Genomic DNA, 108085 nt, shown 5'->3' with positions numbered 1-108085 from the left:
GTGATGGAGGAAGCATGATTGCCCAGGAATTGGAAGTCAGCCTGCACATGGCGTTTATGGAAGCGCGCCAGGCAAGACACGAATTCATTACGGTCGAGCACCTGTTGCTCGCTCTCTTGGATAACCCGACCGCTGCCGAAGTGTTGCGCGCCTGCGCGGCAAATCTCGACGATTTGCGGCAGAACCTGCGCAACTTCATCGCCGACAATACGCCGACGGTGCCGGGTAGCGACGAGGTCGACACACAGCCCACGCTCGGTTTCCAGCGTGTGATTCAGCGCGCCATCATGCACGTTCAGTCCACTTCCAACGGCAAGAAGGAAGTCACGGGCGCGAACGTGCTGGTCGCCATCTTCGGTGAAAAGGACTCCCACGCCGTCTACTACCTGCAGCAGCAGGGCGTGACGCGCCTGGACGTCGTCAATTTCATCTCTCACGGCATTACCAAGACCGGTGCGTCCGGCGAGTCGGCCAAGGCCGGCGAGGGTAGCGCCGAGGGTGAAGAGGGGGCGAACGCCAAGGAAAGCCCGCTCGCCCAGTACACCCAGAACCTCAACCAGATGGCCCGCGACGGCAAGATCGATCCGCTCATCGGGCGCGAGTCGGAAGTCGAGCGCGTGGTGCAGGTGTTGTGCCGTCGCCGCAAGAACAATCCGCTCCTCGTGGGCGAAGCCGGCGTGGGCAAGACGGCCATCGCCGAGGGCCTCGCCTGGCGCGTCACGCGCGGCGAAGTGCCGGAGATTCTGCAGGACGCCACCGTCTACTCGCTGGACATGGGCGCGCTGCTTGCCGGAACGAAGTATCGCGGTGACTTCGAGCAACGCCTCAAGGCAGTGCTCAAGGAACTCAAGGAGCGCAACAACGCGATCCTGTTCATCGACGAAATTCACACGCTGATCGGCGCGGGCGCCGCGTCGGGCGGCACGCTCGATGCGTCGAACCTGCTCAAGCCGGCGTTGTCGTCCGGGCAGCTCAAGTGCATCGGCGCCACGACGTTTACCGAATACCGCGGCATCTTCGAGAAGGATGCGGCCCTGTCGCGTCGTTTCCAGAAGATCGACGTGAACGAGCCGACCGTCGAGCAGACGGTCCAGATCCTGCGCGGCCTGAAGTCCCGTTTCGAAGAGCACCACGGCGTGAAGTACTCGTCGAGCGCCCTGTCGGCGGCGGCGGAACTGTCGGCGAAGTTCATCACCGACCGTCACCTGCCGGACAAGGCCATCGACGTGATCGACGAAGCCGGTGCCGCGCAGCGGATTCTGCCGAAGTCGAAGCAGAAGAAGACGATCGGCAAGGGCGAGATCGAGGAAATCGTCTCGAAGATTGCCCGTATTCCGGCGCAGAGTGTATCGGCGGACGACCGCGGCAAGCTCCAGACGCTCGATCGCGATCTCAAGAGCGTGGTGTTCGGGCAGGACCCGGCCATCGACGCGCTTTCCGCGGCAATCAAGATGTCGCGAGCCGGGCTGGGCAAGACGGACAAGCCGATCGGCGCGTTCCTGTTCTCGGGCCCGACGGGCGTCGGCAAGACCGAAGTCGCCAAGCAACTCGCGTTCACGTTGGGCATCGAGCTTATTCGCTTCGACATGTCGGAGTACATGGAGCGTCATGCGGTGAGCCGTCTGATCGGCGCGCCCCCGGGGTACGTGGGCTTCGACCAGGGTGGTCTGCTGACCGAAGCGGTGACGAAGAAGCCGCACTGCGTGCTGCTTCTCGACGAAATCGAAAAGGCGCATCCGGACATCTTCAACGTGCTGCTCCAGGTGATGGACCACGGTACGCTGACGGACAACAATGGCCGCAAGGCGGATTTCCGCAACGTCATCATCATCATGACGACGAACGCGGGCGCCGAGACCATCAACCGCGCGAGCATCGGCTTCACGAACGAGCGTCAGGCCGGCGATGAAATGGCCGACATCAAGCGCATGTTCACGCCGGAGTTCCGCAACCGTCTCGACGCGATCATCAGCTTCAAGCCGCTCGACGAGCAGATCATCCTGCGCGTCGTCGACAAGTTCCTCATCCAGCTCGAAGATCAGCTGCACGAGAAGAAGGTCGAGGTTGTCTTCACCGACAAGCTGCGCGCGTTCCTGGCGAAGAAGGGCTTCGACCCGCTCATGGGCGCGCGTCCGATGCAGCGTCTGATCCAGGACACGATCCGCCGTGCGTTGGCCGACGAACTGCTGTTCGGGCGTCTGACGAGCGGTGGTCGCGTGACCGTCAATCTGGACGAGAACGATCAGGTACAGTTGTCCTTCCCGGAGGATGGCAACACCCGTCCGGAGCCGGAAGCTGCCGAAGTCGAGTAATCGTCAGCGCATCGCCCAATGAAAAAGCGCCGCTTCATGCGGCGCTTTTTTTATGCTGATGCTTGTGAGGCGTCAGTGTTTGCCGGTGCTGCCGAAGCCACCCGCGCCCCGATCGCTCTCCGGGAATTCGTCGACGATGTTGAATTCGGCCTGAACGACCGGCACGATCACCAGCTGCGCCAGACGCTCGAACGGGTTCAACACGAACGGTTCACTGCCGCGATTCCACGTCGACACCATCAGTTGACCCTGATAGTCCGAATCGATCAGCCCGACCAGGTTGCCGAGCACGATGCCATGCTTGTGGCCCAGACCCGAGCGCGGCAGGATCAGTGCGGCGTAGCCCGGATCGTCGAGGTGAATCGCCAGTCCCGTCGGCACGAGCACGGTCTGGCCCGGTGCGATGGTCAGCGGCGTGTCGAGACAGGCGCGCAGATCCAGCCCGGCGCTGCCCGGCGTGGCGTAGGCGGGCAACTGCGAGCGCAGGCGTTCGTCGAGAATTTTGACGTCGAGTTTCATGGCGTATGGCGTTGAGGGTATGGGGTCAGGCTGGGCAAGCGCGCATCGGGGGCGCGAACCGGCGTTGTCATTTTGTCATTCGCCCGCGCGCAGCGCGAACGCCTGTGCGAGCAATTCATGCGAGCGCAGACGCGCACGATAGCTGCCGGCCACCGTCAGCACGACAATCTCGTCGGCCTCGAACTGCGCCTGCAATTCCATCACGCGTTCGGTCACGCGCTCCGGGGTGCCGATGATACTACGGGGCTTCTCGCGCGCAATCACGGACAGCTCTCGATCGCGGTACTGCGGCTTGGCCTGCGCGCCCTGTTCGAGGCTGGGAATCGGCTCGTTCATGCCGTAGGCCATCTGCACACGACGCAGATCCACGCCCGCCTCCAGCGCTTGCGCTTCGGCGTCGGTATCGGCGCAGATGACGAAGAGTGCGACCGAGCAATACGGCTTGTCGAGCTGTCCCGGCGTGAAGCGTTCGCGATACGCCTGCGTCACACGATGACCGTAATGCGCATTGATGAAGTGGGCGAAGCAGTAGCGCAAGCCGAGTTGCGCGGCGAGCAGCCCGCCGAACTCGCTGGAACCGAGCACCCACAGTTCGGGGCGCGTCTCGATGGCCGGTTGCAGCAGCACACCCCGGTAGGGATGATCGTCGGCGAGCGTGCCGCCGAACAGGCCGGCCAGTTCGGCGACCTGTTGCGGGAAATGTTCGCCCGCGTCGTAAGGCCCTTTTGCCACGGCGCGTGCCGTGCGCATGTCGCCGCCAGGGGCGCGTCCGACGCCGAGGTCGATGCGGTTCGGGAACAGCGCTTCGAGCATCAGGAACTGTTCCGCCAGCTTGAACGGGCTGTAGTAGGGCAGCATCACCCCGCCCGAGCCGACCCGCAGACGTTTCGTCACGCTGGCCAACCGCGCGATCATGACTTCCGGGGCCGGATTGGCCACGCCACGCAACCCGTGATGCTCGGCGCACCAGTAGCGCGTGTAGCCGAGATCGTCGGCCGCTTGTGCGAGTTCGACGGTGGCGGCAATGGCGTCTGCCACGCTATGGCCGTGGATGACGGGCGTCTGATCGAGGATCGACAGCTTGATACGGGCAGCAGTAGGTTGCGACATGCGTTCGGTGCTCCTGGCCGACGGTGGATGGCCGTCGACGTGTCGTTAAGCCAATCGGTCGTGTCAATCAGTGGCCGCTGCCGGCGGACGAATCCACCGGCGCCGTGCCGGGGACTGCATGCGGCAGACGCGCAATCATCACGATCGCGACAATGCCCCCGAGTGCGCCGCACAGGAAGATCGAGGCGTAACCAAAAAAGTTGGCGACGAGGCCGGCCATCGGTCCGATCAGGCCGAGCGCCAGATCGAAGAATGCCGAGTAAGCCGCCAGCGCCGCCCCGCGGTTCTGCGGCGGCACCTGGCGCAGCGCCTCGACCCCGAGGGCCGGAAAGACGAGTGAGAAGCCGACACCCGTCAGCCCTGCGCCCGCGAGCGCCATATTCGGGCTCACGGCGCCCCACAGCAGGAACTGGCCGATGGCGCTGAAGACCAGCGAGCACATCGCGACGCGGCGTCCACCGAAGCGATCGACGGCATGCGCCAACAGGATCCGCATGCCAATGAAGCAGGCGCTATAGAGCGTGAGCGCGTAGGCTGCCCCTGACCAGCCGTGGCTGGCGTAGTAGAGCGTGATGAAGGCGGCGATCACGGCGTAGCCGATACTGCCCAGCGTCATGGCGAGGCCCGGACGCCATACCAGCCCGACCACGCGGAAGAACGGCAGACGATTGCCGCCCACCGGTGCGGCAGCCGGCAGGCGAAGGGCGATGGCAAAGGCAATCGCGGGCAGGACAATGTTCACGAGCGAGACCACCGTGAAGCCTGCCGATTGGAGCAGGTAGGCACCGAACGGCGCGCCGGTGGCGAGTGCCGTGTACATCGACACGCCCTGCCACGAGATGGCCTTGCTGGCGTGGGCGGCGCCGAGCAGGCCGATGCCCCACGACATGCCGCCGGTGAGGAGCAGGCTTTCGCCGAAGCCGAGGACGACGCGTCCGGCGATGAGAATGCCCAGCGCGAGCGCGGGATTGGGCACCATCGACGCGACCAGGTACAGCACGCCCGCCGCCGCACAGCCACAAAGGCCGGTGAGCACTGCCCGGCGCGGGCCGCGCGTGTCGACGACGCGACCGGCATAGGAGCGCAGCAGCAGCGTGACGACGGACTGGATGCCGATGGTCACACCGACCACGAACGAGCCGTAGCCGAGCGTCTCGTGCACGTAGACCGGCAGCACGGGCAGCGGCATGCCGATCGTCATGAAGCCGAAGAACATGATCGCGGCGAGCATGCTCAGTGTCCCGTAGACACTGACGGCGGGCCGCATGGAGGAAGGAGGTTGCGTCATTTTATTCTGGGTATTGCGATGGCCCGAAGGCCGGGCGATGAAAGCGGCAGGCGGCGAAGCGTGCCGGTGTCCTGCCAGTCTGCCAGCGCCGCCGGACAACGACGATGACAGACGATGAAGCGAATGAACGATGGGGCGATGCGCGCCGTCAAGGCGTCGGCCCGCGCGTGAGCGGATGCGTCAGCCCGGCGCGCCTGAGGCCGGCTTGGTGCGTTTGGGCAACCGGGCGGCGATCTCGACGATCAGGCTGCGCGCCAGCGATTGCTTGTCGGCACGCGGCAGACGCTTCTGACCAGCCTCGTCGAACAGGATGACTTCGTTGTCGTCCTGCCCGAACGTGGCGGGACCGAGATTGCCCACGAGCAGCGGCACTTGTTTGCGGCGGCGCTTTTCCGCGCTGTGCTTTTCCAGGTCGCCCGACTCGGCGGCAAAGCCCACGCAATAGGGCGCTGCCGGAAGTTGAGCCACGGCCGCGAGAATGTCGGGGTTCTGGACGAATTCGAGTGTGGGCACGTCGGCGTCGCCCGTCTTCTTGATCTTGTCGTGCGCCACGTCGCGCACGCGCCAGTCGGCCACCGCCGCCACGGCGATGAAGATGTCGTTGTGCGCGGCGTCGGCCATCACGGCGTCGAACATCTGCCGGGCCGTCTGCACGTTGCTGCGTGTCACGCCATAGGGCGTGGCGAGGGACGTCGGTCCGGCAACCAGATGCACGTCGGCCCCGGCCTGCGCCGCAGCGCGCGCGAGCGCAAAACCCATCTTGCCGCTCGACAGGTTCGTCAGCCCGCGCACCGGATCGATCGGCTCGAAGGTCGGGCCGGCGGTAATCAGTACACGGCGTCCGGCGAGGCGTTTGGGCTGGAAGAATCCGGCAAGGGCTTCGTACAGGTCTTCGGGTTCGAGCATCCGGCCGTCGCCGATTTCGCCGCAAGCCTGGTCGCCGCTGCCCGGGCCGAGGATGGCAATGCCATCGCCGCGCAGCGTTGCCGCATTGCGCTGGGTCGCCGGGTTGGCCCACATCTGGCGGTTCATGGCCGGGGCGACCAGCAGCGGGCAGTCGCGCGCGACGCACAGCGTGGAGAGCAGGTCGTCGGCCAGACCGTGCGCCAGTTTGGCGAGGAAGTCGGTGGAGGCGGGGGCGATCAGAATGGCGTCGGCCTCACGCGAGAGGTCGATATGCGCCATGTTGTTGTCGATGCGGTTGTCCCACTGGCTGGTGTAGACGGGGCGTCCGGAGAGCGCCTGCATCGTGAGCGGCGTGATGAATTGCGTGGCGGCGTCGGTCATCACGACCTGCACCGTCGCGCCGGCCTTGACGAGCAACCGGGTGAGTTCCGCAGACTTGTAGCAGGCGATCCCGCCCGTCAGCCCGAGAACGATGGTCTTGCCCGCCAGTTCACCGCGTTCCATAGAAATGCCTCCTCCAAAGTGCCGCGCGGCGCCTCCAGGGCGCCGCGACGGATGTCGCCCGTGCACACATGCCCAATTGGCTGCGCGCCCGGACTGTGCCGCGTCGATCGCGGCGGATCCAGCAAAGGGTGCTACTTGCCGCGCCGCACGCGTCGCAGCTCGTCGATCACCAGCAGCACCGCGCCCACGCAAATGGCCGAGTCGGCCACGTTGAACGCCGGCCAGTGCCAGCCGCCGACGTGGAAGTCCAGAAAGTCGATCACGTGACCGTAGATCACACGATCGATCACGTTCCCCAGTGCGCCGCCGAGAATCAGCGACAGCGACAGGCAGAACATCTTCTGGCCGTTGTGACGCTTGAGCAGCCAGATGATGACCGTGGCCGCCACGATCCCGAGCAGCGTGAAGAACCAGCGCTGCCAGCCACCGGCGGCCGCCAGAAAGCTGAACGCCGCGCCCTTGTTGTACACCAGCACCAGATTGAAGAACGACGTAACCGGGCGGAATTCGCCGTATTGGAAGGTCTTCAGAATCGTGAGCTTGGTCACCTGATCGAGCAGGATCGCAATGACGGCGATCCCCAGCCACGGCAGCAGACCGTAGGTGGCGCCCCCGCGGGCGCCGCCGTTGCCGTTCCTGCGCTGTGCGCCCGTGCGAGCGCCTGCTTTGCCTGCCATTATGCCGCGCTCCGGTGTTCGCCGCTGCCGAAGAGATTCGACACGCAACGTCCGCAAAGGGTCGGGTGAGCGGCGTCTGCGCCCACGTCGTCACGATAGTGCCAGCAACGCTCGCACTTCTGGTGCGACGACGGCGTGACCACCACGCCTTCGTCGGCTTCCGTCGCGACCTGCGTGACGGCGGCGGCCGACGTGATCAGCACGAAGCGCAGATCGTCGCCGAGGCTAGCGAGCACGTCGAACTTGCGGCCCGACACGCGAACCTCGACTTCGGCCTGCAGCGACGAACCGATCTGTTCGGCAGCGCGCGCCTCTTCCAGTGCCTTGGTCACGTCGCCGCGTACGGCGCGCAGCAGGTACCACTTCTCCAGCAGGCGCGTGCTTTCGGCCACTTCAGGATACGTGTAGTACGTTTCCGTGAAGATCGTGTCGTTGCCCGGCTGGAACACTTGCCAGGCTTCTTCGGCCGTGAACGACAGGAACGGAGACATGAGCTTCAGCAGCCCGTGCGTGATGTGATACAGCGCGTTCTGGGCGGCACGGCGGGCAGGAGCATCCGGTGCGCTCGTGTACAGACGGTCCTTCAGAATGTCGAGGTAGAAGCCGCCGAGATCTTCCGAGCAGAACGTCTGGAGCTTGGCCACCACCGGGTGGAACTCGTAGCGGTCGTAGTGACCGAGCACTTCGGTCTGCAGCGACTGGGCGAGCGCCACGGCGTAGCGGTCGATCTCGAGCCACTGTTCCGGCGGCAGCGCGTGCTTCGCGTGGTCGTAGTCGGCCAGGTTCGCGAGCAGGAAGCGCAGCGTGTTGCGGATACGACGATAGCTCTCGACCACACGCTTGAGAATTTCGTCGGAGATCGACAGTTCGCCCGAATAGTCGGTCGACGCCACCCACAGGCGGATGATTTCCGCACCAAGCTTGCCCGCAACTTCCTGCGGCACGATGGTGTTGCCGATCGACTTCGACATCTTGCGGCCCTGACCGTCGACGGTGAACCCGTGCGTGAGCAGCGCCTTGTAGGGCGGGCGGCCGTCCATCATCGACGCGGTCAGCAGCGACGAGTGGAACCAGCCGCGGTGCTGGTCCGAGCCTTCCAGGTACAGATCCGCCGGGAAACCGAGTTCATGCGCGTGCGAGCCGCGCAGCACGTGCCAGTGCGTGGTGCCCGAGTCGAACCACACGTCGAGCGTGTCGCGGTTCTTCACGTAGTCCTTGGCTTCGTCGCCGAGCAATTCGACCGGGTCGAGCGTCTGCCAGGCTTCGATGCCTTCGGTTTCCACACGCTTGGCCACGGCTTCGAGCAGCTCGGGCGTGCGCGGGTGCAGCGCGCCGGTTTCCTTGTGGACGAAGAACGCCATCGGCACGCCCCATTGGCGTTGACGCGAGAGCGTCCAGTCCGGGCGGTGCGCGATCATGTTGTGCAGGCGTTGCTTGCCCCACGACGGGAAGAACTCCGTCGCTTCGATGCCGGCGAGCGCGATCTCGCGCAGTGTCTTGCCGTCGCCGGGTGCGCCGTCGACCGGCTTCACGTCCATGCCCGCAAACCATTGGTTGGTGGCGCGGTAGATGATCGGGGACTTGTGACGCCAGCAGTGCATGTAGCTGTGCGTGTACTTGAACGAGTGGAACAGCGTGCCCGCTTCGCGCAGCGCTTCGACGATCTGCGGGTTGGCATCCCAGATCGACTGGCCGCCGAACAGCGGCAGGCTGTCCTGATAGCGCCCGTCGCCGAGCACCGGCATGCGGATTTCCGAGTCGGGCATGTCGTGCGCCTTGCACGACAAGAAGTCTTCCACGCCGTAGGCCGGCGCCGAGTGCACGATACCGGTACCGGTGTCGGTCGTCACATAGTCGCCGAGGTAGATCGGCGAGGTGCGTTCGTAGCCGGCATCGGCGGTGGCCAGCGGGTGGCGGAAGCGGAGCAGCGAGAGGGCTTCGCCCTTCGTGCGCGCGAGAATCTCGCCGTGCAGGCCGTACGTCTTCAGGCATTCCTCGACACGCTCGGTCGCGAGGATCAGCAGGCCGCGATCGGTCGAGACGAGCGCGTACTCGACTTCGGGATGCACGTTCAGGGCCTGGTTCGACGGAATCGTCCACGGGGTGGTCGTCCAGATCACGATGAAGCCGTCGTTGCGCGGCAGCGTCGAGAGGCCGAAGGCTTTGGCAACCTTCTCCGGTTCGGCGAAGGGGAAGCCCACGTCGATGGCCAGATCGGTCTTGTCCTTGTACTCGACTTCCGCCTCGGCCAGCGCCGAGCCGCAGTCGAAGCACCAGTTCACCGGCTTCAGGCCACGGTAGACGTAACCGTTCTCCATGATCTTCGCGAGTGCACGAAGCTCGTTCGCTTCGTTCGAGAAGTTCATGGTCTTGTACGGATTGTCCCAATCGCCGAGCACGCCCAGGCGCTCGAAGTCGGCCTTCTGGCGCTCGATCTGCACGGCCGCATAGGCGCGCGCCTTCTCCTGCACTTCGCGCACCGGAAGGTGCTTGCCGAACTGCTTTTCGATCTGGATTTCGATGGGCATGCCGTGGCAGTCCCAGCCCGGCACGTAGGCGGCGTCGAAGCCCGCGAGGCTGCGCGCCTTGACGATCATGTCCTTGAGGATCTTGTTGACCGCGTGACCGATGTGGATGTCACCGTTGGCATACGGCGGGCCGTCGTGCAGGATGAACTTCGGACGACCCTTGCTGGCGCGACGGATCTTGTCGTAGATCTTCTTTTCCTGCCATTGCTTGACCCACAGGGGCTCGCGCTTGGGCAGGTCGCCACGCATCGGGAACGGCGTGTCCAGCAGGTTGACGGGATACTTGCTCGGGGCTTTCTTATCGCTCATGGTGCTTCGCTACGAATTTTGGAATTTCGGGTGTGGGGCGCTCGCGCCGGCGGCGTTGCGTTCGGGCCTGTCGAGGCCGGCAGATGCAACGCCCGGGCAGGTGCCGGTGGCGGCAGCGGGCCGCGCGCGTGGCGCAGGGCGCCGGCGCACGCGGGCGAAGATCATCTAATTCGGTCGGTGGCCGAGGTGGCGAAGTCGCGTCGTGCACTCGGGCCATTGGCGTCGTGTGCGTGGGCGAAATACGCGCGCGCCTCGCGCGTGTCCTGCGCGATGGCGGCTTCGAGTTCGGCCAGTCCGTCGAATTTCGCTTCGTCACGCAGCTTCTGCAGGAATTCCACGCGCACGAGCTTGCCGTAGCAATCGCCGACGAAGTCGAGCAGATGCACTTCGAGCAGCACGCGACCGGAATCGTCCACGGTCGGGCGCAGGCCCAGGCTCGCCACGGCAGGCAACGGCCGATCGGCCAGGCCGTGCACCTGCACGACGAAGATGCCCGACAGCGCCGGATGCTTGTGTGCGATGCGCAGGTTCAGTGTCGGGAAGCCCAGCTTGCGGCCGAGCTTCATGCCGTGCACGACGTGACCGGTGATCGCGTAAGGACGGCCGAGCAGCGCATGGGCGCGCTCGAAATTGCCCTCGGCGAGCGCGGCGCGCACTTCCGAGCTGGAGATGCGCACGCCGTCGTGCGCGATGGTCGGCATCTGCTCGACAACGAAGTCGAAGCGGCGGCCGGCGTCGCGCAGGTATTCGATGTCGCCCGCGCGCTTGGCGCCGAAGCGGAAGTCGTCGCCGACGAGCAGCCAGCGGGTGTGCAGGCCGTCGACGATGATGTTGCGCACGAAGTCTTCAGGCGATTGGCCGGCGAAGTGGGCGTTGAAGTGTTCCACCACCAACCGGTCGACGCCCTGGGCACGCAGTGCCTCGAACTTGTCGCGCAGATTGGAGATGCGCGCGGGCGCCCGGTCGGGCATGAAGTATTCGCGGGGATGCGGCTCGAACGTCATCACGCACACCGGCAGGCCGCGCGCGGCCGCTGCGGCGCGCACGCGCGCGAGCAGTGCCTGGTGGCCCAGGTGCACGCCGTCGAAATTGCCGATCGTCAGCACGCAGGGCGCTTTGCTTTGCGCGTTGGGTAGACCCCGGAAGACTCGCACGATAAGGAAGCGTCAGTACAGGACGTTGAGTGAGCGTTGGTGGATGAACCGCGCGGCGCCGTTGCGAGGGCCCGGCGCCCTGCGGCGGCCTGACCGGGGCTGCCCCGGGGCCATCTCGCGCAAGGCGGCCAAACCGACATTGCGGCGCCGCAGAACGTTGAATTATAAACGCTTCGGGGCCATCGCGGCGCGGATCGCGCTGTCTGGTGCGCCGCGCCAATGATAAAATCCGGCGATGAAGAACATTGTCATCCTGATTTCCGGACGAGGCAGCAACATGCAGGCCATCGTCCGGGCCTGTACCGCAGAAGGCTGGCCGGCCCGCGTGGCCGCCATCGTCGCAAATCGGGCCGAGGCCGAGGGCCTGGCCTTTGCACAAGAAAACGGCATTGCCACTGCCGTGGTGCCGAGCCTCGGCAAGACCCGCGAGGCATTCGACGCCGAGCTGGCCGCCGAGATCGACCGTCATCAGCCGGATCTGGTCGTGCTGGCCGGGTTCATGCGCATTCTCACGCCGGAATTCACGCAACGCTATGCCGGCCGTCTCATCAACATCCATCCGTCGCTGCTCCCGGCCTTCCCGGGGCTGCAAACGCACGCCCGCGCCCTTGAGGCCGGCTGCAAGATCGTGGGTGCGACGGTGCATTTCGTGACGGCCGAGCTCGATCACGGACCGTACGTGCTGCAGGCCGCCGTGCCGGTGCGCCCGGGCGATACCCCGGACGCGCTGGCCGAGCGCATTCTGCCGCTGGAACACATCATTTATCCGCGCGCCGTGCGCTGGTTCGTGGAAGACCGTCTGGTCGTGGCCGATGGCCGCGTGACGGTAACCCCCGGTGCCGACGGCACGCCCGACTCGCAATGGCTCTTTGGTGAGGACGCATGAGCACACGCCCGACCCAGCGCCGCAATGGCGCCAATCAAACCGGTGGTCGCACCGGCGGTAAATCGTTCGATTCCCGTTCGTCGTATGGCGGCAAGGGCGGCAGAAGCGCCCGCGACGGCGATCGCCGTCAGGATCGTCAGGACGGCCCGCCGGTCGACAGCGCCCGCATGCGCGGCGAACACCTGTCGCCCGCGCTCTTCGAACGCACCCAGGAACTGCTCGGCACCGTGCTGAAGTTCACCGGCCCGGCCGATACGCTCGTGAGCACGTACTTCCGCGCCCATGACCGCCTGGGGCACCGCGAGCGCGGTGTACTGGCCGAGACGGTGTTCGCCATCCTGCGACGCAAGCTCGAGTTCGGCCAGCACGCCGAGAGCGGCTCAGGCCCGCTTGAGCGTCGTCTTGCCCTGCTGGGGCTCGCGTTCACGCGCGGCATCGCTTCGGTCAAGCTGGTGGCGTCGCCCGAGGAAGTCGATTGGCTGGAGCACGTCGGACAGATCGATCCGGCAACGCTCAAGCCGAGAGTGCGCACTAACTTGCCGGAGTGGCTGTACGACCGTCTGGCCAAGCGTTTCGATGCCACGGAGCTTGAAGCCCTGGCCGCGGCGCTCAATCAGCCGGCGCCGCTCGACTGCCGCGTCAACGTCATCAAGGGCAATCGCGACGAGGTGCTCGCGAAGCTGCGCGAAGACGGCTTCTCGGCCGAGCCGACGCCGTTCGCGCCCAACGGCATTCGCCTGGCGGGCAAGCCGGCGCTGCAAAAGCACCCGCTGTTCATGTCGGGCGCCATCGAAGTGCAGGACGAAGGCAGTCAGTTGCTGTGCCAGCTCGTTGCCCCGCGCCGTGGCGAGATGATCGTCGATTTCTGCGCCGGCGCCGGAGGCAAGACCCTCGCCATCGGTGCGCAGATGCGCTCGACGGGGCGTCTCTACGCGTTCGACGTCTCGGAGAAGCGTCTGGCCAAGCTCAAGCCGCGTCTGGCGCGCAGCGGGCTGTCGAACGTCTATCCGGTGATGATCGACAGCGAGAATGACAGCAAGATCAAGCGTCTGGCGGGCAAGATCGACCGTGTGCTGGTCGACGCGCCTTGCAGCGGCCTCGGCACGTTGCGCCGCAATCCGGATCTGAAGTGGCGTCAGTCGCCGCAGTCGGTCGAGGAACTCACGCAGATGCAGACGTCGATTCTCGCGAGCGCGGCGCGTCTGGTGAAACCGGGCGGCCGACTCGTGTACGCGACGTGCAGCCTCCTGACCGAAGAGAACGAGGCGATTGCGGAGGCGTTCGCGAAGGCGCATCCCGAGTTCGTGCTGCTGCCGGCCAACGAGTTGCTCGCCGCACAGAAAATCGGCGTCGACACGGGCAAGTATCTCGAACTGATGCCGAACCGACACGCGACCGACGGCTTCTTTGCCGCCGTGTTCGAGCGTCGTCCGGCGTAAGGCTCGGGAAAGTGTAGAGTCACGGCAGACGCTGACATCAGCTGACAACAAGAGATAGAAACGATGGCGATGCAGGAAAGTCCGGCTTTCGCGAGATTGGTGCGCGACGTCGTTCGCGACTTCGGCGACTCACAGATCATCTGGCAGATCGTGGCGCTGGTGGGCGCGCTCGCCGTGGCGTTCGTGCTGCGACGCTGGATGATCGGGCGTCTCGACCGTCACTTCGAGCGTGTCGCGCCGGCCCGACGGGCCGGGTCGTCGAGTCTGCGACGCGCGTTCTTCCCGATGTTCGGCTGGATTTGTGTCGCGCTCACGCGGGTGGTGCTCCAGGAGTACACCCGCGTCTCGCTGCTGATGCTCGCGGAGGTGCCGCTCTTCGGCACGGCGCTCATCTATCTGGCGTTCTACTTCGCGCGACGGTTGTTTGCCTCGTCGCCGCATGCGTCCGGGCTGCTGAAAGTCTTCGAGCGCGTGTTCACGACACTCGCCTGGGTGTCGATGATTGCCTACGTGCTGGGCGTACACGACGACATCCTCCGGTGGATGGCCAGCGTGCGCTTTGCGGTCGGCACGAGCCATCTGACGCTGCTCTCGATCCTCTCCGGGCTGCTCTGGGTGGGCGTGACGCTGATGCTCGCGATGTGGGTCGGCTCGCTGATCGAAGACCGGATCATGCGCACGACCACGCTCGACGGCAACCTCAAGGTGGTGCTGTCGCGGCTGGTCAAGGGCCTGCTCACGCTGATCGCGGTGCTGGTGACGTTGTCGTTCGTCGGCATCGACATCACCGTGCTCGGGGTGTTCGGCGGTGCGCTCGGCGTGGGGCTGGGCTTCGGTTTGCAGAAGATCGCGTCGAATCTCGTGTCGGGCTTCATCATCCTGCTTGACCGTTCAGTGCGCATTGGCGACTTGATCACCGTCGCGCCGTATCACGGCACGGTGTCGCAGATCAACACGCGTTATACGGTGGTGCGTGGGCTGGACGGCGTGGAAGCGCTGGTGCCGAACGAACAACTGGTCACCAATGTGGTGCAAAACCACTCGTTCACGGAGACGCGTGGACGCGCCAAGGTCAATGTTCAGGTCGCGTATAGCGCAGATGTCGAACTGGCGATGTCGCTGATGCTCAAGGCCGCCGAGGGCATCCCCCGTGTGCTGGCCGACCCGCCGCCGTCGGCACTGCTGCTGAACTTCGGGGCCGATGGGATGGATCTCGAAATGGGATTCTGGGTGCAAGACCCGGCGCAGGGCAGTGGCGGCATCCGCTCGGCGATCAATTTGCGAATTTGGCGCACTTTCCGCGAGCACGGTATTGAAATTCCGTATGCCCAGCGCGAAATACGGATCCTGAACGACTGGGCGGACGGCGTACCTTCCGGCCATGTCAATCTTCCGGATGCACCGCAGGAATCGTCCGGAATGGCGCAGCCACAGGGCGATGGCGGTGTGAAGCCGGCACCGTAGACGCTTTCTCCCAGAACGCTGGGTTGACCTGCGACAAAATGTCGTGGCGGGCAGGCTACACACGGGCGACAGTCCGTCAGGTAAAATGCCCCCAAACGATAATAACCAGACGTTCACTGGCACGTTTTCCGCCCATATCGCCACGGCATTCAGCAACTTGCCGAACTCCAGCGACTCAAAGCGTCAAGCGAGCGAAAGAACGAGACCTGACGCGACGGCCATCGTGCCGCTTCGGCCCGACAAGACAAGACACGGCGATCCCGCCGTGATGGCTACCGTATTGATTAGTTTGGAGTGATATTTTGCTGGACAGTCTCCTTGGTTTTCTCTCTTCCGGCCTGCTCGATTGGAGCGGCTGGCAGATCACGTTGTTCACGTTGGCCGTCACGCATGTGACGATCGCCGGCGTGACCATCTATTTGCACCGTTGCCAGGCGCACCGCGCCCTCGACGTGCATCCGATCGTCTCCCATTTCTTCCGTTTCTGGCTGTGGATGACCACGGGCATGGTGACTAGCGAGTGGGCTGCCATCCACCGCAAGCACCACGCCAAGTGCGAAACGCCGGAAGATCCGCATAGCCCGCAAACGCGCGGTCTGTGGAAAGTGCTCGCCGAAGGCGCCGAACTCTATCGCGCCGAAGCGAAGAACGAGGAAACGCTGCGCAAGTTCAGCCACGGCACGCCGAATGACTGGATCGAGAACCACGTCTACAAGCGTTATCCGATTCTTGGCGTGAGCTTCATGATGATCATCGACATCGCGCTGTTCGGTGCGATCGGCCTGACCGTGTGGGCCGTGCAGATGGTGTGGATTCCGTTCTGGGCAGCCGGTGTCGTCAACGGCCTGGGTCACTACTGGGGCTACCGCAACTTCAACTGCGCCGACGCGTCGACGAACCTGCTCCCGTGGGGCATCGTCATCGGTGGCGAAGAACTGCACAACAACCACCACACGTATGCCACGTCGGCCAAGCTGTCGAACAAGTGGTACGAATTCGACATCGGCTGGATGTACATCCGCATGATGCAGGCGGTCGGGCTGGCCAAGGTGAAGAAGATCGCACCGACGCCGAAGCTCGGCAAGACCAAGGTCGCGTGCGACGACGATACGTTGCAGGCCGTGCTCTCGAACCGCTACGAAGTGATGGCGCGTTACGCCAAGACTTTCCAGCGTGCTTACGGCGAAGAGCTGGCGCGCTTCAAGGACAAGCGTCAGCATGGCGAATACCAGTTGTTCCGCGGCGCACGCAAGTGGCTGCACCACGACGAAGCCTCGCTGCAAGAGCCGCAAAAGCAGCAACTGGGCGAGATTTTCGCGCACAGCAATGCCGTGAAGACGTACTACGAACTGCGCCGCGAACTGGCCGGTATCTGGGATCGTTCGAACGCGTCGCGCGAGCAGTTGTTGAGCCAGTTGCAGAACTGGTGTCATCGCGCCGAGCAGAGCGGCATCCATGCGTTGCAGGAATTCGCTTCGCGCCTGCGCCGTTACGCGTGAACGGTCTGCGCCAGAAATGCGTTTTTGACGCATAATCGAAACCCCGCCACGGCGGGGTTTTGTCATTCCCGGTCCCCCCTCGGGCCAAGTGAAAATGAACGCCTCACTGAAATCCGTAGAATTCGAGCGCCCCGCACCGAGCGGCGCCACTTGCGTTGCCCATGCCTGGGCGCGCGTCCCGGATGTGCCGTCGCAGGAGGAACGCGCGGCACTCAAAGCCCGAATCAAGCGGTTGCTCATCGAGCAGAACGCTGTGCTGGTGGCCCATTACTACGTCGACGCCGACTTGCAGGACCTCGCCGAGGAGACCGGCGGCTGCGTGGCCGACTCGCTGGAAATGGCGCGCTTCGGGCGCAATCATTCGGCCAGGACGCTCGTCGTCGCCGGTGTGCGATTCATGGGCGAGACGTCCAAGATCCTCAGTCCCGAAAAGCGCATTCTGATGCCCGATCTCGACGCGACGTGCTCGCTCGATCTGGGCTGCCCGGCCGATGAGTTCGCCGCATTTTGCGACGCGCATCCCGACCGCACGGTCGTCGTCTACGCGAACACGAGCGCTGCCGTGAAGGCGCGTGCCGACTGGATGGTGACGTCTTCCATCGGGTTGGAAATCGTGGCGCATCTGCACGCGCAAGGCAAAAAAATTCTTTGGGCGCCGGACCGCCATCTGGGTAGCTACGTCCAGAAGCAAACGGGCGCCGACATGTTGCTGTGGCAAGGCGCTTGCCTCGTCCATGACGAGTTCAAGGGTACCGAGCTCGAGTTGCTGCGTCGCGAGTTTCCGAACGCCAGGGTGCTGGTGCATCCGGAATCGCCGGCGTCGGTGGTCGAGCAGGCCGACGTGGTCGGCTCGACCTCGCAGATGATCACGGCCGCACAGACAATGGATGCCACCGAATTCATCGTGGCGACCGACAACGGCATTCTGCACAAGATGCGCGCGGCCGCGCCGGGTAAGCGCTTCATCGAAGCGCCGACGGCGGGGAACAGCGCCACGTGCAAGAGCTGCGCGCACTGCCCGTGGATGGCCATGAACGGTCTGCGCAACCTGGCTGAAGTGCTGGAATCCGGTCGCAACGAAATTCACGTCGATCCGGAGATCGGCCGCCGGGCGCATACCTGTATCGACCGGATGTTGACGTTCGCCGAGGCGCGCAAGCAGAACGTGCGCGCCAGTGGTGATTTCGCGCGCGATGGCGCGCTGTTTGCTGGTGTGGGACCCGCATGATGACGCAATCCAAAACGCTGAGCACTGACGCGGCGCTGTCTGCCGAATTCGCCACCTTCGGTGAGCCGCTCGAAACGGCGCTCGCGCGCAACGTTCGCGACGCGCTCGCGGAAGACATCGGCGCCGGAGATCTGACGGGGCTGCTCGTGCCGTCCGACGAGATGGCGCATGCCCGCATCATCGTGCGTGAGTCGGCCGTGCTGTGCGGTGTGCGCTGGTTCGAACGCTGCATGCAAGGGGTGGATCCTTCGGTGCGAGTGCAGTGGCACTACCGCGAAGGTGAACGCATGACGCCGGACTCGGTCGTGTGCGACATCCACGGCCCGGCGCGCGCGCTGCTCACGGGCGAACGCACGTCGATGAACTTCCTGCAGATGCTGTCGGGGGTTGCCACATCGGTGCGCCGCTATGCCGACATCGTCGAGGGTACGAAAGCACGGGTGCTGGATACGCGCAAAACGTTGCCCGGGTTGCGTCTCGCGCAGAAGTTTGCCGTGCTTGTGGGCGGCGGTACGAATCAGCGTCTGGCGCTCTACGACGGCATCCTCATCAAGGAAAACCATATCACTGCGGCGGGGGGGATTCGTGAGGTGCTCGCGAACGCGGATCGTCTGGCCGACGGCGCACCGGTGCAGATCGAGGTCGAGTCGCTTGAAGAACTCGAGTCGGCGCTGGCGTGTGGTGCGACCTCAATTCTGCTTGATAACTTCACGCTCGAAATGATGCGCGAAGCGGCGCGAGTGTCGGAGGGGCGTGCAGTGCTGGAAGCCTCGGGCGGGATCAACCTCGAGACGGTGCGTGCGATTGCAGAGACAGGCGTCGACCGGATCTCCGTCGGTAGTCTGACGAAGGACGTTCGCGCGACCGACTACTCGATGCGCATTATCGAGACGGTGGGATAAGCGGAGGCGCGGAGGCGCGGAGGCTTTCACCGCCCCGAAAATCCGAAGGCCACAGGGTGAAACCTGTGGCCTTTTTCTATTTGTGCTCAGTTCGAGCGTCGGGGTAGGGCCGGCGAGAGCACCGTCGGCAACGCTTTCGGTAGCGTGTCCGGGAAGTCGCGGGAGAAGTGCAGGCCGCGACTTTCGTGCCGAGACAGTGCACTGTCGACGATCAGCGAGGCCACGTCGACCAGATTGCGAAGCTCCAGCAGATCGCGACTGACGCGGAAATTTGCATAGTATTCAGCAATTTCCTCGCGCAGCAGCGCGATCCGATGTTGTGCGCGCTCCAGTCGTTTGGTCGTGCGTACGATGCCTACGTAGTTCCACATCATGCGACGCAATTCGTCCCAGTTATGGGCGACGACGACTTCCTCGTCGGCGTCCGAGACGCGGCTTTCGTCCCAGGCGGGCACGTCGGCGGCGACCGGGTGGGTGGCTTCACCGCGTTGAATGTCCTCCGCCGTTGCTTTCCCGAGTACCAGGCACTCCAGCAGGGAATTGCTGGCGAGGCGATTCGCGCCGTGCAGGCCTGTGTAGGTCGCTTCGCCGACGGCGTAGAGACCGGGTAGATCCGTGCGGCCATGCATATCGGTCACGATGCCGCCACACGTGTAGTGCGCGGCGGGTACGACCGGAATCGGTTGCTTCGTGATGTCGATGCCCAGTTCGGCGCAGCGCGCAAGAATCGTGGGGAAGTGTTCCTGCAGGAATTCGGGGCTTTGATGGCTGATATCGAGATACACGCAGTCCAGCCCGTGCTTCTTCATCTCGAAGTCGATTGCCCGGGCCACGATGTCGCGCGGCGCGAGTTCGGCGCGAGGATCGTGTTGGAGCATGAAGCGCGTACCGTCAGGCAAAACCAGACGGCCACCCTCGCCACGCACGGCTTCCGTGATCAGGAACGATTTCGCGTAGGGATGGTAGAGGCACGTCGGGTGGAACTGGATGAATTCCATGTTCGCGATACGGCAACCCGCACGCCAGGCCATCGCGATGCCGTCGCCAGTCGCGGTGTCGGGGTTCGTGGTGTAGAGATAGACTTTGCCGGCGCCGCCGGTGGCCAGCACCGTGTGGCGAGCCGTCATGGCATGCACCTCGCCGGTGCCGAGGTCTTGCACGTACAGCCCCTGACAGTGGCGCCCGGCGGTCGGCGCCGAGTGTGCGCGGTCGGACGTAATCAGGTCGACCGCGAAGTGATTCTCGAAAAGCGTGATGTTCGGGTGCTGGCGAACACGCTCGGTGAGCGTGGCGATCACGGCATGTCCCGTGGCATCGGCGGCGTGAATGATGCGTCGATGACTGTGGCCGCCTTCGCGCGTGAGGTGGAAGCCGAGCTCGGCAGCGTCGTCACGCGTGAAGGGAACGCCCTGTGCGATGAGCCATTCGATGGCCTCGCGACTGTGCTCGACGATACACCGCGTGGCGGCTTCGTCGCACAGTCCGGCCCCGGCGATCAGCGTGTCGGCGACGTGTTCGTCGACACTGTCGGTCGAATCGAGCACGGCCGCAATGCCGCCTTGTGCCCAGTCGCTCGCGCCCTCGGGCATGGGACGTTTGGCGACCAGCGCCACACGGCAAGTGTCGGCCAGGTGCAGGGCGACGGACTGGCCGGCAAGTCCACTGCCGACGATGACGACATCGAAATTCATGATACGCGCGGTGTCTGGGACGAGCGCCGCCAGGGTGACGCAGTCCTCGTGATGAGTGATGCGCCAGTATAGCGAGTCAATACGCGCCTGACATCAGTCCCTATGCGCACATCGTAGAAAAGATGCGCCAGATGACTACGCATAGCGTAGCGTTTCCGATTTCGAGACGCGTAAACGAAAAACCCCGCCAAGGGCGGGGTATCGAACGCAGCAGAGAACTGCTGCGAGAAAACCTGTTGATCTTATTTGATCTTGGTTTCCTTGTAGGGCACGTGCTTACGAGCCACCGGATCGAACTTGCTGATTTCCATCTTTTCCGGATGGGTACGCTTGTTCTTGGTGGTCGTGTAGAAATGACCCGTGCCTGCGGTCGATTCCAGCTTGATCTTGTCGCGAGCGCCTTTTGCCATGATGAGCTCCTAAACTTAGATGGCGTTACGCGAACGCAGGTCCGCGAGAACGGCATCGATGCCGACCTTATCGATCAGGCGCAAGCCGGCGTTCGAAAGACGCAGACGCACAAAGCGGTTTTCGCTCTCAACCCAGAACCGGCGATTTTGCAAGTTCGGGAGGAAACGACGCTTGGTTTTGTTGTTGGCGTGGGAAACGTTGTTGCCGACCATCGGCGCTTTCCCGGTCACTTGACATACGCGTGCCATGAAGCACTCCTAACCCAGAATTCTGTGTAAAAAAAGGTGAGTCGAAAAGACAGACCGCGATAATACCACAAAAATCCCAGACAAATCAATCGCTTTAGTCGATTTAGGATGCGAGTCCCTGGCGGGAAACGTCTGTCGGAGATTTGGGGAAGGGACGGATTATAGCGCAAGCGTTCCATGAACGCGATGCCAAGTGCCAAATTTCTGTGCAAATGTTGTACGGCGTCACAATTCACCGTGTTCCGCGAGCGAACGCACGGTCGGTCCGGCCACGATGAAATGGTCGAGCAGGCGGATTTCCAACAGCGCCAGTGCGTCGCCCAACTGCCGCGTGAGCGCCAGATCGGCGGCACTCGGTGTCGGCACCCCGGACGGGTGGTTGTGCGCGACGATCACGGCCGCCGCGTGGACTTCCAGCGCGGCACGCACGATTTCGCGTGGGTAGGCACAGGTTTGCGTGAGCGTACCCTCGAACATCACCCGGGTACTGACCAGCCGGTGCGAGGCGTCCAGAAACAGGCAGGCGAAGCGCTCGCGCGAGGTGTCCTGCAAGGTAAGGCGCAAGTAATCCCGCACCCGGGACGGCGAGTCGAGCAGGTTGCCCGCCTGCATTCTCTCGCCAAGCATGCGGCGCGCCACTTCAAGCGCGGCCTGGAATTGGAGCGATTTGACCTGGCCGAGGCCGGGGATCTGCCGCAGTGTCTCGAGAGGCGTCGCGAGCAGCCGCGTGAGCGACCCGCTGCGAGCAAGCAATTCGCGTCCGAGATCAACGGCATCGCGCCCGCGCGAGCCGGTCCGCAGGAGGATCGCGAGCAATTCGGCGTCCGACAGCGCACGGGGGCCGCGCGCCAGCATTTTTTCACGGGGACGCTCGGCGAGCGGCCATTGGGCGATGGGCATGACGACTCCACAGGCAGCATTTCGGGCGCGCATGATCGCCGTTGCCGCCATAATTCATTCAGGCAACGCCGCCGTCGACGGAAAAATTCGGGGCGGCTTCGATGGGGAGCCGGACGCGCAACGCGTCGTCATTTACAATATTAGCTTGACCTAGCCGTGAGACCCCCATGAGTTCTGTTGCAACCCCCGTGGTTCAAGACGATTCCTATCTGACGCTCCACTACCGGATCGCCGCGCCGGACGGCGCGGACATCGTCAACACTTTCGAAGGTACCCCGGCGACGCTGCAACTCGGCGGCGGGCAAATGGCCCCGACGCTGGAGCAAGCGCTGCTGGGCATGGCCGTGGGGGAGCGTCGCAGCATCGAGCTGGCACCCGAGCAGGCCTTCGGCCCGCGCAATCCGGAGCTGCTGCAACGTGTCTCGATGAAGACGCTGCAGGAAAACAGCAACTTCGGCGAAGAATATAGCGTCGGCGACCTGGTCGAATTCAACGCGCCGAGCGGTGGCCGCTATGCGGGTATCCTGCGTGAGCTGGGCGACGGCTGGGCATTGTTCGACTTCAACCATCCGCTGGCCGGCCAGCCGATCGTGTTCGAAGTCCAGATTATCGGCATTCTGTAGGAATCGAAATGAGCGCCACCCAATTCGTAGCACCGATGCTCTCGGATGCGGAAATCCTGCTGGCTCAGCCGCGCGGCTTTTGCGCGGGCGTCGATCGCGCGATCGAGATCGTCGAGCGCGCGCTTGCCATGTATGGTGCGCCGATCTATGTGCGCCACGAAATCGTGCACAACGCCTATGTCGTCGAAAACCTGCGCAAGAAGGGCGCAATTTTCGTCGAGGAACTGACGGACGTGCCGTCGGGCAACACGTTGATTTTCAGCGCCCACGGTGTGTCGCAGGCGGTCCGCGCAGAAGCGGAGACCCGCGGCCTGCGCATTTTCGACGCCACGTGTCCGCTCGTGACGAAAGTCCACGTCGAAGTCGCGAAAATGCGCAGCCAGGGACTCGAGATCATCATGATCGGCCACAAGGGGCATCCTGAGGTCGAAGGCACGATGGGCCAGTCGGGCGAGGGCATGTTCCTCGTCGAGACGATCGAAGATGTGCTCGCGCTGCAAGTCGCCGACGAAACCAAGCTGGCCTACGTGACCCAGACGACGCTGTCCGTGGACGACGCCGCCGAGGTCATCAACGCCCTCAAGCAGCGGTTCCCGTCGATTACCGAGCCGAAGAAGCAGGACATCTGCTACGCCACGCAAAATCGTCAGGACGCCGTGAAATTCATGGCGCCGCAGTGCGACGTGGTCGTGGTCGTTGGCAGCCCGAACAGTTCCAACTCGAACCGTTTGCGCGAAGTGGCCGAGAAGATGGGCGTGCCGGCCTATATGGTGGATTCGCCCGACCAGCTCCAGGCGGTGTGGTTCGATGGCAAGCGCCGCATCGGCGTGACGGCAGGGGCATCGGCGCCGGAGGTATTGGCGCAGTCGATCGTCTCGCGTCTGCGCGAGCTGGGGGTCAATCAGGTCAAGGTCCTCGACGGCGTGGAAGAGAACATTGCGTTCCCGCTGCCCAAGGGCCTCGCGCCGGTCGCCGCGAGCTGAGCCAACGCCGGGGGAGGCAACGGCCTCACCGAACGAACCAAACGAACCAAACGGCCGGCGGGGTGCTCCCGACTGGCCGGCAAAACCGGGTGTCACGCAACGTGACCCCGGTTTTTTTTCGCCCGCGGCCAAGGCATCGCGCGGTGAACGCATTACCCGACCGACATTCGTCGAACGGTCCGTTTCGCCGCTGGAATCCCTCTGCGGCAAATTCGCAAAACGCCACACTTGTTCGCGAAAAGTCCGCATAACGTGTTTGTTGGCTTTTCACGTATCGACAGTTAAAACAACAGGATGCCATTAATAATTCAACGAATATGGAATTACGACAAATGCCGGGCATCGGGTTTTACGAAATCTAATTATTTATATATTCCCTTAATTAGAATATTCGCTCCAATTGAAATGGGCATGCTAATTGCTTATTAGATTGTCGGGTCGATCAGGCCCATAAATGGTGCATCGGTTGCACCACGAAGCCACCCGGGGCGGTGCGACCGGGTGCGTAAAACCATTCACAAATCCGGGGTTGCACTTTTGAAAAAACAGGGTTGTACAAGTCGGTATAAAACCTTAGTCCCCGATTATGGAAAACCCTGTGGCGGCGGGCGTCGCAGCCGCAAAGAATGGAGTTACAATGCGCGCGTTTCGCATACGAAACGTCGAATTGGCGTCATTGGCGTTATTAAAGCGCCGACAATCTGGAGATAATCACATGCAACTCAAGTTCGCGAAGGTACTGCCCGTAGTCGCCGCAGTGACGCTGTTGGCGGCATGCGGTCAGAAGGAAGAAAAGCAGGCCGATTCGGGTGCCGCTTCTGCACCTGCCGCGACGACTGCCGCCAGCGGGGGCGGCGACTCGGTTATCGTGATCAAGATTGGTCACGTTGCACCATTGACGGGCCAAATTGCTCACTTGGGCAAAGATAACGAAAACGGTGCACGCCTTGCGGTTGAAGAGGCCAACAAGGCCGGCCTGACGATCGACGGCAAGCCGGTCAAGCTGGAACTGGTGGCCGAAGACGACGCCGCCGATCCGAAGACCGCCACCCAGGTCGCTCAGAAACTGGTCGACGAGAAGGTCGTCGCCGTGGTGGGCCACTTGAACTCGGGCACGACGATTCCGGCATCGAAGATCTATAGCGATGCGGGCATTGTGCAGATCTCCCCGTCGGCAACCAACCCGGCCTATACCCTGCAAGGCTTCAAGACGACCTACCGCGTGGTCGCAACCGATGCCCAACAGGGCCCGGCGCTGGCCAACTACGCGAGCAAGTCGCTCAACGCCAAGTCGGTGGCCATCGTCGATGACGCGACGGCCTACGGCAAGGGGCTGGCCGACGAATTCGAGAAGACGGCCAAGGCCAACGGCATGAAGGTCCTCTCGCACGACGCGACCAACGACAAGGCCACGGACTTCCGTGCCATTCTGACGAAGATCAAGGGTGAGCGTCCGGACATCATCATGTACGGCGGTATGGATGCCACCGGCGGCCCGTTCGCCAAGCAGTCGAAGGAACTGGGTATCGGTGCCAAGGTGCTGGCCGGCGACGGCGTGTGTACCGACAAGGTGGCCGAACTGGCCGGCGACGCCATCGACAACATCGTCTGCTCGGAAGCGGGCATGGCGCTGTCGAAGATGGAAGGCGGTGCGGATTTCTCGAAGCGTTATGAAACCCGTTTCAACCAGCCGATCCAGATCTACGCCCCGTTCACGTATGACGCCGTCAACGTGATCATCGACGCAATGAAGCGTGCCAACTCGACCGATCCGGCGAAGATCCTGGCGGCCATGCCGGCCACGGACTACAAGGGTGTCATTGGCCACATCGCCTTCGACAGCAAGGGCGACATGAAGGAGCCGGTGATCACGCTCTACAACTACAAGGACAAGAAGAAGAGCGTGCTTGACGTGGTGAAGATGTAACTCCAGGGCGCTTGCGCCATGAAACGGCACCGCTGCCTACCCATTCGGTGCCGTTTCTTTATCTGCGGAACGATGCCGTGCCTGCATGACGGGCACGGCCCCCCTCCTGACACAGGATTACGCCTCATTACCCGCAGTTCTCTCGACCCTCTCGCGCACCCTATCGGGTAAGCGTGTCGGGAGCCCGTTTTCGGGACAAGGAGTTAGCTTCATGGATATCTTTATCCAACAAATCTTGAACGGCCTCGTGCTGGGTTGCGTGTACGCAATCATTGCGCTGGGCTACACGATGGTCTACGGCATTCTGGGCATCATCAACTTTGCCCACGCCGACGTGATGATGATCGGCGCGATGGTCGCGCTGTCCACCATCAACCTGTTGTTGAAAGTGGCGCCGAACATGAACCCGGCGCTGATGCTGGCCATTGCCACACTCGTGTGTATGCCCGTTTGTGCCCTGGCGAACTTCGTGATCGAACGCGTGGCCTATCGGCCCTTACGCAACGCGCCGCGTCTCGCGCCGCTGATCACGGCCATCGGTGTGTCGCTGCTCCTGCAAACGATCGCCATGCTGATCTGGTCGCGCAATCCGCTCTCGTTCCCGCAACTGCTGCCTACCGACGCCCTGAACGTGATCCCGCCACGCGGTGATCATCCGGGCGCGGTGACCAATGGCACCGGGATCGTGATCGTCGTGGTCGCGTTCCTCGTCATGTTCGGCCTCACGCAGCTTGTGAACCGCACCCGGCTCGGCCGCGCCATGCGCGCGACGGCGGAAAACCGCAACGTTGCGGGCCTCATGGGCGTGAACCCGAACTTCGTGATCTCGGCCACGTTTGCCCTGGGCGGTGCGCTTGCCGCGCTCGCGGGGGTGATGATGGCGTCGAACTACGGCAATGCGCACTTCTACATGGGCTTCATTCCCGGCATGAAAGCGTTCACGGCAGCGGTGCTCGGCGGTATCGGCAACCTGCAGGGCGCCATGGTCGGCGGTGTGTTGCTCGGCCTCATCGAAGCGCTGGGCGCGGGCTACATCGGCGATCTGACCGGTGGGGTCTTCGGCAGTAACTACCAGGACGTCTTCGCGTTTGTGGTCCTGATCGTGGTGCTGGTGTTCCGTCCGAGCGGCCTGCTTGGCGAACGCGTGGCCGATCGCGCTTGAACGGGAGAGGCTCGACATCATGAATCAACCCGTACAAACGTCCACCAACGGCGGCACGACGCAGATTTCTGCCGCCGCCGCCACGCGCAAGGCCTATCGCGGCCTCGCGTTCTTCCTCATCGCCGCCATTCTCGCGCCGGTACTCGTCGGCTATGCCGGCGGCAACTACTGGGTGCGCGTGCTGGATTTCGCGCTGCTCTACATCATGCTCGCGCTGGGCCTGAACATCGTTGTGGGCTTCGCCGGCCTGCTCGATCTGGGTTACATCGCGTTCTATGCGGTCGGCGCGTACGTCACGGCGTTCCTCAGCTCGCCGCACCTCACGACGCAGTTCGAATGGATCGCGCATCTGTTCCCCAACGGGCTGCACGTGCCCGTGTGGTTCACGATTCCGATCGGCGCGGCGGTCGCGGCAATCTTCGGCATCTTGCTCGGTGCGCCGACGTTGCGCCTTCGCGGTGACTATCTGGCCATCGTGACGCTGGGGTTCGGCGAAATCATCCGTATCTTCATGAACAACCTCGACCGTCCGGTGAACATCACCAACGGCCCGAAGGGGATCACCGGCATCCAGCCCGCGTCGCTGTTCGGCTTCGATTTCTCGAAGGCGCACACGTTCTTCGGGCTCCAGGTCAGCTCGGTGTACATGTACTACTACCTGTTCGTGTTCCTGGCGTTGCTCATCGCGTTCATCTGTGTGCGCTTGCAGCACTCGCGCATCGGACGCGCCTGGGTCGCCATTCGTGAAGACGAAATCGCCGCCAAGGCGATGGGCATCAACACGCGCAACATCAAGCTGCTCGCGTTTGCGATGGGCGCGTCGTTCGGCGGTGTGGCCGGCGGCATGTTCTCGGCGTTCCAGGGCTTCGTCTCGCCCGAGTCGTTCACCTTCTGGGAGTCGATCGTCGTGCTCTCGATGGTGGTGCTCGGCGGCATGGGCCACATCCCGGGCGTGATCCTGGGCGGCGTGCTGCTCTCGGCATTCCCCGAGATTCTGCGCTCCACCATGGGCCCGTTGCAGATGAAGCTGTTCGGCAGCGTTATCGTCGATCCCGAAGTGATCCGGCAGTTGCTATACGGTCTGGCCATGATCCTGATCATGCTGTACCGTCCGGCCGGCCTGTGGCCGTCGCCGCGTCCGGAAGAGCGGACACTGTAAGCCGAGGGAGATGACCTGACTATGAGCGAACAAATTCTTCTGTCCGTCAAGGGCGTGAACAAGCGCTTCGGCGGTCTGCAGGCCCTCACCGATGTGGGCCTGGAGATCAAACCGGGGCAGATTTACGGGCTGATCGGCCCGAACGGTGCGGGCAAGACCACGTTTTTCAACGTGATTACCGGCCTCTACACACCCGATTCGGGCGAGTTCCGACTCGACGGTACGTCGTACAAGCCGACCGCCGTACACGAAGTGGCGCGCGCGGGCATTGCCCGCACGTTCCAGAACATTCGCCTGTTCGGCGGCATGACCGTGATCGAGAACGTGATGGTCGGCCGTCACGTGCGAACGAAGATGGGCGTGATCGGTGCCATCGTCCGGTATCCGGGCGCGCGGGCCGAGGAGCGTGCCATTCGCGACCGCGCGATGGAACTGCTCGAGTACGTGGGCGTGGCGAAGTACGCCAACTACACGGCAGCGAACCTCTCGTACGGCCACCAGCGCCGTCTGGAGATCGCGCGTGCGCTGGCGACCGATCCGAAACTGCTCGCGCTCGACGAACCGGCCGCTGGCATGAACGCGACCGAGAAGGTCGAGTTGCGCGGTCTGCTCGACAAGATCCGCAGCGACGGCCGGACGATCCTGCTCATCGAGCACGACGTGAAGCTGGTGATGGGCTTGTGCAACCGCATGACGGTGCTCGATTACGGCAAGGTGATTGCCGAAGGTTTGCCCCAGGATGTGCAAAAGAATCCTGCGGTGATTGAAGCGTATCTGGGTTCGGGAGGCCATTGATGAGCGCAATGTTGACGATCAAGGGCCTGAAAGTCGCTTACGGCGGGATCAAGGCGGTCAAGGGCATCGACCTGAGCATCCAGCCGGGAGAACTGGTCACGCTGATCGGCGCGAACGGCGCTGGCAAGACGACCACGATGAAGGCGATCACGGGGCTGCTCCCCTGGGCCGATGGCGACATCGAGTACCTGGGCAAGTCGATTCGCGGTGTGAAGGCGTTCGACCTGCTCAAGCAAGGGTTGGCGATGGTGCCCGAGGGCCGTGGCATCTTCACGCGCATGACCATTCTCGAGAACATGCAGATGGGGGCTTATCTGCGCAACGACAACGCGGGCATCAAGCAGGACGTCGACAAGATGTTCGGCATCTTCCCGCGTCTGAAGGAGCGCAAGGATCAGCTCGCGGGCACGCTCTCGGGTGGTGAGCAGCAAATGCTCGCGATGGCGCGCGCCCTGATGAGCCAGCCGAAGCTCTTGCTGCTCGATGAGCCGTCGATGGGCCTCTCGCCGATCATGGTCGAGAAGATCTTCGAAGTGGTGCGTACGGTGTCGAGTGAAGGCGTGACGGTGCTGCTCGTGGAGCAGAACGCGCGTCTGGCGCTGCAGGCCGCGCACCGGGGTTATGTCATGGACAGCGGGCTCGTCACCATGACCGGCGACGCGAAGGACATGCTCGACGATCCGAAGGTGCGTGCCGCTTATCTTGGGGAATGATCCGGGGAATGCGTGAGTGAATGCATGACGACGATCCATCGGCACCCGCCGATGTGATCGGCTCGCCAGGCAGCAAGGGCGCCGAAGGCAACTTCGGCGCCCTTTGCTTTTGACGAACGCGCTTGCGATGCCGCGCGTTACATCGACAGCGAGACCTTCGACGGCGACGCGAGCGGCAGACGCTTGCCGAGACTCACGACATCGTCGGCAGCGTAGCCGTGCGCCGTATAGAACGCCAACGCTTCGCGCGATTGCGTGAGCACTTGCAGATTGAGCTTGAGGCAGCCGCGTTCGGTCAGCGCATGTTCCGCGTGGTGGAGCAGGGCGCTCGCCACGCCGCGACGGCGCAGCGCGCGTGCAACCGCCAGCGAATAGACCCAGCCGCGATGGCCGTCGTAGCCCGCCATCACCGTGCCCGCGATCTTGCGGTCGCGCACGGCGACGAAGAACAGCCCGTCGCGCATCGCCACCTTGTTGGCGATCGAACGGCGCGGCTCGCGGTGCGGCTTGTCCGAGGCGTTGTATTCCGGAAAGGCGTCGCGCCAGAGGGCGAGTACGGCGTCGGTATCCGCGTCGTCGAACGTGCGAATGTGAATATCGACAGGGGTGGCGATCATGAGGCGTCCTGTTTGCCGGTGTAGATGTCGGGCCTGTGGATCTGCATCATCTTGTTCACGGGCTCGAGCGGCTCGAAGCCGTAGCGCGCGTAAAGTCCCGCCGCGTCGGTGGTGGCGAGCAAGAAGCGCCGCAGGCTCTGCAGGGCGGGGTGTGCCAGCACGTTCTCACAGAGGCGCTTGCCGATGCCGAGGCCGCGCATCGACGGATCGACGAACACGTCGGCCAGATAGGCGAACGTGGCGCGATCGGTAATCACGCGTGCAAAGCCGACCTGGTGCGACGGACCGCCTTCGACCTGCGTCGCGTAGGCGCCGAAGCACAGCGAGTTCGAGATGGCGCGCATGAGCGTGTCTTTCGGAATGTCCTTGGCCCAATGCGTTTGGGTCGAGAGCGCGTGGTGAATGAAAGCAATATCGAGCCGGGCCGGATCGGACGAGATCTCGACGATGGCGTCGGCGGGCGGTGTGGGGTGCCCGTGGCTCAGGTCGTTCATGGAACGTGTCTCCAGTGCAATTTCGGGTATGCGGGTGGTCAGGCTCGACGCGTCGCGCCGCCGGGCAAGCGATGACGCTGGCCGGGCAGGCGACGTGGCAATCGTTGGCGTGTCGTCAGGCGTGCCTGGCGAGCAGCGTATCGAGCATCGAAAGCATCTGATCGATCTCTTCGCGGCTCACGTTCAGCGCTGGCATGAAGCGCAGCAGGCCCGGGCGCGGTGCGTTGAGCAGCAGGCCGTCCGGCGCCATCTCGCGCGCGGCTTCGACCAGTTGCGGACCGATGTCGCGACCGAGCATCAGGGCACGCAGCAGACCGGCGCCACGTTCGCCCTGACCGCCGTAGCGCGACGACAGGTGCTGCAATCCGGCGCTCAGATAGTCGGCCTGCGCGCGCACGAATTCGAGGAAGCCCGGGGCGCTGACCGTGCGCATCACTGCGAGACCCACCGCGCACATCAGCGGATTGCCGTTGTAGGTACCGCCCTGATCGCCCGGCTGGAAGACGGCGAACGCGTCGCCGCACAGCATGGCAGCGAGCGGCACGCCGCCGCCGATGCCTTTGCCGAGCGTCATGATGTCGGGCACCACACCCGCTTGCTGATGCGAGAAGAGCGTGCCGGTGCGACCGCAGCCTGTCTGCACTTCGTCCACGATCAGCAACAGTCCGTGCGCCTTCGTGAGGGCGCGCAGTGCCTTCATGAAATCGTCGGTGGCGGGCACTACGCCGGCTTCGCCCTGAATCGGTTCGAGCATCACGGCCACCGTGTCGGGACCGATGAGGGCCTCGACCGACGCAATGTCGTTCAACTCGGCCTTCGGGAAGCCCGGCACCTGCGGCGCGAAGATCGTGTCCCAGCCCGGCTTGCCGCTGGCGGACATGGTGGCGAGCGTGCGGCCGTGGAAGGCGTTCTTGAACGTGATGATCTCGTAGCGCGCCTTCCCGGCGGCGTTCGGATGCAACTGTCCCCACTTGCGCGCGAGCTTGATGGCGCTCTCGTTGGCTTCTGCGCCGCTGTTGGCGAAGAAGACCTTGCCGAGGCCGGACAGACGCGCGAGCAGATCGGCCAGTTCGATCATCGGCACGTTGTAGTAAGCGGGGCTCGGGTTGAGCAACAGTGCGCCCTGGGTGGCGAGCGCGTCGCGCATCACCGGATGACAATGGCCGAGGCTGTTCACGGCCCAGCCCTGGATAAAGTCGAGATATCGCTTGCCTTCGTGGTCGTAGAGCCAGCCCCCCTTGCCGTGCGTGAACACGAGTTCGGGGCGCGAGGTGATCGGGAGCAGCGCCTCGGTGGCGAACTCGGTGAACTTGGCGTTGCGCGCCGACTTCGGCGGGTTGGACTGAGCGACGGCGGACGACTTGGCAAGCGACATGACGGTCTCCTGGGAGCGAAGGTGAAAGAGACGAAGGAATAAAAAAAGCCACGGGGGTTGCCCGTGGCTTCGCTGTGCTTGAGAACTTGCGTGTTATCGCAGTCGATAGCGTGCCGCGCGGCATCCCGGTTGGGGCAGCGAACGGCGACGTCGGATCGAGGCGATGGCAATCAGGTTCATGTCGGCAAGCATAAGGCGCTCACGCGGCGCTTGTCAAAGGGTATGCGCGCACTGTGGCGTGCGTGCATCTTTGCGGCGGTGCGCGTCGGGAGCGCCGGACATCGTGCCGCTCACTGTCCGCCGCCCGGGTTGTCGGCCTCGGTGGTGAAGGCATCGGCGAAGAACGCTTCTTCGGGCAACTGATGATGGGCGACGAAGTCGCGGCGGGCGGACTCCACCATCACCGGGGCGCCGCAGGCGTAGACCTCGTAGCCCGACAGGTCCGGCAGATCGTCCGCCACGGCGCGATGCACGAAACCCGTGCGGCCTTGCCACTGGTCTTCCGGGGCGGCGTCGGAGAGCACCGGCACGAACGTGAAGCCGGGGATCTCGCGAGCCCACTGTTCGGCCAGATCGCGCATGTAGATGTCCTTCAACTGACGCGCGCCCCAGTAGAGCGTCATCGGCCGGTCGAGTCCCTTGTGCACGGCGTGCTCGACGATGGCCTTGATCGGCGCAAAGCCGGTGCCCGACGCGAGCAGCACGATCGGCTTGTCGGAGTCTTCGCGCAGGAAGAAGGTGCCGAGCGGCCCCTCGAAGCGCAGGATCTCACGCTCCTTCATGCCGTTGAAGACGTGGTCGGTAAAGACCCCACCGGGCATATGGCGCAGATGCAGTTCCATGAAGCCTTCTTCATGGGGCGCGGTCGCCATCGAATAGCTCCGGCGTCTGCCGTCCTTCAGGATGAATTCGATGTACTGGCCGGCGAGGTATTGGAAGCGTTCGTTGGCCGGCAATTGCAGACGCATCACGATGACGTCGTCTGCGCGCCGGTCGAGCGCGTTCACGCGGCAGGGCAGGCGCTTGACCGGAATGTCGCCGATGCCCTTGACCTCGCGCGATTCCACGACGAGGTCGCCCTTGGCGTGTGCGCAGCACAGCAGCGCAAAGCCACGCGTTTCTTCGTCCTTGGTGAGGGCCGACGCGGAGTGCGCGCCGTGTTCGACGGTGCCTTCGACGAGCTTGGCCTTGCACGACCCGCAACCGCCGTTCTTGCAGCCGTAAGGCAGGCCGATGCCCTGGCGCAGCGCTGCGGAAAGCACGGCCTCGCCGTCTTCGACCTGGAACTCGCGCCCGCTCGGCACGAGGGTAACGTTGTAAGCCATACTACAATCCGAAAAATGAAAATTCCGTCGAAACTCTTCGGTCGTCCGCGCCTGTTGGTGGTGGGCTGCGGCGACGTCGGCATGCGTGCCCTGCCGGCCCTGGTCAAGCGCTTTCGCGTCTTTGCCGTGACGTCCAGCGACGCCCGTCATCCGGCCCTTCGTGCGGCGGGTGCCGTCCCGGTCGTTGCCAATCTGGACGACGCTCGCAGCCTGCATCGCATCGGTCGACTGGCCCCGCGCGTGCTGCATCTGGCGCCGCCCGCCGGAGTGGCCGGTACCGGCGCACAGGACCTGCGCACACGCCGATTGCGCGCCGCGCTGGCCCGACCGCCGAAACCCGTTATTGTACCCGAGGGGGGGCATCGGGCCCTGCCTCGCCCGGCGCGCCGGGTGCTCGTCTACGCCAGCACCAGCGGGGTCTATGGCGATTGCGGCGGGGCGCTGGTGGATGAGACCCGCACACCGCTGCCGCGTTCACCGCGCGGACAGCGGCGTGTCGATGCCGAGCGCACGATCCGCAGGCTCGGTCGACCGTCGTCGCACGCGCACAACGTGCGCCGGACACTGGCGGCGGGCCCCGCACGGCGCATCGGCCCGACGGCCGGCGGCACGCAGGCAGGGTGGCGTCGCGCCACGCATTGGCGGGCGCCGTGGCGCGCGACGCTGGTGCGCATACCGGGGATCTACGCCGCCGACCGTCTGCCGGTCGCGCGTCTGCAACGCGGCACGCCGGCGTTGCAGCACGCCGACGACGTCTTCACGAATCATATCCACGCCGACGATCTCGCTGCGATCCTGATACGCGCCATGTGGCGTGGCCGCGCGCAGCGCGTGGTGCATGCGAGCGACGACACCGAGTGGCGCATGGGTGAGTACTTCGATCGGGTGGCCGACGCGCTTGGCATGCCGCGCCCGCCGCGCGTATCGCGCGAGGAGGCGATGCGTGTGCTGGAGCCGACGTTGCTGTCGTTCATGTCCGAATCGCGGCGACTTGCGAACACTCGGCTCAAGCGCGAGCTGGGTTATCGATTGCAGTATCCGGACGTGGCGGCGCTACTCGCCACGTTGCCGCGCGCGACGCCGTCGAGCGAGGCCGCCTGACCCGCACGCGGCGCAAGCGACATCGCATGCGTCATGCCTGTGATGGCGCTCAGCGCGGCTGAACTGCCCGCAGCGCCAGGCACTTCCCATGGCGTTGACAATGCTCATCGTCACGGATTGGGTTCCAGCGCACCGCCCAGTGCCTTGACAAGCGAGAGCGTGGCGTCGATCTGATCGAGCCGGGTGGCCGCCGCGCTGCGTCGGGCGGCGCGCGCGAGGCGCTGCGCATCGAGCCAGGTCTGCAGATCGATGTCTCCGGCGCGATACCGTGCGCCGGAGAGGTCGGCGGCTTGCTGGGCCAGCGTGGCGGCGCTGGCGAGCGACGTGTATTGCGACGTCGTACGCTCGCGCGCCGAGAGCGCATCTTCCACTTCTTTCAGTGCCGTGAGCAGCGTGTCGCGAAACGTCGCGACCGATTGCTCGTAATCGTTGCGCGCGAGCGCCGTGGTGAAGCGCGCCGTCTGCACCTGCAGGAACGGCATGGCGATGGTGGCTGCCAGCGTGCCCACGGGGTTGGCGAACAGACGCGAGAGCGAGTCGCTGTTCGTCGAGGCCGAGCCGTTGAGCGTGAGCGACGGATAGAACGACAGACGCGTCGCGTCGACATCCGCCAACCGGGCGCGCACGCGCGTCTCGGCGGCAGCCAGATCGGGGCGCCGTGCGAGCAGCGACGCGGGCAGCCCGGGCGCAATGCCGGGCAGATGCGCGGGCGCGAGCGATTCGCGCTCGGCAAAGCGCGTCTGGGCGGGCTGGCCGAGGGCGCCGGCCAGTGAGTGCCGCGCGATGTCGCGCAGGCGCTCCCAATCCGCGAGGGCGCCGGCCACGGCGTCGCGGTCCTGCCGCGCCTGCACCGCGTCGAGTGCCGACACGGCACCGGCGCGACGGCGCGCCTCGACCAGCATCATCGCGCGCTGCGCGGCATCCAGATCTTCCTTCGCGCTGCGCACGTTCTCGTTCAGGAACGCCACTCGCCAGTAGATCGACGCCACCTGACTCGATAGCGAGAGTGCCGCGGCACGCCGGTCCCACTGGCTTGCCGCCGCCTGCCATGTGGCGGCGTCGCGCTGCGCTGCGAGCTTGTGCCAGAGATCGACCTCGTAGCTGATGCCGAAGCTGGCGCCGGATACCGTCTGGATGCTGTCGCTGATGGCGAGGGCGGCCACACCGCCGTCGAGCGCGCGCGACTTCGACGCGCTGATCGAGCCGGAGAGTTGCGGCCAGCGATTGGCGCCGGTGAGACCCGCCTGCAGTGCGTCTTTGTCGGCTTGCAACGACTTGAGGGCGAGCCCGGTATTTGCCGCAAGCGCCTGCGCGATCAGTGCGTCGAGTTGCGGTTCGCGAAAGGCATGCCACCACGGATCGATGTCGGTGCCTTGTGCCGCAGCCGGGCTCGCGACCCCCGGCGACGGGCCGTCGATGGGCGTGCGGAATTCGGCGGGAACGGGCAGCTCGGGACGCACATATTCCGTGCGCGTCAGCGCGCAACCGGCGAGCAATGCGATGCCGGTCAACGCGCAAATCCGGGGAGGTAATGTCCGCGCTGTCCCGGTCTCACCGTGGCGCATGTCGCACGATCCGGCCACGGGCGACACCCGGCGAGGGCGCGCTCGCGAAAGTAAGCAGGAAAGCAGCGAAGCAAGAGGGTGAAGAGAGCGAAGAGAGCGAAGGGAGCGAAGGGAGCAGGCCATTGAATCTGTCAAAAAGACCCCCGCGCGCGACACCGAATCGCGCGCGGGGTATGAAAGCCATCCCGCACCTGAGGGGGCACAGCGGGACGGTTGGGGGGCAGGTTCATTCGCGCGCCAGGGCGTCGACCGGGTCGAGCCGTGCGGCGCTGCGTGCGGGCCACCAGCCGCTGATCACGCCGATGGCGCAGGCACACGCGACCGCGGCAGCGAAGGTGTTGACGGAGAACACCACGGACACCTGCGGCACGGCGTGCACCACGAGCCAGCCGATCGCATAGGACAGTGCCACGCCCACGGCGCCGCCCATCAGGCAGACGAGCACCGCTTCGATCAGAAACTGTCTGAGAATGTCCTGACGGCGTGCGCCGATGGCGCGCCGGATGCCGATCTCCCGGGTACGCTCCGTCACCGAGACCAGCATGATGTTCATCACGCCGATGCCACCGACCACGAGCGAGATCAGCGCCACGAACGAGAGCAGCAGCGTGAGCATCTGACTCGTGCGCGAGATCGACTTCACGATGGTGTCCATGTTGAACGTGAAGAAGTCTTTCTGGCCGTGCGCGCGCGTGAGCACGCGAATGATCCCGGCCTCGGCGGCCGACGGCGGATGACCGTCGAGAATGCGCACCGTGATCGACTCCAGATGCTGCTGACCGGCCAGACGGCTCGCCACGGTCGTCCACGGCACGTACACGTTGTTCTGGCGGCTCACGAACATCGATGAGCGATCGCGCACCACGCCGATGATCCGCAACGGCAGCGAGCCTGCGAGCACGATCTGGCCGATGGGATCGCCGCCGTTGGGCAGCAGCTTCCTGAGCGTGTTCTCGCCGAGCAGCGCGACCTGCGCCTGACGTTCGACCTCGGTGGCGTCGAAGCTGCGCCCGAGGGCGAGCTTCAGGCCGTTGGCACGCAGGAAGTCGGCGCCTTCGCCGTGAACCTGCGCGTCGGTATCGAGACGCCCGAAGCGCATGCGCGTGGTGCGCGGGCCGACTTGCGGCGTCACGCTGTCGGTGTACGGCTGGGCGCGCAGCAATGCGGCGTCGCGCGGTAGCAGCGTGCGAATCTCGGCGGCCTTGTCGTCGTTGAAGTCCTTGCCACGCAACACCGTGATCGTGTTCGGCGCGATGTTGCCGATGTCGTTGAGCACGCGTTGCTTGGTGCCTTCGCCGATGGCCGAGAGCGAGACGACCGACGTGATGCCGATGACGATGCCGAGCATCGTCAGGCCCGTGCGCAGCCGGTGCGAGGCCAGCGCGTGCCACGCCATGGAAAGACTCTCGGAAAACGTCGGCCAACCGCTCAGCCAGCGGGCCGGCCCGCTACGGCGAGGCGTGACGGCAGGCGTCACGCCGACTGACGAAGACGCCGCGTCACGTTGCGGCGTGCCCGGCGCATACGTGGCCGTGGCAGGTTTTCCCCCGGCGACGAATGACGCCGATTCGGACGATCCGACGGAATTGACCGTTTCGGCGAATTTGCCCTCATGCGACCCCGTCGGCACATGCGGCGTCTCGTTCATCCGGTCGCGCACGATGCGTCCGTCCGCGATCTCGATGACGCGCTGCGCCCATGCCGCGACGCCCGGATCGTGCGTCACGAGAATGATCGTATGCCCACGCGCGTGCAGCTCGCGCAGGATGTGCATGACCTCGAGACCGCTGTGGCTATCGAGTGCGCCGGTCGGTTCGTCGGCGAGGATGATGTCGCCGCCGTTCATCAGCGCCCGCGCGATACTCACGCGTTGCTGTTGCCCGCCGGACATCTGCGACGGCCGATGCGACAGGTGCCGGCCGAGTCCGAGGCGATCCAGCAGCGCGGCCGATTGCGCCGAGCGGCGCGCCCTCGGTGTGCCGGCATACACGGCGGGCACTTCCACGTTGCCCTGTGCCGTGAGGTGACCCATCAGGTGGTAGCGCTGGAAGATGAAGCCGAAGTGCTCGCGACGCAGTTCCGCGAGTGCGTCGTCGGAGAGCGAGGCTACGTCGCGACCCTCGATTTGGTAGTGCCCGGCGCTCGCGCGATCCAGGCAGCCGAGCACGTTCATCAGCGTCGATTTGCCCGAACCGGACGGCCCCATGATCGCGACCATCTCGCCGCGGGCGATCTCGAGCTCGACGTCGCGCAGCACGGTGACCGCGCCCACGCCTTCGCCGAAGGTGCGCGAAACGCCCGTGAGGCGCAGCAGAGCCGCCGGCGGATGCGTCACAGCAGCGTCCCCGAGTCGGCGCTGCCCGGTGGCGGCGCGTCGGTCGGATCGGCGGTGATCACGCGCTCGCCCTCGAACAGCCCGTCGAGCGCCTGCGCCGTGAGCCGGTTGTCGAGCCCGACCTTGACCCAGCGCACTTGTGCGTTGCCCTTGCCGTCGAGCACACGCACGCGATAGCGGCCGTCGGCGCGCTTTTCGCCGAGGGCGACGGAGGGGAACGTCAGCGCGTTCGCAATATGCGCGCGCACGATCGACACCTGTGCCGTCATGTCGGGACGCAATACGCCGTGCGGATTGGGCACGTCGAACAACGCGTTGAAGAAGATGGCGTTGTTGATCTTTTCGGGCGAGGGTTGAATGACGCGCAGCTTGCCTTCGTAACGCGTTTCCGGCGCGCCGAGAATCGTGAAGTACACGCGCTGCCCTTCACGAATGCGTACGACGTCGGCCTCCGAGACCTGCGCGCGGATCGTCATCTGCGACAGATCGGCGACCTTCAGGATGGTCGGGATCTGATAGATCGCGGTGACCGTCTGGCCTTCCTGCGTGGTGATCGCGGTGACCGTACCGGTGAGCGGGGCGGTAATGCGCGTGTACGAAAGGTTCGTGCGTGCCTTGTCGACCTTCACCTTCTGCTGACCGATCTGCGAGTCGAGCGACGCGACTTCGGCCGTCAACGCTTCGAACTCGGTGCGCGCCTTCTCCAGATCGCGGGGCGACGTTGCCTCGTCGCGCGACAACTGTCGCTGACGCGCGAACTCGCGTTCGGCCTGCCCGAGCCGGATCGCCTTGGCGCGACGGTCTTGCGAAAGCGTGATCAACCCCGCCGTGGCTTCGCGCAGATCGTTTTCGCTCGATGTCGGATCGATTTCCGCAAGCAACTGCCCCTTCGTGACCGGGTCGCCCAGCACGACCTTGAGCGAGCGCAATTGCCCGTTGGCCTGCGAGCCGACCTCCACCTGCTTGATCGGCTGCAGCACGCCGGTGGCGAGCACGGCATCTTCGAGATTGCCGCGCGTGACCTTCGCACTCAGATAGGCGGGCGGTTTGGCGCGCGGCCACTGCCACACGAGCAGGCCGACGAGCAGCGCCAGTGCTGCAGCGCCAAGTTTGCGACGGCGAGTCAGACGAAACGCGGAGACAGCGGGAAACGTGGAGAAAAGCGTCATCGATCAGGAAAAGGCCAATCGCTGCCACGAGATGCGGAAGCTATTGGCGATCCTAATCAAAGGGGGCTGCGCAAACTGTTTTCAGTTGTTGGGACTTTGTGAACAGAGTTGACCGGGCGGGCGCCTCCCGGAAATGCAGGGACGCCTCACGGCAGCGGGCGAGCGCCCGCAGGCAGTTCGGGGTGATCGGGCGTGGGATACGTCAGGCGTGGCATGGGTGCCCCCGGTCGGCGCACGACGATCTGATCGACAACGGCCTCCACATCGGCCGTCTCGGCCAGCGCCTTGACGAATCTCGCCACCGGGAAGCCGGGCACCACGCAGCCCTGCACGACAATGATGCGACGCTGGAAGGTGAGCCAGAGCGACGTCTGCGCCGCCCAGGGAATCTCGGCCGCTATCGTGCTCAGTCGCCGCTGCGCGGATTCGGCGATCTCGGCGTCGTAGCGATAGCTGTTCGACAGGCGGCAGCGTCCTTCCAGCCAGCAGTGATTGCCTTTTTCGATGCGGTGATGGGCGTCGGCGAGCCAGTCCGATTCGCGCATGAACGGGCCAAGCGGCACCGGACAGTCGGGAATGGCCCGGGAAATGTGGAGAAACGGATCGCGGCCGAAGTTCTGCAGATCGACGCGCGTCGTCGCACCGGCCGCTGGCGCCGAAGCTGCGGGCGGCCCGCCGGACAAGGGCGGCGGCGCCGCCCGAACGCTACCGGTCAGCGCAAGGCCCATTGCCGCGAGCGTGGCCGCGCGGCTGCACAATGTGAAGATTGCTTGGCACATGCTGCCTCCCATGCCCCGGGCGGGCGATGCGGACAACGGGTTGGCTTCGGCGAAGGTTCGGCAAAGTGGCTATAATTGCGCGCTATATCGGATAACGTCGCTGATATTTGCGATTTTTCGATTTTCGACCGGTTGAGGTGGTCTTGCAAGCACTCTGCGCACCTTACCAATCCTTTCTGAAATAAGGATTGGACACGATTCTATTGGATGCTTCGGCCAACGCCGCATCGGACAGGCGAGCAAACTGCGGTGCATCTCGACACCGAGGGAGCACAAATCATGTCCATGGGTATAGGCGCGCCGAGTGCGGCGCTGCATCGGGCCTGGCGTTTGCCGGGCCAGGGATCGGCCTCGACGGTCGGCACGCATCGTGCGTCGTCGTCGCCGGATCGATTTTCCAACGCGTTGCGAGCGCTTTCCAGTACGCCGCAAACGCCCGCCGTGACGCAGGACAGCGCCGTGACGCTGTCGCAGGGCGCAGGCGCTTCGCGCCGAACTTAAATTACCGAGAGAAATTCATGAGTCTGCATGTTCTTCTGGTCGATGACGATCCCGTCGTTCGCGACCTGCTGCGCGAATTGCTGCATGCCAACGGCATGCAGGTCTCGGTGCTTCACAACGGTGCGTCGCTGATGCGCCGGCTGGAACTCGAGCGCCCGTCGGTCATTCTGCTCGACATCATGATGCCGGAGCGTGACGGCCTGCGGGCGTTGCAGGATCTGCGCGCGGCGGGTGAAGACATTCCGGTCATCATGCTGTCCGCCCGTGGTGGCCCGCTCGACCGGGCGCTCGGGCTGGAGCTGGGCGCCGACGACTATCTGGCCAAGCCATTCGATCCGCGCGAGCTGCTCGCCCGTATTCATGCCGTGCTGCGTCGTCGTGGCCCGGTGGCGGCGAGCGCGCCCGATGCGCGTGCGCCGTATCGCTTCGGCCCGTTCGAGCTCGATTACTCGCTGCGCACGTTGCAGCGCGAGGGGGAACGGTTGCCCCTGCGCGATACCGAATTTGCGATGCTCAAGGCGTTTACGCAGCATCCGATGCAGGTGCTGCCGCGCGTGAAGCTGCACGCCATGCTGTACGGCGACGGCATCACCTTCCGCGACCGTAGCCTGGACGTGCCGGTGTGGCGCCTGCGCCGCCTCATCGAAACCGATCCGTCGGAGCCGCGTTACATCCAGACGATTCGCGGCAAGGGCTATGTGTTCGTGCCGGGCGGTGAGTTGTCGGAGGATGCGACCTCCGACGTTCGCGAGCGCTCTGGCGGTGGCAGCATCGACGGCGACGACGACGTTGCCGCGCTGGCCTCACCCGCAACCGCGGCGACGACCAAGCGCTCTGCGCGCGGATGGCGGGAGTCGGCTGCGTGAACTTGCGTTGGTTGCTGCGCGACTCGTTGTTCGCGCGCATGGCATGGCTGGGCATTGCCGTCTTGCTGGTCATGCATCTGGTGTGGAGTGCGCTGGTGTTCTATCAGCGCCCGCGCCAGCAGGTCGACGGCTTCGCGCGTGGCCTGCTTATCGCCATTCAGAGCGTCGATCAGCATGCGGTGACGCCGGACAGTCTGGTGCCGCCGCACGGGCTCCGCCGCGTGCCCGTCGCCGAGGCGCCGGCGTTCACTGACGAAGTGAACGACGAGCGTGCGACGCGACTGCGTACCCAACTGCTCTCGCGCCTTCCGCCCGGCACGCAACTGCACATGGTGAACGAGCGCAAGCGCGGCAATCTGTGGGTGTTGCTGCCGAATCATACCGAGTGGATCGTGATCGGGCTCGACCTGCCGCCGATGCCGCCGTTCGTGCGCGAGACATTCGGCATTCTGCTCGGTGCGGTGCTGCTCGCCGTGCTCGTGGCCTGGCAAATGCAGCGCCCCATTGCGCGCGTGGCGCACGCGGCTCGCGTGATCGCGCGCGGACGCCGTCCGGCATTGCTCCCGGAGCAGGGGCCGCACGAATTGCGCGATCTGGCGCATGCGTTCAACGACATGGCCAAGCGCCTGGCGGAAGCCGAAGACAATCAGGCCATCATGCTCGCGGGCATTGCCCATGATCTGAAGTCGCCGCTCACACGTTTGCGTCTGCGTGCCGACCTGATCGACAGCGACGCCTCGCGCGACGGATTCGTGCGCGACATCAAGTCCATCGATCACATCGTCCAGCAGTTTCTCGCCTATGCGCGCGACGAGGCCGATACGAGCCCGCTCGTGGTCGTCGACGATTTCCTGCGGGTGCAATTTCCGGCGGAGGACGAGGCCGACACCTCGCCATCGTCGGACGCAAAGGCCACGCCTGCCGGCGACGACGCTGCCTTGTTCGTCAGCCACCTTCGCGCAGGTCCCGAGTTCATGCTGCCGCGCACGCTGCTCGATCGCGTGATGTCGAACCTCGTGGACAACGCGCTGGAACACGGTGAGCCGCCCGTGCGGCTTGCAACATGGCGCGAAGGCGCGGTGGGTGTGATCGAGGTGAGTGATTGCGGTGCAGGCATCGCCGAGGATCAGGTGGCGCTGGCGATGCGTCCGTTCGTGCGGCTCGACGCTTCGCGCGGTGGCGAAGGCCATTGCGGCCTTGGCTTGGCGCTTGTCGCCCGGCTTGTCGAAGGCCTCGGTGGCAACGTGCGGCTCGACAAATCGCCGGGCGGCGGTCTGCGGGTCACCTTGCACTTGCCGCTCACGCCCGCGCTGGGAGCGGCGGGCGTAGCGAGTATCTCGATGGCTCAGGCCTGATCGCCGGACGCGAAGTCGGCGACCCGAGCCATCGACATGGCGAGACCGGCTTAGTAGATCTCCGGCACGATGATGGCGTCCGGCACCGGGTGACGCATGTAATCGTCGCTGCGCGCACGCTCGGGCAGCACGACCGGCGAGCGCTCCACGTCGTGATACGGCACCTGTGCGAGCAGGTGGTGAATGCAGTTCAGGCGTGCGCGCTTCTTGTCGTCCGCCTGCACCACCCACCACGGCGCTTCGGGAATGTGGGTGCGCTCGAGCATCACTTCCTTGGCGACCGTGTACTTCTCCCAGCGCGTGCGGCTCTCGAGATCCATCGGGCTGAGCTTCCACTGCTTGAGCGGATCCTGAATCCGCGCCATGAAGCGTGCTTCCTGTTCCTCGTCCGAGATCGAGAACCAGTATTTGACGATCTGGATGCCGCTGCGCACGAGCATCTTCTCGAACTCCGGCACCGAGCGGAAGAACTCCTCGTACTCGGCGTCGGTACAAAAACCCATCACATGCTCCACGCCCGCGCGGTTGTACCAGCTGCGGTCGAACAGCACGATCTCGCCGGCGGCGGGCAGATGCTGCACGTAGCGCTGGAAATACCACTGCGTGCGCTCGCGATCGTTGGGGGCGGGCAGTGCCGCCACACGACAGACGCGAGGGTTCAGACGCTGCGTGATGCGCTTGATCGCGCCGCCCTTGCCGGCCGCGTCGCGCCCTTCGAAGATCACGACGAGCCGGTGACGGCTGCGGATCACCCAGTCCTGCAACTTCACGAGTTCGCCCTGAAGGCGGAACAGCTCACGGAAGTAGTGCAGACGGTCGCCGCGTGCGGCGTCGGTCAGATCGTTCAGGCCGGGCAGGCGAAGGTCGTCGATCTCCATCTCGATCTCTTCGTCGTAGCTGTCGATCAGGTCATCTTGAAGACGACGCGTGAGCATGGCGTTGTGGTCGGCGTCGGAATCGGAATCGAATTTGGTCATGGCGACGATCTCTTGCGAGCCAGAAAGCTTCAAGGGCACCCGTGCAGCGAGGGTGGCGGCGGGCAGATACGTTGCGCAATGTCGCGAGAAATCGTCGCGGGGACTGCGCGCCCGTAAGTGAATTCGAGTATGCGACGATTTTATGACACGCGCATGGCTATCGCGCTTGCCAATTCGAGTCGTTTCCCGGCGACGCCCCGTCCGGCGGGCGGAAGCGCTCGGTGCACGGCCCGCGAAGGGCGCGCACGACTGTCACATAAATGAAATATGACATTGTCATGATGGCAAGTCCCACCGCCATTTGACGGTGCGGCGCCCGTTCTCCCCCACGTTCGCACACACACCGCGCGCATGTTCGCTGACCTGGTTCACAACGCTTACGGCTGCGATCAGGCCGGCCTGATCTATGGCTATCGCTTCGTCGACGGCGCGCCGCCCGAGCCGATCGATTCCGGTGACGCGCTGGCATGGTTGGCGCAAGGCGCGCGTGCAGACGGCTTTCTGTGGCTGCATTTCAACTTCGCCCACGCCGCGTGCGAGAAGTGGTTGCAGCAGCATCTGGCGTTACCCGAAGAGTTCTACGAGAGCCTGAGCGAAGGCTCTCGCTCCACCCGCATCGAACACTCCGACGATTGGCTGCTCGCGGTGATAAACGATGTGATCTTCGCCTTCGACATTGCGCAGTCCGAGATTTCCACGCTGCGTGTCGCTGCCAACGCCCGCCTGCTCGTGACCGGACGCGTGAAGCCGCTTCGCTCGATCGACAAGCTGCGCGCATCGGTCAAGCGCGGTGACGCATTCCGCTCGCCGCTGGCGTTGCTCGTGCATCTGCTGCGCGATCAGGCGGATGTGCTCGAACGCATCGTGCGCGAGACCAGCCGCCGGGTGGACACCGTCGAGGATCGCCTGCTGCAGCAACGCATCGAGAGCAATCGCGCCGATCTCGGTTCGTTGCGGCGCGTGCTCGTGCGCCTGCAGCGGCTGTTGGCACCGGAGCCGGCGGCACTGTTCCGGCTACTCAGCCGTCCGCCCATCTGGGGGCATGCCGACGACGTGCAGGAGTTCCGACAGGCGACCGAGGAATTCGCCGTGGTGCTCAACGATCTCTCCGCGTTGCTCGAACGCATCAAGCTGCTGCAGGAGGAGATCGCAGCGATGGTCAGCGAGCGTACGGACCGCACCATCTACACGCTCACGGTCGTCACCGTGCTGGCGTTGCCGATCAACATCGTGGCGGGGTTCTTCGGCATGAACGTGGGCGGCATTCCGCTTGCGGATCATCCGCACGGCTTCTGGGTGCTGGTCGCGCTTGTGGCCACCGGTACGGCAGCGGCGGGATGGTGGGCGTTCCGGCGCCGGCCGGAATAGGCCGGAATAGGCTCGAATAGGCCGGCATTGGCGGAAATCGGCGGTGAAAGCGGATGCCGGCCGGCACAAGCGACTTAAAGAACATTTCAAACGAGAGCTTGAAAATGTGCTGAAGGCCCGTGCGCGACGGCGCCGGGCCGCGCCACCGTTCGTGCATCGGCCGATTGCTGCCGGGGAAACCGTATCGGGCCTCAGGTTTGAAAGTCCGTTGATCTGGAAAACGTAAGAAATCGTCTTTCTTTTATAATTCGAAAAATCGGACGCTGATGCTTCGGGGATGGTCGAGCATCGGGAATGTCTTTAAAGCGATAGGCATCGTGACCTTGAACCTGGGGTCCAAGGGTTTATGCCTGCGATTAAAAACGTCCGGAAAATGACGATAAATCCGCTTTCAGGCGAGGAGACCGACGATGAAGTGTCCCCCTGTATCGCCGATGGAAACCGAGAGGCTGGCCGCGCTGGCGGAATACGGTCTGGGAAGTGACCGTGCACTGCCGAGTCTCGATGCCGTCGTGCAAATCGCTGCGCGCATGTTCCATGTTCCGGTCGCAGCCGTGAACATGGTGGGCGACGATCAAGTGTTTTTCGCCGCCGCGACAGGCTTCACCACGCAAGGCGTTGACATGAGTCGCGACGCCTCCTTTTGCGCCCACGCCATTCTCGATGGCGACGTGATGGTCGTGCCCGACGCACAGGCCGATGAACGCTTCCACGACAACCCGCTCGTCACGGGCGCGACGAACGTGCGCTTCTACGCGGGCGTGCCGCTGTTGTCGGTGGGCGGACATGCGCTCGGCGCCATCTGCATCATCGACACGCAACCCAATCACCACTTTTCCGATATGGATTGCGAGCGCCTGCGCGAACTCGCGAAGATGGCGACGGACCGGCTCGAGTTGCGACGCGTCGAGCTCTTCATCGAGCGCGATCGCCATACATTCGCCGAGCCGGAGCGATGCTCGCCCACGGCGATGATCCGCTTCGGTGCGACCGGGGAAATCCTCGACTGGAATCAGGCGGCGGCGTCGCTCTACGGCTACGACCTGACCGAGGGTCGGGGGCGCGCTGTGCTGTCCCTTGTCTCGGAGCGAAGTCGCGCGCCGCTCTACAGTCATTTCGAGCAGGCCATTCTCGCCGGCACGGTGGACGGCATGACCATGCCGAGCGATCTGCTCGGGCTGCGTAAGGACGGCACCGTCTTTCCGATGAGCGTCGCGCTGTTCTGCTGGCGCGAAAACGGTGTGCCGACATTCAATGCACACGTCCATGATCTGGGCGTGGTGCGCGATGAGACGGAAGCCGAAACGCGGCTGGCCAACACCGACGCCCTCACGGGCGTGGCGAATCGCGCACGCTTCTATCGTGAAGCGGAAGGGGCGTCGGTCTGTCTGAACGGTGCGGCGGTCGTGATTCTGGATCTCGACGGTTTCAAGGACGTCAACGACACCCTCGGCCACGCGGTGGGCGACGGTATTCTGTGCGAGGTTTCGCGCCGGCTCGCAGCCGCGGCGCGACAGGTCGACACGATCGCGCGCGTGGGCGCCGACGAATTCGCGCTGCTGCTGCCCGGCGTGAGCACGGCCGCCGACGCGCGCCGACTGGCCGACGTCGCCCTTGCCGCCATTGCGGAGCCGATGCTCATCGACGGCTTTGCCGTGCGTGTGACGGCGTGCTGCGGCATTGCCGTCACGCCGCTGCATGCCCAGGAAGCGCTCAGCCTTATCAGCAATGCGAATCTGGCGCTGTCTCGCGCCAAGCGTCACGGCCCGAGCCAGGCGTTCGTGTTCGTCGATGCCCTGCGTACCGAAGCGGTGGAGCGCCGCGTCTACAACATCGAACTGCATCGCGCGGTGAGCGATGGTGAATTCGTGCTGTTCTACCAGCCGCAGATGGATCTGAACGACGGCTCGCTCACCGGCGCCGAGGCGCTGATTCGCTGGCGGCATCCGCAGCGCGGGTTGCTTTCGCCTGCAGCGTTTCTGCCCGCGCTCGAACGCGGGCCGCTCGCAGCGACCGTGGGGGCATGGGTGATCGACGAGGCCTGTGCGCAGGCGGCGTTCTGGCGTCGCAACGGTGCGCCGCATTTCCGCATGGGCGTGAATCTGTTCGGCTTGCAATTCCGCGTAGGCGACATCGTGGACGATGTGATGGCCGCCATCGCGCGGCACGGGTTGCCGCCGCATGCGCTCGAACTCGAAGTGACCGAGGGTATCGTGCTTGACGACGATGTCGTGCTCGATGCCTTGCGACGCCTGCGCGAGCAGGGCGTGGGGATTGCGTTCGACGACTTCGGCACTGGCTATGCGTCGATCAGCCAGCTCAGGCGCTATCCGCTCAGTCGCATCAAGCTCGACCGTTCGTTCGTACAGGGCATGATGGACTCGGCGCGCGACGCTTCGGTCGTGCGCGCACTCGTCGAGATGACGCGCAGCTTCGATTTGCGCACGATCGCCGAGGGAGTGGAAACGGTGCAACAACGTGACCAACTGCACCGCCTTGGCTGCGACGAGGGGCAGGGGTATCTGTTTGGCGTGCCGATGCCCGCGCAGGACTTTGGCGACACGTTCAATGTCGGGCTCGGCCGCGAGCGGCGGCACCGCGCCTGAGCGCCCGCCGCCATCGAGCGATACGATACCGCCGGGGCGGGCCGCCGGGCCCGCCAGCCCGGCGGCAGTCGCCGTCAGCCGGATGCCTTCGGCATCTGGATCATTTTCCAGCCGTTGCCGGCCGGATCGCGAAATCCCGCGTCGATGTTGCCGTAACGGTCGACCGGCTCCTGCGTGAACTCCACGCCCCTGGCCTTGAGTCGCGCATAGCTGTCGCGACAGTCGTCCACGTACAGCACGAGCGGTGGCATGGCCCCCTTGGCGACCATCGCATCGAGCGTGCGGGCGGTGGCCTCGTCGTGCGTCGGCGGGCCGGGTCGGAACAGGCCGAGCTGGAACGATGGCTGATCCGGATGCTGCACAGTGAGCCATCGATACGGGCCATTGCCCACATCCGTATGGACGCGAAAGCCGAGTTTGTCGACGTAAAACGCGAGGGCTGCATCCTGATCGTCGACGTAAAGTCCCACCACACCGATACCTGAGTTCATAAGGGCTCCTTGGTTGATGAACGGACTTTACCGGTACCCGCGCGACGGCGCTTCTCCAAAACTGCGATGTTGAGATCCGGGCGTTGGGCGGCTTTGAGGATGCACGCGGGCACCCGGTCCAGCGGTTCGGTGCCTTCGCGCGCGGCCGCACGGAAGGTGCTGGGCGTGTGACCGGTGATGTCGCGAAAGATCCGGCCGAAGGTGCCCACACTTTCCCAGCCGGTCGCCAGCGCGATATCGGTAATGCTGAGGTCCGTGTCGCGCAGCAGGGTATTGGCCTGTTCGATGCGCCGCGTGAGCAGGTAGCGGTGCGGCGGCAGGCCGAAGGCCCGCTTGAACGAGCGCGCGAAATGCGCCGCCGACGTGCCGCTCACGGCGGCGAGCCGCGTGACCGGCCAGGCTTCGTGCGATGCCGCGTCCATCCGATCCTTCGCACGCAGCAGGCGGCGCAGCAAGGCGGGGTCTTGCAGGGGCTCGGCGATGGCGGACGATGCGCCTTCGCCGGAGCGTTCGCGAGGCGCAGTGGGAGACTTGGGAGCCGTGGGAGCCTTGGGAGCCTTGGGAGCCATTAAGGATCGCAGTCGCTGTGGGGTCAATGAAGCGCCTAGTGTAGGCTCAATGCGCGATCCACGGCCGCAAGCACTGCCTCCGGCGTGATCTCCCTCGTGCATTCGAACGCGCGTGGCGTGCCCTTGTGACGCGGGCACCAGTGGAAGTCGTCGTGATCGTAGCGCAACGCCGGGTCGTGCCAGCAGCCGGTGCAAACGTCTTCGGCGATCACGCGGAAAGGCGTATCGAACTCGTTGTGCGGCAGCGTGAAGCCCGAGACGAGCACTGTGGGGGTGTCCATGGTCCACGCCAGCCACGACAACCCGCTCGACAGGCCGACGAAGGCTTTCGCATGCATCAGCCAGCGCGCCCGTTCGGTCAGCGGCTGATCGCCGGTGCCGTCGATGGCTCCTTCCGGAACCGTCTGCCAGAAGTCGCCCTTGCCATGCCTTGCCTTCAGGTCGATGCACACCACTTCCACGCCGCGTGCCCGGAGGCCCGTGACCACCGTCTCCCAGCCTTGCGGCCGGTTCCAGTACTTGCACTGCGCCGTGCTTTGCACTGCGATACAGACATACGGTGCGTCCATCGGGCGCGACGTGTCCGGCAACGCCGTGTTCGCGCGGGCCTCGGCGTCGTCCACGCCCAGGATGTGAGCCGCCGTGCGATGCAGGCCGGTCGCGCGGAAGTCGCGCGGCTGTTGTCGCAGGTCCTTGTCGTCGAAGAACAGGCCGACGTTGTATGTCGCGTAGTACTTGCGTCGTTCGACCTTGTCCTGCGCGACGAAATCCACGTCGGGATAAGCGTCGCGGAACAACGCGGCGACCGCCGGCGTGACCACGCACGCGAGACGGCAGCCGTGCACGTCGGCGAAACGCAGGGCGTAAGGCAGCCAGCCGAGCACGTCGCCGAGGGCGGCGAGGGGAAATTGCACCAGCACGTCCTGATCGCGGGCGTCGTAGCGGTGCTCGAACACGACCACGTCGTTCAGCCAGATCGTGATGGCATAAGGCACGTAGAACTTGGCCGGGCTGCGCACCACGCCGGAGGACAGGGAGACATCGGCCAGGGTCGCGTCGTCGCGCAGGTCGCTGATGCGCACGCGCCACGGCAGCGGCTGACCGAAGTCGGGAATCACCACGCGGGCGCCGTCGTTGAAATCGAAGCGCAGTCCGGCCGGGCCGACTTGCGTGGGCAGCAATGCGGGCGCGAGGAAAATCTGGTGCGGCGACGGCACGAAGGGCGTGACGACAGGGGCCGCTTCGGGGGGCACTGGCGCCGGGCAACCTTCGGAGGCCTTGCCGGATTCGGATGAGGAGGGGACGAAGTCGTTCATGCCCGACACCTTACGCGAGACGTCGCACGGCCAATCGTGGGGAAAGTGAGCGGAAACGGGCCCATTTCGCGAAATAGGCCGAATTTGGCGTGAGAAGACCTTTCCCTGCCTTTCCGGCAAAGACAGGCGATCACCGGCTTACGTCCCGTTCGTCATCGTCTGGTACTGGGCGCGCAGGGCCTGCGTGAACAGGCGATGCGTCTCGCGCGGGTCTTCGCGGCGCGTGAACATCGCCACGGGCGGCAGCGTCCACGTGAGCGACCACGGCACGATCGCCACCCCCGCAATGCGCACGAGTTCCTCGGCGATATCGGCGGGCAGCAGCGAGACGGCGCGCTCGCTGCTGGCGAGCAGCTCGCCCGTCAGGCGTGACGAAAAGCTTTCCACGATCGGCACCGGTGGCACCACGCCCGCGTGCAGGAACAGGTCGGACAGTTGATCGCGCATCGGCGTGTGAGGCGCACCCATGACCCAGTCGAGTTCCGCCAACTGTGCCCACACCGGGGCGCTGCGCCCGAGCCGGGCGGCCAGACGCCGGCTGGCGACCACCCGCGGCATCTGGTGATGCAGCACTTCGAACTGCACCTGCGTGAGATCGACGCTGGCCGCCGCGCGCCCGATCACCACGTCGAGCGTGTGATCGCGCAACTGCGCCATGAGCGCCTCGCTGGTGCCTTCGTGCAGGGTGACGGTCAGCCGTTGGGGAATCTGGGCAAGCGTTTGCTGAATCGCGGCGGCGAGCGTCTTGCCCGAGATATAGGGGATCACGCCGACCTGCAGGCGGGCGGCATGACCGGCCATTACCGCTTCGATGTCGCGCGTGAGGTGATCCAGATCATGGACCATCGCCTGTGCACGGGCGAGCACGACGTCGCCCAGCGGGGTCGGCGTCATGCCGCGCGGGGTGCGGTCGAAGAGCGGGCCGCCGAGCATGCTTTCCAGTTCGGCCAGGGCGCTGGTCACCGCCGGCTGGCTCGTCGCCATATGCTCGGCCACCCGCGTGAGCGAGCCGTGCTGCTGGATCTGCAGCAACAGCACGAGATGTCGCATCTTGAGTCGAGTGGTCAGCCGCCGGACCACTTCCCCCGTATCGAAAGGCACCGCCCCCATCTGTCCTGAATCCCCCGAAACCGCCGAAAGCCCCGATCTACCGGGCGCATAACGAAAACATGATGCCCCCATAGTAATTCAGAATCGCCCCCCGCTGGCGGCTGCCTAGAATGGCTTCACCTCCGATGCGCCAGGGCGAGAACCGTCTTCAGAACGGCACCGCAGCCCACCGGAGCCGAGACAATCAACGAGGACGACATTGCCATGAGCAACAGCAACGATCACCAGGCCGCCCTGGAATATCACCAGTTCCCGACCCCGGGCAAGATTTCCGTGACGGCCAGCAAGCCGCTCGTCACCCAGCGCGATCTGGCGCTCGCCTACACCCCGGGCGTGGCGGTTCCCTGCAAGGAGATCGAGGCAGACCCGTCCGCGTCGTTCAAGTACACCGGGCGCGGCAATCTGGTCGGCGTGATCACCAACGGCTCGGCCGTGCTTGGTCTGGGCAACATCGGTGCGCTCGCGTCCAAGCCGGTCATGGAAGGCAAGGCTGTCCTCTTCAAGAAATTCGCCGGGATCGATGTGTTCGACATCGAAATCACGGAAAGCGACCCCGACAAGCTTGTCGAGATCATCGCGAGCCTCGAAGCCACCTTCGGCGGCATCAACCTCGAAGACATCAAGGCGCCCGAGTGCTTCACGGTCGAGCGCAAGCTGCGCGAGCGCATGAAGATCCCGGTCTTCCACGACGACCAGCACGGCACCGCCATCACCGTTTGCGCCGCCTTCATCAACGGCCTGAAGGTCGTGGGCAAGGACATCCGCGAAGTGAAGGTCGTGACCTCGGGCGCCGGTGCTGCTGCGCTCGCCTGCGTCGACCTCATGCTCGACCTCGGCCTGCCGATCGAGAACGTCTGGGCAACGGACATCGACGGTGTCGTCTACGAAGGCCGCACGGTCGGCATGGACCCGGACAAGGCCCGTTTCGCACAGAAGACCGACAAGCGCACGCTCGGCGAAGTGATCGAAGGCGCGGACGTGTTCCTCGGCCTGTCCGCCGGTGGCGTGCTCAAGCCGGAAATGCTCCAGACCATGGCCGCCCGTCCGCTGATTCTGGCGCTGGCCAACCCGACGCCGGAAATCTTCCCGGAAGTGGCGCGCGCCGCGCGTGAAGACGTGGTGCTCGCCACGGGCCGTTCGGACTTCCCGAACCAGGTCAACAACGTGCTGTGCTTCCCGTACATCTTCCGCGGTGCGCTCGACGTGGGCGCCACGACCATCACGCGCAACATGGAAATCGCTGCCGTGCACGCGATTGCCGGCCTCGCGCAGGAAGAGCCGAACGACTCGGTGGCAAGTGCCTACGGGGCGTACGACCTGTCGTTCGGGCCGGAATACCTGATTCCGAAGCCGTTCGACTCGCGCCTGATCGTGCGTATTGCACCGGCCGTGGCGCGTGCTGCCATCGCCGACGGCGTGGCCACCCGCCCGATTGAAGACTTCGACGCCTACGCCGACCAGTTGCAGCAGTTCGTCTACCACTCGGGCGCGTTCATGAAGCCGATCTTCTCGGCGGCGAAGCAACTCGTGCGCGACGGCGGCAAGGCGCGCATCGTGTTTGCGGAAGGCGAAGAGGAACGCGTGCTGCGCGCGGTTCAGGTGATCGTCGACGAGAAGCTCGCGCGTCCGATTCTCGTGGGGCGTCCGGAAGTGCTGCTCGCGCGCATCGAGAAATTCGGTCTGCGTCTGCGGTTGGGCGAAGACGTCGAAGTCACGAATCCGTACTACGACGAGCGCTTCCATCAGTACTGGACGAACTACTGGGAACTGCGCTGCCGCGACGGCATCACGAAGGAAATGGCGCGCGTCGAAATGCGCCGCCGTCTCACGCTGATCGGCGCGATGATGGTGCGTCTGGGCGATGCCGACGGCATGATCTGCGGCACGGTGGGCGCATATCACGACCATCTGCGCTTCGTCGACGAAGTCATTGGCAAGCGTGCGGGGGCGAACACCTATGCGGCGATGAACATCCTGCTGCTCGACAAGCGCACGGTCGCGCTGGTCGACACGCACGTCAACGACGATCCGACGGCCGAGCAGATCGCGGAATTCACGCTGGCCGCGGCCAAGCAGATGTCGTGGCTGAACCTCAACCCGAAGGTCGCACTGCTCTCGCGCTCGAACTTCGGCTCGGGCAGCGCGGCATCGGGCACCAAGATGCGCCGCGTGCTGGAGATGGTGTCGGCACAGGCACCGGAGCTTGAGATCGACGGCGAAATGCACGGCGATTGCGCACTCGACGAAGCGCTGCGCAGCCGTATCCTGCCGCATTCGCGCCTGAAGGGTGCCGCGAACCTGCTGGTGTGCCCGAACGTCGACTCCGGCAATATCGCCTACAACCTGCTCAAGACGGGCGCCGGCAGCAACGTGGCCGTGGGACCGTTCCTGCTGGGGGTGGGCGCGCCGGTCAACGTGCTGACGTCGAGCTCGACCGTGCGACGCATCATCAACATGACGGCCCTGACCGTCATCCAGGCCAATCGTGACTGAAGTCCACCGGGCGCGCCGGGTCGGGTAAGTCGCCCGAAACCGCGCGCCGGTCGCGACGCCGCAAGCCATACCGAAGCCCCGACGGGAACGGCAGACGCCTCGATACGATGCGCTGCCAGCCCCGCCGGGGCTTCGTCGTTTCCGGCGTTGCCTCGCCCGCCTGCGGGTGCAGCGGCTTGCCGAGCCAAGTCGTGCAGAGCCATTCGAGCGTGCTGCACATCGCGAAGTAAATCAGCGCGACGAACGCGAACACCTCTGCGGGATAAACCATCAGGCGACTATTGACCTGCGTGGCGACAAACGATAACTCGGCCACGCCGACGATGTAGGCCAGCGAGGTGTCCTTCACCAGCGACACCCACTGGTTGATGAACGAGGGCGTCATGATGCGCAGCGCCTGCGGGAGCACGACGTGACGCAGCGTCTGCGCGCGCGTGAGGCCGAGCGACATCCCCGCCTGCCATTGCGCGATGCCTACGCCGCGAATGCCTGCGTACACCGTGTGCGAGAGATAGGCGCCGCCGATCAGGGCGAGGGCACACGCGACCGTGGCGAGTCCGGGGATATCCACGCCGAAGAGAATCGGCAGCAGAAAATACGTCCAGAAGATCAGCATCAGCACGGGGATCGCGCGAAAGAAGCCGATGACGAATGTGAGTCCCCAGCGCAACGGGCCGTTGAGCATGGCCAGGGCGATGCCCCCGGCGAGCCCCAGTACGCCCGAGGCGACGGCGCTCACCGTCGCGAGCACGAGCGTGAGCGCGGCACCCGAGAGTGGGCCGTCGGGAAAGTCTCCCCAGAGCAGATAGGGCAGGTTGTCGAGTACGGCGGCGAAGTTCATGAGGACGTCCGGTGCTATTCGGCTATTCGGTGATTGGGTGATCGGGCGGTCGGCGGTACATCACCGGACCGACGCCATGAGCGGGGGCGGCGAGATCAGCGAGTGGGTGCCGCCGCGTGGCGGTGCGTCGTGGTGACGCTCACCGCTTCGATCAGCGCAATCGCGCCGACATAGCAGAGCGTGGCGATGCCGAACGCCTGAAACGTCTTGAATGTCTCCGTCTCGACTTGCCGGGAGGCGTAAGACAACTCGGCAAGCCCGATCGCCATCGTGAGAGACGAGTTCTTCACGACGTTCATGTACTGTCCGAACAGGGGGGGGAGCGAAATCCGCACGGCCTGGGGCAGTACCACATGACGGAACACGGCGAAGCGGCTCAACCCCAACGCGGCGGCGGCTTGCGTCTGCCCGACGGGCACGCCGCGCAGCCCTGCGCGAATCTCTTCGCCGATGAAAGCCGTCGTGTAGATCGTGAGGCCGAGAAAGCCGGCAAGTGTCTCGAGCGTCGGCCAACGGATCTCGAACAGCACGAGATGCCAGGCATGCGCCTGCGAGAGCCACTGCACCGCACTGGCCGGCAGCAGCGCGGCCACACCGAAATACCAGAAGAACAACTGCACCAGCAGCGGCGTGTTGCGCATCAGCGAGACATACGCGGCGGCGGTGCGCGAGAGTAGCGGCGTGCGGGTGTCGCGTGCGAGCGCGAGACCGAAGCCCAGGCAAGTCGCGGCGGCGCTGACGGTCAGTGCCAATGCAAGCGTGACGCCGAAGCCGTGCAGCAGCCAGCCGAGATACTTCGGCGCAAGCCAGTCGATCATGAAGCGGGGTCCGATGCGATGCGTGTGAGACGTGCCATGGCCAACGCCGGAAAGCACGGGGACGTTGCCCCATGCATTCCCGCGCGGCGACGTGCAGGCGTCAGGCCTTGTCGCCGATCTTGAACAGACGCGGCAGCGGCTGGGCCGTGTTCGGACCGAACCAGCGGTCGTAAATGTTCGCGGCGGTGCCGTCTTTCTCCAGCCCGCGCAGCGTGTCGTTTACGAATGCGGTCAGACGCGCTTCTCCCCGGGGCACACCCACGCCCATGTAGTCGTTCGAAATCGTGAAGGCGGGGATCTCGTAATTCTGTTTGTCCGGCACGTTGGCGAGCAGACCGACGAGTTTCGGGCCGTCCTGCGTAATGGCCTGAACCGTGCCGGTGCGTAGCGCGGCGAAAGCGAAGGGCGTGTCGTCGAATGCGACGATCGTTGCCTTCGGGAATTTCTCGCGCAGCGTGATTTCGTTCGTCGTGCCCTTGTCGGCACCGACGCGCAACGCATTCAATTGTTCCGGCGACGACAGCGTGCCTTTCTTCGCGAGGAACTGCTGACCCGAGGAGAAATAGGGAATGCTGAAATCGATTTGCTTGGCGCGTTCGTCCGTGATCGTGAAATTCGCCAGCACCAGGTCCACCTTCTTCGACGTGAGGAACGGAATGCGGTTGGCGGGGTTGGTCGGCTGCAGCTCCAGCTTCACGCCGAGCTTGTCGGCGATGGCCTTCGCGTAGTCCACGTCGAGGCCGACGATCTTGTGCGTCTTTGCGTCGACGTAACCGAATGGCGGATTGCTGTCGAAGGTGGCCACACGCAATACGCCGGCCTTCTTAATGTCGTCGAGCTTGTCGGCGTGAGCGGCGAGCGGCGCGAGTGCCGTGAGCGAGAGCAGGGCGGCGACGAGGGTGGTGATAGTGTGGTTTGCGCGCGGTGGGCGAATATTCTTTTGCATGGCCTGTTGGGCTCCGTTGTGCGTAGATCGTCGCTCGGGTCGGGGGTAGCAGCGAGCGGTTCTCAACGATAACGGCGCACAGGCACGCGCCCAACCAATCGATTTTCCTTAGCAAAACGCCGGCGCAGATAAGCGCCGGCGTTTGCGTCATGCGAAAGTCATCGGAGGATCGAGAGTGACGGATCAGCCGTGGTAGCGGTCGTGGTCCGCAGGGTCGTTGCGATCGTGGCCGCCACCGTGGCCGTGGCCATGGTCGCGGTTGTCATGGTGATCCGGTCCCGGGCCGCCGTGGCCCCAGCCGCCGCGGTCCAGTTCCCAGCCGTGCGGACCCTGGTGCCATGCCGGTGCGCGGTAGGCGTAGCCCGGACGTGCGGTTTCCCAGTGACCGGCACGCCATTCGTGGCGATGGCCGTCCCAGTCCCAGAAGCCCGGTGCCCACACATAGCCGGCGCGCGGCGGCGGGACGGGTTCATAGCGTGGTGCCGGCGGTGCGCCGATGCTGATCGAGACGCCCACTTGTGCGTGGGCCGGCGCGACGGCGATACCGCCGAGCGTGGCGGCGACGAGTGCGATGGTCAGCGTAAGTTTTTTCATGTTCGCCCCCTTTGAAAGCGATGTTTTGGTACGCCTTCATCGTACGAGGAGAACGTGAGGGAAACGAGCAAATAGTCGTAAAAAAGTGTTGGAATTGTTTCGTTCCATTCGCCGAAAAGCCGCATGGACACGCAACCGGCAACGCTAAACACCCTGTCGGTTTTCGGCGGACATTTCCCGCAAGCGCCTCAACTGCCCGAATGCTGATGCCGGTATTCCTGCGTGCGGCCGCCGTAGCCGTAAGCCGCGCCGCGCGCATCGATGACGTGAATGTAAGAGCACTGATGCACGTTCCCGAGTAGCCCGGAGAGTGTCTCGAAGACCTGCGCGATGAACTTCGCCTTCTCGGCTTTCGTGTTCGTCTCGTCGGTCACGCTGATATCCAGATGAAACGCGTTTTTGCCTTGTTCCGAGAGGGGCGCGCCGCCGATGAACCAGCGGGCGTGCGGAATGTAATCGACCGTTACGGCAATGACCTCTGGTGCCTTGTGCAGCGTATCGACCGTGAGTTGCGAGACGGCGCGCACGGCGTTGCGCGTGAGGGTGTCGTCGGGCGTGCCGGAGAGCTGGAGAACGATGTGCGGCATGGTGCGGCTCCTGAAGAGAGAAGAAAGTGAAGACAACGGCTTCAGTCTAGGGTGTCGTTTGACATCGGAAAAGCGGGAATATACGATTGCATCCATCGGTTATATCAATGGATGGCATCATGGCCCCCGGATTCGATTTCGACCAGTTGCGCACCTTCGTCGCGGTGGCAGATGCGGGCAGTCTGTCTGCTGCGGCACCTCGCGTGTTCCTGTCGCAGTCGTCGGTGAGCGAGCAGATGCGCAAGCTCGAAGCACGCATCGGCGTGACGCTGTTCACACGCGGCAAGCAGGGCGTCGCAACCACCCCGGCGGGCGAGCGGTTGCTCACCCACGCGCGTCAACTGCTCGCGCAGTCGGAGCAGGCATGGCACGACGTGCGTGGATATTCGCTGGCGGGGGAGTTGCGCCTGGCGATCACCGACTACTTCCGGCCGACGGACGTGGCGCGCATGTTGCGGCATCTCGGCGTGGCATACCCATCGCTGCGCATTCACGTCACGATTCTGAAGAGTGGGGTCATCGAGTCGGGATACGAGACCGGTGACTTCGACATCGGACTGTCGATGCGCGTGCTTGGCAAATCGCTCGGCCGCGATTCGGTCGCCGACACGCGGCCGCTTGCGCGCGAACCGCTCGATTGGGTCGCGTCGCCCGATGTGGTGCTGGAGGCGGGCGCGCCGCTGCCCTTGCTGGTGCTGCCCGACACCTGTGCGTTACATCGCTTCACCACGCAATGGCTCGACACGCATCGTGTGCCTTACACGATTGCGCACGTGGCGTCGGGCGTAGCGGGATTGCAACTGGCATTGAGCGCGGGGCTCGGGGTGGCGTGTCTGAATGCGTCGGCAGCGGGGCCGTCGCTTGCACGTCTCGAGACGCTGATACCTGGGCGGCGCTTGCCGTCGCTGCCCGAGGCGGAATTCCATCTGCTGCCTGCGCGCCGGGGCGAGCCCGAATGGGTCACCCGGGCGCGCGACGCGCTCGCCGATCAGTTCACAGCGCGTTAAGCGGAATCTTCAGATACCGCGTGCCGTTCGCTTCCGGGGCGGGCATGTCGCCTGCGCGGATATTCACCTGCACGGCAGGCAGAATCAACGTGGGCATGTCGAGCGTGCGGTCGCGCGCCTCGCGCATGGCGACGAACGCGTCTTCGTCGATGCCGTCATGCACGTGGATATTGGCACGGCGCTGTTCGGCGACCGTCGTCTGCCAGGTCGGGCCGCGCCCGGCCGGCGGATAGTCGTGACACATGAACAACCGTGTCGCTTCAGGCAACGACAGCAGGCGGCGGATCGAACGGAACAACGTGTGCGCGTTGCCGCCCGGGAAATCGCAGCGCGCCGTGCCGACGTCCGGCATGAAGAGCGTGTCGCCCACGAATACGGCGTCACCCACGCGGTAGGCCATGTCGGCCGGGGTATGACCCGGCACGAACATCGCTTCGGCCTGCAAGGTGCCGATGGCAAACGTCTCGCCGTCTTCGAACAGATGATCGAATTGCGAGCCGTCCGGCGGCACGTCGGCGCCCAGATGAAACAGCTTCTTGAACACGTGCTGGACGTCACGAATATGCGCGCCAATGGCAATGCGCCCCCCTACGCGCGCCTTGAGCCAGCGCGCCGACGACAGATGGTCGGCATGGGCATGCGTCTCGAGAATCCAGTCGACGCTCAACTGGTGGTCGGCCACGAACGCGAGTACCCGCTCGGCCGAGCCCGTATGCGTGCGTCCCGCCTTCGGGTCGTAGTCGAGCACCGGATCGATGATCGCCGCGCGACCGCCCGGGGCATCGAAAACGACATACGTCACCGTGGACGTGGCGGTGTCGAAGAAGGCTTCGATGTGTGCTGGCGAGGCTGACATGACCGGCTCCTGCAAAAATTTATCAATTCATATATTATAAATCAGTAAAGTGTACGTCGTATCAGTTACCACTGACAAAACGACGTGCATCCGGTGCGGCATCGGGTCGCGCCACCATTCTCTGATTTGTTTCGATCCTGCCATGCCACGAGTGAGTACGCTATCCCCCGAATCGATGGCGATTCCGGTTACTGCTGCCACTGCTGCCACCGCCGCCACCGTTACGACAGTCGACGCGGTGCCGGACGTCGAGCGTCTGCGCGCGGCGGCGCAGGCGGCCAGCGCACTGCTGCGCGCACTGTCCAACGAGGACCGCCTGCTGATTCTGTGCCAACTGACGCAGGGCGAACTGTCCGTAGGCGAGCTCGAGGCGCAACTCGACATCCGCCAGCCGACGCTCTCGCAGCAACTGGCCGTATTGCGCACCGAGGCGCTGGTGACAACGCGCCGCGACGGCAAACGTATCTACTACTCGGTTGCCGAGGGCGCGGTGCTTGCCGTGCTTGCGTGCCTCTACGAGCAGTTCTGCCCGAAGCCCTGATCGATCTCACGCCTGCTTGCCATGACATTCGACACCCTGAACTTCACTCCTTGGACCGCGCTGGCCGGCGGCCTCCTGATCGGCGCGGCCGCCGTCTGGCTGATGTTGTCCGACGGCCGCATCGCGGGTATTTCCGGCATCGTCGGCGGGCTGCTGCGCCCGCGCGCCGGGGACGTGGGCTGGCGTGTGGCGTTCGTGCTCGGCATGCTGCTCGCGCCGTGGGCGTATCGCGCGGTGGCCGTGGTGCCCGAGGCGCAGATCGACGCCAGCACGGCAATGCTCGTCACGGCAGGTTTGCTGGTCGGTTTCGGCACACGCCTGGGCTCCGGGTGCACCAGCGGGCACGGGGTTTGCGGATTGTCGCGATTGTCGTGGCGCTCGCTCGTCGCCACGCTCTGCTTTATGGCCACCGGCTTTCTGACGGTGTTTGTCGTGCGCCACCTGCTGAACATGGGAGGTGCGGTATGAAAAAGCTGATGTTCGCGTTCGCCGGCGGCCTCTTGTTCGGTGTGGGCCTGATTCTCGCGGGCATGGCGAACCCGTCGAAGGTGCTGGGTTTTCTCGACGTGGCAGGCAAATGGGACCCGTCACTCGCATTCGTGATGGCGGGGGCGATTGCCGTGGGATTGATCGGCTTTCGCTTCGCGCGCATGAACGCGTTCGCGTGGTCGGGCGAGCCGCGCGTCTGGCCCGCCCTGCGTCACATCGACAAGCGCCTCGTGATCGGGGCACTGTTGTTCGGCGTCGGCTGGGGGATTGCCGGGATCTGTCCCGGCCCGGCACTGGTGTTGCTCGGCGCCGGTTCCGGCAAGGGGCTGCTCTTCGTCGTCGCGATGATCGTCGGCATGGCGATTCACGCGATCGCCACGCGCGCGCAGACAAAGTAACCGCCGGCGACGTTAGCGTTCGACTCTGCGCCACGTACAGGGGAACGCGATGGTGTCAGTGCTTGCGCGCCAGTTCGGTGCCCGCGTCGGCGGGCAGTTGGCGCGTGACCGGAATCGACAGGACAGAGAACAGGCCGATCACGAGAAACGCGGGCAGAAAGTCGCCGGCCGTCAGTTGTTCGTGGCCTGCGAGACGGCTGCTTGCCTGCAGCACCATCCCTGAAATCGTCACACCCAGCCCGAGCGACAACTGCTGAACGACGCTGGCGAGACTCGTGGCGCGGCTCGCGTCCGCGCTGCCGATATCGGCGTAGACGATCGAGTTCAGGCAGGTGAACTGCAACGACGGGAAGAAGCCGCCGAATGCCACCACGGCGAGCATCACGAGTACCGGCGTGTTGTGCGTGAAGAGTCCGTACGACGACAGCGCCAGACCGGCCAGCGCCGCATTGACGATCAACACGCGACGGAAGCCGAATCTCGCCAGCACCCGCTGCGCAATCGCCTTCATGAAGATCGCACCGAATGCCGACGCGCAGGTGATCATCCCCGATTCGAACGGATCCATATGCAGGCCTTCCTGCAGCGCGAGCGGCAGCAGGAATGGCACGGCGCCCAGCCCGATGCGAAAAAGCGAGCCGCCGACCACGCTCGCGTGGAACGTGGGAATACGCAGCAGCCGGAAGTCGAGCAGCGGCGCTTCCACGCGATTGGCGTGACGCCAGTACGCGAACAGGAACAGCCCGCCGAGCGCACACATGGCGACGACGACGCTGTTGTCGACCTGATGCTCGCCGATCAGCGCGAGCCCGAGCATGAGCAGGCCGCTGCCGAGTGCCGAGAGTACGAAGCCGACGGTGTCGAGGCGTCCGGCGTCGCCACCGCGCTCGTTGTCGATGTACTTGCCCGCGAGATAGATGCCGAGCAGGCTGACGGGAATGTTGATGAAGAAGATCCAGCGCCAGTGCAGGTAGGCGGTGATCGCGCCGCCGAGCGGCGGTCCGATGACCGGGCCGAGCAGCGCAGGCATCGTCAGGTAGCCGATCGCCTTGACGAGGTCGTGCTTGGGAACTGTCCGGAATATGACGAGACGTCCGACCGGCACCATCATGGCGCCGCCAACGCCTTGCAGAAAGCGGGCGAACACGAATGTCGGCAACGAAAACGATACCGCGCACAGAATCGATCCGGCCATGAAGATGCCGATCGCCGTGCGGAAAACGTTTCGTGCACCGAACCTGTCGGATACCCAGCCGCAGATCGGAATGAAGATGCCCAGGCCGACCACGTAGGCCGTGAGGGCCATCTTCAGGGAAATCGGGTCCTGATGCAGGTCGCGTGCCATGGCGGGCAGCGAGGTGGTGATCACCGTAGCGTCGATGTTCTCCATGAACAGAGCGCAGGCGATGATGAGCGGAATGATGACGGCGCGCGACACGATGGGGGGACTGCTGGCGCAAAGCGTCGATTCTCCCACGAATTAAACGGGCGCTTCAATCGCGAAAGCGACGCTCACCGCTTGTCGGACGCCAAGTCGCTCGCGTCTAGCCGGTACAGCACATGACGGCGCAGCCGATGCCCGGGGGGAATCAACGGATGAAGGAAATCCTCGTCGGGACAGTGGCGCATGCCGATGCGTTGCATGACAGCCCGCGAGCGCACGTTCGCCGGCACGGTGAATGAGACGAGATCTGCCAGGCCGAGCGTCTCGAACGCGAACTGCGCCGCCGCCTGCGCGGCTTCCGTGGCATACCCTTTCGACCACCATGCCGTCGCGAGCCGCCAGCCGATCTCGACCGCGGGCACGAACGGGGCATCGAACCCGACGCGCATCAGGCCGACGAAGCCGGCGAACGGCGTCTCGCCGGGAATCTCCAGTGCCCACGGGCCGAAGCCGTTTGTCTGAAAATGTCGGGCGAGTCGCTGGGCGACGGCGTCGCTCTGCGACCGATCGAGCGTCGTCGGGAAGTGCCGCATGACTTCGCGATCCGCATTGAGCGCCGCGAATAGCGGCAAATCCTCGGTTCGCCACGGGCGCAGGACCGTGCGTTCGGTGCGCAGCACGGGGCCATCGGCATCGAAAGGTGACAGCGGGGCTGAGGCGATGGGCGAATTCGTCATGCGTGTTCAATTCCCTTTGAGTCGTGCCGAATGCGGGCGGCGAATTGCCGATTGCCTGAAATCAGGAATGACTTAATTCCGATGATTCAAACGCAGATATTGTGCGGATCGGGTGCGCCACGCCCCGCCAGCGTCTCCCGAGTCCTGCCCATGGTTACCGGGCGGGGCTGCCGCGTGCGGCGATCGTCCTATCTTACGGAAACTCTCCGGGATCGGGAAATGACATCGGCGCATGAATATGACGTATACGTCAATTAAAGCGTGATGATTTTGGCGAGACACGATTGACTCATGCGCGGCCTTCTTGCGAACTTCGGCGAGAACCATTGATTAGCGATACCCAGACGGTATTCGATGAATTGAACGTCAGGTGTCACATCGCGCCATGGCATTTGTGCCTCGGACGATATGTCGAAAATCGCTTTCAACGGCGCTTATCCGCAAAATGCGGGATCCGATGCGAATTGTCCGAATGAGCCAGGTGCTTCGGATAACAGAATGATCGGAATGCACTCAAATATCTTGGATCGTATATTTTGATGCGTGGAACTATTAGGACTATCGGTGTATAGGGTATTTCGCGCGACTTACCGAGAATGCTTACCAAGCCTTGCGTAGCTTGCCGGGAACCCTTTGTGCTGTCTGGAGTCCTGAAGACCGGATTCCGTATTTGCCGGATATTACGAGGTAATTGGCGCGACGTTTGTCTGGATATCAAGCCGTCTCGCGTGATGAAAATCCCCGATTTATGCCCAGATTCTGTGCATTTTCCGAAGTGTCTATCCGGCAATTCAATGCGTTTTGCGTCTCGTGAGACTCATTCTTCGGAAATGCGGTTTTCAATTTATTAAAACTCGTGCTATTTTAAGTGGCGATCCATTTTAACAACGTAAGGACACGCCAGATGGCAAGCTATAAGGAACTCGTCGCACAGCGCGAAAAGATCGAAAAGCAGATCGAAGAGGCTCGGGCCCGGGAAGTGGCTCAGGTCATCGCGGAACTCAAACAGAAGATCCAGGAATACGACTTGAGCGCGAAGGATCTGGGTCTGGCCACGACGGACGGCCGCCGCCGCGCCGCTCGTGCGCAAATCGCGCCGAAGTACATGAATCCGGCCACCGGCGAGACGTGGTCGGGCCGTGGCCGCGCGCCGAAGTGGGTCGGGAAGAACAAAGAGAAATTCCTGATCAAGTAACGCCCACGCACCGGCGCAAGTCGGATCGGCATTGCCAGTCACATGCCGGGGAGGTCGGGGAGGCGATAGTCGTTGTGCGGCGCCGACGTGCGCTGCGGCGTGTCATCTCACCGTGTCCCTGATAGCAGTAAAGCAGCAGCCCAGTAGTCGCATTGCCCCCCAACCCGGATCGCCTGGCTGTGGCTTGATGTGATGCAGTGCCCGTGACGATTCCAACGTCACAGAAATGAAAAACCCGCCGTTCGGAAGCCGAAGGCGGGTTTTTTCATTTCATCATGACACCCCACAGCTCCCGGTGGCTGTGTGTCAGTCGGTGAAGTCGGTTGCGTCGGAGGCGCCCCGCCATGTGTCCAGCACCTTGCGGACCGCCTGCATCTTCTGCTCGGCCAGGGTGTTGGCGATCTTGCCGGCGAACAGGTGGATGGGCGGCTCGGCGACGCAAGCGGCCTGCAGGATCAGCGTGGCGACTTTTTCGGGGTCGCCGGCTTGCTGGCCGTGCAGTCCGTTCAAGTGCAAATCCAGCGAAGCCTGGGCTTCCGTGTAGTCGCCAATTGAACGCTGCGCCACACCCAGCGTGCCTTGCGCCAAGAAGTCCGTGCGCACTGGCCCCGGATAAACCACGGTGGCCTTGATGCCCAATTCGGCCACTTCGGCCGCCAGCGCTTCGGTCAGCCCGGCGACGGCGAACTTGCTGGCGGCATAGCTGCCCCAGCCCGCGTAGCCGCCGTGAAAACCCACAATGGAAGCCAAATTGAAGATGTGGCCACTGCGTTGCGCACGCAGGTGCGGCAGTGCATGCCGAAGTACGTGCAACGGTGCGAACACGTTGACTTCGAAGTTGCGGCGCAGCTCGGTATCGGTAAGCGCCTCGACCGTGCCCTGCTGCGCGTAGCCGGCGTTGTTTACCACGCGGTCGATGCGGCCGAAAGTGGCGATCGTTTTCTCGATGGCGGACTGCACGCTTGCCTCGCTGCCGAGATTGACCTCCAACGCCACGAGACGTGCGTTGTCTTGTCCGAAGGCTTCATGCAGGCTGCCGAGCGTGCGCGACGTGACCGCCACGGCATCGCCATTGGCCAGCGCCTGACGTGCCAGGGAAAAGCCGATACCGCGAGCGGCGCCGGTGATGAACCAGACTTTGGCGTGTGCGAATGCTTGCATGCGTTGATACTCCGTGGATTGTGATACTGGATGGCGATGCGCATGCCGCCGTCGGCGACAGGGGCATGACCCCGGCCGCATGAAAGACGACCGTTACGGGTGATGTGAACGAGGTGAAATCGTAGGAAAACCGCCCGGATCGGACGAGATGCAGAGCTATTGCATCATTGCCTATTTCTATTTGTGACGATCGGATATTGGCTAGTTGATGCAAAAATATGGCTTGTTCATAAATCGAATCCAAGATTCCTCATGAAAAGCCCGCGTCCGGAAATGACCCGGCAAGCCGAGATGGCGGCACTGATCAGGCGGCTTGCCCCACAGGAGGGGTACACGCGTTCGTTGCTGGAGGGCGTGCGCCTGATGCGCGCGGACCGGCCGCTGGGGCGCACGCCCGTGCTGTACGAGCCTGGCATCGTGATCGTCTGCCAGGGGCACAAGCGCGGCTATCTGGCGGATCAGGTCTATCGCTACGATGCCTTGCATTATCTGGTGCTGTCGGTGCCGCTGCCGTTCTCGACCGAGACCGATGCCAGCCCTGAGGCACCGCTGCTGGCCGTATCCGTGCGGCTGGACATGACCGCCGTAGCCGATCTGGTCATCGAGGTGGAGCAGCAGGCGAACACGCCGGTCAGCGCGCCGGTGGGCATGGTGTCCACGCCGCTGGATGCGACGCTGATCGACACCACCGTACGCTTGCTCCAGGCGTTGACCTCGCCACTGGAAGCCAAGGTGCTGGGACCTGCCATCGTGCGGGAGCTGAGTTTTCGCGTGCTGATGGGCCCCCAGGGCGGGGCCATCCGGGCGGCGCTGGCCCACCAGGGCAACTTTGGCCGGATCTCCCGGGTTCTGCGCCGCATCCATAGCGACTATGACCGGAGTCTGGACGTCCGATTGCTGGCCGACGAGGCGGGTCTGAGCATTCCGGCTTTTCACGCGCATTTCAAGGCCGTGACCGCCACCTCGCCGATCCAGTACATCAAGTCGGTGCGGCTGCATCAGGCTCGGCTGCTGATGATCCGGGACAATCTGACCGCGGCGGCGGCCGGCGGGCGGGTCGGCTATGAGAGCGCGTCGCAGTTCAACCGCGAGTTCAAGCGCTTCTTCGGGCGCAGCCCCGGCGAGGAGGCACGCGTCATGCGCTCAGCTTTCGCGCTGATGGCGCCCACGCAATTGGATGCGGTTGCCCTGGCGCATTGACGTGTCGTCCCACCTCGTCCGCAGTCGCCGAACCGTCGGCGTTTGGCCTGGCCTGTTGGTCGGCGTCTTATGGGGTCAATGCGCCGGGCGGCAACTGCGGTCCCGACGTTACGCCACGTTCGGATCGTCCGGCGGGAACATCAGCGTGACCTGCAAGCCGCCGGTCGCGCGATTGGTGAATGAGACACGTCCGCCCAATTGCTGGGTCAGCTTGTCGACGATGGCGAGGCCCAATCCACAGTGCGCGTTGCCGCCCCGGGCGGGATCGAGTCGCACGAACGGGCGCACGATGCGATTGATGTCTTCCACGGGAATGCCCGGGCCGCTGTCCTCGATCACGAGGCGCCAGCCGCCAGCGTCCTGCGAGGTGCGGATCGCGAGCGGTGCGCGCCCATACGTCACGGCGTTATCGAGCAGGTTGTTCACGATGCGCTCGAGATACGTCTGCTTGAGCTTGAAGCCCGGTCCGGCCTGAAGATCCAGTTCGATCGCATAGCCCTGATCGAGGAATGGCGCGATCAGCGACGGAATACGCGCCTCCACCGGCGACGCCGCACTTTCCATCTCGATGCCCCGGGCGAACAGCAGGAACTGATCGACGATCCGGGTCATCGATTCGGCATCGCGCGTGATGCCTTCGCTCATCTGCACGTCGTCGAGCATTTCCGCACGCAAGCGCAGCCGCGCCAGCGGCGTCTTCAGATCATGGGCGATGCCGGCGAGCATGGTGTTGCGCTCGCGGTCGGTCTGCACGATGTCGTGACTCATCCGGTTGAAACGCTCCGTCAACTGACGCAACTCCAGCGGCCCGCGCTCCTTGACCTGTGTGCGCACCCGATGCGTGGCGAGTTGCTCGGCGGCCGCGGCCATGTCGCGCACCGGACGCTGCAATTGCCACGCCGCGAACAGCGCGAAGATGACCGTGATGCCGAGCACGGCGGCCAGGCCCGGGAGGATGGTCGCGGTACCCGGCGGGTTACGTACCGACAGAACCGGCGTGGCGATCCAGTAATCGCGGTTCGGCAAACGCGCCCAGATGCGCGGCGGCGGCGTGCGCTCCACGCGCAACTGCGTGCCGGCAGGCAGACGGCGGGCAAGCTCGGTGGTCAGTCGCGCGTTCTTGCTGGCGGGCTCGAACACGTCGCCGTGCGCGAACGACACCGGCACGACCTGAACGAGATCGGGCAGCGTGAGCGTGGAGTTGCCGTCGTGTACCTCGGCGGCAGCCTTGATGATGAACGCCATCTGCTCGGCGGCGTTCTGCACGCGTGTCTCGTCGTGATCGCTGCGCAGGATCGTGAGATACGAGAAATGGCTGATGACCAGCGCCGCGATGATGAGCACCGCGAGCCGGCCGAACAGCGTGTCGAAACGCAAGCCTTTCATGCAACGCTCCGCATGAAGGGGGCAAGGCAAGAGAACGGCAGCATGCCGGAGTCCTTGTCAGACCGGGTGTGGGGTCTCGGGGCGTCTTCGCACAAGGCGACGCGCAGGCGTCGCAACGGGCACCGGTCCATCAACCGGTGGCCATGTCGGCGCGCTGGCCGTCGGGAACGAAGATGTAGCCGCGCCCGCGCACGGTCTGGATAAAGCGCGGGCTTTGCGCGTCTTCGTCGAGCAGGCGGCGCAGGCGCCAGATCTGCACGTCGATGCCGCGGTCGTTGACGTCGCTGTCCGCGCCGTAGAGCAATTCGATGATTCGCTCGCGCGAGAGCACCTGCATGGCGTGATTCACCAGCAGGCGCAGCAGGCCGTATTCGCCGTCGGAGAGCGTGAGCAGTTGCGCGTCGCGGGTGAGCGTGCGGCTACGGAAGTCGAGCATGAACGGGCCGAACGCGTAGTTCTCGCGCTGCTCCGGCACGGCCGCGTCCGGCGTCTTGCGACGGCGCAGCACGGCGTTGATACGCGCGAGCAGTTCGCGCGGGCTGAACGGCTTGCCGAGATAGTCGTCGGCGCCGATTTCGAGTCCGACGATGCGGTCGATCTCGTCGCTGCGCGCGGTGAGCAGAATCACCGGCACATCGTCGTTGCGCGCGCGCAGGTCGCGCAGGGCCGTGAGGCCGTCGACCTTGGGCATCATCAGGTCGAGCACGATCAGCGCGGGACGCTCGCGTTCGAGGCGCGCAGCCAGCCCTTCGCCGTCGTGCATGACTGCGACAGAGAAGCCGTGACGGCTCAGATACTCTCGAAGCAGGTCACGCAGATCGGGATCGTCGTCGACAACAAGAATCTTCATATTCGTTCGGACAGGTAGTGTCGTCATGATAGTGGCCTCCCCGCGCGGCTTAATACGCGTTTTGTTTCCGGACATTACAGTCTTGGTCACCTGTAATGATGCGTAATAATAGAGCGAGCTGCGATTGCGCACGAATTTCGCACTCATCACGTAAGCTTCGCTCTCACTATTTCCGCATACCCAGCCGCGTCTCTTGCGCCCGTTTCACGCCGCGAGAGCCTTGCGGCGAGGCAATGCAGAGTCCCGCGCAACCTGTTGGCCAGCGGTGCGGCACATGGCACCCGGTGGCATGCCGGTGAGAACCATCGCGAGCGCTCCCGGTCTTTTAACAGCATTGCCAATGTTGATTGGCGAGCCGAAAAGCTGTTGAAACGCACCACCGAGCGGCGTCGAGCGCCGTTGTGCCGGGCTTTCGCGTCGGTCTGCTATGCTGATCAGCCAAATCTCGCTTTAAACGGATTGAGACGGCTCGAGGCAATACTCCCGGGGGTTTCCGGGCGATTTGCCGCACTGCAGCAAACAGACCAAGAAGACTGTCGTCCGCATAGGACGAATCCGCCAACTATTCCGCTGTTACGAGGAAGTCATGACCGAGCACGGTCCCCACGGTTCGGAATCACCGAACGGTACTGATCGGCCCGCGTCCCCTGCCGGGACGCCACGCAACGATGCGCCGCCCACGCCACCGGCTCCGCCTGCTTCATCGTCGGGCCGACGTCGCTGGCTCGTGCCCGGGGCCATCGGCCTGATCGTCGTGCTCATCGCCGGCGGCGTGTACTACCGGCTGCATTCGCAGGGCGCTCAAGGGCCCGCGCAGACTGGCGGGCGCCGCGGCGGCCCGCCGGGCGGCATGGCCGGCGCAGGCATGCCCGCGACCCCGGTCACGGCGGTTGTAGCGAAGACCGGCGATTTGCCGGTCATCCTGAACGGCCTCGGAACGGTCACGCCGACGTACAACGTCACGGTGCATTCGCGCGTGGACGGCCAGCTCATGAAGGTGCACTTCAAGGAAGGCGACATGGTCAAGGCGGGGCAGTTGCTCGCCGAGATCGATCCGCGACCGTTCCAGGTGCAGGTCACCCAGATGGAGGGGCAGCTCGCCCGCGATCAGGCGCTGCTCAGGAATGCACAGCTCGATCTTGCGCGCTACGAAACCCTGCTGAGTCAGGATTCGATCGCCAAGCAGACGGTCGACACCCAGCGCGCGCTCGTGAAGCAGTACGAAGGGACGGTCAAGTCCGATCAGGGACAGCTCGACAACGCCCGTCTGCAACTGACCTATGCCAGCGTGACCGCTCCCGTCGCCGGGCTGGCGGGCCTGCGCCAGGTCGATCCGGGCAACATCGTTCACGCCTCGGACACCAACGGCATCGTCATCATCAACCAGGTCACGCCGATCACCGTCGTCTACACGATTCCCGAAGACAATCTGCCGAAGGTGGTCAAACGCATGCGCAGCGGCGAGACATTGCCGGTCGACGCGTTCGACCGCGCCAGCAAGATTCAGCTGGCGCGCGGCAAGCTCGCATCGATCGACAACCAGATCGACACGACGACGGGTACCGTCAGACTCAAGGCCGAGTTCACCAACAGCGACGGCGTGCTGTTCCCGAACCAGTTCGTGAACGTGCGGATGCTCGTCGATACGCTCAAGGGCGCCACGCTCATTCCGAGCGCGGCGGTCCAGCGCGGCACGCAGGGCAGCTTCGTCTACACCGTGCAGCCTGACCAGACCGTGAAGCTCAAGACGGTGAAGCTCGGGCCGACCGACGGCACCAACGTGGCAGTCGAGTCAGGCGTCGAGCCGGGCGAAAAGCTCGTGATCGACGGCATGGACAAGCTGCGCGACGGCGCCAAGGTCGAAGTGATTACGGCCGAGAGCCGTGCGGCAGCCGTCGCGCCGCGTGCGCCGGGCGAGAAGCGTAACGGCAATGGCAGCGGCGGACACCGCCGTCAGGCGCAGTAGCGCAGTGCCGCGAGCCTCCCACCCGACCCTCGGCCCCACGCGCCTTCGAGACGCCCTTCGACGTAGCCAATGAATCCGTCACGCCCGTTTATTCTCCGACCGGTCGCCACATCGTTGCTGATGCTGGCGATCCTGCTTGCCGGTTTCGTCGCCTACCGGCTGTTGCCGCTTTCGGCACTGCCGGAAGTCGACTATCCGACCATTCAGGTGGTCACGCTCTATCCGGGGGCAAGCCCGGACGTGATGACCTCGTCGGTGACAGCGCCGCTGGAGCGGCAGTTCGGCCAGATGCCGGGCCTGAACCAGATGTCGTCGACAAGCTCGGGCGGGGCGTCGGTCATTACCTTGCAGTTCTCGCTGGATCTCGGCCTCGACGTGGCAGAGCAGGAGGTGCAGGCCGCCATCAACAGCGCCAGCAACCTGCTGCCGAGCGATCTGCCGATGCCGCCGATCTACAGCAAGGTGAATCCGGCCGACACGCCGATTCTGACGCTGGCGATCATGTCGAAGACCATGCCGCTGCCCAAGCTGGAGGATCTGGTCGACACGCGCGTGGCGCAGAAGATCTCGCAGCTGCCGGGCATCGGTCTGGTGAGCATTTCGGGCGGCCAGCGCCCGGCGGTGCGCATTCAGGTCAACCCGCGCGCCATTACGTCCTACGGGCTGAATATCGAAGACGTGCGCACGTCGATTGCGGCGGCAAACGTCAACGGGGCGAAAGGCAGTTTCGACGGGCCGCTGCGCGCGTCGACGATCGACGCCAACGATCAGCTCGTCTCGGCCGACGAATACCGCGACCTCGTCATCGCGTACAAGAACGGCGGCCCGATCCGCCTGTCCGACATTGCCGACGTGATCGACGGCGCCGAGAACACCAAGCTCGCCGCCTGGGCCGACACCACGCCGGCCATCGTGGTGAACGTGCAGCGCCAGCCGGGCGCGAACGTGATCGAGACCGTCAACAAGGTCAAGGCGCTGCTGCCGCAGTTGCAGGCTGCGTTGCCGGGCAGCATCGACGTGAAGCTGCTCACCGACCGGACGACCACGATCCGCGCATCCGTCTCGGACGTGCAGTTCGAACTGATTCTCGCCGTCGCCCTCGTGGTGATGGTGATCTTCCTGTTCCTGCGCAACGTCTCGGCGACCATCATTCCGAGTGTGGCCGTGCCGCTCTCGCTGGTCGGCACGTTCGGCGTGATGTATCTGGCGGGCTTCTCGATCAACAACCTCACACTCATGGCGCTCACCATCGCGACCGGCTTCGTGGTCGACGACGCCATCGTGATGATCGAGAACATCGCGCGTTACATGGAGCAGGGCGAGAAGCCGTTGCAGGCGGCGCTCAAGGGCGCGGAGCAGATCGGCTTCACGATCATTTCGCTCACGTTCTCGCTGATCGCCGTGCTGATTCCGCTGCTCTTCATGGGCGACGTCGTCGGGCGTCTGTTCCGGGAGTTCGCGATCACGCTTGCGGTGTCCATCCTGATTTCGGCGGTCGTGTCGCTCACACTCACGCCGATGATGTGCGCGAAGTTGCTGCGTCACGTGCCGGAGGACAAGCAGGGCAAGTTCTACCGCAAGACCGGCGAGATGTTCGACCGCATCATCGCGAAGTACGGCGAATGGCTCACCTGGGTGCTCGATCGCCAGCGCGCTACGCTGTTCGTCGCGCTCGGCACGCTCGTGCTGACGGTGTTGCTGTATCTGTGGGTGCCCAAGGGCTTCTTCCCGGTGCAGGATACCGGCGTGATTCAGGGCATTTCCGAAGCGCCGCAATCGATTTCGTTCGCTGCGATGGGCGAGCGTCAGCAGGCGCTGGTGGCCGAGGTACTCAAGGACCCGGCGGTCGCGTCGGTCTCTTCGTTCATTGGTGTGGACGGGGTGAATTCCACGCTCAACAGCGGCCGCCTGCTCATTAACCTGAAGGACAAGCGTGAGCGCGGGCTCAATGCCTCCGAAGTCATCCGCCGAATCCAGCCCGCCGTCGCGAAGGTGCCGGGGATCGCGCTATATATGCAGCCGGTGCAGGATCTGACGATCGAGGACCGGATCAGCCGCACGCAGTATCAGTTCACGTTGCAGGATCCGAGCCTGGATACGCTCGGTGTCTGGGTGCCGAAGCTGGTCGAAAAGCTCCGCCAGGTGCCTGAGCTGGCCGATGTGACGAGCGATCTGCAAGTCAACGGCCTGCAGGCGTTCATCGAGATCAACCGCGATACGGCGAGCCGACTGGGCGTCACGCCTGCGGCCGTCGACCAGACGCTGTACAGCGCCTTCGGCCAGCGCCTGATTTCGACGATCTACACGCAGGCGTCGCAGTATCGCGTGGTGCTCGAAGTCGCCGACGATTTCCAGCGCGGGCCGGAAGCGCTCAAGGGGATCTACGTGGCGTCGAGCACGGGCGTGCAGGTGCCGCTCACCTCGTTTGCCACGATCACCGAGAAGCCTACGCCGCTGGCCATCAACCATCAGGCGCAGTTCCCGGCGGCCACAATCTCGTTCAACCTGGCGAAGGGCGCATCGCTCGGTCAGGCGGTCAAGGCGATCACGGCGGCCGAGCAGGACATCGGCTTGCCGATCAGCACGCAGACGACGTTCCAGGGCGCCGCGCAGGCGTTCCAGGCGTCGCTCTCCAATACGCTGTGGCTGATTCTTGCGGCCGTGGTGACGATGTACATCGTGCTGGGCGTGCTTTACGAGAGTTACATCCACCCGATCACGATTCTGTCGACGCTGCCGTCGGCGGGGGTGGGCGCCTTGCTCGCACTCATGGTCACGGGCAACGACATCAGCATCATCGCGATCATCGGCATCATCCTGCTGATCGGTATCGTGAAGAAGAACGCCATCATGATGATCGACTTCGCGCTGGAGGCAGAGCGCGAGCACGGCATGGCGCCGCGCGAGGCGATCTATCAGGCGTGTCTGCTGCGCTTCCGCCCGATTCTCATGACGACGATGGCCGCCGTGCTGGGCGCGCTGCCGCTCATGCTCGGCTCGGGCGTGGGCTCGGAACTGCGTCAGCCGCTGGGTATCACGATGGTGGGCGGGTTGATGGTCAGCCAGGTGCTCACGCTGTTCACCACGCCGGTGATCTATCTTTGGTTCGACCGCCTGGCATATCGTGCACGGGCCTGGCGTGAGCGCCGCTTCGGACCGTCGGAGCCGCCGCATGATGCGGGACACGACGGTCATGACGATCACGACAACCCGGGCGGCGGCGGTAGCGGCGCACCGGTTACCACGGACGGTCCGGCACGATGAACCTGTCGGCTGTCTTCATCAAGCGCTCGGTCGCGACGGTCCTGCTCACCATCGGGGTGACGCTCGCGGGCATCGTCGCTTTCGGGCTGTTGCCCGTGTCGCCGCTGCCGCAGGTCGATTTTCCGACGATCTCCGTCTCGGCGTCGTTGCCCGGGGCGAGCCCCGAGACGATGGCGGCGAGCGTGGCCACGCCGCTCGAGCGCACGCTCGGACGCATCGCGGGTGTCACGGAAATGACGTCGAACAGTTCGCTGGGCTCGACGCGTATCACGTTGCAGTTCGATCTCTCGCGCGACATCAACGGCGCCGCGCGCGACGTGCAGGCGGCGATCAACGCGGCGCGCAGCCTGCTGCCCACAGGGTTGCCGAGCAACCCGACGTATCGCAAGGTGAACCCGGCGAGTGCGCCGGTGATGATCATCGCGCTCACGTCCGAGAGCATGACGCGCGGCCAGATGTACGACGCCGCCTCGACCATCCTCGCGCAGAAGATCTCGCAACTCGAGGGGGTGGGCGACGTGACCGTGGGCGGCAGTTCGCTGCCGGCAGTGCGCGTCGAACTCAATCCGACCGCGCTGAACCAGTACCGGATTCCGCTGGAGACGGTGCGTACGGCGATTCAGGCGGTCAACGCGAACCGGCCGAAGGGCGCGCTCGAAGACGGCGATCGTCGCTGGCAGATTCTCGCGAACGACCAGGCGAAGACGGCCAAGGAATATCTGCCGGTCATCGTCAGCTATCAGGACGGGCGCCCGGTACGGATCGCCGACATCGCCGATGTCGTCGACTCCACGCAGGATATTCGCAACGCCGGCTCGGCCAACGGCAAGCCGTCGGTGCTGCTGATCGTGACCACGCAGCCGGGCGCGAACATCATTCAGACGGTCGACGGCATCAACAAGATTCTGCCGAATCTGCGTGCCTCGATTCCGGCGGCCATCAATCTCGACGTAGTGATGGACCGCACGCCGACGATTCGCGCCTCGCTCAAGGAAGTCGAGCGCACGCTGCTGATCTCGATCGCGCTGGTGATCATGGTGGTGTTCATCTTCCTGCGGAACTGGCGCGCGACGTTGATTCCGAGCGTGGCGGTGCCGGTCTCGCTGATCGGCACCTTCGGGATCATGTACCTGTGCGGCTTCAGTCTCGATAACCTCTCGCTCATGGCGCTGACCATCGCCACGGGCTTCGTGGTCGACGACGCCATCGTGGTGCTGGAGAACATCTCGCGGCATATCGAGGAAGGATTGAGTCCGTTCGCGGCGGCGCTCAAGGGCACGCGCGAGGTCGGCTTCACCGTGCTGTCGATGAGTATTTCGCTGGTCGCCGTCTTCATTCCGCTGCTGCTCATGGGTGGCATTGTCGGCCGGCTGTTCCGCGAATTCGCGGTGACGCTGTCGGCGGCCATCATGGTGTCGCTGGTCGTGTCGCTCACGACCACGCCGATGATGTGCGCGCGGTTACTCAAGGGCAAAGCCGCGCCGGGGGTGCCCGCGGGCACGGCGCCACTTGCACCGGAACCCGCACGTCGCCCATCGATCTGGACGCGCATGGGCGACTGGACCGAGCGCATGTTCGACGCCATGCTGCGCGAGTACGAACGCTCGCTCGCGTGGGCGCTGCGGCACGGGCCACTCATGCTGATCATTCTGTTCGCCACGATCTGCCTGAATGTCTGGCTCTACACCGTGATACCGAAGGGCTTTTTCCCGCAGCAGGACACGGGCCGCATGATCGGCTTCATTCAGGCCGACCAGGCGATCTCGTTCCAGGCGATGGAAAAGAAGCTCGCCGACTTCATCAAGATCGTGCAGGCAGACCCGGACGTGGCCAGCGTGACCGGCTTCACCGGTGGCTCGAACCGCAACGGCGGGTCGATGTTCGTCACGCTCAAGCCGCTGGGGCAGCGCAAGGTGAGCGCCGACCAGGTGATTGCGCGTTTGCGCGCCAAGCTCGCGAGAGAGCCGGGCGCAATGCTCTATCTGCAGTCGGTGCAGGATATTCGCGTGGGCGGGCGTTCGAGCAATGCGCAGTACCAGTACACGTTGCAGGCGGACGACCTGCAGCAACTGCGCGAATGGGAGCCGAAGGTGCGCAACGCGATCTCGCGCTTGCCGAACCTCGTCGACGTGAACACCGACCAGCAGGACAAGGGATTGCAGACGACGCTGGTGGTCGACCGCGATCAGGCGTCGCGGCTGGGCATCACGATGAGCCAGATCGACAACGTGCTCAACGACGCGTTCGGACAGCGCCAGGTCTCCACCATCTACAACCCGCTCAATCAGTACAAGGTCGTGATGGAAGTCGCGCCGCGCTGGTGGCAAAGCCCGGAGTCGCTCAAGGACATCTACGTGGTGACCTCGGACGGCGCGCAGGTGCCGCTCTCGGCATTCTCGAGCTACAAGCCGACGAACACGGCGTTGGGCGTGTCGCACCAGGGGCAGTTCGCGGCCAGTACGATTTCGTTCAACCTGCCGCAGGGCGTATCGCTCTCGGAGGCGCAGGCGTCGATCCAGGACGCAGTGAGCCGGCTCGGCATGCCCACGTCGGTGCAGGGCAGCTTCCAGGGGACGGCGCAGGCCTTCCAGTCGGCGCTGTCGTCGCAGCCGATTCTGATCCTGACGGCGCTGCTCACGGTGTATATCGTGCTGGGCGTGCTCTATGAGAGCTACATCCATCCGTTGACGATTCTCTCGACGCTGCCCTCTGCGGGGGTGGGTGCCTTGCTCGCGCTGCTGCTCTTCAATACGGAGTTCAGCATCATCGCGCTCATCGGGGTGATCCTGCTGATCGGTATCGTGAAGAAGAACGCCATCATGATGATCGACTTTGCGCTAGACGCCGAGCGGCGCCAGAACATGGCACCGCGCGACGCCATCTTCCATGCCTGCATACTGCGCTTCCGTCCGATCATGATGACGACGATGGCGGCCATGCTCGGTGCGATTCCGCTCGCGCTGGGCACCGGTGATGGCGCCGAGCTGCGTCAGCCGTTGGGGATCTCCATCGTGGGGGGGCTGCTTGTGAGTCAGGTGCTCACGCTCTACACCACGCCGGTGGTGTATCTGTATCTCGACCGCGTGCGGCTGCGCTGGGCGCGTTGGCGTTCGCGTCGCCGAGGCGGTCACGGCGATATCGGGGAGGTGGGTCATGGTTGATGTCACGCCCGGTGCGCGTCGTCTTCGCCACGCGATAGCGCGAATGGCTCGTCTTCAATCGCGAGAACGCGCCAGCATGCTTTCCAAAACTTCTGTTCCGGCCGCTGGGCCGATGTGTGCCATGTTCCGTACTCAGATTCCTCAAGTCGCTGCCGTTCGGTCTTACGCGGGCGCCGCTGCAGGGCAAACGCAGGGCGCGGGAACGTCGCGGGGCATGCGTCGCACGGCGACGTTCCTTGCGGCAAGTGCCGTGCTCTGGCTCGCCGGCTGTGCGGTGGGCCCCGATTACGTGCGTCCGCAGATCGATACGCCTGCCGCGTTCAAGGAAACCGGTGACTGGAAGCTCGCGGAACCCAGCGACGCCGCTGCCAAGGGCGACTGGTGGGCGATCTACCAGGATCCGGTGCTGGCCGATCTGATGTCGCAGGTCGACGTCAATAACCAGAACGTCAAAGTGGCCGAGGCGAATTACCGTCAGGCGCTCGCCGTGGCCTCGCAGGCGCGCTCGGCCTTCTTCCCGACGATCGGGGCCGACGCGAGCCTCACGCGCGCCAGCTCGCGTGTGAGCAATACGGCGGTGAGCGGCTCGGGCGTCGGCGGCATCTCGAACAGCTACAGTCTGTCGGGCACGGCAAGCTGGGAGCCGGACATCTGGGGCAGCGTGCGTCGTTCGGTCGAGTCGGGCGACGCGAGTGCGCAGGCGAGCGCGGCCGATCTGGCCAATGCGCGCCTGTCGGCGCAGGCGTTGCTGGCACAGAACTACTTCGATCTGCGCGTGACGGACGCGCAGAAAGCGTTGCTCGATCGCACGGTCACGGCGTTTGAACAGACGCTCAAGCTCACGCAGAATCAGTACGCAGTCGGCGTGGCGCAGCGCTCGGACGTGATTCAGGCGCAAACGCAGCTGCAATCGGCGCAAGCGTCGGCCATCGATATCGAAGTCACGCGCGCGCAACTCGAACATGCGATTGCGTTGCTCGTCGGCAAGGCCCCGGCGGCGTTTTCGCTGACGCCGTCTCCGTTGCATGCGGCGCTTCCGCCGGTGCCGGTGAGTCTGCCGTCGGCACTGCTCGAGCGGCGCCCTGACATCGCGTCCGCCGAGCGTGCGGTGGCCGCGGCGAACGCAAAGATCGGGGTGGCCAAGGCCGCGTTCTTCCCGGCACTCACGCTCGCGGCCACGGGCGGTTTCCAGAGCAACAGTTTTGCCAACTGGCTGACATTGCCGAGCCGCTTCTGGTCGGTGGGGCCTGCACTGGCGGCCACGCTCTTCGACGGTGGTCTGCGTCGTGCGCAAACCGATGCCGCCATTGCTGCCTACGACGCGCAGGTCGCGACTTATCGCCAGACGGTGCTCACGGCGTTTCAGTCGGTCGAGGACAATCTCGCCGCCTTGAACTATCTGGGACGCGAGGCCGCCGTACAGAATCAAGCGGTGCAGTCGTCGCGAGAAGCGGCGCAGCTCATCCTGAATCAATACAAGGCAGGCACCGTCAGTTTCCAGAATGTGTTGACAGCGCAGGCGACCGCTTACACCACCGAGCGTACTTCGCTGACGATTCTCGGCCGTCAATTCACGGCCAACGTGTTGCTCGTGACGGCACTTGGCGGTGGCTGGCATGGGTTGACACCGGACGGCGCGGACAGCACCGGCGGCGCCGCGTCCGACGCGGCGAAGGCTTCCGGCGCGGCAGCGCAGGAGTAACGCGTGGGCTGCGCTGCGCGGTCCCGCCTCCATTCCTGAGCCCATCCCCGAGCATTGGCCGGTTGATGCGACAGCCGACCGGTGCCCTCGCTTCGGTGCCGCCTTCCGACTACGCATCTATAGAGGGTCGCGCCGGGCCAATCACCAATTTCGGCATCGGTGTTTAAGGTAATTCCGAACTTCGGGTTCAGATTGCCGGAACGGGGCGATGCGAAACGTCCGAACCCCGGTGACCCGAGTAGCACAGACGAGGGCGCCGTACGTCTGTGCAATTTCACCTCCGGGCGCTTGCCGCCAAGCCATCCGACAGCAGTCACCGCTCTATCGGGCAGCATGCGGGCCTCGCGCGCATTGACCACGGCGCGTGGCAAGCTGCGCGGCGCCGACACGTTATGTGACATTTCCTATCAGGGGAGTGGCGTTCCTTTTTGCCAGAATGGTTCTGCTTCGTTGCGATGGCAGGCGCGAAGCACCGCGCGCTGCGAACTTGGCGATTGACCGGATTGCACGTGCGTCGACAACGGGGCTGCCAGATACCGCATACAGACAGGGGACAGGCATGACGATCAATGTCGTGGTCGCAGACGATCATCCAATTGTGCGTTTTGGAATTCGACGTCTGCTCGAAGAGCGGGAAATGATTCATCTGGTCGGCGAGGCGGCCAACTCGTCGGAACTCGTGGGATTGCTGGCCAAGGCGCCTTGCGACATTCTGGTGACCGATTTCTCGATGCCAGGGGGGCACTTCAAGGACGGACTCTTTCTCATCGGCTACGTGCGCCGGTACTTTCCGAACATCAAGATCATCGTCGTGACGATGCTGGAAAACCTGGCGATCCTGAGAGGGATGCTCAAGCTCGGTGTGCATTCGATTCTCTCGAAGCTCGACGAGCAGAGCTCGATTGCCGATATCGTCTGTGTGGTGGCCGACGGCAGTCGCTACATTCCCGCGAGTCTGGCAACGCGGCTGCACGATTCGGTCGTCGACGACACGGAGATCGACGCAACCAAGCTTTCCGGACGCGAAGTGGAAGTGGTGCGACTGTTCGTTTCGGGACTCACCATCAGCGAGATCGCTTTCAAGTTGAGTCGCAGTGTGAAGACTGTCAGCTCTCAGAAGACGAACGCCATGCGCAAGCTCGGGCTCGACCGCGACGTTGACCTCTATCACTACGCAACGCGCTCGGGGATTGCCTGACGCGAGTTGATCGCGTCGCTGCCCGCTGACGGCCGCCGCCCGCCGCCCGCCGCCCATTGCGGGCGGCGCCGATCATCGGAAGCTGTCGCAAACCACCGCTACGCGGGAAGCCGGATGCCGCGCATGTCACGCAAGATCAGCTCCCCGGCCCGCAGCATCTGTTTGAGTTGATGCACCACTTGCTTGATTTCCTGCACATGCGCGTCGGAGGCGTCCGGTAGCTGCTCCTGTGCCACAACGAGCGCGTCGAGACGACGGGTGTAATCGCGCATCGCCTCGGTTGCGGCCTGCGTGTCGGTTGGCACGGAAGCCGCCGGTGCCGCGACCGCCTGCGACAGCAGATCGCTGATCGCGGACACGACCTGCTTCAGCTCACCGCTCTTGTCCGCCGCAATCTGACGCGGCAGCACGTCCGACATCCCCGTGATGTACGACGCCATCACATGGTTCTGCACAAGCAGATCGTTCAGCTCCCCGACCGACACCTGCTTCGACTTCGGCTCAAGCATCATGCGCTTGAACGCCGCGCCGAAATTCCCGAACGCGATGTGCATGTCCTTGCGTGCCATGCGATAGGCGAGATCGTCGCGCTTGCCTCCACGCCCCGCACACGCCTCCAGATAGCCGCGCGTGGACTGCACCGCCTGCCGGATGAGCGGCCCCATCAGTCGGTATTCCCAGTACGGGAACAGATACGAGCACACGAGGGCTACGGTCGAGCCGATCAACGTATCGATGGCGCGCTCGCCGATCACCGACAACGATCCCGGCAGCAGGAAGTGGAACAGCAGCAGCACATACGACGACATGAACACGACCGACAGGCCGTAATTGAACAGCGACAGACTGTTGCCCATCACCATGCAGAAGAACATCAGGGCGAGCAGTATCCATGCCTTGTGTACGAAGGAGAGGATGACGAGCACGCTGACACAGCCGACGAGTGTCCCTGTCAGACGTTGTGCGTTTTTCTGCTTCGTCAGGCTGAAGCCGGGCTTCAGAATCACGATGATCGTGAGCAACACCCAATAGCTGTGCGCCTGTCCGGCCAGCAGCGACCAGTTCTCGCAGATGATCAGGCCGGCCGTGATCGCAATCGTGACCCGCAGCGCGTGACGAAAACTCGGCGAAGAGAAAGTCAGATTCTTCCAGATCAATTTCGGAGAAAAGCTCTGTCGCGATGTGAATCGCACGAGCGCCTGATCGATCTGCACCTCCGTTGCCGAGCCGGACGTGGCGAGGTTGGTATTGCGATGCATGCGCTCCACGATACGCGTGGCACTCCATACCCGACGAAAGGTGCTCGTGAGGGCCTGATACGCTTCCGGCGCACGCTGCGGCAGCGCCTGCTTGCGCATGATCTCGATTTCGTATTCGATGGCCCGGAACTCGGCTCGCCAACTGCGCTGGGCCCGCGAAGGCTCGTTCGTGGCAATGGCGTAACCGATGGCATCGACCTCGTTCGCGATCTTGCGCACCATGTCGCGGAAGAAGACGAGCACGTCGTTGTTCGCGAACTCGCGTCGCAGCATGGGGTAGTCGGTGTGGACCGACACCACCGTCTCATGCAGATCGACGATGTTGATGAACAGGTTGAACAGCATCGTGCGACGCGGCTCCAGTGTGCCGGTGCGCAGGCGCGGGAGGTTGCGCAGAATGATTTCCCGCGCGGCCTGCTGCTTCTCGACCACGTTGACCTGCGCGGCGATCAGGCGCCGGTAGCAGTCGTCGATATCGGTCGATGTGTCATAGAAGGCCGCTTTCGCGGCCAGATACTCGGAGGTGACGAAGAAGCTCTCGGCGAGCGTCTGCTGCTCGATGCGAAACCACCAGATGCGGCACACGACCAGACTGAAATAGGTGTACCAGAGCCCGCCGGCGAGCACGGCCCCGGCGTCGAGCACGGCCTGATGGCGCGTGAGATCGGCCTCGACATTGAGCACCATCATCATCAGACAAGCGAAGCTCACGAGCGACGCGCGCAGCCCGTAGACGACGAGCATCGACAGGCCGAACGTCAGGATGAGCGTGGTGAGCCATAACTGCCATGGCTGCGCGGCGGTGGCCATGCCGGTGATGAGGACGGTGAGCGCACCGAGCAGCGTGCAACTGAGCAGCTCCGTGTGCTTGTGCCGCAGCGGCCCGTTGATGTCGACCACGCTCGCGCACAGCGCGCCGGAGGCGACCTCGATGCCGAGCAGGTGCTGATCCATGCCCCAGAACAACACGAGGGCGGGCAACACGACACCCACTGCCTGCCGGGTGCCGCTGAAAAAGTAATGGCTATAGAGGAACTTCTTGATATCGGTCTGGTAGTCCATGCGTCGGGTGCGAGGGTTCCGCAGCAAAGCCAGCCGCGCGTCGGGGTACGGCGCGGCGCACAGAGAGTCTAGCCGAAGGCCCGTGCGCCGCGAAGGGGGGATACCGCCGGTTACACGCCGCATGCGGCTGTGCATCGGGAGGGAGATGCCGCCTGGCGCTCCCGTTCGGCCGGGCGACGGACGAGACCGACGCGACTGCCGTCACGCATGAAGAGGTGGAATTCCGGATCTGTCCGATGGGCCTCGCCCCGGGGCTTTTGCTATGCTTGCGAACAGACTCGCTAAGCCGCCACGCCCGCATGCTCCACCTATTCTTTTCCAACCGGTTCACCACGCTCGAAGCCGCACTGCTGCGCGATCTCGCCCAGGCCCCTGGCGGCGACGGCGCGAGCGGCAATCCGTTCGACACGGAAACCATCGTCGTGCCAAGCGTGGCGGTGCGCCGTCGCCTTGAGCTGGACTATGCGGACGTCTTCGGTGTGTGCGCGAATGTCCGTCTGACTTACCTGGCCCAATGGCTGTGGGACATGGCGGGCAAGCTGCTGACGGTGCCGGAGAGCTCGCCATTCGCCCCGGACCGTCTCGTCTGGCCGCTGTATCAATGCCTGGCCCAACCGTGGGTGCAAGCGTCGCCACGGCTGGCGGGCTATCTGGCGGGGGCTGACGACGTCATGCGCTTCGAGCTTGCGGAGCGTCTGGCGCATATTTACGACCAATACCTGACGTACCGCCCCAATTGGCTCGAGCGGTGGCAATCCGGCGACGCGATCGATCCCGGCGTCGCAACGGGGTGGGGCGACGTTCAGCGGGCCGATGAGGTCTGGCAGCGAATGTTGTGGCAAAAGGTGCTGGCACATCTGGAGATTCGGGAGCGCCATCCGACGCTGCGCGCCATCGACCGAATCGAGCAATTGACTGCCGATACCGTACCCGCCGGGTGGCCGGCGCGCGTGTCGGTCTTTGCGTTGTCTTCCATGCCGCCGCTGTCGATGGCGTTGCTCAAGGCGATGTCGCGACTGATCGACGTACACCTATACGTGCTCAATCCGTGTGAGGGTTACTGGTTCGATATTGTGGCGCCGTCGCGCCTGTCGTATCTCGCACGTCGGGACGGTACGGCGCACCGGGAGGTGGGACATCCCCTGCTCGCGGAGTGGGGGCGCCAGACGCAGTCGCACATCGACGCGTTGTACGCCGATCTTGCGCCGCAGGCGGTCGAGGACCGCGCACTGTTTCAGCCGAATCCCGCGCCGACGCTGCTCGCCGCGCTGCAGAACGGCATCCTCACACTGGACGACGGCCGCCATGGTGCACCGGAGGGAACGCGTGCCGACGGTTCGGTGCAGGTTCACGTCTGTCACAGCCTGGCGCGGCAGATTGAAGTGCTGCACGATCGGTTGCTGGCGTGTTTCGACGAGATTCCCGATCTGCGTCCCGATGACGTGCTGATCACCGTGCCCGATCTGGGCCGGGCGGCACCGCTCATCGACGCGGTATTCGGTACCGCGACACCCCGGATTCCGTATCTGGTGACGGGCCTCCCGCCCACGCGAACCAACCCGGTAGCTCGCGCCTTTGCGTCGATTCTGGCGTTGCCGCAACTGCGGGTGGCCGCGTCCGATTTGGTCGAACTGGCGCGCACGGAGGCGGTGGCCCAACGCTACGACCTTGGCGGCAACGTGCTCGACGCCATCCAGAACTGGCTGCACGCGGCTGGCGCCCGGCGCGGCTGGCGGGGAGACGCGTTGCTGCGCCTCGATGCATCGGGGAAAGCGAACACTGCGAACGCCGCGGACGGCGCTGTCGCCCCCGCGCTCGAGCGCCACACGCTGGGCGACGCCATGATGCGTCTGTTCCTGGGGTATGCGTTGCCGGACGATGCGCTGCCCGTCGACGACTGGCTCCCTGTCGGGGGGATCGAAGGCGGCCGGGCGGAGTTGCTGGGACAACTGGCGCGCCTGATCGACGATCTCGATCTCACGGCGCTCACGCTACAGACAGAACGCACCGGCCTGGCCTGGCGCGATCAGTTGCTGGCGATGCTCGAGCAGTTTTTTTCGGACGAACCACGATTTGCCGACGATGTTGCCGAAGTCCGCATGGCCATCGAGCAGATCGGTTCGGCGATCGCCGATGGTGCACCGGACGTGCAGGTACCCGTCGAGGTCGTGGCCCGGGTGCTGGCCGACGCACTCGACGATCCGACCCGTGGCGGCGTGCCGTCGGGGCGTGTGACCTTTGCGGCGATCCCGAGCTTGCGTCTGCTGCCGTATCGGGTGGTGTGCATGATCGGCATGGACGACGGCGTGTTGCCGGGGCGGGTGCGCGCCGACGAGTTCGACCTGATGCGTGCGTTGCCGCAGCGCGGCGACCGCCAGCGTCGCGACGACGAGCGCAATCTCTTCCTCGACCTGATGTTGAGCGCGCAGGATCGCTTCCTCATTACCTACACGGGGCGAAGCGTGCGGGACAATGCACCGCTCCCGCCGTCGACGGCCGTGGACGAACTTCTCGACTTCACCGGTCAGTTGCTTGCCCCGGTGTCGCAGGGTTTTGGTCTGGAGGAACAACGCGAAGCCCGTGGGCGTGTCGTCGTGCTGCATCCCTTGCAACCGTTCTCTCCCGCGTACTTCGACGGACACGATGCTTCGCTCTATAGCTATGACGTCTCGAATGGCGAGGCAGCACAGCAACTGGCGGATCAATTGGCGTCGCCGGCCGCCGCGGCGCCCGACGCGCCGTTCGTGGGGGAGTCGTTGCCGGCAGTGGCCCAGACGCATCTGACGCTCGACGACCTGCTGCGCTTCTGGCGTCATCCCGGGCGTGCGTGGGCGCGCGACCGGTTGGGGCTTTCACTCGGCGAAATGCTTACGGAAGTCGAGGACGAGGAGCCCTTCGTGCTCGACTGGGCCGGGCGCGATGCGTTGGCTTCACGGTTGCTGCCGCGTCTGCTGCGTCAGGCCGATGGCGACGCGCGCACGCAGGCCGAAGCCATCGATCGAATCGCCAGAGTCAGTCACGAGTTGCCGGGCGGCGCGACCGGCGCCGTTTGGCGTCGGCGTGAACTCGGCGGACTGCGCGCGCTCGCGACGCAGGTCCGTGAAGCCCAGGCCGAAGGGACGCAGGAGCTGCTGATTACGCTGCCCTTGCAGCCCGCGCTTCCGCCGTCGTGGAAGGCGGCAACGAACGTCGAATGGCATGGAGACGCGACGCTGTCGGCCGATTGCCTGTTACAGGGGCGTCTCGCGCCGGTGTCGCGCTACGGGCTGGTGATGTACCGCTACGGCAGCATGCGCCCGAGCGATTTGCTCGCGGCGTGGGTCGCACATCTCGCGCTCTGTGCGCATCTCCAGCAACCGTCCAATGCCGGGATGGATGTGGCCGCGCGCACGCTGTGGTACGGGGAGAGCGAGACCTTTGCGCTGCGTCCGGTGGACGACGCCGCAACGTTGCTCGGGCAATGGGTCGCGTTGTACCGGCTTGGACAGACTCGGCCGCTGCCGTTCTTTGCGCGCAGTGCGTGGAAGCTGGCGAGCACCGGCAAGCTGTCCGAGGCGGAAAGTGCGTGGCAGGGATCCGCGTTCTCGCGCGGCGACGCCGATGATCCCTACAGCCGGCTCATCTGGCGCGGTGTGGAGAATCCGCTAGCCCCGCCCTTCGACTTGCTCGCGAATGCCGTGTTCGGTCCGGTAGTGCAGCACCTTGAAGTCGTGGAGGGCGCATGACGCAGCTCATCGACCTGGACGTCTTCCGTTGTGATCTCGACGGCGTTTGTCTGATCGAGGCGTCGGCCGGCACCGGCAAGACGTGGAATATCTGTGCGCTGTACGTGCGTTTGCTGCTCGAGAAGCGGTTGACTGTCGAGCAGATTCTCGTCGTCACGTTCACGAATGCCGCGACTGCCGAATTGCGCGAGCGGATACGTGGGCGCCTTGCAGGACTGGTCGCAGCCATGACGCCGCTTTTCGGCGACGAGGATACCGGGGCGGAAGATGCGGCGGACGACGATTTCCCGGACTTCGACCCCGACGCCAGCGACGATCCGCTGTTTACCGTGATGATCGCCGGGCTGATCGAGCGTGGGGACATGGCGCCGAAAGCCATCCGTGAGTGCCTTCAGACGGCATTGCGCGGATTCGATCAGGCATCGATTCACACCATCCACGGCTTTTGCCAGCGTGCGCTGGCCGAGGTGCCGTTCGCGGCCGGCCTGCCCTTCGCGTATGAGCTGGTGCCGGACGACAACGGCGTGCGTCACGATCTGGCGGTCGAGTTCTGGCGTCGTGTGGTCGAGCCGCTCGCCTCGCAGGACGATGGTTTCGCCGCGTGGCTCGTCGACCGCAAGCGTTCTCCGGGCACGCTGACCGATCAACTGGCGCGCCGTCTCAAGAAACCGATGTCGATGCTGCGCTGGCCATCGGCTGTCGATGCCGCAACGCAGACGGCGCCGGATTCGGCCTTGCTCGCCACCTACGTGCAAGCTTGCGAGTGCTGGGAGGCCGAGGCGTCCGTCATTGCCGAGTTGATGCGCAAGGCGCTGCCGTCGTACAAAAAGAACATCTATCACGAGGCATCGCTGGCCCAGGCGGTCTCGGCATGGCAGCGCTATCTGGGCGCATCCGATGCCGGCGCCTTGCTCGCGCAGAAGGCCGAGTTGCTCACGGCGACGCGGCTTGCCAGGGACATCAAGAAAGGCGAGACGCCGCCGGATCACCGCTTTTTCGACATGGCCGACGTGCTGGTTCGCGCGCGTGCCGATGCCGACGAGCGTTACGCCATGCAATGGTTGCGAGTCTTGCGCGAGTGGCTGATGCAGGCACCCGAGCAGTTGGCAATGCGCAAACGCGAATTGCGGGTGGTGTCGTTTGACGATCTGCTCGGCAACATTGCACGCGCGTTGAGCCAGCACCCGGATCTGGCCGATGCGCTGCGCGAGCGCTATCCGTGTGCGTTGATCGACGAATTTCAGGATACGGACCCGCTGCAGTTCGCCATCTTCAGCGCGGTGTACGGGCAACGACCGACAGCGTCCGCGGAAGACGGCCGGGGGCCGATGTTCATGGTCGGCGATCCCAAGCAGGCCATCTACAGCTTTCGTGCGGCCGATCTCCACACCTATCTCGCGGCGCGCGAGAACGCCGATGCTGCCTACACGCTGGCTGTGAATCAGCGTTCGACGCCTGCCATTATCGAGGCAGGTAATCGGCTGTTCGGTGCCAACGAGCGTGCATTCGTGCTCGACGGGCTGGCGTACCCGCCGGTGCGTCCGGGCGCGAGGCGCAGGCCCCCGCTCTCGGATGTGCGGGAAGTGGCCGACTTCACCGTGTGGTGGCTGCCCGACGACGACGAACCGCTATCCAAGGACGAAGCGCAGCAAGCCTGCGCCCGGGCGACGGCGGCAGAAGTGGCGCGCCTGCTGGCCGGGGCAGCGCGAGGTGACGTGCTCGTGGGGGACCACCCCCTTGCGCCGGGCGATATTGCGGTCATTGTCCAGACGCACCGTCAGGGAGCGTTGATGAAGGCGATGCTGGCCGAACATGCCGTGGGCAGTGTCGAACTGACGCAAGACTCGGTGTTCGCCAGCGAAGAGGCGGAAACGTTATTGCGCGTGCTGCGTGCGGTGGAATCGCCGGGCGATGTGCGTGCACTGCGCGCGGCGCTGGCCACCGAACTGTTCGGGCTCGACGCGACAGCGTTGTACCGCATGCAGACAAGTGAAGCGTCCGACGCCGAGGCCATCGCCTGGATCGAGCGGCTGCAACGTTACCGACAGTTGTGGACGGATCGCGGTTTCTCGGCGATGTGGCGCACGCTCATGCGCGAACTCGGACTGTCGGCGCGTCTCGTGGCACAGTCCGGCGGGGAGCGGCGTCTGACGAATTTCATGCACCTTGCCGAATTGGCGCAGGCACGCTGGGCAGAGCAGCCGGGCATGCCGGCACTCTTGCGCTGGCTGGCGTCGCAGCGCAACGCGAGCGGTGGCGAGGAAGCGCAACTGCGCCTCGAGTCCGATCAGAATCTCGTGCAGATCGTCACCGTTCACAAGTCCAAGGGGCTGGAATACGGCGTGGTGTTCTGTCCGTTCCTGTGGGACGGCGCGGTCCGGGATGGCGGCGCACTGGAGGGGCTTGAGTACCACGACGGACCCACGGCCGTGATCGACTTCACCGACGAAGCGGGCAAGGGCTCGGCGGCGGCCGGCGCATTGCGTCAGGAGCAATCGGCCGAGCAGGCGCGACTGCTGTATGTGGCACTGACACGCGCGGTCTACCGCTGCTATCTGGCTGCCGGGATCTACGCCTCCAGACGCAGCGTCAAGGAGGCGTGCGGCGGCATGCTCAACTGGTTGGCGGCCGGGCAGGGCATTCCGTTCAATGACTGGATTTCGTCGACGCTCGATACCGACGAGCGCACGGCAGCGATTCGCACGGCCTGGAAGGCGCTCGTCGGCGGACCGCTCGATGTCGTGCCATTGCCCGTCGGCGATGCCCTCGACGTGGGGACCCGCGTAGTGCACGACGCCGCGCCGGCACTCGTCACACGCGCCAGCACGCGTGCGTTGCGTGAAGTCTGGCGCATTGGGAGTTTTTCGGGTTTGCTGGCGGGCATGCACACAGGGCCGCAACTGGGCGGCGGGCAACTGAGTGCGCCGGAACGCACGCGCCCGGATTACGATGCGCAAGCCAATGCCGGGCCGACCTTTGCCTTGCCGCCTGAGGGCGACGACGTCTGGCCGCCGTCTGACGACATTCTTCGCTTCCCGCGCGGCCCGGCCGCCGGGGAAAGCCTGCACCGCGTTTTTGAACTGGCGGATTTTCAGACGCGCTCGCAATGGCCGCACGCCGTTTCACGGGCGTTGCGCGAGCGTCCGCCAGGGCGCGGAGCAGAGAGCAACGACACTTGGCGCGCCATGATGATGAACATGCTCGCCGACACGCTGGCCACGCCGCTGCGTCCGGGGCTGCGCCTTGCCGATGTCGCGATGGCGGAACGGCTCACCGAAATGGAGTTCACGTATCCCGCCGACACCGTTTCGCTCGATGCCTTGCGCGCTCTGCTGCGCCAGTTCGGTTATCCGGATCTGCCGCTCGATGCCACGGTGCTGCGCGGCTATCTCAAGGGCTTCATCGATCTTGTGTTCCGGCACGGTGCGCAGTGGTGGATTCTCGACTGGAAGTCGAACTATCTCGGAACCGCGCCGGAAAATTATGGGGCGGACGGTCTGCGTGAAGCCATGGCCGACCACGGCTATCACCTGCAATACCTGTTGTACACACTGGCGTTGCACCGCTATCTGCAACGCCGATTGCCTGATTACGACTACGACCGGGACATGGGCGGCAGCCTCTATCTGTTTGTGCGGGGCGTGCGCCCCGACTGGACCAGCGCGCATCTGACCGGTGACGATATCCCGGGCGTCTTCTTCGACAAGCCTTCGCTGGAGATGGTGAGCGCGCTCGATCATTTGTTCGCGGCAGGGGAGAACGCGGCATTGGCCGAGGCACTGGCACTGGATGTGCGTACCGCTGGCGGTGAGAGCACGCATGTCGCAGACGCAGCCGATATTGCCGACACCCACGGGGAGGGCGCATGAGCGACGTGCGCCATCTGAGCGAGACGTCCGGCGCACAACTCGCCGACAGCGGGGTGGTACGCTTGGCGCAGGGGTTCGCGCGTCGCATGTCGCTCCTCGCCAAGGGCAACGGCGCAGACGATGTCATTTGCCGCTATGTGTGGCGTGCGTCGCTCGCCGTAAGTCTCGCGACAGCCGAGGGGCACGTGTGTGTGCCGCTGGATAACCTGCTGGACGCGCAAGCCAGCGGTGAACTGTTCCCGGGCGACGCGCCCGCGTTGTCGGTCTGGCGTGACGCCCTGTTCGACAGCGGCCTGTGTGCGCCGGCAAGTCTGGCGATGGCGCTGGCGAACGATACGCAGGCGAATGCGTTCCCGTTGCTGCTGGACGATCGCGACCGCCTCTATCTGGCGCGCTACTACAGCTATGAGGCGCGTCTGGCGACAGCGCTTGGCCGCAAGCTGACGCTACCGCAACAGCCCGCCATCACGGCGGAGGATCGAACCCGCCTGTGGCGCTATTTCGGTGAAGGTGTCCTGACCGGCTCGGATGGGCAACGCGAGCCGAACTGGCAGATGGCTGCGGCAGCACTCGCCCTTCAACGTGCCCTGGTGGTACTCAGCGGTGGCCCGGGCACCGGCAAGACGACCACCGTGGTGGGCTTGCTCGCCTGTTTGCTCGAGCGCGACGCGAACCTGCGCGTAGCGCTCGCTGCGCCGACCGGAAAGGCGGCGCAGCGCATGCAGGAGGCGCTCGCGGCCCGTCAGGATTTGCCGGAGGCCGTACGGCGGGCACTGCCGGAGGCGGCGCTCACGTTGCATCGTCTGCTTGGCGTGCTACCCGAATCCGCCGATCAGGTCGGACGGCGTTTCCGTCATCACGCGGGCAATCCGCTGCCCTACGATCTGATCGTGATCGACGAGGCGTCGATGATCGACCTGTCGATGGCAACGCAATTGCTGGAAGCCGTTCCCGAAGGCGCACGGCTGATTCTCCTCGGCGACAAGGATCAGTTGGCCGCAGTCGAAGCCGGGGCCGTCTTCGGTGAGTTGAGCGCACAGCGTGAGTTCTCGCCCGAGATGCGCGCGAATCTGTTGTTCGCGCTCGGCTGGCCGGAGACTGACCCGCCCCGCTCCGGGCCGTTGATGATCGAGCGCACGCGTGAGGATAATGCGCGCGGCGCAACGTCTCGTGCTCGGGTTGCCCGCGGATTGGAAGACGCGGTCGTGTGGCTCGAACGCACCTATCGGTTTGGCGAGCACTCCGCCATCGGCCGGCTGGCGACCGCCATCAAAGCGGGGAAGGTCATCGAGGCACGCAAGGAATTCACTGTGCCCGATGGCGAGCGAGCGCCGGACATGGCTGGCGCCGATCGCGTGACGCTGGCGGAAGATGCCGGGATGCAGTTATCGCCCTCGAATCTGAATGCACTGGCAGACGGCTATGCGGCCTACCTCGAAGCCTTGACTCAGGCGATTACGACCATCGGGCAATTGGGGGATCCGGCAGCGGCAACTACGGCCGACATTGCCATGGTGGCGCAGCCGGTTTTCGCGGCGTTCGGCCAATTCCGCGTGTTGTGTGCGACGCGCGGCGGTCGGCGCGGTGTCGAGTTCCTCGGTGTGCAACTGACCGCATTGCTCGCACGGCGCGCAGGCGTGGCGCTGGGTGCCGGGAGCGGTGCGTGGTTTGCGGGGCGTCCGGTATTGGTGACGCAAAACGAGTACGCGTTGAACCTGTTCAACGGCGACATCGGGATCGCGTTGCCGCTGGGTCCGTCCGGTACATTGCGTGTGGCGTTTGCGACGCCCGACGGGGGATATCGGCTTTACTCGCCGGCCAGCCTTCCCGCGCATGAAACGGCGTTCGCCATGACCATCCACAAGTCGCAAGGCTCGGAATTCGATCGCGTGGCCATTGTGCTGCCGGAGCAGGCGAGCCGGGTGCTGTCACGGGAGTTGATCTATACCGGGGTGACGCGCGCACGGCGTCAGGTTGCGCTTTATGCGCCGTGGCAGGTTATCGCGTCGGCCATCGCGCGGCCGACGCAGCGCGATGGCGGATTGACCGACCGTTTGCGAGAGGTGCTGGCTACGATGCCTGATCCGTTGCCGCGCTGACGGCTTCGGCGACCGTGTCCAGACGGGTTACGAGCAACTGGTCGATCTTGTAGTTGTCGATGTCGACCACTTCGAACTTGTAGCCCGCCGCCTGGGTCGCTTCGGACTTTTTGGGAATGCGCTTGAGCTGATAGATCATGAATCCGGCGATGGTTTCGAATTCGCCCTCGCCGGGCAGTTCGTCGATATTGAGCGCCTTCTTCACGTCTTCGACCGAGGTGACGCCGTCCACGAGCCACGAGTGCTCGTCACGTTGCACGATCTGATCCTCGTCGGCCGGGTGAACCACATCGCCCATGAGGGCACCCACAATGTCGTTGAGTGTGACGACGCCGACCACCATCCCGTATTCGTTAATGATGACGGCAAAGCCCTCCCGCGTTTCCTTGAAGCGGGCGAGGGCTTCGGACAGGTTCAGCGTGTCGGGAATGACCAGCAGCTTTTTTGCGTAGAGGCGATCCAGATTGCGGATCACGCTCGACAGGTCCTCGCTCGCAATGCGCTGGAGCAAGTCTTTCGAATCGACGTAGCCGAGCACATTGTCGATCTCGTCGCGACAGACCAGATACTTCGAATGCGGGCTTTCCGTGATTTTGTGGAGGATGCTTCGCTCGTCTTCGGCGATGGTGAAGTACACCACGTCGTCGCGGAACGTCATGACCGAGCCGACCGTGCGCGACTCGAGTTCGAACACGTTCTCGATCAGATGCAATTCCTGTTTGCGCAATACACCGGCCTGCGCGCCCGCGCCGACCATTGCCGCAATGTCCTCCGAGGTGATGTTTTCAATGGCGTGCGTCGGCAACTTGAAGATGCGCAGGAAGAGATTGGCGATGCCGTTGAAGACGAAGACGAGCGGGCGCAGGATCTTCAGGCAGAGCAGCATCGGATCGATGATGGCCGTGGCGACGCGCTCCGGATTGACCATCGCGAGACGCTTCGGAATCAGGTCGGCGAACTGGATGAATGCGATGGTAATGAACAGGAACGAGCCGATGCCGGACAGTCGCAGGGCGAGCGCCTGATTCATGAACGGCGAAAGCCATTCGAGCAGGTAGCCGGTGAGGAAGCTCTCGCCGAGCACACCGCCGAGAATCGCCACGGCGTTCACCCCGATCTGCACGACAGTGAAGAAGTTGCCGGGCTGCTCCTTGAGGGCGAGCACCTTGACGGCCTGCTCGTCGCCCTTTTCCATCAGCACCTGGAGCTTGGTCCGCTTGGCGGCCGTCAGCGAAATTTCGGCGGCGGAGAAGAAGGCGCTCGCTAGCACCAGCAACAAGATACTGAAAAGAAAACCGTAACCACTCATATTGATGTCCCTGTACGTGCGAAGGCGATACTGGCCGGGACGCAGACTGGACCGGGTCGCACGGGGGAGGGTCCGATGTCAGGGAGACATTTCAAAACAAGGCCCCGGGGGCCGTCATTTTGAGATGCCTTCGGGCTGGGCGCGGAGGAGGCGTCACCGGGGCCATCGGGCCGTCCGGAGGAGCGCATCGGCCGCGTCGGCCGTACCGCTGTCCGATAGCATGCCATAAGTTCGGCGCACGACGACAGCCGATCCCAAGGCGCCTCGCGCAGCGACGCGTTGGCGCTGTCTACTTCCGGACGGTGGCGCGCGCGAGCTGCGCGACTTCGCGTTCGGAACCGACAATCCCTGCAAGACCGTTCCGGCATCGTGAGCGTCGCTTCGGCGTCGTGTCGAAGTCGTGGCACTCGGCCACGCATCTCATCTTCGAGGACATCACGATGAATTACGGGATACAGCCTGCGAATTTCAGTCTTGGCATGGGCAGCATCGCCATGCCCACGCCCATCGCGTTGAACTTCGCCCAGGCGCCGACCGACCTTGGCCGCATGCCGTTACTGCGCGCTTTGAATGTGCACGCCGAGCGTCAACCCAGCGTCTCGGCCTCGCATGGCGGCAGTCAGACCCCGGACGCACGCAAGGCGAGCCATATGCGCGCCGACTTCACCGGTATCGGCTCGGGGAAAGACGCCGCCGAGTCGGGGACCGGGCCGCGCACGCCGGGTTGTGCCATCGACGGCGGCGGCATCGACGCAACGGATGCACGCGTCCACGGCCGGGCACCCCAGCGTGCCCAGCCGGTACTGTGTCCGTCCGCGGCGGAAACGCTCTACGTTTGTGCAGGCGTGCCGGACGCCCCCGTGCGCGGCGGGGTGCTGGCGATTCGCAATCACCCGGTGCTCATGCCGGGAGGGCGCAGCGAGCGCGCGCAAGTCTGCCGCGACATCGTGAACGGCTCGATGTTGGGCACGGAGGGACGCAATGGCACCGTTAGCGCGGATGTCGCGCCCAGTCGCGACGATGTGACGCGGACCCTTCTGGCCGCGGCGCAGCGCTGGACGGGGCACTCGACGTTGGTGGGCAAGAAGGTGTGGGCGAAGGCGTGTGACGAGTTCGACTCGCCCGCCAAGTTCATCGGAAACGTGAACGAACAGTTGCACGCGGGTCAGCGTGTGCTGCCGTCGCGCGAGAGCACGGGGTGGATGCTGCGCGTGGGTTTCGCCAGCAGTTTGCCGATGCATCAGGCAATGGTGCGTGCCGACTTGCCTGCCTCCGTCGGACTGGGCAGTGAAGACTGGATCAAGCTCTCGCTGGCCATCGAGCAACTTGGCGACGCGCACTGGGAGATGCGCCACGATGACGTGATGGCGGCAGCGGCGTTGCCTGCGACCGACACGAAGGCCTTTACCGCGCTCGCGACGTCGGTGTCGTCGCGGCCGGCGCATGTTGCGACGCAGCGTCTGCGCAACCAACTGACGCAGCGCGGTATGCCGACCGCACCGGCGGCGAGTACGGGCCTGCCAGCAGCGTAACGCACGGGGTGTGTGTCGACTGACATCGAGCACACATCGAGCAGAAAGGAAAAGCGCCCGGGATTTCCGGGCGCTTTTTCATGACGTCAGCATCGGGGAAGCGTCACGCAAAACGCGAGATCCCGCCGATGCCACCGACGCATGCATCAGGTACGGCGATAGATCTCGGCGCCGCTCTTGACGAACTCGACGGCCTTGACCTCCATACCTTGCTTGAGCGCGGCTTCGTCGGAGAGCCCTTGCTTGGCCGCGTAATCGCGCACGTCCTGCGTGATCTTCATCGAGCAGAAGTGCGGACCGCACATCGAGCAGAAGTGCGCAACCTTGGCCGAATCCTTCGGCAGCGTCTCGTCGTGGAATTCGCGTGCCTTGTCCGGATCGAGACCGAGGTTGAACTGGTCTTCCCAACGGAACTCGAAGCGCGCCTTCGACAGGGCGTTGTCGCGAATCTGCGAGCCCGGATGTCCCTTGGCGAGATCGGCGGCGTGCGCGGCAAGCTTGTACGTGATGATGCCTTCCTTCACGTCGTCCTTGTTCGGCAAGCCAAGGTGTTCCTTCGGCGTGACGTAGCACAGCATGGCCGTGCCGTACCAACCGATGGTCGCGGCGCCGATGCCCGACGTGATGTGGTCATAACCCGGGGCGATATCCGTGGTGAGCGGTCCGAGCGTGTAGAACGGCGCTTCGTCGCAGTACTCGAGCTGGAGATCCATGTTCTCCTTGATGAGCTGCATCGGCACGTGGCCCGGGCCTTCGATCATGACCTGCACGTCGTGCTTCCACGCGATTTGCGTCAGCTCGCCCAGCGTCTTCAGTTCGGAGAGTTGCGCTTCGTCGTTGGCGTCGTAGATCGAACCCGGACGCAGACCGTCGCCCAGCGAGAACGCGACGTCATACGCCTTCATGATTTCGCAGATCTCTTCGAAGTGCGTGTACAGGAAGCTTTCCTTGTGGTGGGCGAGGCACCACTTGGCCATGATCGAGCCACCGCGGCTGACGATACCCGTCATGCGGTTGGCCGTCATCGGCACGTAGGCCAGACGCACGCCGGCGTGGATCGTGAAGTAGTCGACGCCCTGTTCGGCCTGCTCGATGAGCGTGTCGCGGAACATTTCCCAAGTCAGGTCTTCGGCCTTGCCGTTCACCTTCTCGAGGGCCTGATAGATCGGCACCGTGCCGATGGGCACCGGGCTGTTGCGCAGAATCCACTCGCGCGTTTCGTGAATGTGCTTGCCGGTCGACAGATCCATCACGGTGTCGCCGCCCCAGCGGATCGCCCACGTCATCTTGTCGACTTCTTCGCCGATCGACGACGTCACGGCCGAGTTGCCGATGTTCGCGTTGATCTTCACGAGGAAGTTACGGCCGATGATCATCGGCTCCGATTCCGGGTGGTTGATGTTGTTCGGGATGATGGCGCGACCGCGGGCGATTTCGCTGCGCACGAATTCCGGCGTGATCTCGGCGGGAATGCTCGCGCCGAAATGCTGACCCGGGTGCTGGCGCGAAAGCAGCTTGGCCAGGCGCTCGCCCTGCGGGCCGGCGTTGCGCACGCTCTCGATGTATTCCTGGCGGCGCAGGTTTTCGCGAATCGCGACATACTCCATTTCGGGCGTGATGATGCCCTGACGCGCGTAGTGCATCTGCGACACGTTCTTGCCGGCCTTGGCGCGACGCGGGGTGCGGTGCAAGCCCGGGAAACGCAGGTCGGCGGTGGCGGCGTCGGCTGCGCGCTCGCGGCCGTAGGCCGAGGTCAGGCCGTCGAGCGACTCGGTGTCGGCGCGCTCGTCGATCCAGGCGGCGCGCAGGGCGCTCAGACCGGAGCGAATGTCGATCTTGGCGTTCGGGTCGGTATACGGGCCCGAACAGTCGTACACATAGATCGGCGGGTTCTTCTCGCCGCCAAAGCTTGTCGGGGTGTCGGCTTGCGAGATTTCACGCATCGGCACCTGAATGTCGGGGCGCGAGCCTTCCACGTAGATCTTGCGGGAATTCGGCAGCGGTGCGATCGCGGCTTCGTCCACGCGCGCGTTGGCTGAGAGGAACTTCGGATTGGCGTTCATGCAATGTCTCCTGGCGGGGCACGTGTTGACGCCGACAAATTCGGCGCAAAGCGGCTCAGGAGCATGAACGGGGGCGAGGAATTTCTACGCTCCCTGCGCTGGCATTATCCAGATCAGGTTCTAAGGGTATTTCTCACCCACAACTCACGTTGCAGGACCCCTGCGCTTAGCTTTGCGGCAACGATACACCGACATGCCGGGCGAACACAAGCTCGATGTGTCCCGAAAAACGTGAACGGATGATGGTGCAATGCGACATGCCGCGCGGCTGCGGTGCGTCGCCCGATGACGGCGGTGATCACCGTGCCGCGTGCGTCTTGTCGTCTTCGTCGAACACGCGCGAGAGACGTTGCGCAACATCGTCGGCGAGGGTTTCCGGCACGTTGGTGAAGCTCATGATGAGCGCGGGCGGTAACGCACGGGCAACGCTGAAAAACGACAGCGCGCCGGGCGCGAGCCCGTGCTCGAGGGCGGTCAGGCACATGGCGCGGTCATTGCGATGCGGCTCGAGCCAGCCAAGCAAATGCATGCCGCCCGCCTGTTGCGCGAGTTCCACGCGTGAGGCGAGATGTTGGCGCAGCGCTTGTGCGAGCGCTGCGCGACGCTCCCCGTAAAGCTGACGCATGCGCTTGATATGGCGGCTGAAGTGCCCTTGCGTGATGAAGTCGGCGACCGTGGCCTGCTCGACCCACCCCTGCGCGGGCGAGGTGAGCGACGCGTTGGCGACGAACGCGTCGCGCAGTGCCGAGGGCACCACCAGATAACCGAGCCGCAAGCCCGGGAACAGCACCTTGCTGAACGATCCGGCGTAAAGCACGCGCTCGCCGCCATCGAGGCTCTTCAGTGCGGGCAGCGGTGCGCCGGTGTAACGAAATTCGCTGTCGTAGTCGTCCTCGACGATCCATGCGTCGTGTGCCTGCGCCCATGCCAGCAACGCGAGTCGGCGCGCGAGCGGCAGCGTCACGGACAGCGGCGACTGATGCGACGGCGTGACGATCGCCAGGCGGGCATCGGGTGCCGAGCGCTCGCCTGCGGCGACGTCGAGCCCGTCCTGATCGACGGGCACCGGCACGAGCGACGCACCCGTCATGCGCAGGCCTTCCTGCGCGCGGAAGTAGCCCGGGTCTTCGCACCAGACGTCGTCGCCCGGTCGCAGCAGCACCCGCGCGATCAACGCGAGCGCCCCTTGATAACCCGCCGTGACAATGATCTGCCCGGGCTCGCAATGGATGCCGCGTGCGATGGAGAGATAACCGGCGATGGCCTCGCGCAGTGGGCGCCAACCGATGGCGTCCTGATAGTGCAGGCCTTCGGGGGCGAGATGCCGCGCATGACGCGCCGCCAGCCGCGCCCACAGTTTGCGCGGGAATTCATCGAGTGCGGGCATGCCGTTCTGCAGCGGCAGCGGCATGCCGAACGCGTTCAACGGGATGCGACTGGGGTTTTCCGAATCGTCGGGCTTGGTGATCGCCGGTTCCCTGTGCGGCGCGCTCGCATGAGCCCGCGTGGCCGCCGTCGACGACGACGGCGGCATGGTCTTGGCAGTGAGTTGCGGATTGACGCGGCTCCCGGCGGCGCCACGCCCGATCACGAAACCCTCGGCCACCAGACGCTCGTAGGCGGCCTCGACGGTGCCACGGGCCACGCCGAGTTCGCTGGCGAGCGCCCGGGTCGACGGTAAACGCGTCGACGGCGCGAGCTTGCCGGAGAGAATGCCGTCGCGGATACGTTCGTAAAGGGCTCGGTAGGTCGGCACGCCGGCCACCCGCGAGGCTTGCGTCAGATGCAATGCCGCCAGCGCGGGCGGGCTCGATTTATCGGACATGACGCAAGGCCCTTGGACGGAAAGCGGAAAAGGGAGAGGCGGGGCGGGGAGGGGCGACGAAGGCGCGCGACCGTCAAACGGACTGAACCGGACTGGCCCTGTTGGCGCGCAGCTGGGCGCGTCGTCGGCTTGGCCTCCTTTGGCCTACCGATTTTATTCGGTTTTGGCTCTTTGGGATAAGACAAGAGGTGCGTATTGTCGGGGGTGTCAACTTTCAACGACAGGAGAGTCGAACCATGCTGCGTCTGAACTACATCAAAGCCGCCCCGCGTCCGTACGAATATCTGGGTAACCTGAGCCACTACTTCCACGATTGCGGTCTGCCGGATGGCCTGGTCGAACTCGTCTGGCTGCGTGCCTCGCAACTCAACGGCTGCGCGTTCTGCATCGACATGCACGTGACCGACGCCCTGAAGATGGGCATCGAGCCGCGCCGTCTGCATCTGCTCGACGCCTGGCGCGAGACCGAGCTGTATTCGCCGGCAGAGCGCGCGGCACTGGCCTGGACGGAAGCTGTCACGAACGTGCAGGACGGCCACGTGCCCGACGAAGTCTTCGCCGAACTGCGCGCGCATTACGACGACAAGCAGATCGCCGACCTGACGTTTGCCGTTGCCACGATCAATGCGTGGAATCGCATGGCGATCGCGTTCCGCGCGCCCCTGCCGAAGGTGCCGCAAGGCGTGCGTTGAGCGCGAGCAGGAGGGTGGAGCGGGGTACGGTAGCGCGTTCGCGGCTTGAGGGCAGCGCTACTGCGCCAGACGCACTTCGCGTTGAAACTCGCGCGGCATGAGTCTCAGGGCGTCACGGAAGAAGCGCCGGTCGGGCGGCGGCAGCATCGGCATCACGCGGCCCAATGACTGGGCCGCGTGCAAGGCCTGCGGCGAGTCGCCGTCCTGATGCAGCGCGAACCACAACATTTCGAACCACAGGTTGGCGAGCTGCAATGGCTCGAATCGCACGCGTCCTTCCTCGTGGTCGGCGAGCGTCGTCGCCAGCACATCGGTCCACCGCGTGAATCCCTTGGCGCGTGAGAACGGGGCACCGAACGGCTGAACCGCATCGAGAAACGCCTCGACCGCCAGCGGCGAACTGGCCCGCAGCGTCGCCAGATCCGGATCGCGCCGCACGGGTACCGCGCCACGCGCGATGCGCAACAGGAAGACGGTATTCCAGACGGAATTGCCACCTACGCCGAAGCGATCGCAGATCCACTCCGACAGACCGATCCAGCGCAGCGCCTGACGCTGCACGTCGGCGGCCGCCAGCCGTCGCCCGGGATCGATGAGTGCCCCCTGCCAGAACAACCACAGCGTGAGCCCGATGTTCGCGGCGACGTGTTGCGCCAGTTCGATGGAGTCGGCTTCGAAGGCCGCCTGCAGGGCATCGGAAAATGCCGCGAGTGCGTCGGCGGCGGACTGCGCACGCGCGGGCATCGGCCCGGGCCGGGCGGCGTGCGACTTGTAGAGCAACGCTTGCAGGTTGCGGCTCTCGAAGCGGATGCGCGGGTTGTAGACGAGGCACGGGGCGAGCGAGGCGTCGTCGCCGATACGCTGCAAATGGGCGAACGCGCCTGCTTCGTCGCGAAGTGCGTACGCTTGCCATGCCTGCACGATCCAGTGCATGGCGCGTAACGTCGGGGACCCCGGCGGGTTCGCGCCGAACGTTGCTGCGAGCGTGGCAAGGGTCTGCTTCGTGCGCGCCGCGTCCCCCATGCGGCGCCACACGATGGTCTCGGAGAGCAAGGCAATGCCGCGTTGCACGTCGTCAACGGCGCACACCTGCGCGGCATGAAACGACGGGATCGCCCCGGTGCGTTGACGGCGGACGTCACCCGGCGAGGGCGCCTGAGGTGGCGCAAAGAACACCCCGTCCTGCATATCGCGCTTGCCGAGCGTCAGGTGATGCCAGAACGCAATGTCCTGCATGACGTAATCGAGTGCGGGCGATTGGGTCTCGGGGGCCGTGTCGTGCGGCAGACCGAGAAACGCGGCAACGGCGCGGCGCGGGTGCTCCGGCACGGTGTCGCCAATGGCGACGACGATGCGTGGCATCTCGTGACGCGCTAGCCAGAAGGGCCCTTTGCCGCGGCCGCGCGTGGGTAGCAGACGGACATCCGCCAACCGGTCTTCACCCCAGCCCACGGCAATGTTCCAGCGTGCGAAGTCGGAAAACGCCCGGCTGATCAACATGCGCAAATCGCCCGCAGCGCCGGACTGACCGAAACGGATCTTCAGCGAGGCGAGCGACACCGGCGACGTTTCGAAGTGTGCCGCGTAGTAGACGCGCATCAACAGCCACAGGCTCTGATAGCGCACCGGTTCGCCATTGATTCGCTGCGGTGCGTCGAGGTGCACGGTAAGCCGCGGGGCGTCGGCGGCGGCAGCGTCGGGAACGGAAGGCGGGACGGGGGTCTCGGACATGGCGTCGAAAGGTTTCGAGTCGCACCGGGCGGTGCATGACATGCGCCCGTTGGCGGGATAGTCGTGAGGGGCGAACCGATGATACGGCGGTTACGTCGGTTACGGTAGCACTGCTTTGCGCTTGCCGAAACGCGCACTATGCTGCAAACGCTTTCGAAAACATCGAGAAGCCGGTGCCTGGCCAGCGCCACCGAGGACGTTCCTGTCATCCCCATGACATCCATTGAAATCAGGACAACGAAATGAAAACGATAATCTCTCGCTGGCGGCGCGGCGCCTTGCTGCTACGGGTGGCTTCGGCAGTCATCTCTCCGATGATCTTCTCCTCGCCCGTGCACGCCGCGCCGGCAAGTGCGGTTGCAAAGCCCGCACCGGTCCACATCACCGAACGTGCCGACTGGGGCAAGCGCTTCGAAGCGGAAGGCGTCAAAGGCACGATCATCGTGCTGGACGGCCGCACGCAGACGTATCAGGCGTTCGATTCGGCGCGTGCCGAGCGGCGCATGTCGCCCGCGTCCACGTACAAGATCTTCAACAGCCTCCTGGCGCTCGATTCCGGCGCGCTGGACAACGAGCGCGAGATGATTCCCTGGGACGGCAAGCCGCGACGGTTCAAGAACTGGAATGCGGCGATGGATCTGCGCACGGCGTTTCGCGTGTCGTGCCTGCCCTGCTACCAGATCGTGTCGCACAAAATCCCGCGCGAGTATGCGCAGGCGAAGCTCAATGAGGTCGGATATGGCAACCGCACCATCGGACGCGCCGCCGATGCCTATTGGATCGACGACAGCTTGCAGATTTCGGCGCGTGAGCAGGTCGACTTCCTGCAGCGGCTTGCGCGCGGCACGCTGCCGTTCTCGGCGCGCTCGCAGGATATCGTGCGCCAGATCTCGATCGTCGAGGCCACGCCGGACTATGTGCTGCATGGCAAGACAGGGTGGTTCGTCGACAAGAAGCCGGACATTGGCTGGTGGGTTGGCTGGATCGAGCGCGACGGCAACATCACCAGCGTGGCACTGAACATCGACGTGCTCGCCGATGCGGATGCGCCCAAACGTGCGCGCATCGTGAAGGCTGTACTGAAGGATCTGAAGCTGATCTGAAGCTGATCTGACGGCAAGGACGGCGTGCGCAGGCGCAGCCTTCGAGGCATCGCGCGGTGCGCACGCCATTCGACGTGGCTGCCGCGCGATCGGAGTTGCGGGTTACAGCGTGCGTCCGTGTTTGAGTGCGGCGGCGATTTCCGCGACGTGACGACCTTGCGTGCGGGCGATCGTCAGTTCGTTCTCGCTCGGTTGACGCGAGCCGTCGCCGGCGGCCAGCGTGGTCGCGCCGTAGGGCGTGCCCCCCGTGATTTCGGACATGTTGGTGAGCGCGGGCTCGGTGTACGGCACGCCAACGATGATCATGCCGTGGTGCAGTAGCGTTGTGTGAAAGCTCGTGATCGTGGTTTCCTGCCCGCCATGCTGCGTGGCGGTGCTGGCAAACACGCTGCCGACCTTGCCTGCCAGCGCGCCCTTGGCCCACAAGCCGCCGGTCTGGTCGAGGAAGTTGCGCATCTGCGCAGTCATGTTGCCGAAGCGCGTGGGCGTGCCGAAGATGATCGCGTCGTAATCGGCCAACTGGTCGACGCGCGCGACCGGCACGCTGGCGAACGCGGCACGCGCAGCTTTGGCGCCGCTCTTCTCGAGCACTTCGTCGGGAACGAGTTCGGCAACCTGCATGACGGTGACGTCGGCACCGGCAACGCCGCGTGCGCCTTCGGCGACGGCTTCGGCCATCTTGTAGATGTGTCCGTACATGCTATAGAACACCACGAGGATCTTGGCGCTGGCCATGTGAATCTCCTTAGAGGTCGAGAGAGAGGCAGGCGTCGCGGGCAAAAACACATGCGGCAATGCGAGGCCGCGCGAGGCGAGCCGTTCCATCATAGACGACACACATGACGAAATGCCGACCTCACCGGACGATTCCCGGTCAGTCCAGGCGTGACGAGACCCTATGTCGCAGCGTTCGGGAGAGGGCGCCGGCGCGCGAGGCGCTCAGTGCAGGCGCGAGCCGATGAGGCAGCCGAGGGCCAGCGAGGCCATCAGTACGGTGACACTCGCCGAAACTCCGCCCGCCAGCGCCAGGCCGGTGGCTGCGAAGCCGTGCGCGAGCAGGGCGGCGGGCACGAGCAGAATGGCGCTGACGACACTCCAGCGCATGACATACCGCCACATGAAGCGACTCACGACGAGCATGCGAGCATCGAGCTGATGCCGCTGCCAGAAAGACAGATCGGCGGCCGCCTGGAAAAGCCACAGCGGGCTGAAGTATTTGATGAGCAAGTCCATGACGGCACATGAGAAGCACAATGCCCGCTGGGCGCGGGCATGGCGTCGAGGTGCGAGCGTGGGAACCGACCCGCAATGGGGGGATCGACGCACTGCAATTGTAGCAGGCGCTCACTCACTTTGTGATGGAGAAGCCTGACGATTGGCGACGTTTTTCTCATTCAATGTCGTGCAAACCATGCTAACGCATCGTTATCGTTCGTCTTCTCCGATGATGTCAGGCTTTGCTCGACCGCTTCGCCGCTCTGGTCGATTCGCCGGAATGATGCTTGGGCGTGTGCGGCGTGGCAGCCGTGATCTGCTGGATCAACTCCCAGACGGACTGCGCCGCAGGGGAGAGGGTTCGGTTCTTGCGGCGCACGAGCATGATGGTGCGGTCGATCTGCGGCGCCAGCGGCAGGGCGACGAGGCGGCCGCCGTGTTCGGGGCCCGGCATGGTCGGCAGCGCCAGCGCGGGCATGATGCTGATGCCGATGCCGGCTTCGACCATGCGGAACACGGTGACCGCGTGGCCGACTTCCTGCGCCACCTGGCAATAGGCGCCATGCTCGGCGAGTGCGCGGTCGATCAGCGGCCGGCTGCCCGACGCATAGTCGAGCAGCACCAGCTTCTCGCCGTTGATCTCTTCCCATGTCACCTGCGTCTGCTTCGCGAAGCGATGTGAGCGGTCGCACACTACGAGAAACGGTTCGACCATGATGGGCTCGCCGATCAGATCGTCCGCGGCTTCCGAGGCGACGATGACGCCGAAGTCGACTTCGCCGTGACGCACGCTGTCGGTCGCGAGCGTCTGCACCTGATCGCGCAGCATGAACGTGATGTCCGGGTAGCGTGCCGCGCAGGCTGAAATGCACTCCGGCATCAGGTTGGCGGAAATGGTGGGCGCGCTCGCCACACGCACGCGGCCGCGCCGCTCTTCCGCCAGACCGTGGGTATCGCGCAAGGCGCTTTCCAGTTCGTCGAGTACCCGGGCAAGCGTGGCCGAGAGGCTGGCGCCCACTTCGGTGAGCGTCACTTCGCGCGTGGTGCGGTCGACCAGCTTGAGGCCGAGTTCTTGTTCCAACTCACGGATACAGCGACTCACGGCCGGCTGGGTCAGGCCAATGTCCTCGCCGGCCCGGCTGAAGCTGCCGTGCTCGGCCACTGCGAGGAACACCTTGAGCTGGCGCAGCGAAATATTCATGCGGTTTTGGTATGAATAAAAAAATTAAATGAATTTGTATTTTAACTGCCCTTGCGTTCTAATACGTGAAAACCCGTATCGCGAGCGCACACTTCCGGTCACATCTGATCGCCCGCCGATCGATTGACGACCCTGCAGGCGGCCATGTGCCGCCCTTTGCTGTGTCCTGGCGTACGGGCTTTGTCTTTTCTGACGTATTCGAGATCGACGATGGCCAGACCGCGTTTCATTCCCGACAATTTCACGTTGATGCTGGTGGCGACCGTGGCGCTCGCCAGTTTCCTGCCGGCGCACGGCGAGGGCGAAGTCGCCTTCAACCTGCTGACCAACGTGGCAATTGCCGCCCTGTTCTTCCTGCACGGCGCGAAGCTTTCGCGCGAGGCTGTGCTCGCCGGTGCGACCCACTGGCGTTTGCATCTGCTGGTGTTCGCCAGCACGTTCGCCATCTTTCCCCTTGTGGGTGTGGTGCTCAAGCCGGTGCTCTCGTGGATGGTGACCCCGGAGCTCTATCTGGGCATTCTGTTCCTGTGCACGCTGCCCGCGACGGTGCAGTCGGCGATCGCGTTTACGTCGATTGCGCGTGGCAATGTGCCGGCGGCGGTGTGCAGCGCGTCGGCGTCGAGCCTGTTCGGCATCTTCATTACGCCGGTGCTCGTCGGGCTGGTCGTGATTCATCACGATGGTAATACCGGCGCGTCGCCGTTCGATTCCATCGGCAACATCATGCTGCAATTGCTGGTGCCGTTCATCGCGGGTCAGCTCTCGCGCAAGGCGATCGGCAAATGGGTCGAGCGCAATCGCGGGTTGCTCAAGATCGTGGACCAGGGCTCGATCCTGCTGGTCGTCTATACGGCGTTCAGCGAAGCCGTGAATACCGGTCTGTGGCACCAGATCCCGCCGCTGGCGCTGCTTGGCCTGCTCGGCTGCTGCGCCGTCATTCTCGCCGTCATGCTCGCCTTCACGACGCTTTCCGCGCGCTGGCTCGGCTTTTCGCGCGAAGATGAGATCACCATCGTCTTCTGCGGCTCGAAGAAGAGTCTGGCGAGCGGGATTCCGATGGCCAAGGTGCTGTTCGCGACCGGCCCGCTCGGTGCCATCGTGTTGCCGCTCATGTTGTTTCACCAGATGCAACTGATGGTGTGTGCCGTGTTGGCGCAACGCTACGCCAATCGCCAGCGCAGCGCCCAGCCTGCCAAGGCCCTCAAGGCCGGTGTTGCCAAACCGGCGCCGCGCGACGGCAAGTCCGACGGCAGCGCCAAGGCCGGGGCAGGCCGCTAAGGGCGACGGGCGGCCGGGGCGCGTGCACCGCGTCAGCCGCCGAATTCCCCCTGAACACGGCCCGACAAGGGCCGTTGTCACACGTTGGTCGTTAGCAAGTGCTAGAATTGCGTTTGTTTCGCTTCTTGACGACCACCCCGGTCCGGCGGCGCCCGACGCTTCTGTCCCCTGACAGGCCCCTCTCGCGCCAGCCTTGAGCATGGCGCGCAGCGCCCCTTGAATCTTCGCGAGTGAGCTTTGATGCGGATCCTTCCGCATGGCGGCCCCCGTTTTTTTTAAAAGAGATGTCCCTTCATCATGGCTGACGTAAACGCTGTTCCGACCCCCGGCTTCGATAGCTTTGGGCTGCATGCGGACATCTTGCGGGCCATCACCGAGCAGGGCTATACCCAGCCGACGCCGATCCAGGCGCAGGCGATCCCGGTGGTGCTGTCAGGTCGCGACGTCATGGGTGCCGCACAAACGGGGACGGGCAAGACCGCCAGCTTCTCGCTGCCGATCATCCAGCGACTGATGCCCGACGCCAACACGAGTGCTTCGCCCGCCCGTCACCCGGTGCGCGCGCTGATTCTCACGCCGACGCGAGAACTCGCCGATCAGGTGGCCGACAACGTGCGCGCCTATGCGGGCCACACGCCGTTGCGCAACACCGTCGTGTTCGGTGGCGTCGACATGAATCCGCAGAAGGACGCGCTGCGTCGTGGTGTCGAAATCCTGATCGCCACGCCGGGCCGCCTGCTCGATCACGTCGAACAGAAGACGGTGAACCTCAGCCAGGTCAAGATGCTCGTGCTCGACGAAGCCGACCGCATGCTGGACATGGGCTTCCTGCCGGATCTGCAACGTATCCTGAACCTGCTGCCGAAGCAGCGCCAGACGCTGCTCTTCTCGGCCACGTTCTCCAACGACATCAAGAAGCTCGCTTCGAGCTATCTCACGAATCCGGTCACGATCGAAGTGGCGCGCCGCAATGCAACGGCCGACACGGTCGAGCAGATCGTCTACGAAGTGGACGAAGACGACAAGCGTGCGGCCGTGGTGCAGATTCTTGGCGAGCGCGACCTCAAGCAGGTCATCGTCTTCGTCAACAGCAAGATCGGCGCGAGCCGTCTGGCACGTCAGCTCGAACGCGACGGTATCGTGACCGCCGCCATCCACGGCGACAAGTCGCAGAACGAGCGCATGCAAGCGCTCGAAGCATTCAAGCAGGGTGGCATTCGCGCGCTGGTGGCGACCGACGTGGCCGCACGCGGTCTGGATATCTCCGATCTGCCGGGCGTGATCAATTACGATCTGCCGTACAACGCGGAAGATTACGTGCACCGTATTGGCCGCACGGGCCGTGCCGGAGCGTCGGGCGAGGCAATCTCGCTGTGCGCACCGGACGAGCGCAAACAACTCGTGGAAATCGAGAAGCTGATCAAGCGCGAGCTCAAGCGTGGCGAACTGACGCTGGAGCGTCGTAGCCGTTCGCGCGACGATCGTGGCGACCGTTATGAACGCAGCGAGCGCAGTGATCGCGGCGATCGCAGTGACCGTGGCGAGCGCCACGGCCGTCATGAGGGCCTGCGTTCGGGTCGCAGCGGCAGCAGCACCGCACCGCGCCGCGTCCGTCCGGAAGACGAGTTCTTCTACAAGCCTTACGAACCGTCGCCCTCGGCGTCGGAACCGCAGCGCGATACGAACGGTACGCGCGCATCGAAGGACGCCGGCACCCCGACGACATTTGGTGCACTGCCGGAAAAGGCGCCGAAGCGTCAGGTCGCCGCACTTCTCGCCGGCTTCCCGCGTAAGGCGAGCAACTAAGGGCGCGATTGTCGCGTGGCGGATATCCGATCTGCCGAAACGGAAAAAGCCAGCAAGCCAGCAAGCCAGCGTTTATGCGCTGGCTTTTTTCATTGTGCAGGACCGTCCGAGGTGACGTTGGTGAGGCGAGGGGCGGTCTTAGCGTCCGTGCCGATCTCTCCATGCCTGTGTGGCGGCCGCATAGAAGTCCTCCCGATGGCCATGCCCCGCGAGCGACGCCGGCAATCCGAGGTGCAAGGCCGCCTCCTTGAGCGCGGCGAGCACTGCGGCGGGGGTATCGAGCACG

At 64.5% G+C, this 108085-nt stretch carries 83 protein-coding genes, 1 pseudogene and 1 riboswitch (1 of these 85 only partly in view); of the genes and pseudogenes, 40 read left to right on the top strand and 44 right to left on the bottom strand.

The genetic code is table 11. The annotated features are described in order from the left end of the window. Positions 1-14: 14 nt before the first annotated feature. On the top strand, positions 15-2312 hold the full coding sequence (clpA, locus tag ABWO90_RS11395) for an ATP-dependent Clp protease ATP-binding subunit ClpA (RefSeq protein ID WP_353191344.1): 2298 nt from the start codon (positions 15-17) through the stop codon (positions 2310-2312). Positions 2313-2384: 72 nt separating this feature from the next. Here the strand turns inward: clpA and dut are convergent, their stop codons facing one another. From dut to ABWO90_RS11360, 7 genes are all read right to left on the bottom strand, one after another. Next, positions 2385-2831 (bottom strand): dUTP diphosphatase, encoded by a 447-nt coding sequence (gene dut / locus ABWO90_RS11390; protein WP_353191334.1) that lies wholly within the window; start codon positions 2829-2831, stop codon positions 2385-2387. Positions 2832-2906: 75 nt separating this feature from the next. Continuing rightward, positions 2907-3941, bottom strand: coding sequence for an LLM class flavin-dependent oxidoreductase (locus ABWO90_RS11385; RefSeq protein WP_353191333.1), 1035 nt, complete (start codon positions 3939-3941; stop codon positions 2907-2909). Positions 3942-4008: 67 nt separating this feature from the next. Then, entirely contained in the window at positions 4009-5229 is a 1221-nt protein-coding gene (locus ABWO90_RS11380; protein WP_353191332.1) for an MFS transporter, read from the bottom strand. A 180-nt stretch (positions 5230-5409) separates the two neighbouring features. Further along, complete coding sequence (coaBC, locus tag ABWO90_RS11375; RefSeq protein WP_353191331.1) at positions 5410-6639, bottom strand: bifunctional phosphopantothenoylcysteine decarboxylase/phosphopantothenate--cysteine ligase CoaBC; 1230 nt, start codon at positions 6637-6639, stop codon at positions 5410-5412. Positions 6640-6770: 131 nt separating this feature from the next. Then, a complete protein-coding gene (gene lspA, locus ABWO90_RS11370) occupies positions 6771-7316 on the bottom strand; it encodes a signal peptidase II (protein ID WP_353191330.1) in 546 nt (181 codons plus the stop codon). Further along, positions 7316-10153 carry an isoleucine--tRNA ligase gene (gene ileS / locus ABWO90_RS11365; RefSeq protein ID WP_353191329.1) on the bottom strand — a complete coding sequence of 946 codons (2838 nt, stop codon included), beginning with the start codon at positions 10151-10153 and terminating at the stop codon, positions 7316-7318. Before ileS ends, lspA begins: the two co-directional genes overlap by 1 nt. A 161-nt stretch (positions 10154-10314) precedes the next feature. Beyond that, entirely contained in the window at positions 10315-11307 is a 993-nt protein-coding gene (locus ABWO90_RS11360; RefSeq protein ID WP_353191328.1) for a bifunctional riboflavin kinase/FAD synthetase, read from the bottom strand. 235 nt (positions 11308-11542) lie between these two features. On the opposite strand from ABWO90_RS11360, the gene purN reads away from it, so the two are divergent. From purN to nadC, 6 genes are all read left to right on the top strand, one after another. After that, the gene (gene purN, locus ABWO90_RS11355) at positions 11543-12193 is read left to right on the top strand and encodes a phosphoribosylglycinamide formyltransferase (RefSeq protein WP_353191327.1); all 651 of its coding nucleotides are present in this window, start codon (positions 11543-11545) and stop codon (positions 12191-12193) included. Positions 12194-12360: 167 nt separating this feature from the next. Continuing rightward, positions 12361-13632 (top strand): RsmB/NOP family class I SAM-dependent RNA methyltransferase, encoded by a 1272-nt coding sequence (locus ABWO90_RS11350; protein ID WP_353191343.1) that lies wholly within the window; start codon positions 12361-12363, stop codon positions 13630-13632. Between the two features lie 63 nt (positions 13633-13695). Continuing rightward, positions 13696-15096 carry a mechanosensitive ion channel family protein gene (locus ABWO90_RS11345; protein WP_353191326.1) on the top strand — a complete coding sequence of 467 codons (1401 nt, stop codon included), beginning with the start codon at positions 13696-13698 and terminating at the stop codon, positions 15094-15096. A 302-nt stretch (positions 15097-15398) separates the two neighbouring features. Beyond that, a complete protein-coding gene (locus ABWO90_RS11340; protein ID WP_353191325.1) occupies positions 15399-16595 on the top strand; it encodes a DesA family fatty acid desaturase in 1197 nt (398 codons plus the stop codon). Positions 16596-16689: 94 nt separating this feature from the next. Next, positions 16690-17823 carry a quinolinate synthase NadA gene (gene nadA / locus ABWO90_RS11335; RefSeq protein ID WP_353191324.1) on the top strand — a complete coding sequence of 378 codons (1134 nt, stop codon included), beginning with the start codon at positions 16690-16692 and terminating at the stop codon, positions 17821-17823. Continuing rightward, positions 17820-18725, top strand: coding sequence for a carboxylating nicotinate-nucleotide diphosphorylase (gene nadC / locus ABWO90_RS11330; protein ID WP_353191323.1), 906 nt, complete (start codon positions 17820-17822; stop codon positions 18723-18725). The genes nadA and nadC overlap by 4 nt, the downstream gene beginning before the upstream one ends. A gap of 86 nt (positions 18726-18811) precedes the next feature. Here nadC and nadB read toward each other — a convergent pair whose 3' ends face one another. From nadB to radC, 4 genes are all read right to left on the bottom strand, one after another. Beyond that, positions 18812-20416, bottom strand: a complete 1605-nt coding sequence (gene nadB / locus ABWO90_RS11325) for an L-aspartate oxidase (protein ID WP_353191322.1) — start codon at positions 20414-20416, stop codon at positions 18812-18814. A gap of 242 nt (positions 20417-20658) precedes the next feature. After that, positions 20659-20826 carry a 50S ribosomal protein L33 gene (rpmG, locus tag ABWO90_RS11320; RefSeq protein ID WP_010807102.1) on the bottom strand — a complete coding sequence of 56 codons (168 nt, stop codon included), beginning with the start codon at positions 20824-20826 and terminating at the stop codon, positions 20659-20661. A 15-nt stretch (positions 20827-20841) separates the two neighbouring features. Then, positions 20842-21075, bottom strand: a complete 234-nt coding sequence (rpmB, locus tag ABWO90_RS11315; protein WP_039400832.1) for a 50S ribosomal protein L28 — start codon at positions 21073-21075, stop codon at positions 20842-20844. 225 nt (positions 21076-21300) lie between these two features. After that, positions 21301-21975, bottom strand: a complete 675-nt coding sequence (gene radC / locus ABWO90_RS11310) for a RadC family protein (RefSeq protein WP_353191321.1) — start codon at positions 21973-21975, stop codon at positions 21301-21303. A gap of 167 nt (positions 21976-22142) precedes the next feature. On the opposite strand from radC, the gene ABWO90_RS11305 reads away from it, so the two are divergent. From ABWO90_RS11305 to ABWO90_RS11275, 7 genes are all read left to right on the top strand, one after another. Continuing rightward, positions 22143-22598 carry an FKBP-type peptidyl-prolyl cis-trans isomerase gene (locus ABWO90_RS11305; RefSeq protein WP_353191320.1) on the top strand — a complete coding sequence of 152 codons (456 nt, stop codon included), beginning with the start codon at positions 22143-22145 and terminating at the stop codon, positions 22596-22598. 8 nt (positions 22599-22606) lie between these two features. Continuing rightward, positions 22607-23581: a 4-hydroxy-3-methylbut-2-enyl diphosphate reductase gene (ispH, locus tag ABWO90_RS11300; protein WP_353191319.1), complete on the top strand. Its 975-nt coding sequence runs from the start codon at positions 22607-22609 to the stop codon at positions 23579-23581. Positions 23582-24296: 715 nt separating this feature from the next. Continuing rightward, entirely contained in the window at positions 24297-25508 is a 1212-nt protein-coding gene (locus ABWO90_RS11295) for a branched-chain amino acid ABC transporter substrate-binding protein (RefSeq protein WP_353191318.1), read from the top strand. Positions 25509-25719: 211 nt separating this feature from the next. Next, positions 25720-26670 (top strand): branched-chain amino acid ABC transporter permease, encoded by a 951-nt coding sequence (locus ABWO90_RS11290; RefSeq protein WP_353191317.1) that lies wholly within the window; start codon positions 25720-25722, stop codon positions 26668-26670. A gap of 19 nt (positions 26671-26689) precedes the next feature. Further along, entirely contained in the window at positions 26690-27829 is a 1140-nt protein-coding gene (locus ABWO90_RS11285; protein ID WP_502922594.1) for an ABC transporter permease subunit, read from the top strand. Positions 27830-27850: 21 nt separating this feature from the next. Beyond that, positions 27851-28624: an ABC transporter ATP-binding protein gene (locus ABWO90_RS11280; protein WP_353191316.1), complete on the top strand. Its 774-nt coding sequence runs from the start codon at positions 27851-27853 to the stop codon at positions 28622-28624. Beyond that, positions 28624-29337: an ABC transporter ATP-binding protein gene (locus ABWO90_RS11275; protein WP_353191315.1), complete on the top strand. Its 714-nt coding sequence runs from the start codon at positions 28624-28626 to the stop codon at positions 29335-29337. Before ABWO90_RS11280 ends, ABWO90_RS11275 begins: the two co-directional genes overlap by 1 nt. 137 nt (positions 29338-29474) lie before the next feature. On the opposite strand, the gene ABWO90_RS11270 is transcribed toward ABWO90_RS11275, so the two are convergent. From ABWO90_RS11270 to ABWO90_RS11255, 4 genes are all read right to left on the bottom strand, one after another. Beyond that, a complete protein-coding gene (locus ABWO90_RS11270) occupies positions 29475-29954 on the bottom strand; it encodes a GNAT family acetyltransferase (protein ID WP_353191314.1) in 480 nt (159 codons plus the stop codon). Further along, a complete protein-coding gene (locus ABWO90_RS11265) occupies positions 29951-30448 on the bottom strand; it encodes a GNAT family N-acetyltransferase (RefSeq protein WP_353191313.1) in 498 nt (165 codons plus the stop codon). Before ABWO90_RS11265 ends, ABWO90_RS11270 begins: the two co-directional genes overlap by 4 nt. 115 nt (positions 30449-30563) lie before the next feature. Beyond that, on the bottom strand, positions 30564-31823 hold the full coding sequence (locus tag ABWO90_RS11260) for an acetylornithine transaminase (RefSeq protein WP_353191312.1): 1260 nt from the start codon (positions 31821-31823) through the stop codon (positions 30564-30566). Between the two features lie 290 nt (positions 31824-32113). Further along, positions 32114-33148: a CDP-6-deoxy-delta-3,4-glucoseen reductase gene (locus ABWO90_RS11255; protein WP_353191311.1), complete on the bottom strand. Its 1035-nt coding sequence runs from the start codon at positions 33146-33148 to the stop codon at positions 32114-32116. Between the two features lie 15 nt (positions 33149-33163). Between ABWO90_RS11255 and ABWO90_RS11250 the strand changes: the two genes are divergently transcribed. Continuing rightward, entirely contained in the window at positions 33164-34249 is a 1086-nt protein-coding gene (locus ABWO90_RS11250; protein ID WP_353191310.1) for a Rossmann-fold NAD(P)-binding domain-containing protein, read from the top strand. Between the two features lie 110 nt (positions 34250-34359). Here ABWO90_RS11250 and ABWO90_RS11245 read toward each other — a convergent pair whose 3' ends face one another. The 4 genes from ABWO90_RS11245 to ABWO90_RS11230 all read right to left on the bottom strand — a co-directional run bounded on the left by ABWO90_RS11245 (position 34360) and on the right by ABWO90_RS11230 (position 40097). Continuing rightward, on the bottom strand, positions 34360-35760 hold the full coding sequence (locus ABWO90_RS11245; protein ID WP_353191309.1) for an efflux transporter outer membrane subunit: 1401 nt from the start codon (positions 35758-35760) through the stop codon (positions 34360-34362). Between the two features lie 280 nt (positions 35761-36040). Beyond that, positions 36041-38149, bottom strand: a complete 2109-nt coding sequence (locus ABWO90_RS11240) for a MacB family efflux pump subunit (RefSeq protein WP_353191308.1) — start codon at positions 38147-38149, stop codon at positions 36041-36043. Beyond that, positions 38146-39318 (bottom strand): macrolide transporter subunit MacA, encoded by a 1173-nt coding sequence (gene macA / locus ABWO90_RS11235; protein ID WP_353191307.1) that lies wholly within the window; start codon positions 39316-39318, stop codon positions 38146-38148. Before macA ends, ABWO90_RS11240 begins: the two co-directional genes overlap by 4 nt. 146 nt (positions 39319-39464) lie before the next feature. Further along, complete coding sequence (locus tag ABWO90_RS11230; protein ID WP_353191306.1) at positions 39465-40097, bottom strand: hypothetical protein; 633 nt, start codon at positions 40095-40097, stop codon at positions 39465-39467. Positions 40098-40376: 279 nt separating this feature from the next. On the opposite strand from ABWO90_RS11230, the gene ABWO90_RS11225 reads away from it, so the two are divergent. The 3 genes from ABWO90_RS11225 to ABWO90_RS11215 are packed head-to-tail and all read left to right on the top strand — an operon-like array spanning position 40377 to position 42819. Further along, on the top strand, positions 40377-40598 hold the full coding sequence (locus tag ABWO90_RS11225) for a hypothetical protein (protein ID WP_353191305.1): 222 nt from the start codon (positions 40377-40379) through the stop codon (positions 40596-40598). A 17-nt stretch (positions 40599-40615) separates the two neighbouring features. Then, positions 40616-41464: a response regulator gene (locus ABWO90_RS11220; RefSeq protein ID WP_353191304.1), complete on the top strand. Its 849-nt coding sequence runs from the start codon at positions 40616-40618 to the stop codon at positions 41462-41464. After that, the gene (locus tag ABWO90_RS11215) at positions 41461-42819 is read left to right on the top strand and encodes an ATP-binding protein (RefSeq protein ID WP_353191303.1); all 1359 of its coding nucleotides are present in this window, start codon (positions 41461-41463) and stop codon (positions 42817-42819) included. Before ABWO90_RS11220 ends, ABWO90_RS11215 begins: the two co-directional genes overlap by 4 nt. A gap of 50 nt (positions 42820-42869) precedes the next feature. Here the strand turns inward: ABWO90_RS11215 and ppk2 are convergent, their stop codons facing one another. Continuing rightward, complete coding sequence (ppk2, locus tag ABWO90_RS11210) at positions 42870-43796, bottom strand: polyphosphate kinase 2 (RefSeq protein ID WP_353191302.1); 927 nt, start codon at positions 43794-43796, stop codon at positions 42870-42872. A 351-nt stretch (positions 43797-44147) separates the two neighbouring features. On the opposite strand from ppk2, the gene ABWO90_RS11205 reads away from it, so the two are divergent. Together ABWO90_RS11205 and ABWO90_RS11200 are read left to right on the top strand one after the other, a co-directional pair. Further along, on the top strand, positions 44148-45164 hold the full coding sequence (locus ABWO90_RS11205; protein WP_353191301.1) for a transporter: 1017 nt from the start codon (positions 44148-44150) through the stop codon (positions 45162-45164). 410 nt (positions 45165-45574) lie between these two features. Further along, positions 45575-47770 carry a putative bifunctional diguanylate cyclase/phosphodiesterase gene (locus ABWO90_RS11200; protein WP_353191300.1) on the top strand — a complete coding sequence of 732 codons (2196 nt, stop codon included), beginning with the start codon at positions 45575-45577 and terminating at the stop codon, positions 47768-47770. A 74-nt stretch (positions 47771-47844) separates the two neighbouring features. On the opposite strand, the gene ABWO90_RS11195 is transcribed toward ABWO90_RS11200, so the two are convergent. The 4 genes from ABWO90_RS11195 to ABWO90_RS11180 all read right to left on the bottom strand — a co-directional run bounded on the left by ABWO90_RS11195 (position 47845) and on the right by ABWO90_RS11180 (position 51247). Then, complete coding sequence (locus tag ABWO90_RS11195; RefSeq protein ID WP_353191299.1) at positions 47845-48261, bottom strand: VOC family protein; 417 nt, start codon at positions 48259-48261, stop codon at positions 47845-47847. Continuing rightward, on the bottom strand, positions 48258-48830 hold the full coding sequence (locus tag ABWO90_RS11190; protein WP_353191298.1) for a helix-turn-helix domain-containing protein: 573 nt from the start codon (positions 48828-48830) through the stop codon (positions 48258-48260). Before ABWO90_RS11190 ends, ABWO90_RS11195 begins: the two co-directional genes overlap by 4 nt. 35 nt (positions 48831-48865) lie before the next feature. Next, a complete protein-coding gene (locus ABWO90_RS11185; protein WP_353191297.1) occupies positions 48866-50146 on the bottom strand; it encodes an autotransporter strand-loop-strand O-heptosyltransferase in 1281 nt (426 codons plus the stop codon). Between the two features lie 138 nt (positions 50147-50284). Beyond that, positions 50285-51247 (bottom strand): LysR family transcriptional regulator, encoded by a 963-nt coding sequence (locus ABWO90_RS11180; RefSeq protein ID WP_353191296.1) that lies wholly within the window; start codon positions 51245-51247, stop codon positions 50285-50287. A gap of 213 nt (positions 51248-51460) precedes the next feature. On the opposite strand from ABWO90_RS11180, the gene ABWO90_RS11175 reads away from it, so the two are divergent. Next, complete coding sequence (locus ABWO90_RS11175) at positions 51461-53749, top strand: NADP-dependent malic enzyme (RefSeq protein WP_353191295.1); 2289 nt, start codon at positions 51461-51463, stop codon at positions 53747-53749. A gap of 225 nt (positions 53750-53974) precedes the next feature. Here ABWO90_RS11175 and ABWO90_RS11170 read toward each other — a convergent pair. From ABWO90_RS11170 to ABWO90_RS11150, 5 genes and pseudogenes are all read right to left on the bottom strand, one after another. Continuing rightward, positions 53975-54590: pseudogene (locus ABWO90_RS11170) on the bottom strand (amino acid ABC transporter permease); the annotation flags it as partial. Between the two features lie 95 nt (positions 54591-54685). Further along, a complete protein-coding gene (locus ABWO90_RS11165) occupies positions 54686-55408 on the bottom strand; it encodes an amino acid ABC transporter permease (protein WP_353191293.1) in 723 nt (240 codons plus the stop codon). Positions 55409-55508: 100 nt separating this feature from the next. Then, on the bottom strand, positions 55509-56354 hold the full coding sequence (locus ABWO90_RS11160) for an ABC transporter substrate-binding protein (RefSeq protein WP_353191292.1): 846 nt from the start codon (positions 56352-56354) through the stop codon (positions 55509-55511). A 183-nt stretch (positions 56355-56537) separates the two neighbouring features. Further along, positions 56538-56948 (bottom strand): YXWGXW repeat-containing protein, encoded by a 411-nt coding sequence (locus ABWO90_RS11155; RefSeq protein WP_353191291.1) that lies wholly within the window; start codon positions 56946-56948, stop codon positions 56538-56540. Positions 56949-57136: 188 nt separating this feature from the next. Continuing rightward, entirely contained in the window at positions 57137-57535 is a 399-nt protein-coding gene (locus ABWO90_RS11150) for a tautomerase family protein (protein ID WP_353191290.1), read from the bottom strand. 119 nt (positions 57536-57654) lie between these two features. Here ABWO90_RS11150 and ABWO90_RS11145 point away from each other — a divergent pair, with 119 nt between their 5' ends. Continuing rightward, positions 57655-58542, top strand: coding sequence for a LysR family transcriptional regulator (locus ABWO90_RS11145; RefSeq protein ID WP_353191289.1), 888 nt, complete (start codon positions 57655-57657; stop codon positions 58540-58542). Here ABWO90_RS11145 and ABWO90_RS11140 read toward each other — a convergent pair. Next, positions 58529-59398, bottom strand: a complete 870-nt coding sequence (locus ABWO90_RS11140) for an MBL fold metallo-hydrolase (protein WP_353191288.1) — start codon at positions 59396-59398, stop codon at positions 58529-58531. The genes ABWO90_RS11145 and ABWO90_RS11140 overlap by 14 nt on opposite strands. A 142-nt stretch (positions 59399-59540) precedes the next feature. On the opposite strand from ABWO90_RS11140, the gene ABWO90_RS11135 reads away from it, so the two are divergent. The 3 genes from ABWO90_RS11135 to ABWO90_RS11125 are packed head-to-tail and all read left to right on the top strand — an operon-like array spanning position 59541 to position 60826. Beyond that, positions 59541-59939, top strand: a complete 399-nt coding sequence (locus tag ABWO90_RS11135; RefSeq protein ID WP_353191287.1) for an ArsR/SmtB family transcription factor — start codon at positions 59541-59543, stop codon at positions 59937-59939. Between the two features lie 21 nt (positions 59940-59960). After that, positions 59961-60407, top strand: coding sequence for a YeeE/YedE family protein (locus ABWO90_RS11130; protein WP_353191286.1), 447 nt, complete (start codon positions 59961-59963; stop codon positions 60405-60407). Beyond that, positions 60404-60826 (top strand): DUF6691 family protein, encoded by a 423-nt coding sequence (locus ABWO90_RS11125; RefSeq protein WP_353191285.1) that lies wholly within the window; start codon positions 60404-60406, stop codon positions 60824-60826. The genes ABWO90_RS11130 and ABWO90_RS11125 overlap by 4 nt, the downstream gene beginning before the upstream one ends. Positions 60827-60881: 55 nt before the next feature. Here the strand turns inward: ABWO90_RS11125 and ABWO90_RS11120 are convergent, their stop codons facing one another. Both ABWO90_RS11120 and ABWO90_RS11115 read right to left on the bottom strand, forming a co-directional pair. Beyond that, positions 60882-62264 (bottom strand): MFS transporter, encoded by a 1383-nt coding sequence (locus ABWO90_RS11120; RefSeq protein WP_353191284.1) that lies wholly within the window; start codon positions 62262-62264, stop codon positions 60882-60884. Between the two features lie 74 nt (positions 62265-62338). Further along, positions 62339-62947: a GNAT family N-acetyltransferase gene (locus ABWO90_RS11115; RefSeq protein ID WP_353191283.1), complete on the bottom strand. Its 609-nt coding sequence runs from the start codon at positions 62945-62947 to the stop codon at positions 62339-62341. Positions 62948-63851: 904 nt separating this feature from the next. On the opposite strand from ABWO90_RS11115, the gene ABWO90_RS11110 reads away from it, so the two are divergent. After that, on the top strand, positions 63852-64142 hold the full coding sequence (locus ABWO90_RS11110) for an H-NS histone family protein (protein WP_353191282.1): 291 nt from the start codon (positions 63852-63854) through the stop codon (positions 64140-64142). 306 nt (positions 64143-64448) lie between these two features. Here ABWO90_RS11110 and ABWO90_RS11105 read toward each other — a convergent pair whose 3' ends face one another. Next, a complete protein-coding gene (locus tag ABWO90_RS11105) occupies positions 64449-65303 on the bottom strand; it encodes an SDR family oxidoreductase (protein WP_353191281.1) in 855 nt (284 codons plus the stop codon). Positions 65304-65555: 252 nt separating this feature from the next. Between ABWO90_RS11105 and ABWO90_RS11100 the strand changes: the two genes are divergently transcribed. After that, positions 65556-66503 (top strand): AraC family transcriptional regulator, encoded by a 948-nt coding sequence (locus tag ABWO90_RS11100; protein WP_353191280.1) that lies wholly within the window; start codon positions 65556-65558, stop codon positions 66501-66503. A gap of 108 nt (positions 66504-66611) precedes the next feature. On the opposite strand, the gene ABWO90_RS11095 is transcribed toward ABWO90_RS11100, so the two are convergent. Further along, positions 66612-67889 carry an ATP-binding protein gene (locus ABWO90_RS11095; protein WP_353191279.1) on the bottom strand — a complete coding sequence of 426 codons (1278 nt, stop codon included), beginning with the start codon at positions 67887-67889 and terminating at the stop codon, positions 66612-66614. A 130-nt stretch (positions 67890-68019) separates the two neighbouring features. After that, positions 68020-68739: a response regulator gene (locus tag ABWO90_RS11090; RefSeq protein WP_353191278.1), complete on the bottom strand. Its 720-nt coding sequence runs from the start codon at positions 68737-68739 to the stop codon at positions 68020-68022. A gap of 586 nt (positions 68740-69325) precedes the next feature. On the opposite strand from ABWO90_RS11090, the gene ABWO90_RS11085 reads away from it, so the two are divergent. The 5 genes from ABWO90_RS11085 to ABWO90_RS11065 all read left to right on the top strand — a co-directional run bounded on the left by ABWO90_RS11085 (position 69326) and on the right by ABWO90_RS11065 (position 80030). Then, positions 69326-70705 (top strand): MdtA/MuxA family multidrug efflux RND transporter periplasmic adaptor subunit, encoded by a 1380-nt coding sequence (locus ABWO90_RS11085; protein ID WP_353191277.1) that lies wholly within the window; start codon positions 69326-69328, stop codon positions 70703-70705. Between the two features lie 69 nt (positions 70706-70774). Continuing rightward, entirely contained in the window at positions 70775-73969 is a 3195-nt protein-coding gene (locus ABWO90_RS11080) for an MdtB/MuxB family multidrug efflux RND transporter permease subunit (RefSeq protein WP_353191276.1), read from the top strand. Beyond that, positions 73966-77130 (top strand): multidrug efflux RND transporter permease subunit, encoded by a 3165-nt coding sequence (locus ABWO90_RS11075; protein WP_353191275.1) that lies wholly within the window; start codon positions 73966-73968, stop codon positions 77128-77130. The genes ABWO90_RS11080 and ABWO90_RS11075 overlap by 4 nt, the downstream gene beginning before the upstream one ends. A 214-nt stretch (positions 77131-77344) precedes the next feature. Further along, the gene (locus ABWO90_RS11070; protein WP_353191341.1) at positions 77345-78832 is read left to right on the top strand and encodes an efflux transporter outer membrane subunit; all 1488 of its coding nucleotides are present in this window, start codon (positions 77345-77347) and stop codon (positions 78830-78832) included. Between the two features lie 559 nt (positions 78833-79391). Next, the gene (locus ABWO90_RS11065; RefSeq protein WP_353191274.1) at positions 79392-80030 is read left to right on the top strand and encodes a response regulator; all 639 of its coding nucleotides are present in this window, start codon (positions 79392-79394) and stop codon (positions 80028-80030) included. Positions 80031-80128: 98 nt separating this feature from the next. On the opposite strand, the gene ABWO90_RS11060 is transcribed toward ABWO90_RS11065, so the two are convergent. Continuing rightward, positions 80129-82351: an FUSC family protein gene (locus ABWO90_RS11060; RefSeq protein WP_353191273.1), complete on the bottom strand. Its 2223-nt coding sequence runs from the start codon at positions 82349-82351 to the stop codon at positions 80129-80131. A gap of 299 nt (positions 82352-82650) precedes the next feature. Here ABWO90_RS11060 and recC point away from each other — a divergent pair, with 299 nt between their 5' ends. Genes recC through recD form a run of 3 tightly spaced genes read left to right on the top strand, consistent with a single transcriptional unit; the run spans position 82651 to position 92044 of the window. Further along, positions 82651-86076, top strand: coding sequence for an exodeoxyribonuclease V subunit gamma (gene recC, locus ABWO90_RS11055; protein WP_353191272.1), 3426 nt, complete (start codon positions 82651-82653; stop codon positions 86074-86076). Then, on the top strand, positions 86073-89945 hold the full coding sequence (recB, locus tag ABWO90_RS11050) for an exodeoxyribonuclease V subunit beta (protein ID WP_353191271.1): 3873 nt from the start codon (positions 86073-86075) through the stop codon (positions 89943-89945). The genes recC and recB overlap by 4 nt, the downstream gene beginning before the upstream one ends. Then, positions 89942-92044 carry an exodeoxyribonuclease V subunit alpha gene (recD, locus tag ABWO90_RS11045; protein WP_353191270.1) on the top strand — a complete coding sequence of 701 codons (2103 nt, stop codon included), beginning with the start codon at positions 89942-89944 and terminating at the stop codon, positions 92042-92044. The genes recB and recD overlap by 4 nt, the downstream gene beginning before the upstream one ends. Here the strand turns inward: recD and paeA are convergent. Then, on the bottom strand, positions 92016-93353 hold the full coding sequence (gene paeA, locus ABWO90_RS11040; protein WP_353191269.1) for a polyamine export protein PaeA: 1338 nt from the start codon (positions 93351-93353) through the stop codon (positions 92016-92018). The two genes, recD and paeA, sit on opposite strands and share 29 nt — an antisense overlap. A 440-nt stretch (positions 93354-93793) precedes the next feature. Here paeA and ABWO90_RS11035 point away from each other — a divergent pair, with 440 nt between their 5' ends. After that, positions 93794-94885 (top strand): hypothetical protein, encoded by a 1092-nt coding sequence (locus ABWO90_RS11035; protein ID WP_353191268.1) that lies wholly within the window; start codon positions 93794-93796, stop codon positions 94883-94885. A gap of 146 nt (positions 94886-95031) precedes the next feature. On the opposite strand, the gene thiC is transcribed toward ABWO90_RS11035, so the two are convergent. Both thiC and pdxR read right to left on the bottom strand, forming a co-directional pair. After that, on the bottom strand, positions 95032-96948 hold the full coding sequence (thiC, locus tag ABWO90_RS11030) for a phosphomethylpyrimidine synthase ThiC (protein ID WP_353191267.1): 1917 nt from the start codon (positions 96946-96948) through the stop codon (positions 95032-95034). A gap of 73 nt (positions 96949-97021) precedes the next feature. After that, positions 97022-97120, bottom strand: a riboswitch (TPP riboswitch). Positions 97121-97246: 126 nt separating this feature from the next. Next, a complete protein-coding gene (pdxR, locus tag ABWO90_RS11025; protein WP_353191266.1) occupies positions 97247-98773 on the bottom strand; it encodes a MocR-like pyridoxine biosynthesis transcription factor PdxR in 1527 nt (508 codons plus the stop codon). Between the two features lie 236 nt (positions 98774-99009). Here pdxR and ABWO90_RS11020 point away from each other — a divergent pair, with 236 nt between their 5' ends. Then, entirely contained in the window at positions 99010-99465 is a 456-nt protein-coding gene (locus ABWO90_RS11020; RefSeq protein ID WP_353191265.1) for a carboxymuconolactone decarboxylase family protein, read from the top strand. Between the two features lie 57 nt (positions 99466-99522). Here the strand turns inward: ABWO90_RS11020 and ABWO90_RS11015 are convergent, their stop codons facing one another. After that, a complete protein-coding gene (locus tag ABWO90_RS11015; protein WP_353191264.1) occupies positions 99523-101196 on the bottom strand; it encodes a hypothetical protein in 1674 nt (557 codons plus the stop codon). A 242-nt stretch (positions 101197-101438) separates the two neighbouring features. Between ABWO90_RS11015 and blaOXA the strand changes: the two genes are divergently transcribed. Then, positions 101439-102299 (top strand): OXA-62 family carbapenem-hydrolyzing class D beta-lactamase, encoded by an 861-nt coding sequence (gene blaOXA / locus ABWO90_RS11010; RefSeq protein WP_353191263.1) that lies wholly within the window; start codon positions 101439-101441, stop codon positions 102297-102299. A 102-nt stretch (positions 102300-102401) separates the two neighbouring features. Here blaOXA and wrbA read toward each other — a convergent pair whose 3' ends face one another. The 3 genes from wrbA to ABWO90_RS10995 form a co-directional block, all read right to left on the bottom strand. Beyond that, complete coding sequence (wrbA, locus tag ABWO90_RS11005; protein WP_353191262.1) at positions 102402-103034, bottom strand: NAD(P)H:quinone oxidoreductase; 633 nt, start codon at positions 103032-103034, stop codon at positions 102402-102404. A gap of 204 nt (positions 103035-103238) precedes the next feature. Beyond that, on the bottom strand, positions 103239-103532 hold the full coding sequence (locus ABWO90_RS11000) for a hypothetical protein (protein ID WP_353191261.1): 294 nt from the start codon (positions 103530-103532) through the stop codon (positions 103239-103241). Between the two features lie 217 nt (positions 103533-103749). Next, complete coding sequence (locus tag ABWO90_RS10995; protein WP_353191260.1) at positions 103750-104715, bottom strand: LysR family transcriptional regulator; 966 nt, start codon at positions 104713-104715, stop codon at positions 103750-103752. A 210-nt stretch (positions 104716-104925) separates the two neighbouring features. Between ABWO90_RS10995 and ABWO90_RS10990 the strand changes: the two genes are divergently transcribed. Both ABWO90_RS10990 and ABWO90_RS10985 read left to right on the top strand, forming a co-directional pair. After that, on the top strand, positions 104926-105993 hold the full coding sequence (locus ABWO90_RS10990) for a bile acid:sodium symporter family protein (protein WP_353191259.1): 1068 nt from the start codon (positions 104926-104928) through the stop codon (positions 105991-105993). 297 nt (positions 105994-106290) lie between these two features. Continuing rightward, positions 106291-107799, top strand: coding sequence for a DEAD/DEAH box helicase (locus tag ABWO90_RS10985; RefSeq protein WP_353191258.1), 1509 nt, complete (start codon positions 106291-106293; stop codon positions 107797-107799). A 138-nt stretch (positions 107800-107937) separates the two neighbouring features. Here the strand turns inward: ABWO90_RS10985 and gluQRS are convergent, their stop codons facing one another. Beyond that, positions 107938-108085, bottom strand: the 3' portion of a protein-coding gene (gluQRS, locus tag ABWO90_RS10980) for a tRNA glutamyl-Q(34) synthetase GluQRS (protein WP_353191257.1). Its footprint extends 899 nt past the window's final position; the window shows 148 of its 1047 coding nt (coding positions 900-1047); its start codon lies off the right edge, out of view; the stop codon is at positions 107938-107940.

This window comes from Pandoraea pnomenusa (assembly GCF_040391475.1).
Taxonomy (GTDB): Bacteria; Pseudomonadota; Gammaproteobacteria; order Burkholderiales; family Burkholderiaceae; genus Pandoraea; species Pandoraea pnomenusa_C.
Note: the sequence above shows the minus strand (reverse complement) of the source record. Positions and strands in the feature narration are given on the sequence as shown.

Excerpts from the sequence above, each read along its gene's own strand:
- ABWO90_RS11280 (WP_353191316.1), top strand. The coding sequence starts at position 27,851 with ATGAGCGAACAAATTCTTCTGTCCGTCAAGGGCGTGAACAAGCGCTTC.
- ABWO90_RS11015 (WP_353191264.1), bottom strand. The coding sequence starts at position 101,196 with ATGTCCGAGACCCCCGTCCCGCCTTCCGTTCCCGACGCTGCCGCCGCC.
- thiC (WP_353191267.1), bottom strand. The coding sequence starts at position 96,948 with ATGAACGCCAATCCGAAGTTCCTCTCAGCCAACGCGCGCGTGGACGAA.
- ABWO90_RS11230 (WP_353191306.1), bottom strand. The coding sequence starts at position 40,097 with ATGTGCCAAGCAATCTTCACATTGTGCAGCCGCGCGGCCACGCTCGCG.
- ABWO90_RS11075 (WP_353191275.1), top strand. The coding sequence starts at position 73,966 with ATGAACCTGTCGGCTGTCTTCATCAAGCGCTCGGTCGCGACGGTCCTG.
- ABWO90_RS11260 (WP_353191312.1), bottom strand. The coding sequence starts at position 31,823 with ATGTCGCTTGCCAAGTCGTCCGCCGTCGCTCAGTCCAACCCGCCGAAG.
- ABWO90_RS10985 (WP_353191258.1), top strand. The coding sequence starts at position 106,291 with ATGGCTGACGTAAACGCTGTTCCGACCCCCGGCTTCGATAGCTTTGGG.
- ABWO90_RS11150 (WP_353191290.1), bottom strand. The coding sequence starts at position 57,535 with ATGCCGCACATCGTTCTCCAGCTCTCCGGCACGCCCGACGACACCCTC.
- ABWO90_RS11100 (WP_353191280.1), top strand. The coding sequence starts at position 65,556 with ATGAAAAGCCCGCGTCCGGAAATGACCCGGCAAGCCGAGATGGCGGCA.
- ABWO90_RS11135 (WP_353191287.1), top strand. The coding sequence starts at position 59,541 with ATGCCACGAGTGAGTACGCTATCCCCCGAATCGATGGCGATTCCGGTT.
- ABWO90_RS11225 (WP_353191305.1), top strand. The coding sequence starts at position 40,377 with ATGTCCATGGGTATAGGCGCGCCGAGTGCGGCGCTGCATCGGGCCTGG.
- ABWO90_RS11175 (WP_353191295.1), top strand. The coding sequence starts at position 51,461 with ATGAGCAACAGCAACGATCACCAGGCCGCCCTGGAATATCACCAGTTC.
- ABWO90_RS11165 (WP_353191293.1), bottom strand. The coding sequence starts at position 55,408 with ATGATCGACTGGCTTGCGCCGAAGTATCTCGGCTGGCTGCTGCACGGC.
- ABWO90_RS11255 (WP_353191311.1), bottom strand. The coding sequence starts at position 33,148 with ATGGCTTACAACGTTACCCTCGTGCCGAGCGGGCGCGAGTTCCAGGTC.
- ABWO90_RS11085 (WP_353191277.1), top strand. The coding sequence starts at position 69,326 with ATGACCGAGCACGGTCCCCACGGTTCGGAATCACCGAACGGTACTGAT.
- ABWO90_RS11095 (WP_353191279.1), bottom strand. The coding sequence starts at position 67,889 with ATGAAAGGCTTGCGTTTCGACACGCTGTTCGGCCGGCTCGCGGTGCTC.
- ABWO90_RS11345 (WP_353191326.1), top strand. The coding sequence starts at position 13,696 with ATGGCGATGCAGGAAAGTCCGGCTTTCGCGAGATTGGTGCGCGACGTC.
- ABWO90_RS11125 (WP_353191285.1), top strand. The coding sequence starts at position 60,404 with ATGAAAAAGCTGATGTTCGCGTTCGCCGGCGGCCTCTTGTTCGGTGTG.
- pdxR (WP_353191266.1), bottom strand. The coding sequence starts at position 98,773 with ATGTCCGATAAATCGAGCCCGCCCGCGCTGGCGGCATTGCATCTGACG.
- ABWO90_RS11020 (WP_353191265.1), top strand. The coding sequence starts at position 99,010 with ATGCTGCGTCTGAACTACATCAAAGCCGCCCCGCGTCCGTACGAATAT.
- ABWO90_RS11275 (WP_353191315.1), top strand. The coding sequence starts at position 28,624 with ATGAGCGCAATGTTGACGATCAAGGGCCTGAAAGTCGCTTACGGCGGG.
- ABWO90_RS11305 (WP_353191320.1), top strand. The coding sequence starts at position 22,143 with ATGAGTTCTGTTGCAACCCCCGTGGTTCAAGACGATTCCTATCTGACG.
- ABWO90_RS10995 (WP_353191260.1), bottom strand. The coding sequence starts at position 104,715 with ATGAATATTTCGCTGCGCCAGCTCAAGGTGTTCCTCGCAGTGGCCGAG.
- lspA (WP_353191330.1), bottom strand. The coding sequence starts at position 7,316 with ATGGCAGGCAAAGCAGGCGCTCGCACGGGCGCACAGCGCAGGAACGGC.
- purN (WP_353191327.1), top strand. The coding sequence starts at position 11,543 with ATGAAGAACATTGTCATCCTGATTTCCGGACGAGGCAGCAACATGCAG.
- ABWO90_RS11115 (WP_353191283.1), bottom strand. The coding sequence starts at position 62,947 with ATGACGAATTCGCCCATCGCCTCAGCCCCGCTGTCACCTTTCGATGCC.
- ABWO90_RS11035 (WP_353191268.1), top strand. The coding sequence starts at position 93,794 with ATGAATTACGGGATACAGCCTGCGAATTTCAGTCTTGGCATGGGCAGC.
- ABWO90_RS11385 (WP_353191333.1), bottom strand. The coding sequence starts at position 3,941 with ATGTCGCAACCTACTGCTGCCCGTATCAAGCTGTCGATCCTCGATCAG.
- ABWO90_RS11195 (WP_353191299.1), bottom strand. The coding sequence starts at position 48,261 with ATGAACTCAGGTATCGGTGTGGTGGGACTTTACGTCGACGATCAGGAT.
- wrbA (WP_353191262.1), bottom strand. The coding sequence starts at position 103,034 with ATGGCCAGCGCCAAGATCCTCGTGGTGTTCTATAGCATGTACGGACAC.
- ABWO90_RS11185 (WP_353191297.1), bottom strand. The coding sequence starts at position 50,146 with ATGAACGACTTCGTCCCCTCCTCATCCGAATCCGGCAAGGCCTCCGAA.
- nadA (WP_353191324.1), top strand. The coding sequence starts at position 16,690 with ATGAACGCCTCACTGAAATCCGTAGAATTCGAGCGCCCCGCACCGAGC.
- recD (WP_353191270.1), top strand. The coding sequence starts at position 89,942 with ATGAGCGACGTGCGCCATCTGAGCGAGACGTCCGGCGCACAACTCGCC.
- ABWO90_RS11065 (WP_353191274.1), top strand. The coding sequence starts at position 79,392 with ATGACGATCAATGTCGTGGTCGCAGACGATCATCCAATTGTGCGTTTT.
- clpA (WP_353191344.1), top strand. The coding sequence starts at position 15 with ATGATTGCCCAGGAATTGGAAGTCAGCCTGCACATGGCGTTTATGGAA.
- ABWO90_RS11250 (WP_353191310.1), top strand. The coding sequence starts at position 33,164 with ATGAAAATTCCGTCGAAACTCTTCGGTCGTCCGCGCCTGTTGGTGGTG.
- nadB (WP_353191322.1), bottom strand. The coding sequence starts at position 20,416 with ATGAATTTCGATGTCGTCATCGTCGGCAGTGGACTTGCCGGCCAGTCC.
- ileS (WP_353191329.1), bottom strand. The coding sequence starts at position 10,153 with ATGAGCGATAAGAAAGCCCCGAGCAAGTATCCCGTCAACCTGCTGGAC.
- recB (WP_353191271.1), top strand. The coding sequence starts at position 86,073 with ATGACGCAGCTCATCGACCTGGACGTCTTCCGTTGTGATCTCGACGGC.
- ABWO90_RS11105 (WP_353191281.1), bottom strand. The coding sequence starts at position 65,303 with ATGCAAGCATTCGCACACGCCAAAGTCTGGTTCATCACCGGCGCCGCT.
- ABWO90_RS11000 (WP_353191261.1), bottom strand. The coding sequence starts at position 103,532 with ATGGACTTGCTCATCAAATACTTCAGCCCGCTGTGGCTTTTCCAGGCG.
- ispH (WP_353191319.1), top strand. The coding sequence starts at position 22,607 with ATGAGCGCCACCCAATTCGTAGCACCGATGCTCTCGGATGCGGAAATC.
- ABWO90_RS11380 (WP_353191332.1), bottom strand. The coding sequence starts at position 5,229 with ATGACGCAACCTCCTTCCTCCATGCGGCCCGCCGTCAGTGTCTACGGG.
- ABWO90_RS10990 (WP_353191259.1), top strand. The coding sequence starts at position 104,926 with ATGGCCAGACCGCGTTTCATTCCCGACAATTTCACGTTGATGCTGGTG.
- rpmB (WP_039400832.1), bottom strand. The coding sequence starts at position 21,075 with ATGGCACGCGTATGTCAAGTGACCGGGAAAGCGCCGATGGTCGGCAAC.
- dut (WP_353191334.1), bottom strand. The coding sequence starts at position 2,831 with ATGAAACTCGACGTCAAAATTCTCGACGAACGCCTGCGCTCGCAGTTG.
- ABWO90_RS11110 (WP_353191282.1), top strand. The coding sequence starts at position 63,852 with ATGGCAAGCTATAAGGAACTCGTCGCACAGCGCGAAAAGATCGAAAAG.
- rpmG (WP_010807102.1), bottom strand. The coding sequence starts at position 20,826 with ATGGCAAAAGGCGCTCGCGACAAGATCAAGCTGGAATCGACCGCAGGC.
- ABWO90_RS11080 (WP_353191276.1), top strand. The coding sequence starts at position 70,775 with ATGAATCCGTCACGCCCGTTTATTCTCCGACCGGTCGCCACATCGTTG.
- ABWO90_RS11205 (WP_353191301.1), top strand. The coding sequence starts at position 44,148 with ATGTTCGCTGACCTGGTTCACAACGCTTACGGCTGCGATCAGGCCGGC.
- ABWO90_RS11090 (WP_353191278.1), bottom strand. The coding sequence starts at position 68,739 with ATGAAGATTCTTGTTGTCGACGACGATCCCGATCTGCGTGACCTGCTT.
- recC (WP_353191272.1), top strand. The coding sequence starts at position 82,651 with ATGCTCCACCTATTCTTTTCCAACCGGTTCACCACGCTCGAAGCCGCA.
- ABWO90_RS11350 (WP_353191343.1), top strand. The coding sequence starts at position 12,361 with ATGCGCGGCGAACACCTGTCGCCCGCGCTCTTCGAACGCACCCAGGAA.
- ABWO90_RS11265 (WP_353191313.1), bottom strand. The coding sequence starts at position 30,448 with ATGAACGACCTGAGCCACGGGCACCCCACACCGCCCGCCGACGCCATC.
- ABWO90_RS11160 (WP_353191292.1), bottom strand. The coding sequence starts at position 56,354 with ATGCAAAAGAATATTCGCCCACCGCGCGCAAACCACACTATCACCACC.
- macA (WP_353191307.1), bottom strand. The coding sequence starts at position 39,318 with ATGACGCTTTTCTCCACGTTTCCCGCTGTCTCCGCGTTTCGTCTGACT.
- nadC (WP_353191323.1), top strand. The coding sequence starts at position 17,820 with ATGATGACGCAATCCAAAACGCTGAGCACTGACGCGGCGCTGTCTGCC.
- ppk2 (WP_353191302.1), bottom strand. The coding sequence starts at position 43,796 with ATGACCAAATTCGATTCCGATTCCGACGCCGACCACAACGCCATGCTC.
- ABWO90_RS11220 (WP_353191304.1), top strand. The coding sequence starts at position 40,616 with ATGAGTCTGCATGTTCTTCTGGTCGATGACGATCCCGTCGTTCGCGAC.
- paeA (WP_353191269.1), bottom strand. The coding sequence starts at position 93,353 with ATGAGTGGTTACGGTTTTCTTTTCAGTATCTTGTTGCTGGTGCTAGCG.
- blaOXA (WP_353191263.1), top strand. The coding sequence starts at position 101,439 with ATGAAAACGATAATCTCTCGCTGGCGGCGCGGCGCCTTGCTGCTACGG.
- radC (WP_353191321.1), bottom strand. The coding sequence starts at position 21,975 with ATGCCCATCGCCCAATGGCCGCTCGCCGAGCGTCCCCGTGAAAAAATG.
- ABWO90_RS11140 (WP_353191288.1), bottom strand. The coding sequence starts at position 59,398 with ATGTCAGCCTCGCCAGCACACATCGAAGCCTTCTTCGACACCGCCACG.
- ABWO90_RS11060 (WP_353191273.1), bottom strand. The coding sequence starts at position 82,351 with ATGGACTACCAGACCGATATCAAGAAGTTCCTCTATAGCCATTACTTT.
- ABWO90_RS11200 (WP_353191300.1), top strand. The coding sequence starts at position 45,575 with ATGAAGTGTCCCCCTGTATCGCCGATGGAAACCGAGAGGCTGGCCGCG.
- ABWO90_RS11130 (WP_353191286.1), top strand. The coding sequence starts at position 59,961 with ATGACATTCGACACCCTGAACTTCACTCCTTGGACCGCGCTGGCCGGC.
- ABWO90_RS11290 (WP_353191317.1), top strand. The coding sequence starts at position 25,720 with ATGGATATCTTTATCCAACAAATCTTGAACGGCCTCGTGCTGGGTTGC.
- ABWO90_RS11070 (WP_353191341.1), top strand. The coding sequence starts at position 77,345 with ATGCGTCGCACGGCGACGTTCCTTGCGGCAAGTGCCGTGCTCTGGCTC.
- ABWO90_RS11190 (WP_353191298.1), bottom strand. The coding sequence starts at position 48,830 with ATGGCTCCCAAGGCTCCCAAGGCTCCCACGGCTCCCAAGTCTCCCACT.
- ABWO90_RS11270 (WP_353191314.1), bottom strand. The coding sequence starts at position 29,954 with ATGATCGCCACCCCTGTCGATATTCACATTCGCACGTTCGACGACGCG.
- ABWO90_RS11285 (WP_502922594.1), top strand. The coding sequence starts at position 26,690 with ATGAATCAACCCGTACAAACGTCCACCAACGGCGGCACGACGCAGATT.
- ABWO90_RS11145 (WP_353191289.1), top strand. The coding sequence starts at position 57,655 with ATGGCCCCCGGATTCGATTTCGACCAGTTGCGCACCTTCGTCGCGGTG.
- ABWO90_RS11295 (WP_353191318.1), top strand. The coding sequence starts at position 24,297 with ATGCAACTCAAGTTCGCGAAGGTACTGCCCGTAGTCGCCGCAGTGACG.
- coaBC (WP_353191331.1), bottom strand. The coding sequence starts at position 6,639 with ATGGAACGCGGTGAACTGGCGGGCAAGACCATCGTTCTCGGGCTGACG.
- ABWO90_RS11155 (WP_353191291.1), bottom strand. The coding sequence starts at position 56,948 with ATGAAAAAACTTACGCTGACCATCGCACTCGTCGCCGCCACGCTCGGC.